Origin of the sequence: Nocardiopsis dassonvillei (genome assembly GCF_964273065.1) — a bacterium.
Classification (GTDB): domain Bacteria; phylum Actinomycetota; class Actinomycetes; order Streptosporangiales; family Streptosporangiaceae; genus Nocardiopsis; species Nocardiopsis dassonvillei_B.
The window spans coordinates 57672-170711 of sequence record NZ_OZ186815.1 but is presented as its reverse complement, the minus strand read 5'-3'; the positions used below and the strand labels follow the sequence as shown (position 1 = coordinate 170711).

The 113040-nt window shown below is 73.1% G+C and carries 106 protein-coding genes and 1 pseudogene (2 of these 107 running past the window's edge); 35 read left to right on the top strand and 72 right to left on the bottom strand.

Going from position 1 to position 113040, the window contains the following annotated elements:
- The 3 genes from ACSUPR_RS00815 to ACSUPR_RS00805 form a co-directional block, all read left to right on the top strand.
- Positions 1 to 335, top strand: the 3' end of a protein-coding gene (locus ACSUPR_RS00815; protein ID WP_436888616.1) for an SDR family NAD(P)-dependent oxidoreductase. Its footprint begins 427 nt before the window's first position; the window shows 335 of its 762 coding nt (coding positions 428-762); its start codon lies beyond the left edge, outside the window; its stop codon occupies positions 333 to 335.
- Positions 336 to 660: 325 nt separating this feature from the next.
- Positions 661 to 1338 (top strand): helix-turn-helix domain-containing protein, encoded by a 678-nt coding sequence (locus tag ACSUPR_RS00810; RefSeq protein ID WP_436888615.1) that lies wholly within the window; start codon positions 661 to 663, stop codon positions 1336 to 1338.
- Between the two features lie 44 nt (positions 1339 to 1382).
- Positions 1383 to 1844 carry a GNAT family N-acetyltransferase gene (locus tag ACSUPR_RS00805; RefSeq protein WP_436888613.1) on the top strand — a complete coding sequence of 154 codons (462 nt, stop codon included), beginning with the start codon at positions 1383 to 1385 and terminating at the stop codon, positions 1842 to 1844.
- Positions 1845 to 1920: 76 nt separating this feature from the next.
- Here ACSUPR_RS00805 and ACSUPR_RS00800 read toward each other — a convergent pair whose 3' ends face one another.
- Positions 1921 to 2241, bottom strand: coding sequence for a putative quinol monooxygenase (locus ACSUPR_RS00800; protein WP_436888612.1), 321 nt, complete (start codon positions 2239 to 2241; stop codon positions 1921 to 1923).
- 185 nt (positions 2242 to 2426) lie between these two features.
- On the opposite strand from ACSUPR_RS00800, the gene ACSUPR_RS00795 reads away from it, so the two are divergent.
- Positions 2427 to 3194 carry an MBL fold metallo-hydrolase gene (locus tag ACSUPR_RS00795; RefSeq protein ID WP_436888611.1) on the top strand — a complete coding sequence of 256 codons (768 nt, stop codon included), beginning with the start codon at positions 2427 to 2429 and terminating at the stop codon, positions 3192 to 3194.
- A gap of 372 nt (positions 3195 to 3566) precedes the next feature.
- Here the strand turns inward: ACSUPR_RS00795 and ACSUPR_RS00790 are convergent, their stop codons facing one another.
- The 6 genes from ACSUPR_RS00790 to ACSUPR_RS00765 form a co-directional block, all read right to left on the bottom strand.
- A complete protein-coding gene (locus tag ACSUPR_RS00790) occupies positions 3567 to 3944 on the bottom strand; it encodes a DUF1304 domain-containing protein (protein ID WP_436888609.1) in 378 nt (125 codons plus the stop codon).
- Between the two features lie 221 nt (positions 3945 to 4165).
- On the bottom strand, positions 4166 to 4483 hold the full coding sequence (locus ACSUPR_RS00785) for an L-rhamnose mutarotase (RefSeq protein ID WP_436888607.1): 318 nt from the start codon (positions 4481 to 4483) through the stop codon (positions 4166 to 4168).
- A gap of 19 nt (positions 4484 to 4502) precedes the next feature.
- On the bottom strand, positions 4503 to 5567 hold the full coding sequence (rhaS, locus tag ACSUPR_RS00780) for a rhamnose ABC transporter substrate-binding protein (protein WP_436888605.1): 1065 nt from the start codon (positions 5565 to 5567) through the stop codon (positions 4503 to 4505).
- The gene (locus ACSUPR_RS00775) at positions 5564 to 6649 is read right to left on the bottom strand and encodes an ABC transporter permease (protein WP_436888603.1); all 1086 of its coding nucleotides are present in this window, start codon (positions 6647 to 6649) and stop codon (positions 5564 to 5566) included. Before ACSUPR_RS00775 ends, rhaS begins: the two co-directional genes overlap by 4 nt.
- Positions 6633 to 7682 carry an ABC transporter permease gene (locus tag ACSUPR_RS00770; protein WP_436888601.1) on the bottom strand — a complete coding sequence of 350 codons (1050 nt, stop codon included), beginning with the start codon at positions 7680 to 7682 and terminating at the stop codon, positions 6633 to 6635. The genes ACSUPR_RS00775 and ACSUPR_RS00770 overlap by 17 nt, the downstream gene beginning before the upstream one ends.
- Positions 7679 to 9196, bottom strand: coding sequence for a sugar ABC transporter ATP-binding protein (locus ACSUPR_RS00765; protein ID WP_436888599.1), 1518 nt, complete (start codon positions 9194 to 9196; stop codon positions 7679 to 7681). The genes ACSUPR_RS00770 and ACSUPR_RS00765 overlap by 4 nt, the downstream gene beginning before the upstream one ends.
- 330 nt (positions 9197 to 9526) lie before the next feature.
- On the opposite strand from ACSUPR_RS00765, the gene ACSUPR_RS00760 reads away from it, so the two are divergent.
- Both ACSUPR_RS00760 and ACSUPR_RS00755 read left to right on the top strand, forming a co-directional pair.
- Positions 9527 to 10579 carry a LacI family DNA-binding transcriptional regulator gene (locus tag ACSUPR_RS00760; protein ID WP_436888597.1) on the top strand — a complete coding sequence of 351 codons (1053 nt, stop codon included), beginning with the start codon at positions 9527 to 9529 and terminating at the stop codon, positions 10577 to 10579.
- Between the two features lie 119 nt (positions 10580 to 10698).
- The gene (locus ACSUPR_RS00755; RefSeq protein WP_436888595.1) at positions 10699 to 11307 is read left to right on the top strand and encodes a flavodoxin family protein; all 609 of its coding nucleotides are present in this window, start codon (positions 10699 to 10701) and stop codon (positions 11305 to 11307) included.
- Between the two features lie 33 nt (positions 11308 to 11340).
- Here ACSUPR_RS00755 and ACSUPR_RS00750 read toward each other — a convergent pair whose 3' ends face one another.
- From ACSUPR_RS00750 to ACSUPR_RS00735, 4 genes are read right to left on the bottom strand one after another with little or no spacing between them, the layout of a single operon-like run.
- On the bottom strand, positions 11341 to 12387 hold the full coding sequence (locus ACSUPR_RS00750; RefSeq protein WP_436888593.1) for an L-histidine N(alpha)-methyltransferase: 1047 nt from the start codon (positions 12385 to 12387) through the stop codon (positions 11341 to 11343).
- Positions 12384 to 13385: an iron-containing redox enzyme family protein gene (locus ACSUPR_RS00745; RefSeq protein ID WP_436888591.1), complete on the bottom strand. Its 1002-nt coding sequence runs from the start codon at positions 13383 to 13385 to the stop codon at positions 12384 to 12386. Before ACSUPR_RS00745 ends, ACSUPR_RS00750 begins: the two co-directional genes overlap by 4 nt.
- Positions 13382 to 13591 carry a CDGSH iron-sulfur domain-containing protein gene (locus ACSUPR_RS00740; protein ID WP_436888589.1) on the bottom strand — a complete coding sequence of 70 codons (210 nt, stop codon included), beginning with the start codon at positions 13589 to 13591 and terminating at the stop codon, positions 13382 to 13384. Before ACSUPR_RS00740 ends, ACSUPR_RS00745 begins: the two co-directional genes overlap by 4 nt.
- On the bottom strand, positions 13584 to 14228 hold the full coding sequence (locus tag ACSUPR_RS00735; RefSeq protein WP_436892186.1) for a HemK2/MTQ2 family protein methyltransferase: 645 nt from the start codon (positions 14226 to 14228) through the stop codon (positions 13584 to 13586). The genes ACSUPR_RS00740 and ACSUPR_RS00735 overlap by 8 nt, the downstream gene beginning before the upstream one ends.
- Before the next feature lie 288 nt (positions 14229 to 14516).
- Here ACSUPR_RS00735 and bla point away from each other — a divergent pair, with 288 nt between their 5' ends.
- Positions 14517 to 15458 (top strand): class A beta-lactamase, encoded by a 942-nt coding sequence (gene bla, locus ACSUPR_RS00730; protein WP_436888587.1) that lies wholly within the window; start codon positions 14517 to 14519, stop codon positions 15456 to 15458.
- 440 nt (positions 15459 to 15898) lie between these two features.
- Here bla and ACSUPR_RS00725 read toward each other — a convergent pair whose 3' ends face one another.
- The 5 genes from ACSUPR_RS00725 to ACSUPR_RS00705 all read right to left on the bottom strand — a co-directional run bounded on the left by ACSUPR_RS00725 (position 15899) and on the right by ACSUPR_RS00705 (position 23241).
- Complete coding sequence (locus ACSUPR_RS00725; RefSeq protein WP_436888585.1) at positions 15899 to 17377, bottom strand: rhamnulokinase; 1479 nt, start codon at positions 17375 to 17377, stop codon at positions 15899 to 15901.
- Positions 17374 to 19482 carry a bifunctional aldolase/short-chain dehydrogenase gene (locus tag ACSUPR_RS00720; RefSeq protein ID WP_436888584.1) on the bottom strand — a complete coding sequence of 703 codons (2109 nt, stop codon included), beginning with the start codon at positions 19480 to 19482 and terminating at the stop codon, positions 17374 to 17376. Before ACSUPR_RS00720 ends, ACSUPR_RS00725 begins: the two co-directional genes overlap by 4 nt.
- The gene (rhaI, locus tag ACSUPR_RS00715; RefSeq protein ID WP_436888583.1) at positions 19470 to 20651 is read right to left on the bottom strand and encodes an L-rhamnose isomerase; all 1182 of its coding nucleotides are present in this window, start codon (positions 20649 to 20651) and stop codon (positions 19470 to 19472) included. Before rhaI ends, ACSUPR_RS00720 begins: the two co-directional genes overlap by 13 nt.
- Positions 20652 to 21146: 495 nt before the next feature.
- Positions 21147 to 22088 carry a universal stress protein gene (locus tag ACSUPR_RS00710; protein ID WP_436888581.1) on the bottom strand — a complete coding sequence of 314 codons (942 nt, stop codon included), beginning with the start codon at positions 22086 to 22088 and terminating at the stop codon, positions 21147 to 21149.
- A 103-nt stretch (positions 22089 to 22191) separates the two neighbouring features.
- A complete protein-coding gene (locus ACSUPR_RS00705) occupies positions 22192 to 23241 on the bottom strand; it encodes a glucose 1-dehydrogenase (RefSeq protein WP_436888579.1) in 1050 nt (349 codons plus the stop codon).
- A 274-nt stretch (positions 23242 to 23515) separates the two neighbouring features.
- Here ACSUPR_RS00705 and ACSUPR_RS00700 point away from each other — a divergent pair, with 274 nt between their 5' ends.
- Complete coding sequence (locus ACSUPR_RS00700) at positions 23516 to 24550, top strand: ABC transporter substrate-binding protein (RefSeq protein ID WP_436888578.1); 1035 nt, start codon at positions 23516 to 23518, stop codon at positions 24548 to 24550.
- Between the two features lie 314 nt (positions 24551 to 24864).
- Here ACSUPR_RS00700 and ACSUPR_RS00695 read toward each other — a convergent pair whose 3' ends face one another.
- Positions 24865 to 25659 (bottom strand): helix-turn-helix domain-containing protein, encoded by a 795-nt coding sequence (locus tag ACSUPR_RS00695; protein WP_436888576.1) that lies wholly within the window; start codon positions 25657 to 25659, stop codon positions 24865 to 24867.
- A 46-nt stretch (positions 25660 to 25705) separates the two neighbouring features.
- A complete protein-coding gene (locus ACSUPR_RS00690) occupies positions 25706 to 26116 on the bottom strand; it encodes a hypothetical protein (RefSeq protein WP_436888574.1) in 411 nt (136 codons plus the stop codon).
- A gap of 368 nt (positions 26117 to 26484) precedes the next feature.
- On the opposite strand from ACSUPR_RS00690, the gene ACSUPR_RS00685 reads away from it, so the two are divergent.
- Together ACSUPR_RS00685 and ACSUPR_RS00680 are read left to right on the top strand one after the other, a co-directional pair.
- Complete coding sequence (locus ACSUPR_RS00685) at positions 26485 to 26961, top strand: DUF6153 family protein (protein ID WP_436888572.1); 477 nt, start codon at positions 26485 to 26487, stop codon at positions 26959 to 26961.
- A gap of 101 nt (positions 26962 to 27062) precedes the next feature.
- On the top strand, positions 27063 to 27695 hold the full coding sequence (locus ACSUPR_RS00680; protein ID WP_436888570.1) for a DUF305 domain-containing protein: 633 nt from the start codon (positions 27063 to 27065) through the stop codon (positions 27693 to 27695).
- Positions 27696 to 27747: 52 nt separating this feature from the next.
- On the opposite strand, the gene ACSUPR_RS00675 is transcribed toward ACSUPR_RS00680, so the two are convergent.
- Positions 27748 to 27939 (bottom strand): hypothetical protein, encoded by a 192-nt coding sequence (locus ACSUPR_RS00675; protein WP_436888568.1) that lies wholly within the window; start codon positions 27937 to 27939, stop codon positions 27748 to 27750.
- 684 nt (positions 27940 to 28623) lie between these two features.
- Between ACSUPR_RS00675 and ACSUPR_RS00670 the strand changes: the two are divergent.
- A pseudogene (locus ACSUPR_RS00670) lies at positions 28624 to 29901 on the top strand (Ig-like domain-containing protein).
- A 912-nt stretch (positions 29902 to 30813) separates the two neighbouring features.
- Here ACSUPR_RS00670 and ACSUPR_RS00665 read toward each other — a convergent pair.
- A complete protein-coding gene (locus tag ACSUPR_RS00665) occupies positions 30814 to 31554 on the bottom strand; it encodes a GntR family transcriptional regulator (protein WP_436888566.1) in 741 nt (246 codons plus the stop codon).
- 123 nt (positions 31555 to 31677) lie between these two features.
- On the opposite strand from ACSUPR_RS00665, the gene ACSUPR_RS00660 reads away from it, so the two are divergent.
- From ACSUPR_RS00660 to ACSUPR_RS00640, 5 genes are all read left to right on the top strand, one after another.
- Positions 31678 to 32952: an MFS transporter gene (locus ACSUPR_RS00660; protein WP_436888564.1), complete on the top strand. Its 1275-nt coding sequence runs from the start codon at positions 31678 to 31680 to the stop codon at positions 32950 to 32952.
- 98 nt (positions 32953 to 33050) lie between these two features.
- Positions 33051 to 34427, top strand: coding sequence for an acyclic terpene utilization AtuA family protein (locus tag ACSUPR_RS00655; RefSeq protein ID WP_436888562.1), 1377 nt, complete (start codon positions 33051 to 33053; stop codon positions 34425 to 34427).
- Positions 34420 to 34773 carry a DUF4387 domain-containing protein gene (locus ACSUPR_RS00650; protein ID WP_436888560.1) on the top strand — a complete coding sequence of 118 codons (354 nt, stop codon included), beginning with the start codon at positions 34420 to 34422 and terminating at the stop codon, positions 34771 to 34773. Before ACSUPR_RS00655 ends, ACSUPR_RS00650 begins: the two co-directional genes overlap by 8 nt.
- Positions 34770 to 35438 (top strand): RraA family protein, encoded by a 669-nt coding sequence (locus tag ACSUPR_RS00645; RefSeq protein WP_436888559.1) that lies wholly within the window; start codon positions 34770 to 34772, stop codon positions 35436 to 35438. Before ACSUPR_RS00650 ends, ACSUPR_RS00645 begins: the two co-directional genes overlap by 4 nt.
- A gap of 86 nt (positions 35439 to 35524) precedes the next feature.
- Positions 35525 to 36892, top strand: a complete 1368-nt coding sequence (locus ACSUPR_RS00640; RefSeq protein ID WP_436888557.1) for an MFS transporter — start codon at positions 35525 to 35527, stop codon at positions 36890 to 36892.
- An 87-nt stretch (positions 36893 to 36979) separates the two neighbouring features.
- Here ACSUPR_RS00640 and ACSUPR_RS00635 read toward each other — a convergent pair whose 3' ends face one another.
- Positions 36980 to 37768: an isocitrate lyase/PEP mutase family protein gene (locus tag ACSUPR_RS00635; RefSeq protein ID WP_436888555.1), complete on the bottom strand. Its 789-nt coding sequence runs from the start codon at positions 37766 to 37768 to the stop codon at positions 36980 to 36982.
- Between the two features lie 320 nt (positions 37769 to 38088).
- A complete protein-coding gene (locus tag ACSUPR_RS00630; RefSeq protein WP_436888553.1) occupies positions 38089 to 38694 on the bottom strand; it encodes a hypothetical protein in 606 nt (201 codons plus the stop codon).
- Positions 38695 to 38958: 264 nt separating this feature from the next.
- Between ACSUPR_RS00630 and ACSUPR_RS00625 the strand changes: the two genes are divergently transcribed.
- Entirely contained in the window at positions 38959 to 39234 is a 276-nt protein-coding gene (locus tag ACSUPR_RS00625) for a BON domain-containing protein (RefSeq protein ID WP_436888552.1), read from the top strand.
- A 21-nt stretch (positions 39235 to 39255) separates the two neighbouring features.
- Here the strand turns inward: ACSUPR_RS00625 and gndA are convergent, their stop codons facing one another.
- On the bottom strand, positions 39256 to 40695 hold the full coding sequence (gene gndA / locus ACSUPR_RS00620) for an NADP-dependent phosphogluconate dehydrogenase (protein ID WP_436888550.1): 1440 nt from the start codon (positions 40693 to 40695) through the stop codon (positions 39256 to 39258).
- Positions 40696 to 41010: 315 nt separating this feature from the next.
- Here gndA and ACSUPR_RS00615 point away from each other — a divergent pair, with 315 nt between their 5' ends.
- Together ACSUPR_RS00615 and ACSUPR_RS00610 are read left to right on the top strand one after the other, a co-directional pair.
- Entirely contained in the window at positions 41011 to 41976 is a 966-nt protein-coding gene (locus ACSUPR_RS00615) for an aldo/keto reductase (RefSeq protein ID WP_436888548.1), read from the top strand.
- Positions 41977 to 42020: 44 nt separating this feature from the next.
- Positions 42021 to 43736 carry a dihydroxyacetone kinase subunit DhaK gene (locus ACSUPR_RS00610; protein ID WP_436888546.1) on the top strand — a complete coding sequence of 572 codons (1716 nt, stop codon included), beginning with the start codon at positions 42021 to 42023 and terminating at the stop codon, positions 43734 to 43736.
- A gap of 304 nt (positions 43737 to 44040) precedes the next feature.
- Here the strand turns inward: ACSUPR_RS00610 and ACSUPR_RS00605 are convergent, their stop codons facing one another.
- From ACSUPR_RS00605 to ACSUPR_RS00575, 7 genes are all read right to left on the bottom strand, one after another.
- Positions 44041 to 44559 (bottom strand): SMI1/KNR4 family protein, encoded by a 519-nt coding sequence (locus tag ACSUPR_RS00605; protein WP_436888545.1) that lies wholly within the window; start codon positions 44557 to 44559, stop codon positions 44041 to 44043.
- Positions 44560 to 44630: 71 nt separating this feature from the next.
- Positions 44631 to 46091 (bottom strand): aldehyde dehydrogenase family protein, encoded by a 1461-nt coding sequence (locus tag ACSUPR_RS00600; RefSeq protein ID WP_436888544.1) that lies wholly within the window; start codon positions 46089 to 46091, stop codon positions 44631 to 44633.
- Positions 46092 to 46155: 64 nt separating this feature from the next.
- Entirely contained in the window at positions 46156 to 47337 is a 1182-nt protein-coding gene (locus ACSUPR_RS00595) for a thiolase family protein (RefSeq protein WP_436888542.1), read from the bottom strand.
- Positions 47334 to 48062, bottom strand: coding sequence for a CoA-transferase subunit beta (locus tag ACSUPR_RS00590; RefSeq protein WP_436892185.1), 729 nt, complete (start codon positions 48060 to 48062; stop codon positions 47334 to 47336). Before ACSUPR_RS00590 ends, ACSUPR_RS00595 begins: the two co-directional genes overlap by 4 nt.
- A 32-nt stretch (positions 48063 to 48094) precedes the next feature.
- Positions 48095 to 48919: a CoA transferase subunit A gene (locus ACSUPR_RS00585; protein WP_436888540.1), complete on the bottom strand. Its 825-nt coding sequence runs from the start codon at positions 48917 to 48919 to the stop codon at positions 48095 to 48097.
- Positions 48920 to 49347: 428 nt separating this feature from the next.
- A complete protein-coding gene (locus ACSUPR_RS00580) occupies positions 49348 to 49878 on the bottom strand; it encodes a hypothetical protein (RefSeq protein ID WP_436888538.1) in 531 nt (176 codons plus the stop codon).
- Between the two features lie 247 nt (positions 49879 to 50125).
- On the bottom strand, positions 50126 to 51082 hold the full coding sequence (locus ACSUPR_RS00575; protein ID WP_436888537.1) for an alpha/beta hydrolase: 957 nt from the start codon (positions 51080 to 51082) through the stop codon (positions 50126 to 50128).
- Between the two features lie 171 nt (positions 51083 to 51253).
- On the opposite strand from ACSUPR_RS00575, the gene ACSUPR_RS00570 reads away from it, so the two are divergent.
- Positions 51254 to 52177: an aminoglycoside phosphotransferase family protein gene (locus tag ACSUPR_RS00570; RefSeq protein WP_436888535.1), complete on the top strand. Its 924-nt coding sequence runs from the start codon at positions 51254 to 51256 to the stop codon at positions 52175 to 52177.
- A 49-nt stretch (positions 52178 to 52226) separates the two neighbouring features.
- Here the strand turns inward: ACSUPR_RS00570 and ACSUPR_RS00565 are convergent, their stop codons facing one another.
- From ACSUPR_RS00565 to aztA, 7 genes are all read right to left on the bottom strand, one after another.
- Entirely contained in the window at positions 52227 to 53573 is a 1347-nt protein-coding gene (locus ACSUPR_RS00565) for a CoA transferase (protein WP_436888533.1), read from the bottom strand.
- Positions 53574 to 53832: 259 nt separating this feature from the next.
- Positions 53833 to 55635, bottom strand: a complete 1803-nt coding sequence (locus ACSUPR_RS00560; protein WP_436888532.1) for an ABC transporter ATP-binding protein — start codon at positions 55633 to 55635, stop codon at positions 53833 to 53835.
- Positions 55632 to 57389 carry an ATP-binding cassette domain-containing protein gene (locus ACSUPR_RS00555; protein WP_436888530.1) on the bottom strand — a complete coding sequence of 586 codons (1758 nt, stop codon included), beginning with the start codon at positions 57387 to 57389 and terminating at the stop codon, positions 55632 to 55634. Before ACSUPR_RS00555 ends, ACSUPR_RS00560 begins: the two co-directional genes overlap by 4 nt.
- Before the next feature lie 52 nt (positions 57390 to 57441).
- Positions 57442 to 58464 (bottom strand): ABC transporter substrate-binding protein, encoded by a 1023-nt coding sequence (locus tag ACSUPR_RS00550; protein WP_436888528.1) that lies wholly within the window; start codon positions 58462 to 58464, stop codon positions 57442 to 57444.
- Entirely contained in the window at positions 58461 to 59273 is an 813-nt protein-coding gene (locus ACSUPR_RS00545; RefSeq protein ID WP_436888527.1) for an ABC transporter ATP-binding protein, read from the bottom strand. Before ACSUPR_RS00545 ends, ACSUPR_RS00550 begins: the two co-directional genes overlap by 4 nt.
- The gene (locus tag ACSUPR_RS00540) at positions 59270 to 60382 is read right to left on the bottom strand and encodes a FecCD family ABC transporter permease (protein ID WP_436888526.1); all 1113 of its coding nucleotides are present in this window, start codon (positions 60380 to 60382) and stop codon (positions 59270 to 59272) included. The genes ACSUPR_RS00545 and ACSUPR_RS00540 overlap by 4 nt, the downstream gene beginning before the upstream one ends.
- A 217-nt stretch (positions 60383 to 60599) precedes the next feature.
- On the bottom strand, positions 60600 to 61283 hold the full coding sequence (gene aztA, locus ACSUPR_RS00535) for a zinc ABC transporter ATP-binding protein AztA (RefSeq protein ID WP_436888524.1): 684 nt from the start codon (positions 61281 to 61283) through the stop codon (positions 60600 to 60602).
- Between the two features lie 52 nt (positions 61284 to 61335).
- On the opposite strand from aztA, the gene aztB reads away from it, so the two are divergent.
- From aztB to aztD, 4 genes are all read left to right on the top strand, one after another.
- Positions 61336 to 62220: a zinc ABC transporter permease AztB gene (gene aztB, locus ACSUPR_RS00530; protein ID WP_436888522.1), complete on the top strand. Its 885-nt coding sequence runs from the start codon at positions 61336 to 61338 to the stop codon at positions 62218 to 62220.
- Positions 62217 to 63413 (top strand): ABC transporter, encoded by a 1197-nt coding sequence (locus tag ACSUPR_RS00525; RefSeq protein WP_436888521.1) that lies wholly within the window; start codon positions 62217 to 62219, stop codon positions 63411 to 63413. The genes aztB and ACSUPR_RS00525 overlap by 4 nt, the downstream gene beginning before the upstream one ends.
- A gap of 4 nt (positions 63414 to 63417) precedes the next feature.
- On the top strand, positions 63418 to 64350 hold the full coding sequence (gene aztC, locus ACSUPR_RS00520) for a zinc ABC transporter substrate-binding protein AztC (RefSeq protein WP_436888519.1): 933 nt from the start codon (positions 63418 to 63420) through the stop codon (positions 64348 to 64350).
- A 73-nt stretch (positions 64351 to 64423) separates the two neighbouring features.
- Positions 64424 to 65608: a zinc metallochaperone AztD gene (gene aztD, locus ACSUPR_RS00515; RefSeq protein ID WP_436888517.1), complete on the top strand. Its 1185-nt coding sequence runs from the start codon at positions 64424 to 64426 to the stop codon at positions 65606 to 65608.
- Positions 65609 to 65652: 44 nt separating this feature from the next.
- Here the strand turns inward: aztD and ACSUPR_RS00510 are convergent, their stop codons facing one another.
- The gene (locus ACSUPR_RS00510) at positions 65653 to 66549 is read right to left on the bottom strand and encodes an alpha/beta fold hydrolase (RefSeq protein WP_436888515.1); all 897 of its coding nucleotides are present in this window, start codon (positions 66547 to 66549) and stop codon (positions 65653 to 65655) included.
- Positions 66546 to 68042 (bottom strand): flavin-containing monooxygenase, encoded by a 1497-nt coding sequence (locus tag ACSUPR_RS00505; RefSeq protein ID WP_436888514.1) that lies wholly within the window; start codon positions 68040 to 68042, stop codon positions 66546 to 66548. Before ACSUPR_RS00505 ends, ACSUPR_RS00510 begins: the two co-directional genes overlap by 4 nt.
- A 94-nt stretch (positions 68043 to 68136) precedes the next feature.
- On the opposite strand from ACSUPR_RS00505, the gene ACSUPR_RS00500 reads away from it, so the two are divergent.
- Complete coding sequence (locus ACSUPR_RS00500) at positions 68137 to 69366, top strand: PucR family transcriptional regulator (RefSeq protein ID WP_436888513.1); 1230 nt, start codon at positions 68137 to 68139, stop codon at positions 69364 to 69366.
- Between the two features lie 112 nt (positions 69367 to 69478).
- On the opposite strand, the gene ACSUPR_RS00495 is transcribed toward ACSUPR_RS00500, so the two are convergent.
- Positions 69479 to 69856, bottom strand: a complete 378-nt coding sequence (locus ACSUPR_RS00495; RefSeq protein ID WP_436888511.1) for a hypothetical protein — start codon at positions 69854 to 69856, stop codon at positions 69479 to 69481.
- Between the two features lie 735 nt (positions 69857 to 70591).
- Here ACSUPR_RS00495 and ACSUPR_RS00490 point away from each other — a divergent pair.
- From ACSUPR_RS00490 to ACSUPR_RS00470, 5 genes are all read left to right on the top strand, one after another.
- The gene (locus ACSUPR_RS00490) at positions 70592 to 70969 is read left to right on the top strand and encodes a DUF6507 family protein (RefSeq protein WP_436888510.1); all 378 of its coding nucleotides are present in this window, start codon (positions 70592 to 70594) and stop codon (positions 70967 to 70969) included.
- Positions 70970 to 71016: 47 nt separating this feature from the next.
- The gene (locus ACSUPR_RS00485; protein WP_436888508.1) at positions 71017 to 73587 is read left to right on the top strand and encodes a hypothetical protein; all 2571 of its coding nucleotides are present in this window, start codon (positions 71017 to 71019) and stop codon (positions 73585 to 73587) included.
- Between the two features lie 13 nt (positions 73588 to 73600).
- On the top strand, positions 73601 to 74251 hold the full coding sequence (locus ACSUPR_RS00480; protein WP_436888506.1) for a hypothetical protein: 651 nt from the start codon (positions 73601 to 73603) through the stop codon (positions 74249 to 74251).
- A gap of 102 nt (positions 74252 to 74353) precedes the next feature.
- A complete protein-coding gene (locus ACSUPR_RS00475; protein WP_436888504.1) occupies positions 74354 to 75778 on the top strand; it encodes a DUF6177 family protein in 1425 nt (474 codons plus the stop codon).
- A 137-nt stretch (positions 75779 to 75915) separates the two neighbouring features.
- Complete coding sequence (locus ACSUPR_RS00470; RefSeq protein ID WP_436888502.1) at positions 75916 to 77094, top strand: hypothetical protein; 1179 nt, start codon at positions 75916 to 75918, stop codon at positions 77092 to 77094.
- Positions 77095 to 77302: 208 nt separating this feature from the next.
- Here the strand turns inward: ACSUPR_RS00470 and ACSUPR_RS00465 are convergent, their stop codons facing one another.
- The 32 genes from ACSUPR_RS00465 to ACSUPR_RS00310 form a co-directional block, all read right to left on the bottom strand.
- Positions 77303 to 78775, bottom strand: coding sequence for a tyrosine-type recombinase/integrase (locus tag ACSUPR_RS00465; protein WP_436888500.1), 1473 nt, complete (start codon positions 78773 to 78775; stop codon positions 77303 to 77305).
- On the bottom strand, positions 78762 to 79103 hold the full coding sequence (locus tag ACSUPR_RS00460) for a helix-turn-helix domain-containing protein (RefSeq protein ID WP_436888498.1): 342 nt from the start codon (positions 79101 to 79103) through the stop codon (positions 78762 to 78764). The genes ACSUPR_RS00465 and ACSUPR_RS00460 overlap by 14 nt, the downstream gene beginning before the upstream one ends.
- A 275-nt stretch (positions 79104 to 79378) precedes the next feature.
- Positions 79379 to 79777 (bottom strand): hypothetical protein, encoded by a 399-nt coding sequence (locus tag ACSUPR_RS00455; protein ID WP_436888497.1) that lies wholly within the window; start codon positions 79775 to 79777, stop codon positions 79379 to 79381.
- Positions 79774 to 80712: a TRM11 family SAM-dependent methyltransferase gene (locus ACSUPR_RS00450; RefSeq protein ID WP_436888495.1), complete on the bottom strand. Its 939-nt coding sequence runs from the start codon at positions 80710 to 80712 to the stop codon at positions 79774 to 79776. Before ACSUPR_RS00450 ends, ACSUPR_RS00455 begins: the two co-directional genes overlap by 4 nt.
- A complete protein-coding gene (locus tag ACSUPR_RS00445) occupies positions 80712 to 81449 on the bottom strand; it encodes a hypothetical protein (protein WP_436888493.1) in 738 nt (245 codons plus the stop codon). Before ACSUPR_RS00445 ends, ACSUPR_RS00450 begins: the two co-directional genes overlap by 1 nt.
- Before the next feature lie 165 nt (positions 81450 to 81614).
- Positions 81615 to 81968, bottom strand: coding sequence for a hypothetical protein (locus ACSUPR_RS00440; RefSeq protein ID WP_436888491.1), 354 nt, complete (start codon positions 81966 to 81968; stop codon positions 81615 to 81617).
- Between the two features lie 86 nt (positions 81969 to 82054).
- Positions 82055 to 82801 carry a helix-turn-helix domain-containing protein gene (locus tag ACSUPR_RS00435; protein WP_436888490.1) on the bottom strand — a complete coding sequence of 249 codons (747 nt, stop codon included), beginning with the start codon at positions 82799 to 82801 and terminating at the stop codon, positions 82055 to 82057.
- 79 nt (positions 82802 to 82880) lie between these two features.
- Positions 82881 to 83495, bottom strand: coding sequence for a hypothetical protein (locus ACSUPR_RS00430; protein WP_436888488.1), 615 nt, complete (start codon positions 83493 to 83495; stop codon positions 82881 to 82883).
- A gap of 101 nt (positions 83496 to 83596) precedes the next feature.
- On the bottom strand, positions 83597 to 84253 hold the full coding sequence (locus tag ACSUPR_RS00425) for a hypothetical protein (protein WP_436888486.1): 657 nt from the start codon (positions 84251 to 84253) through the stop codon (positions 83597 to 83599).
- Positions 84254 to 84382: 129 nt separating this feature from the next.
- The gene (locus tag ACSUPR_RS00420; protein WP_436888485.1) at positions 84383 to 85021 is read right to left on the bottom strand and encodes a hypothetical protein; all 639 of its coding nucleotides are present in this window, start codon (positions 85019 to 85021) and stop codon (positions 84383 to 84385) included.
- 86 nt (positions 85022 to 85107) lie between these two features.
- Positions 85108 to 85728: a hypothetical protein gene (locus tag ACSUPR_RS00415; protein ID WP_436888483.1), complete on the bottom strand. Its 621-nt coding sequence runs from the start codon at positions 85726 to 85728 to the stop codon at positions 85108 to 85110.
- A gap of 121 nt (positions 85729 to 85849) precedes the next feature.
- Positions 85850 to 86092 (bottom strand): hypothetical protein, encoded by a 243-nt coding sequence (locus ACSUPR_RS00410; protein ID WP_436888481.1) that lies wholly within the window; start codon positions 86090 to 86092, stop codon positions 85850 to 85852.
- Positions 86093 to 86952: 860 nt separating this feature from the next.
- The gene (locus ACSUPR_RS00405; RefSeq protein ID WP_436892184.1) at positions 86953 to 89430 is read right to left on the bottom strand and encodes an OmpA family protein; all 2478 of its coding nucleotides are present in this window, start codon (positions 89428 to 89430) and stop codon (positions 86953 to 86955) included.
- A gap of 109 nt (positions 89431 to 89539) precedes the next feature.
- On the bottom strand, positions 89540 to 89965 hold the full coding sequence (locus ACSUPR_RS00400) for a pilus assembly protein TadG-related protein (protein WP_436888479.1): 426 nt from the start codon (positions 89963 to 89965) through the stop codon (positions 89540 to 89542).
- A complete protein-coding gene (locus ACSUPR_RS00395) occupies positions 89962 to 90339 on the bottom strand; it encodes a hypothetical protein (protein WP_436888477.1) in 378 nt (125 codons plus the stop codon). Before ACSUPR_RS00395 ends, ACSUPR_RS00400 begins: the two co-directional genes overlap by 4 nt.
- A gap of 59 nt (positions 90340 to 90398) precedes the next feature.
- Positions 90399 to 90704: a TadE/TadG family type IV pilus assembly protein gene (locus ACSUPR_RS00390; protein WP_436888475.1), complete on the bottom strand. Its 306-nt coding sequence runs from the start codon at positions 90702 to 90704 to the stop codon at positions 90399 to 90401.
- A gap of 318 nt (positions 90705 to 91022) precedes the next feature.
- The gene (locus tag ACSUPR_RS00385; RefSeq protein WP_436888474.1) at positions 91023 to 91688 is read right to left on the bottom strand and encodes a type II secretion system F family protein; all 666 of its coding nucleotides are present in this window, start codon (positions 91686 to 91688) and stop codon (positions 91023 to 91025) included.
- A 206-nt stretch (positions 91689 to 91894) separates the two neighbouring features.
- Positions 91895 to 92791 (bottom strand): type II secretion system F family protein, encoded by an 897-nt coding sequence (locus tag ACSUPR_RS00380; RefSeq protein ID WP_436888472.1) that lies wholly within the window; start codon positions 92789 to 92791, stop codon positions 91895 to 91897.
- The gene (locus tag ACSUPR_RS00375; RefSeq protein ID WP_436888470.1) at positions 92791 to 94107 is read right to left on the bottom strand and encodes a CpaF family protein; all 1317 of its coding nucleotides are present in this window, start codon (positions 94105 to 94107) and stop codon (positions 92791 to 92793) included. The genes ACSUPR_RS00380 and ACSUPR_RS00375 overlap by 1 nt, the downstream gene beginning before the upstream one ends.
- Positions 94104 to 94943: a hypothetical protein gene (locus ACSUPR_RS00370; RefSeq protein ID WP_436888468.1), complete on the bottom strand. Its 840-nt coding sequence runs from the start codon at positions 94941 to 94943 to the stop codon at positions 94104 to 94106. The genes ACSUPR_RS00375 and ACSUPR_RS00370 overlap by 4 nt, the downstream gene beginning before the upstream one ends.
- 35 nt (positions 94944 to 94978) lie before the next feature.
- Positions 94979 to 95731: an SAF domain-containing protein gene (locus ACSUPR_RS00365; RefSeq protein ID WP_436888466.1), complete on the bottom strand. Its 753-nt coding sequence runs from the start codon at positions 95729 to 95731 to the stop codon at positions 94979 to 94981.
- 36 nt (positions 95732 to 95767) lie between these two features.
- A complete protein-coding gene (locus ACSUPR_RS00360) occupies positions 95768 to 96364 on the bottom strand; it encodes a hypothetical protein (RefSeq protein WP_436888465.1) in 597 nt (198 codons plus the stop codon).
- A gap of 245 nt (positions 96365 to 96609) precedes the next feature.
- Positions 96610 to 97086 (bottom strand): hypothetical protein, encoded by a 477-nt coding sequence (locus tag ACSUPR_RS00355; protein WP_436888463.1) that lies wholly within the window; start codon positions 97084 to 97086, stop codon positions 96610 to 96612.
- Between the two features lie 267 nt (positions 97087 to 97353).
- Complete coding sequence (locus tag ACSUPR_RS00350) at positions 97354 to 97719, bottom strand: hypothetical protein (RefSeq protein ID WP_436888461.1); 366 nt, start codon at positions 97717 to 97719, stop codon at positions 97354 to 97356.
- Positions 97720 to 98408: 689 nt separating this feature from the next.
- Positions 98409 to 99413, bottom strand: coding sequence for an NlpC/P60 family protein (locus ACSUPR_RS00345; protein ID WP_436888459.1), 1005 nt, complete (start codon positions 99411 to 99413; stop codon positions 98409 to 98411).
- A 62-nt stretch (positions 99414 to 99475) separates the two neighbouring features.
- A complete protein-coding gene (locus ACSUPR_RS00340) occupies positions 99476 to 100321 on the bottom strand; it encodes a replication-relaxation family protein (protein WP_436888458.1) in 846 nt (281 codons plus the stop codon).
- Positions 100314 to 102662: a type IV secretory system conjugative DNA transfer family protein gene (locus ACSUPR_RS00335; RefSeq protein WP_436888456.1), complete on the bottom strand. Its 2349-nt coding sequence runs from the start codon at positions 102660 to 102662 to the stop codon at positions 100314 to 100316. Before ACSUPR_RS00335 ends, ACSUPR_RS00340 begins: the two co-directional genes overlap by 8 nt.
- The gene (locus tag ACSUPR_RS00330) at positions 102662 to 104491 is read right to left on the bottom strand and encodes a VirB4 family type IV secretion system protein (protein ID WP_436888454.1); all 1830 of its coding nucleotides are present in this window, start codon (positions 104489 to 104491) and stop codon (positions 102662 to 102664) included. Before ACSUPR_RS00330 ends, ACSUPR_RS00335 begins: the two co-directional genes overlap by 1 nt.
- Positions 104491 to 105438, bottom strand: coding sequence for a PrgI family protein (locus ACSUPR_RS00325; protein WP_436888452.1), 948 nt, complete (start codon positions 105436 to 105438; stop codon positions 104491 to 104493). Before ACSUPR_RS00325 ends, ACSUPR_RS00330 begins: the two co-directional genes overlap by 1 nt.
- A gap of 40 nt (positions 105439 to 105478) precedes the next feature.
- On the bottom strand, positions 105479 to 107359 hold the full coding sequence (locus ACSUPR_RS00320) for a hypothetical protein (protein WP_436888450.1): 1881 nt from the start codon (positions 107357 to 107359) through the stop codon (positions 105479 to 105481).
- An 8-nt stretch (positions 107360 to 107367) separates the two neighbouring features.
- Positions 107368 to 107700, bottom strand: a complete 333-nt coding sequence (locus ACSUPR_RS00315) for a hypothetical protein (RefSeq protein ID WP_436888449.1) — start codon at positions 107698 to 107700, stop codon at positions 107368 to 107370.
- A gap of 154 nt (positions 107701 to 107854) precedes the next feature.
- Positions 107855 to 108691: a sigma-70 family RNA polymerase sigma factor gene (locus ACSUPR_RS00310; RefSeq protein WP_436888448.1), complete on the bottom strand. Its 837-nt coding sequence runs from the start codon at positions 108689 to 108691 to the stop codon at positions 107855 to 107857.
- 627 nt (positions 108692 to 109318) lie between these two features.
- Here ACSUPR_RS00310 and ACSUPR_RS00305 point away from each other — a divergent pair.
- The 5 genes from ACSUPR_RS00305 to ACSUPR_RS00285 all read left to right on the top strand — a co-directional run.
- The gene (locus tag ACSUPR_RS00305) at positions 109319 to 109726 is read left to right on the top strand and encodes a 6-pyruvoyl trahydropterin synthase family protein (protein ID WP_436888447.1); all 408 of its coding nucleotides are present in this window, start codon (positions 109319 to 109321) and stop codon (positions 109724 to 109726) included.
- Positions 109723 to 110463 (top strand): 7-carboxy-7-deazaguanine synthase QueE, encoded by a 741-nt coding sequence (locus ACSUPR_RS00300; RefSeq protein WP_436888445.1) that lies wholly within the window; start codon positions 109723 to 109725, stop codon positions 110461 to 110463. The genes ACSUPR_RS00305 and ACSUPR_RS00300 overlap by 4 nt, the downstream gene beginning before the upstream one ends.
- Before the next feature lie 135 nt (positions 110464 to 110598).
- Positions 110599 to 111168, top strand: a complete 570-nt coding sequence (gene folE, locus ACSUPR_RS00295; RefSeq protein ID WP_436888443.1) for a GTP cyclohydrolase I — start codon at positions 110599 to 110601, stop codon at positions 111166 to 111168.
- Complete coding sequence (locus tag ACSUPR_RS00290; protein WP_436888441.1) at positions 111165 to 111986, top strand: hypothetical protein; 822 nt, start codon at positions 111165 to 111167, stop codon at positions 111984 to 111986. Before folE ends, ACSUPR_RS00290 begins: the two co-directional genes overlap by 4 nt.
- Positions 111983 to 113040: the 5' portion of a hypothetical protein gene (locus ACSUPR_RS00285; RefSeq protein ID WP_436888439.1), read on the top strand. Its footprint extends 13 nt past the window's final position; 1058 of the gene's 1071 nt are visible here — the first part of the coding sequence; its start codon is at positions 111983 to 111985; the stop codon falls past the right edge of the window. Before ACSUPR_RS00290 ends, ACSUPR_RS00285 begins: the two co-directional genes overlap by 4 nt.

Here is a 113040-nt window from a genome sequence, read left to right as displayed (position 1 = left end):
CCTCGGAGGCCTCCCTGCGCGGCAGCGCGTCGGGGACCGCGTACACCGTCTCCAAGCACGGTGTGGCGGGTCTGGTGAAGTCCACCGCGATCATGTACCGCGAGCACGGCATCCGCGTGAACGCGATCGCCCCGGGCGGCACCGCCACCGGCATCGCCGTCGGCACCCCGACCAGCGTGGACGGGCCGACGGCCCTGGGCGCGTACACGGGCAACATCGGCCGGATCGCGGACGCCCGGGAGCCGGCCGCCGCGATCGTGTTCCTGGCCTCGGACGCCGCGAGCAACGTCAACGGGACGATCCTGCCGGTCGACAACGGCTGGGCCGCCGTCTGACCCGAGGGCGGCCCCGGGTGCGGGGCGGGCCCGGAGGGACCGGTCGGCCGCGGGGGCGCCGACCGGTCCCTCCGCAGGTGGCGCCATGTGCGCCACGGGCCCCGGGAACGCCCCCCGGGGGTTCGCGGACCGCACCGACGGGGTAGGTGGGACGGGAGTCGCCGGACCGGGCGGCCGCGGACACCGGCGTCCGCGGCCGGGGGCCGCCCGCGCCGAGACCATCGGCCCGGGCGGCGGACACGGAGGCCCTCGCACGGTCCCGGCGGCCGGGGAGACCGGAGGTTCCGGGGAGCGAACGCGTCGGTGGCGCGGGTTCGGAGGGGACATGGGGAGCGCACACGGTTCGGGGGCGTCCGGCGGTGACTTCTGCCGACGGGTGGTCCACCGGCGGGAGGAACTGGGCCTCAGCCGCGAGGAGGTGGCGCTGCGGGCCGGAATGGACCCCGGCTACGTCGCCTACCTGGAGGAACACCCTCCGTCGCTGACCCGGTCGGCGCTCTACCGGCTGGCCCTGGCCCTGCACACCTCTCCGGACGAGCTGCTCGGGGCCGCCTCGGGCATGCCGCCCGGGAGCACGGCCACCGCGTTCCCGCACCACGAGCTGCGCGAGATGTCGCGGGCCGAGTGCGCCGACCTCCTCGCTCCGGGCGGGGTCGGACGCATCGCCTTCACGACCCGGCCGGGGGCGGCTCCGACGGTGGTGCCCCTCAACTACTCCTGGGACGGCGGCGGCGTCCTGCTGCGCACCGACCGGGACGGGGTGATCGCCGCCCACGCCGAGGGACCGGTGTCCTTCGAGGTGGACCGGATCGACGACACCCTGAGCGAGGGGTGGAGCGTCCTGGTGCGCGGCCGGGGCCGCGTCCTCCGCGATCCCGACGAGGAGGCGGCGCTGCGGGCGGCCGCGCCGGTGACGACCTGGGTCGAGCACGGGGAGACCGTCCACGTGCGGATCACCGCCGACGAGATCACCGGGCGCCGCCTCACCGGCCGGGCCCTGTGAGCGGGGCCGTCCGCCCGGCGGCTGCCGCAAAGACCCGCGCTGCCGTGGCGGCGGCACCGCCGTACGGCGGGACGGGCGAGGTCCTCGACCGCTTCCCCGGAGGCCTGATGGAACACGACCTGCGCACGCGTTTCCCCGTCGACGACGCCGAGCTGTCGCGTCTGCACGCCGAGGCGTTCGGGCACCCGTACGCGCTGGTGCCCTGGGGTGAGCGGCTGGCCCGGCACAGCCGCTCCTGGGTCGGGGAGTTCCACGGCGGGCGCCTGGCGGGCTTCGTGCACGCCGTCTGGGACGGCGGCGGGCACGCCTTCCTGCTGGACACCGCCGTCGCCCCGGCCGCGCGGCGCCGGGGCGTGGGCGGCCGGGTGGTCGCGGCACTGGTGGCGGACCTGCGGGAGCTGGGCCTCACGTGGGTGCACGTGGACTTCGAGCCGCACCTGGAGGGCTTCTACCGGAACGCCGGGTTCGGGGGCACCGCGGCGGGACTGCTGCGTCTGGACGGCTGAGGCCGCCGGGCGCGGCCCGGAGGAGGCGCGCCCTCCCCCGGGCACCGGCCCGCCCGCGGGGGCGTCCGGGCGCGCCTCAGTCGATGGTGAGTTCGCCCATCCGGTCCCAGCCCTCGCCCTCGACGACCCGGCTGACGATGAGCGGGGTCTCGCTGAGCAGCGGCTTCATCGCGGCCAGTCCCTCGCGGAAGTGGTCGCTGGCGACGTGCGCCTCGGCCGCTCCGTCCCGGAACGCCTCGACGAGCACGAACTCGTTCTCGCGCTCCACGCTGCGGGACCACTCGAACCACAGGTTCCCGGGTTCGGCGCGGGTCGCGGCGGTGAAGTCCGCGACGGCGTCGAGGAAGGAGTCCCCGACCTCGGGTTCGACCCGGAACTTGACGACGATCAGGATCATGGGGTGCCTCCTTGCGGGTGGTGCGTCGGGACGCGGTACCGGTGCGCCCCGGAGCCACTCTGGCAGAATCGGGACGGGCCGGGGCCCCGTGCGGGCCCCGCGGGTGCGTCGCGGTCGTCACACGCGCGCCGGCGCACCCTCCCGCTCCGGGAGGACACCGCCCTTCCCGAACGGAGAGCCGCACCATGAGCCGCACACCCTCCTTCCGCGTCGTCCCGGTCTCCGACCGCGTCCACCTGGTGGACGGCGGGAGCGTCAACTGGGTCCTGGTCGGGGAGGGGGACTCCCTGACCCTGATCGACGGCGGCTACCCGGCGCACGCCGACGCCGTGGAGGCGTCGATCCGCGAGGTCGGCCGCCGCCCCGAGGACGTGGCGGCGGTGCTGGTCACGCACGCGCACGTGGACCACATCGGGTCCCTGGGCCGGTTCGCCGCCCGGTACGGGACCCCGGTCCACACGGGCGGGACCGAGGCGGCGCACGCCCGCCGCGAGTTCCTGGAGCAGGCGACCCCCCGAGACGTCCTCGCCCACCTGTGGCGGCCCCGGGTACCGCCGTGGGCGCTGCACATCGTCCGGGCGGGCGCACTGGGCGGGCACCGGCTGGACGCGGCGACGCCGTTCCCCGCCCCGGGGGCGCTGGACCTCCCCGGCCGCCCCGTCCCGGTCGCCGCGCCCGGGCACACGTCGGGGCACACCTGCTACCTCCTGCCCGGCCTCGGGGTGCTGGTGACCGGGGACGCGCTGGTGACGGGGCATCCGCTCACCCCGTTCGAGGGCCCCCAGCCGCTGCCTTCGATGTTCCACCACGACCCCGGGGAGATGGTCCGGTCGTGGGACGCGCTGGCCGGGCTGGACGCCGACACCCTGCTGCCGGGGCACGGCCCGGTGTGGCGGGGGACGCCGCGGGAGGCCGTGGAGCGGGCCCGGGCCGACGCCCCCCGCGTGTGGTGAGGCGGCCGCCCCCGTCGGGCGGGCGCGGCCCCTCCCCCGCCGCCGCGGTGCGGGCGGGGAGCGTTCACCGGCACGGGCGGGCGGCCCGGGTGCGGCGGGAGGACCGCCGCCGTCCGCCGGACGGCGCCACCGGTCCCGTTCCCCCTCACCCGCGCGGCCCGCAGCGGGTGTTCTGTACCCCGCGCTGATCGGTGTCGGCTGCTGTCCGGCCTCGCGTGCGTTCTACGACCGCAAGCGCGCTGAGGGCGGGCGGCACGTCCAGGCGGTGCCGGCGCCGGCACGCCGCCGGGCCAACGTGTTGTGGGCGCTCATTCGTGACGGGCGGTGCCATCGATCCTCGCCTGCGGTCACCCGCGCGGCCCGACGCCCCCCTCAGAGGGCGAGCAGTGCGGAGACCACCGCCAGCGCGGGCGCGGTCCCCTGGACCATGGCGGCGCGCATCCTGGTGGGGCCGCGGGTGAGCAGGACGAGGGCGGCGGCGGCCATGGACCCGGTCCCGGCCAGGACCAGGGCGACCCCGGCGGCGGGCACCGGCCCCCACAGCACCAGGCCGACGACGGTCACGACCGCCAGGAACAGGTTGTAGAAGCCCTGGTTGTAGGCGAGCTCGCGGGTGGTCTCGGCGGTCTCGGCGGTGGTCCCGAACACCCGGCGGGTGGCGGGCTCGGTCCACCGGAACGACTCCAGGACGAAGATGTGGACGTGGATCAGCGCGGCGACGGCCGCGAGGACGACGGTGACGATGTGCACGGGACCGCCCGGATCGCTCGGAGGATGACGGTGGGCGCTCGGAGGAGGCCGCACCCATCCTGGCGCCCCCGCTCCCGGGCGCGGGGGCGCGACACCCCGCCGCTCCGGGCCGCCCCTCCCGGCCCGGAGCGAGCGGCCCCGTGTCGGACGGGGCCGCGGCACCCCGGGCATGCGGCGGCGCGGCGGCCGTGGACGGTGGCCGCCGCGCCGCGCTCCTGCGGTCAGGGCAGGTGGAAGACCTCCTTCAACGGCACCATGCTCGCGTCCGGGGCCGCCTCGAGCCCCTCGAAGAAGGGCGCCATCTCGGCCTGCCAGCGCTCGTTGACCCCGGTGCGGGCCATGAGCTCGCGGGCCCGCTCGAAGTCCTCGGTCTCCAGGTAGCCGATGATCGTGCCGTCCCCGGCGGAGAACAGGGAGTAGTTCCCCCATCCGGCCGCGGTCAGCGCCTCGCGCATCTCGGGCCAGACGGCGGCGTGCCGCTCCTCGTACTCCTCCAGCCGGTCCCGGCGGACCTTCAGGACGAAGCAGATCCGTTGCACGGTCGGTCCCCTCCCGGTGCTAGAAGTCGAAGTCGTCGACGTTGTCGGCGTTGAAGACCTGCGGCGGGCCCAGGACGATCTCACCGTCGGTCTCGAAGGTGAACTCGCCCAGGCGCCCGGCGGTGAAGGTCTCCCCGGCCGCACCGGTGATCTGTCCGGCCTTGAGGGCGGCGCCGGTGTACCCGGCCAGGTAGCCAAGGTCGAGCGGGTTCCACAGGGCGAACTGGTTCACCGTTCCGTCGTGGACGAACTCGCTCATCTGGTTGGGGGTGCCCAGGCCGGTGACGACGAAGTCGCCCTTGTACTCGGAGTCGCTGATGTAGCGGGCGGCCGCGGCCAGGCCGACGGTGGTCGGGGACACGACGCCGTCCAGGTCGGGGTGGGCCTGGATGAGGCCCTGCATCTCCTGGAAGGACTGCAGGTCGTCGTCGTTGCCGTAGACCACGTCGACCAGCTCCAGGTCGGCGTACTCGTCCTCGGCCAGCACCTCCTCCATCGCCTCGATCCAGGCGTTCTGGTTGGTGGCGTTGGGGGTGGCCGACAGGACGGCGAAGGTGCCCTCGCCGCCCAGGTCCTCGGCGATCATCTCCACCAGGGTGCGCCCCACCAGCTCGGTGGTGGACTGGTTGACGAACACGTCGGTGCAGTTGGCGTCGGAGTCGTAGCCGACGATGGCGGCGCCGTTGTCGCGGGCCTCGTTGAGGGCCGGGCAGACGGCGTCGGGGTCGTTGGCGGCGATGACGATGACGTCGCTGCCCGCCTGGCTGGCCGCGTTGATGTACTCGACCTGGGAGTCGGCGGTGGCCTCGGTGCCGCCGCGCTCGGTGGCGGTGCCGCCGAGCTCCTCCACGGCCTCGGTGCCGCCGGTGTTGACGATGTCGAAGAACGGGTTGTTCAGCTGCTTGGGCAGGAAGTCGATCTTCAGGCCCTCGGGGATCTCCGCGTTGGGGTCGGCGGTCCCGGTGGGGCCGCTGCCGCCCGAGTCCTGGGCGTCGTCGATGGTGGTCCCGCCGCAGGCGGCCGTCATGAGGACGGCGGCGAACGCGGAGGCCGCCAGGAAGAGGTGACGGGGACGGTGTGTCATGACTTTTCTCCGTTGAGTGGACGGTCGCCGGGAACGGCTCCGGTGGGGACCGCGGGTGTGCGGCGGGAGCGCACCCGGGCCACGATGTTGGGGGTGACGACGGAGGCGATGAGGATCGCGCCGGTGACGACCTGGAGGACGTCGCTGCCGATGCCGAACAGCTGGAGGGCGTTGCGGATGACGCCGAGCATCAGCACACCGGACATGACGCCGAGGATCGACCCCACGCCGCCGAAGATGGACACGCCGCCGAGCAGGACCGCCGCGACGACCTGGAGTTCCAGGCCCATGGCGGTGTCGGCCCGGGAGGTGCCGTACTGCAGGGTCCACAGGACGCCCGCGCCGGAGGCGACGGCCCCGCTGAGGGTGAAGAGCCAGAACTTGGTCCACTTCACCGACACCCCCGTGAACCGGGCGGCCTCGTCGTTGTTGCCGATGTCGTACAGGGACCGGCCGAACGCGGTGGCGTGCAGCACGACCGCGAACACCACCGCCATGGCCGCGATGGCGACCGCGATCCAGGGCAGCCCCTGGATCCCCAGGAAGGGCTGGCGGATCCCGCTCACCCAGTCCTGCGGGTAGCTGGCGACGGCCCGGTCGCCCAGGAGCACGTAGGCCAGGCCGCGGTACAGGGCCATGGTGCCGATCGTGACGGCCAGGGACGGCAGCCCGCACACGGTGATGAGGAACCCGTTGAGGGCGCCCAGCACCAGGCCCAGCAGCAGGGCGACGGGGATCGCCGTCTCCAGCGGTGTCCCGGACTCCCACAGCAGGCCGAGGGTGGCGCTGGTCAGGGCCAGCGTGCTGGCCACCGACAGGTCGATCTCGCCGGTGATGACGATGAGCGTCATCGGCAGGGCGATCATGGCGATCGCGGCGATGCTCAGCACCAGGAAGTTGATGTTGCGCGCGGTGCCGAACATGTCGACGAACAGGACCGCGATCGCCGCGACGACGATGAGCGCGCCCAGGACGGGGAGCCCCTGGGTGGACAGCGCCGACCGGAGCGGTGACTGCGGAGCGGTGGTCCGGAGCCGCTCCCGGTCGGGAGCGGTGGCGGTGTTGTCAGGCGCCACGGGCACCTCCTCCTCGAAGCCTGCGCGCCGTGCGGAGCGCGAGCAGCCGGTCCAGGCCGATGGCGGCCAGGATGAGCACGCCCACGACGGCCTGCTGCCAGAACGGGTTGATCTGCCAGATCGGCAGGGCCGCGGTGATGGTGGTCATCAGGATGCCGCCCAGGACGGCGCCGAAGACCGTGCCCACGCCGCCGGTGAGGGCGACGCCGCCGACCACGGCGGCGGCCACGACCTGGAGTTCCATGCCGGTGCCGACGGTGGAGTCCACGGTGCCGTAGCGGGCGGTGAACAGGACCCCGGCCAGTCCGGCCAGGGCGCCGTTGAGGGCGAAGGCCAGCACGATCCGGCGCCCGGCGGGGATGCCGGACAGGCGGGCGGCCTCGGCGTTGGAGCCGATGGCGTAGAGCTCGCGTCCGCTGCGGTAGTGGGACAGGTACACCCCGATGACGATCGCCACGACGATGGCGGCCAGGGCCGGCAGCGGGATGCCCAGGAACCCGGTGCGGCCGAGCTGGAGGAACCCGGCGGGCAGGTCGGCGGCGTTGATCTGGCGCCCGCCCGCCCACCAGTGGTCCAGGCCCCGGTAGATGTACAGGGTGCCCAGGGTGACGACGAGCGCGGGCACCTTGACGGTGGTCACCAGCAGGCCGTTGAGCAGGCCGCACAGCAGGCCGATGGCGACCCCCGCGAGCATGCCGACGGGGACGGGCAGGCCGGGGAAGGCGGCGAACAGCGCGGCGGTCCCGAAGGCCGACAGGCCCAGGACCGATCCGACGGACAGGTCGACGTTCCTGGTGATGAGCACCAGGGACTGGCCGACGGCGAGGATGACCAGGACGGTGGCGCCCAGGAAGAGGTCGCGCACGCCCTGGTTGGACAGGAATCCGGGGTTGTGCAGCCAGGTCGCCGCGATGAGCAGGACGACGGCCAGGAGCACGCCGACCTCGCGGAACTGGCGCCGTGTCCGGGCGGGGCGGCCGCTGTTCTCGGGCGGGGCGCCTGCCGTGGCCCCGGGGGCGGCGGTGGGTGTGTGCGTCATGCGGCCTCGCTCGGTCGCTGTCCGGTGGCCGCGTACATGACCGACTCCTCGTCGGCCTCGGCGCGGTCGAGTTCGGCGGTGATGCGGCCCTCGTGCATGACCAGGACCCGGTCGGCCATGCCCAGGACCTCGGGGAGCTCGCTGGAGACCATGACGATGGCCAGGCCCTGTCCGGCCAGGGCGGACAGCAGGCGGTGGACCTCGGCCTTGGTGCCGACGTCGATGCCCCGGGTGGGCTCGTCGATGAACAGCACCCGCGGCTCGGTGGACAGCCACTTGGCCAGGACGACCTTCTGCTGGTTGCCGCCGGAGAGGGTGGAGACGGCGTCGTCGAGGGAGCCGTACTTGAGGCTGAGGCGCTCGCCCCACTCGCGGGCCGCGGTGTGCTCGGCGCGGGCGCCGAGCAGGCCGAAGCGGCTGAGCACGCGGCGGCGGGTGGCGGTGGCGTTGCGGCCGATGGAGGCCTCCATGACCAGGCCCTGGTGGCGCCGGTCCTCGGGGACCAGGGCCATGCCCGCGTTGATGGCGGCCCTGGGGCGCCCGGGGGGCAGGGGCCGCCCGGCGACGCGGACGCCTCCGGCGTCGTAGCGGTCGACGCCGAACACGGCGCGGACCACCTCGCTGCGCCCGGCGCCCACGAGTCCGGCCAGGGCGACGATCTCACCGGCGCGGACGGAGAAGGACACGTCGGCGAACACGCCGGTGCGGGTCAGTCCCCCGACCTCCAGGACGACGTCGCCGTGCTCGGCCTCCTCCTTGGGGTAGAGGCTGGTGACCTCGCGGCCGACCATGCGGCGCACGACGGTGTCGACGTCCAGGTCGGCGGTGGGGTCGCAGGAGACGAACGCGCCGTCGCGGACGACGGTGATGCGGTCGCACAGCGAGAACACCTCGTCGAAGCGGTGCGAGATGAACAGCAGCGCCGACCCGGCGTCGCGCAGGGTGCGGGCGACGGTGAACAGCCGCTCGGCCTCGACGCCGGACAGGGCGGCGGTGGGCTCGTCCATGATGAGCACGCGCGCCCGCCGGGTGAGGGCCTTGGCGATCTCGACCAGCTGCTGGTCGGCGATGGACAGGCCGTTGGCGGGGCGGTCGGGGTCGATGTCGACGCCCAGCCGGCGGAAGGCCTCGGTGGTCTCGGCGCGCATGCGCGCCTTGTCGATGGTGCCCAGGCGGGTGCGGGGCTGGCGGCCGATGAAGATGTTCTCGGCGACGCTGAGGTCGGGGAAGAGCGTGGGCTCCTGGTAGATGACCGCGACCCCGGCGCGCTGGGCGTCGGCGGGGGCGGTGAAGACCGCGGGCTCCCCGTCGACCAGGATCTGGCCCGTGTCCGGGCGGTGGACACCCGCGATGGTCTTGACCAGGGTGGACTTTCCCGCCCCGTTCTCCCCGACGAGGGCGTGGATCTCTCCCGCGCGCAGTTCCAGGGACAGCCCGCGCAGGGCGCGTACGCTGCCGAAGGACTTGGTGACGCCGACCAGCGCGAGGGGCGGGGGGACCTCTGATGGGTCCACGTGGCCCTCCTTCTCCGGTGCGGTTCCACGGCCGAGGTCGCGCCTCGCCGAGAACCTCAAAAACGTTTTAATATGAAGTGGATGTTAAGTGGCGCACACCGGGACGTCAAGGGGAGACCCCAGGAAACCGCAGGTGTCAACCCGATAACGACAACCGCGTGGCGCCAGGAAAGCGCTCTCATCGCGCCGCGTGGAGGACACTCGGACGCGATTTCGTTGACACGTTTCAATCGCAATGTGACCATGAGACCACACGCGCGCCCCGTCCGCCCGGGAGCGCGCCGATACCATGCGAGGGCCCCTCGCCCCCGAAGACCGCCGGGAGACCCGTTGTCCAGCAGTGCCCGCTCCCCCCGCCCCAAGGTGGGGATCACCGAGGTCGCCAGACACGCGGGCGTCTCCCCCGGCACCGTCTCCAACGTGCTCAACCGGCCCGAGCGGGTGGCCGCCGACACCCGCCTGCGGGTGGAGCGGGCGATCGCCGAACTCGACTACGTGCGCAACTCCTCGGGCAGCAGCCTGCGCTCGGGCCGCAGCAGCTCGGTGGGACTGCTGGTCCTGGACGTGACCAACCCCTTCTTCACCGAGGTCTCGCGCGGCGTGGAGGAGGAGGCCGCCGGCCAGGGTCTGGCCGTGGTGCTGCTCAACTCCGCCGAGGCCCGCGAGCGCCAGCGCCGCAACATCCGCCTGCTCGCCGAGCAGCGCGCCGCGGGCGCGGTGGTCATGCCCGTCGACGACGACCTGTCCGACCTGCTCTGGCTGCGCCGGCAGGGCACCGCCTGGGTGGCCCTGGACCGGGGCGACGTGGACGAGGACACCGGGTGCAGCGTGAGCGTGGACAACCGCGAGGGGGGCCTGATCGCCGGCCGGCACCTCATCGGGCTGGGCCACGAGCGGGTGACCTTCCTGTCCGGGCCGTTCTCCATCGAGCAGGTGCGGCTGCGCCACCAGGGGCTGCGGGCGGCCTTCACGGAGGCGGGCATGGACCCCGACGCCTCGGTGCGGCTCGTCGAACGCGGCCTGCTCAACCCCGAGGAGGGCGAGCAGGCCGTGGACGCGGTGCTGGCGGGCGGCCCCCGCCAGCGGCCGGGCGCGGTGCTGTGCGCCAACGACCAGCTGGCCCTGGGGCTGATGAAGGGCCTGGGCCGCCGCGGCCTGCGCGTGCCCGAGGACATCTCGGTGATGGGGTACGACGACGTCGACTTCGCCGACCTGATCCACCCGGGCCTGACCACGATCGCCCAGCCCAAGTACGACCTGGGCCGGGCGGCGATGCGGCTGCTCAGCTCCGAGCTGGACGACCCCGGCCACCGGCACGAGCGGCTGCTGTTCACCCCGGAACTGGTCGTCCGAGGCTCCACCGCGGCGCACCGGGCGGCCTGACCCCGCCGCTCCCGCACGGCGCGCCGCACCCCGGCGGAGACCCCCTCGGCCGCCGACACCCCCACAGAAAATCACTATCCGCATGCACATGAACACGGATAGTCGGGTAGAGACCCCGTATGGACTCCTTGAACGCGCTGGCCCTCGTGTGCAGCCTCAAACCGTCACCGGCTCCCTCCAGCAGCGAGCTGATGGCACGGCACGTCCTCGACGCCCTGGCCGAGCAGGGCGTCACCGGCGACCTGGTCCGCGTCGTCGACTTCGACGTCCGCCCCGGTGTGGAGACCGACATGGGCGGCGGTGACGCGTGGCCCGGTATCCGGCGGCGCATCCTCGACGCGGACATCCTGCTGGTGTCGACCCCCACCTGGGTCGGCCACATGTCCAGCGTCGCCCAGCGCGTCCTGGAGCGCCTGGACGCCGAGCTGTCCGAGACCGACGACCAGGGGCGGCCGAGCATGTTCGGCAAGGTCGCCGTGACGGCGGTGGTCGGCAACGAGGACGGGGCGCACAAGATCACCGCCGACCTGTACCAGGCGCTCGGCGACACCGGTTTCACCGTTCCGGCCCAGGGCGGCACCTACTGGAACAACGAGGCGATGAACCCCAGGGACTACATCGACCTGGAGGAGACGCCGGAGGCGGTGGCCTCCGCGACGGCCACCCTGGCCCGCAACGCGGCCCACCTCGCCCGGCTGCTGCGCGAGCAGCCCTACCCGGCGCCCTGACCCGGCGCCCCGACGCGGGGCCGGGCGCGGCGGTCACCGGGAGCGGTGCGTCCCGGCGCGCCCGGTTCCGCCGTCCGCCCGGTCCCCGCGGCGGCGGAAGAGGAAGAGTCCGTACCGCGCCGCCTCGTCCAGCCACCGGGCCCGCAGGTCGAACCCGTGCGCCTCGACCTCGCCGGCCAGCCGCTCCTCGTCGAACTTCACCGAGTACCCGACGTTGAGCGTCCCCCCGCGCGGTATGCGCAGCGTGATCCCGAGCCCCGGCACGGGCACCTCCTGGTCGGTGCGGGCCCGGAGGACGCCCTCCACGGTGGAGGTCTCCGCGTTGTAGCGGGCCTCCGGGACGAAGTCGTCGAGCGCGAAGGCGGCGCCGTAGCGGTGGCCGAGCCGGGTGAGGTAGTTGAGCCGGAAGTCGGCGAACGCCGAGTACCCGGGGGGATCGTTGTAGCAGGCCTCCAGCTCCTCACGGCTCTTGTCCAGGTCGGCGGAGACCAGGAAGCCCTCACCCGGGTCCAGCGTGCGGGCGATCTCGCCGAGCAGCGCGTCGCGCTCCCCGCGCGTGGTGTTGCCGAAGCTGCTCCCGAGGAAGACGATGGCGAGCGGCCCGCCGACCTGGGTGCGCAACCGGTCGAGACCGGCTTCGTAACGCCCCCACAGGCCCGTGACCTCCAGGCGGTCCAGCTCCGCGCACAGGGCGGCGCCGCTGGATTCCAGCATGCTCCGGTCGACGTCGATCGGCAGGTAGGCGGTCGGGCGCAGGCGCAGACAGCTCTCCAGCAGCAGCCGTGTCTTCTTCGCGCTCCCGCTGCCCAGCTCCGCGAGCCGCTCGCAGGCGAGCAGCTCGGCCACCTCCGGGGAGTGGCGCTCCAGCAGGCCGCGTTCCACGCGGGTCAGGTGGTACGTGGGCAGATCGGTGATCTGCTCGAACAGCCGGGAGCCCACCTCGTCGTAGCCGAGCCAGGGCGGCAGCCGGGGCGGGTCCTGCCGGAGGCAGTCGCGCACGACCGTGTCCTCGGGCACGGTGTCGCCCCTGTCGGCGACCGGGAGGATACGGGCCCGCACCGCCGGTCCGTGGAATGTCACGGCGTCCTCGCCTCCGCTCCGCCGCGGAGACTCGACTCGCCGCGGTTCCAGTGGTGCAGCAGCCGTTCCTCCAGCCGGGAGGCCAGGAACGTGCTGCCGCGGATACCGAACACGATGTCGGGGGCCAGCCCGGGTTCGGCGTTGAGCAGCGGTGCGATCACCCCGCGCCGCAGGAGCTGCTCGTGCACCGCGTCGGCCTCCACGTGCTCGGCGTAGAAGCGGATGGCGGCCGGTCCGCAGCCCAGCCTGCGCATGGCCCTGACCATCCGGTCCGAGCCGGGCGAGGAGGTGAGCTCGACGGTGGCGAACTGTCCGACCAGTGCGCCGCGCAGCCCGCGGTGCAGCCCGCACAGCGACATGAAGTTCACCTCGGCCAGCATCTCGGCGGGAGCGGAGTCGAGATGGGCGCCGTAGGCGTCGGAGAGGCCGAGCTCGGTCATCATGTCGGCGAAGAGCTCGGAGTGCGCCCGCTCGGGATCGCCCGCGCCGTACTCGTCGTGCTGCACCGTCACGAGGGCGGCCTTGGGCGGGCCGTGCAGTCGCGGGATGACGAAGGTCTGCGGGTCGGCCTCCTTCAGGTGGTAGAGCGAGCGGTGGGCGATGTACTCGCGCAGCTGCCACAGCTCCCCGTCGCGGCGCAGGTGATGGGAGACGCCCGAGGCGTCGACGTGCTCGACGAGGAGTCCGTCGAGTTCGCTCTCGACGTCCGAGCCGGCGGGCACATCGTTCCTGAGCGCACCGAGGAAGACCTCCTCCAGGGCGGCGCGGATCGCCAGCAGCGCGGGATCCCACTCACGGTCGGCGGCGACCTCCCCGAACCCGCGGTAGTGGAGCTCGTAGCAGCAGTAGAGGGCCAGCTGGAGGTCCTCGCCGTAGGGCGCGGCCCCGGCCGTGTCGGGAGGCTCGGACCGGACCCCGCGCAGGACGGACAGCACCGCCTCGGAGACCGGGCCGCGAGGAGCGGGAAGCGTCGGCGCCTGCGGCGTTGTCGTGGTCATGGGCTCTTCTTCCCCTCGGTGTCGCGCACGCGTCGGCGGTGGCTGGTGTCGCAGAACGGGCGGCGCCTGCTGCGGCCGCAGGTGCACAGCGCGGTCACCGCCCGGTCGCTGCGCACGCGCGTTCCGTCGGGCATCTCCACGTCGACCGGACCGAAGACGAGGACCGGGCCCTCCCCGGTGACGACGACCCGGCGTGCCTCATCCATGGTGCGCCTCGATGACCACGAGTTCCTCCTCGGTCTGGTCGGGGGCGAGCAGCCCGCGGGCGCGCAGCGCCGGAGCCCGCTCCCGCAGCACCGGCCCGAACGGGATACGGCCCCTGGCCAGGACCGCGGGCACCAGCCCGGCCTTCCCGAGCCGGTCCAGGGTGGCCTGCTCGTCGGCGAGCTCGGACTGCACGAGCAGGAGCACGCCGTCCTCGCTGAGCACCGAGGGCGCCCCGTCGCAGATGCGGTCCAGCAGGAACCGCCCGTCCGGCCCCGCGTCCCAGCACCTCGCCATCCGGTGGCGGGGAGGCAGCGACGCGGGGGCGGGAACGTAGGGCGGGTTGGCGAGCACGAGGCCGAAGCGGCGCGGGGCCACGGGGGCGAAGAGGTCGCCGCGCCGGACCGTCGCCGGGATCCCGTGCAGCCGGCTGTTGAGCCAGCTCGTCAGCACCGACCGCCACGACAGGTCGACCGAGGTGACGCTGGCCGCTCCGGCCCGGAATGCCTCGATGCCCAGCGCCCCGGTCCCCGAACCGACGTCGAGGACCGTGCGCCCGGCGGCCCGGCCACACCCGCGCAGCACGGCACGGAGCAGCGAGGTGTCGTGTTGTGCCCGGTACACGCCGGGCAGCCTCATGAGCAGCATGGGTCGACCACTACCCGGCCCACATGTCGGACAATCGTTCCTCTGCGCCTGCGGGGTGACGACCGGTGACGGTGGGTGGCGGGCCGGGCCCTCCGGCCGGCACCGCCCCCGTACGGCGCTCCCGGGGCGCACCGGACCCGGACCGGGCCCTCGGGGCCCGGCGGACAGGAACGGTGCCGAAGGCGTACACGCCGTGCCGTCGGCATCGTCGACAGCGCGCCCGTCAGCCGCGAGACTTCTGGGAGTCACCGTCCGCATACGGGGAGAAGGTGTTGCGCGGTGCCGTGGTCCACGATCCGACGCGTTGTGCTGGCGGCGCTGGTCCCGGTCGCGCTGGCCCCGCTCACCGGCTGCGCGTCCCCCGGCGGACCGGCCGGCCCCGCCGCCGCGCCGCCGTCGGCCGTCCGGTCCTCCCCTCCGGCCGACCCGCCCCCTCCCGTCCGGGCGGACTCCGGGTTCACCCGCCTGGAGGAGGAGTTCGACGCCCGGCTCGGCGTCTACGCGCTCGACACCGGCACGGGGCTGGCGGTCGAGTACCGGGCCGACGAGCGGTTCGCCCACTGCTCCACCTTCAAGGTCCTGGCCTTCGGCGCCGTACTCGACCGGACGCCCGTGGACGAACTCGACCGGGTCGTCACCTTCTCCGAGGCCGACCTGGTCTTCCACTCCCCCGTCGCCGAGGAGCACGTGTCCACCGGCATGACGCTGCGCGAGCTCGGCGACGCCGCGCTGCGCCACAGCGACAACACCGCCTCCAACCTGCTCCTCGAGGAACTGGGCGGGCCGGAGGGGCTGAGCGAGGCCCTGCGCGGGATCGGCGACGACGTCACCCGCGTGGACCGGACCGCGCCGGAGATGGCGGAGGCGGTCCCGGGCGACGTGCGCGACACCAGCACCCCGCGCGCGCTGGCCACCAGCCTGCGCGAGTTCGCCCTGGGCGACGTCCTGCCGGAGGAGGGGCGCGACATCCTCGTCACCATGATGCGCACCAACACCACCGGCGACGATCTGATCCGCGCCGGGGTCCCGGAGGGATGGGAGGTCGGGGACAAGTCCGGCGCGTGCGGCTACGGGACCCGGCACGACATCGGCGTGCTGTGGCCGCCGGGGGGCGCCCCCGTCGTCCTGGCGGTCATGTCCGGCCGGGACGAGGCGGGCGCGGGGTACGACGACGCCCTCATCGCCGGGGCCACCGAGCTGGCGGTCGAAGCCCTCGGGTGACCACCGGGCCGGGCGGACCCGCCACCGTGCTCCCCGTCGGGACGCGCCACCCGCACGCGGCCCCGTGCTCTCCCCGGCCGGGCTCCGGGCCGGCGGGTACCGGAGGCGGACGGAGTTCCCGGGGCCGGAGCGGAAACGCCCGTCGTGGAGGACCCCTCCCGGTGCCCTGCCGGCGGCGCCTTCCCGGAGGGGCCCGAACCCGCCGGCCCGGAAAGGACCGCGGCCCCCGCGCGGGAGCGCGGGAGCCACGGGAGGGGACGGCGGGTCAGGGCCTGTTCTCTGGATGCCGTCCTGCTCCGCGGGGGGTGTGTGAGGCGCCGGCGGGGTTCTGCAGGCCCGGAGGGGATGTCCCAGGAACGGGGATGTCCCCGTGGAGCCGAGGGTCCCCGCCTTCCGGGGGCGCCGAACACGAACCGAAGCGGAGGTCCAAAAAGCACGGCCTAGCGGGCGATACGGCGGGCCGCCTCCTCCCAGGGGGCCCGCGGGCCCTCCGGGGTGTAGGCGACCGTCTCGACGGAGGCGGCGACGATACGGCGTAGCGCGGCCAGGTCCCCCTCGACGGCGCCCACGGCGCGGGCCTGCACCAGCAGGTTGCCGATGGCGGTCCCCTCGGCGGGGCCCGCGACGACGGGGAGGCCGACGGCGTCGGCGGTGAGCCGGCACAGCAGCGCGTTGTTCGCCCCGCCGCCCACCACGTGGACCACCTCCACGTCCTTGCCGCTGAGTTCGGCGGCCTGGTGGACCGCCTTCCGGTAGGCCAGCGCCAGCGAGTCCAGGATGCACCGGGCGACCTCGGCCTCGTCCCCGGGCGGGCGCTGGCCGGTCTCGGCGGCGAACGCGGCGATGCGCGCGGGCATGTCGCCCGGCGGCAGGAACCGCGCGTCCTCCACGTCCACCACGCATTCCAGCGCCGGGACCCGGGCCGCCCGCTCCAGCAGGCCGGCCAGGTCCACCTCCCGCCCCTGTTCGCGCCAGGTGCGCAGCGACTCCTGGAGGAGCCACAGCCCGCCGACGTTGCGCAGGTAGCGGACGGTGCCGTCCACGCCCAGCTCGTTGGTGAAGTTCGCCGCCCGGGACGCCTCCGTCCGGACCGGGGCGTCCAGCTCCACCCCGACCAGCGACCACGTCCCCGAGGAGATGTAGGCGAAGTCCGGCGTGCCCGCGGGCACGGCCACCACCGCCGAGGCGGTGTCGTGGGAGCCGACCGCCACCAGCGGGGCCCCGACCGCGCCGCCCAGGTCGCCGCGCAGGGGCGCGACCACCGTTCCGGGTTCGACCAGGTCCGGGAGCAGGCCCCGGGCGTCCACGCCGAAGGACCCGGCGAGCACGTCCAGCCCGCGCGCCGCCCAGCGGCGCTCGCGTACGTCCACCAGTCCGGTGGTGGAGGCGTTGGTCAGCTCCGCCGCCTTCACCCCCGTCAGCCAGTACCCCAGCAGGTCCGGGACGAGCAGCAGGTCCCGGGCCGCCGCCAGGCGGGCGGACCCCGCCTCGGCCGCGAGCTGGAACACCGTGTTGAACGGCTGCACCTGGAGCCCGTTGACCGCGTACATCGGTTCGGCGCCCCAGTGCGCGAACACCTCGTCCGGAACCCCGTCGGTGCGCGCGTCCCGGTAGTGGACCGGGTTGCCCAGCAGCGCACCGTCCGCGTCCAGCAGCCCGTAGTCCACCGCCCACGTGTCGATGCCCGCCGAGGCGAGCCCGCCGGACGCGGCGGCCGCCCGCCGCAGCCCCTCCACCGCCCCCGCGTACAGGGACAGCACGTCCCAGTACAGGGTGGAGCGGTCTCCGGCGGGCACCGCGACCGGCCCGTTCGCGAACCGGCACACCTCCTCCGTGCGCAGCCGCCCGTCCTCGATCCGCCCCGCGATGACCCGCCCGCTGGACGCACCGAGGTCGACCGCCGCGTGGACCCCGCTCATCGCAGGAACGCCGCGGCCACACCGCCGTCCACGGGCACGTGCAGCCCCGTGGTGTGCGACAGGTCCCCCGCCGTCAGCGCGAACACCGCGTTCGCGACGTGCTCGGGCAGCACCTCGCGGCCCAGGATGGTCCGCTGGGCGTAGAACTTGCCCAGGTCCTCCTCCTGGACCCCGTACACCTTGGCGCGCTGGGCGCCCCAGCCGCCCGCGAAGATCCCCGAGCCGCGCACGACGCCGTCCGGGTTGACCCCGTTGACGCGGATGCCGTGGCCGCCCAGCTCGGCGGCGAGCAGCCGCACCTGGTGCGCCTGGTCGGCCTTGACCGCGGAGTAGGCGATGTTGTTGGGTCCGGCGAACACGGCGTTCTTGGAGGCGATGTAGATGATGTCGCCGCCCATGTCCTGCTCGATCATGATCCGCGCGGCCTCGCGCGAGACCAGGAAGGACCCCTTGGCCATCACGTCGTGCTGCAGGTCCCAGTCCCGCTCGGTGGTCTCCAGCAGCGGCTTGGAGATGGACAGCCCGGCGTTGTTGACGACCAGGTCCACCCCGCCGAACGCCAGGGCGGCCTCGCGCAGCGCGCGCGCCACCGCGTCGGCGTCGCTGACGTCGCAGGCCACCCCGACCGCGACGTCGGAGCTCCCCAGTTCGGCGGCGGCCGCGGCGGCCTTGTCCGCGTCCAGGTCGGCGACGACCACGCAGGCGCCCTCGGCGGCCAGGCGGGTCGCGATGGCCTTGCCGATGCCGCTCGCCGCACCCGTCACCAGGGCGACCCGGGTGGCCAGCGGCTTCGGCTTCGGCAGCCGGGCCAGCTTGGCCTCCTCCAGCGCCCAGTACTCGATGCGGAACTTCTCCGACTCCTCGATGGGCCGGTAGGTGGAGACCGCCTCGGCGCCGCGCATCACGTTGATGGCGTTGACGTAGAACTCGCCCGCCACCCGCGCGGTCTTGGCGTCCTTGCCGAAGGAGAACATGCCCACGCCCGGGACCAGCACGATCGCCGGGTCGGCGCCCCGGATGGCCGGGCTGTCGGGGGTGGCGTAGCGCTCGTAGTAGGCGCGGTACTGCGCCCGGTACTCCTCGTGCAGCTCCCTGAGCCGCGCGACGGCGTCCTCCAGCGGGGCGTCGGCGGGCAGGTCCAGGACCATCGGCCGGACCTTCGTGCGCAGGAAGTGGTCGGGGCAGGAGGTGCCCAGGGCGGCCAGGCGCGGGTGCTCGGCGCGGGCCAGGAAGTCCAGGACGACGTCGCTGTCGGTGAAGCGGCCGACCTGCGGGTGGTCGGTGGAGGCCAGGCCCCGGATGACGGGGGCCAGGGCGGCGGCGCGCTCGCGGCGCTGGGCCTCGGGCAGGGCCCCGTGGCCGGGCAGGAGCGGGCCGAAGGGCTCGGGGCGGCCGCGCTCGGCGATGAAGCGTTCCGCCGTGCGGATGATCTCCAGGGAGTTGGCCTGCGCCTCCTCGCTGCTCTGCCCCCAGGCGGTGATGCCGTGGCCGCCCAGGATCGCGCCGACGGCGTCCGGGTTCTCCGCGGCGACGGCGGCGATGTCCAGGCCGAGCTGGAATCCGGGGCGGCGCCAGGGCACCCACACCACCCGGTCGCCGAAGCACTCGCGGGTGAGGGCCTCGCCGTCGGCGGCGGTGGCCAGGGCGATGCCGGAGTCGGGGTGCAGGTGGTCCACGTGGGGGGCGTCGACCAGGCCGTGCATGGCGGTGTCGATGGAGGGGGCTGCGCCGCCCCTGCCGAAGAGGCAGTGGTCGAACGCGGCGACCATCTCGTCCTCGCGGTCCTCGCCGGGGTAGACGTCGACGAGGGAGCGCAGCCGGTCCAGGCGCAGGACGGCCAGTCCGTCCTCGGTGAGGGTCCCCAGGTCGCCGCCGGAGCCCTTGACCCACAGGACCTCGACGGGCTCGCCGGTGACGGGGTCGGTGCGCTCGCCCTTGGCGGAGGTGTTGCCGCCGGCGAAGTTGGTGTTGCGCGGGTCGGAGCCCAGCGTGTTGCTGCGGGCGATCAGCTGGTCGACGACGGTGTCGGGCACGGGGTCCCCCTGTTCGGCGGTCTCTGCGGTACGGTCCGGGCGCTGCGGGGCGGCGGTGCTCACGCGCCCCACCCGGCCTGGGTGCCGCCCTTGCGGTCGGCGATGACGCGCTCCATGTAGCCGGAGCGGGCGTGCGCGGCCATGGGGTCGGGGTCCAGGCCCTGCTCGGCGCGCAGCTCGGCCAGCAGCGGGCGCACGTCGGTGTTGTAGGCGTCCATGACGACCGCGTTTGCGGCCAGGACGTCGCCCTCGCGCTGGGCGGCGGCCAGGGCCTCGGCGTCCACGAGCAGGGCCTTGGCGGTGGCCTCCTGCACGTTCATGACCGAGCGGATCTGCCCGGCGATCTTGGGCTCGATGTTGTGGCACTGGTCGAGCATGAACGCGACCCGGGTGTCGGCGTCCAGGCCGCCGCCGCGCACGACCTCGTACATGATCCGGAAGAGCTGGAAGGGGTCGGCGGAGCCGACCATGAGGTCGTCGTCGGCGTAGAAGCGCGAGTTGAAGTCGAAGGCGCCGAGCTTCCCGGCGCGCAGCAGGAACGCGACGATGAACTCGATGTTGGTGTGGGCGGCGTGGTGGCCGGTGTCGACGCACACGACGGCCTTCTCGCCCAGTTCGAGGCAGTGGGCGTAGGCGGTGCCCCAGTCAGGGACGTCGGTGGCGTAGAAGGCGGGCTCGAACAGCTTGTACTCCAGCAGCATGCGCTGGTCGGGGCCGAGCCGGTCGTAGACCTCGGAGAGGGCCTGGGCGAGGCGGTCCTGGCGGGCGCGCAGGTCGTCCTGGCCGGGGTAGTTGGTGCCGTCGGAGAACCACAGCTTGAGGTCGCGCGAGCCGGTGGCGTCCATGATGTCGACGCATTCCAGGAGGTGGTCGACGGCCTTGCGGCGCACGGCGGGGTCGGGGTTGGTGACGCTGCCGAGCATGTAGTCGTCGTCCTGGAAGACGTTGGAGTTGATCGCGCCGATGGCGACGCCCAGGTCGCGGGCGTGGGCGGCCAGGGCGGCGTAGTCGTCGACCCTGTCCCAGGGGATGTGCAGGGCGACGGTGGGGGCCACTCCGGTGAGGCGGTGGACCTGGGCGGCGTCGGCGAGCTTCTCCCACGGGTCGCGGGGGACGCCCTGCTGGGCGAACACCTTGAAGCGGGTGCCGGAGTTGCCGAACGCCCAGGAGGGGAGCTCGATGTGCTGGCGCCGCAGGACCTCCAGGGCGCCCGCGCGACGGTCGGAGGAGGTTGTGGCCACGGCGGATCTCCGTTCACTGCTGTAGCGATCAGGTGCCGCCCGAACGAGGCACTTGAATCGTTTTAAAAGAGGCTGTGCGAAGATTATCCCTGAGGCGGGAAGGCCGTCAAGATGTACGCATACACAGAGGCGGAACCCCGCCGCTCACGGCAATGAATCGTTTTTACTCATATTCGCCCGGAACCCGCGCCCCGCACGACGGAGGGGCGGTCCGGCCCGTCCGCGCCGGACCGCCCCGCGGTCGCGTGTTCGCCCGTGCTCCGATGCGGCCCCGGGCCGTGTTCTTTTGGACCTCCGCTCCGGTTCGCGTTCGGCGCCCCCGGAGGGCGGGGACCCCCGGCCCCACGGGAACACCCCCGTTCCCCGGACACCCCCTCCGGGCCCCCAGAACCCCGCCGACGCCTCACACACCCCCGCGGAACAGGACGGCATCCGAAGAACAGGCCCCGGGGCCGGCCCGGACGGGCGGGCGCGGCCCGTCGGCCGCCCGCCCGGTCAGTCGGCGCCCCCGGCCCAGGGCGTCTCCTCGGGGTGCTCCTCCGCCCGGTGCGGGACGACCACCACGGGGACCGGCGAGCCGTGCAGCACCGCCTGGCTCACCGAGCCCAGGAAGAGCCCCCGGATACCGCCCCGCCCGCGCGAGCCCACCACCACCAGGTCGGACTTCTCCGCCTCGGCCAGCAGCGCCGCCTCCGGAGCCTGACGGCTGCGCACCACCGACACCTCGACCCCCTCGGCCTCGTCGCCCACCTGCTCGAACACCCCGGCGACCAGATCGGCCGAGCGCTTCTCCAGCAGCTCGTCCGGCGGGACCCACCCGGAGGCGGCCAGCGCCTCCGGGGCGAAGGGCGTGGCCATCTCCCAGCTGTGCACCGCCACCACCGAGGAGCCGTCCTCGCGCGCCCGCCCCAGCGCGAACCGCAGCACGGGCAGGGTGGCCTCCGAGCCGTCCACGCCGACCACGATCCGGCCCGTGCGGCCGGTGCGCGCCCGCTCGTGCGGCACCACCGCCACCGGGCAGTGCGCCCGGGCGGCCAGGCGCACCGAGGTGGATCCCATGACCGCCGCGCGCAGCGCGCCCAGCCCGCGCGAGCCCACCACCAGCAGGTCGCCGTGCCCGGCCCGCTCCAGCAGCGCCGGGGCGGGGTCCTCCGTCACCAGGAACACCTCCACCCGGGTGCCCGGGGCCAGCGCGCGCACCCGCTCGGCCGCGGCGTCCAGGACCTGCTCCCCGTGCTCCATCAGCTCCAGGGTGGCCGAGGGCCGGGTCGGCCCCTCCGCCATCACCACCAGCGGCATCGGCAGCGCGAACACGATGTCCAGGGGGCGGCCGGTCCGGGCCGCTTCGGCGGCGGCCCACTCCAGGGCGGCGTCCGCGGGGCCGGAGCCGTCCACGCCCAGGACGAGCTTCGGGGACCGGGGGTCGTCGGAGGTCATGTCCAGGCTCCTCGCGTCTCGGTGTCCTCACCGACCCCCTGCCCCCGCGCCGGTCCCGAAAACACCGCGGAAGCCCTCACCGGGCGGCCCCGGGGTCCCGTGCTCACAGGTCGATGACGACCTTGACCTGGTCCCCGGGCGGGGACGCGAACACCTCGGCGGCCCGGGCCAGCGGCACCCGGCGGGTGATCATCCGCTCCAGCCAGGAGCGGTCGGCCTTCGCCAGGGCGCGGGCGGCCTGCTCGTAGTGGCGCCGGTTGGCGTTGACCGAGCCGAACAGCACGTCGTTCTCCAGGACCAGGCGGCGCCCCATGAGGTCGGCGTCGATCTGCACCGGCCCGGCGGCGCTGCCCAGGCCGACGAAGCAGACGATGCCGGTGGCGGCGTTGTGCTCCATGGCGTCGAGGATGACCGGGCTGGCCCCGGTGGTCTCCACGATGACGTCCAGCGACACCTGTCCGGCCAGGTCGGAGACGGAGCCGGTGTGGTAGGTGGCGCCCAGCGCGGCCACCAGCTCCGGTTTGACCCCCTCCTCGACCCGGTCCAGGACGTGGACGTCCAGTCCGCGCTGCACCCCCAGCAGGGCGGCCAGCAGGCCGATCGGCCCGGCACCGGTGACCAGGACGGTCTCGGGGTCGAACCAGGAGCGGCCGCCGATGCGCTCGATCTGCTCCCAGGCCTTGGCCACGACCGTGGTCGGCTCCATGAGGACGCCGACCCGCTCCAGCTCCGGGGCCAGGGCCACGGCGTAGTCGGCCTCCACCGTCCACTGCTGGGAGCCGAAGCCGTCCAGCCCCTTGATCCCGCGTTCGGTGAACCCGCCGTTGCGGCACATGTCGAACTCGCCGTGGCCGCAGGGCCCGCAGGGCACCGGGTCGGGGCGGCGCACGATGCCCACCACCAGGTCGCCGGGGGAGAACCCGCTGCCGGGAGGGGCCTGGGCGACGCGGCCCAGGGACTCGTGCCCCAGGATGAGGTGTTCCCGTCCGGGCGGGGCGCTGCCGTACTCGCCGCCGGCGATCTCCCGGTCGGTGCCGCACACGCCCAGGGCGATGCCGTCGACCAGGAGGTCGTTCTCCCCGGGCACGGGCGGTTCGACCTCCTCCACCCGCACCGATCCGATCCGCATGGGTTCCACCGTCAGCGCCTTCATCCGTCCCCCGCCGGTCCGTCCGGGTGCGGCCGGTCGACCGCACCCGGAGTGGTTCCCCCGACGGGGCCCCGGCATGGCCGCCCGCCCGCGACTTGACCCGGAAGTGCCCGGTTCTTGGCTCGAGCCCCGCCGGTCCCGCCGCCCCCGGCGGCCGTGCGGCGGACCGGGCGCCCCCTGCCCCGGCGGCCCCGTTGCGCGGTCCCGCGCGGGAGTGTTAGAGCATGGGGTGCCTCGGACGAGGCCGACCCCTCCCCCTCTCCCCCGGAGGTCCTCCGTGCAGCACCCCTCCCTGGGCCGCCGCGCCCTGCTGGCCGGTACCGCAGCCGCGCTGGGACTGGCGGCGGCCGGCTGCGGCCGGGGCCGCGACGACGCGGACCCGGGGGCGTCCGCGGGCCGCGGCGGCTACCCGCTGACGGTCGAGCACCGGTTCGGCGTCGCCGAGATCCCCGCCGCGCCGCAGCGCATCGTCACCGTCGGCGCTACGGACATGGACGCCGTGCTGGCCCTGGGTGCGGGACCGCGGCTGGTCGGCACCGCGGGTTCCCACGGGGGTTTCGGGCACGGGATCCCGGAGTGGGCGCGGGACCTCCTGGGCGGGGCGGTGCCGCGGGTGCTGCCGTGGCTGGAGGGCGGCCGGCCCGACGTGGAGGTCATCGCCTCCCTGGAACCCGACCTGATCCTGGGTCTGCACAGCGGGCTGACCCGGGAGGACCACGACGCCCTGGCCGCGCTGGCGCCCACCGTCGCCCGGCCCGACGACCTCCGGGGCGAGCCCTGGGAGCGGACGACGTCGGTGATCGGCCGGGCACTGGACCTGGAGGAGGAGGCGGAGGGGCTCGTCGCCGGGGTGGCGGCCCGGTTCGCCGGGGCCGCGGCCGCCCACCCGGAGTTCCGGGGGGCGAGCGCGGTGGTCGCCGAGCGGTTCGGCCGGACCTTCACGGTGCTCTCCCCCGCGGACCCGCGCTCCCGGTTCCTGGAGGCGCTGGGGTTCGAGGTGCCCGAGGAGATCGCGGAGCTGACCGGGGACTCCGGCTCCGCCCCGCTGACGGAGGAGGACCTGGGGCTGCTCGACCGCGACCTGCTGGTGTGGAACGCCGGAACCGACCCGGACCTGCGCCCGGCCCTGGCAGGCGACGACGCCTACCAGGGCCTCGGTGCGGTGGAGCGGGGACGCGACGTGATCGTGGACGACCCGGCGGTGGCGGGCGCGCTGGCCTGGAGCACGGTGCTGAGCCTGCCGTACGCGCTGGACCGGCTGGTACCGCGCATCGCCGCCGCCGTGGACGGCGACCCCGCCACCCCCGCCTGAGCGGGGGCGCGGGGGCGGGGGCGCCTCGGTGCGGCCGCACCGCCGGGTACGCCCGGGTCCCCCGGAACCGCGCGCGGCACCCGGGGCCGCCCCCGCACGGCGGCACCGGCCACGCGGCCGCACCGCCGGGGCGGGCCCGGCTCTCCTGGAACCGCGCGCAGCATCCGGAACCACCCCGGTACGGCCGTACCCCGAGGCGCGCCCGGCTGCGCCCGCAACCGCGCACAGCGCCCCGAACCGCCCCCGCACGGCGGCACCGGCCACGCGGCCGCACCACCGCGGCGGACCCGGCTCCGCTCGGGGCCGGGCGCGGGTCAGGCCTCGGGCCGGGCGGCGCCCAGGGCACGGGCCGTGGCGTCGTCGGCCGGGAAGAACGACTCGATGACCAGCTCGGAGACGGTGACGTCCAGCGGGGTCCCGAAGGTCGCCACGGTGGAGAGGAACGACAGCTCCCGCCCGCCCCGGCGCAGCCGCAGGGGCACCGCGATGGGCGGTGTCCCCCGGGGCGGGCCCGGGTCGCCGCCCGGGTAGGCGGCGAGCTCCCGGTACAGGTCGGCCAGCCCGGCGTCGCCGGTCCAGTCGGCCTGTAGGCGCAGCCGGTGCAGCAGGTGGGCCCGCCACTGGTCGAGGTCGGCGATGGCGGGTGCCATGCCGCGCGGGTGCAGACCCACCCGCAGCACGTTCACCGGCGGGACCAGCAGGTCGGGGTCGACCCCCTCCAGCAGCAGGCCGACCCCGGTGTTGGCCTCGACCAGCGTCCAGTCGCGGTCGACGACGACCGCCGGGTAGGGGTCGTGCCCGGCCAGGACGCGGCGCACGACCTCGCGCACCGGGCCCATGTCGGCGTCGTCGATCGCGCGTTCGGCGAAGACCGGGGCGTACCCGGCGGCCAGCAGCAGCCGGTTGCGCTCGCGCAGGGGGACGTCCAGGCACTCGGCCAGCCGCAGGATCATCTCCCGGCCGGGGCGGGAGCGGCCCGTTTCCACGAAGCTGAGGTGGCGGGAGGAGATCCCGGCCCGCAGGGACAGCTCCAGCTGGCTGAGCCTGCGGCGGTTGCGCCACTCCTTGAGGAGCCCGCCGGCCTCCGTGCGCTCGTGTGTTCCGATCACGCCGCCCCTTCCTCTCCGCTGCGGCCCACCCTAGACGGGCGACCCCTCAGGCCGTGTCCGTACGGCGCAGGGCCGCGGCCTCCAGGACTGTCAGCGCCGCGACGGCGACCGCCTGCACCAGCAGGAACACCGTGCCGAACCCGTTGGGGTCGACCAGGACGCCCAGTCCCAGGGCGACCGTGGCCACCACCCACACGGCGTTGACGGCGACGACGGCCCGCACCGCCGTACGGGTCAGGCCGCGCCCCGAGGCCAGAAGGCCCAGCCAGGCGCCGAAGCCCAGCAGGAAGACCCCGGCCGGGACGAGCAGGGCGTTGGGCAGGTCCAGCAGGCCGGGCAGCCACGGGGAGGCGGCGGTGAGCAGCAGGCCGGAGGCGAGACAGGCGGCGGAGTCGGTGCCCAGCAGCAGGCGCAGCGGGCGGGCGGTGTCGGTGGCGGGAGCGGTACGTGCGGTCATGGTGGTTCCCCTTCCGGGTGGTGTCCGTCGACGTCACCGAGCATCCCGGCCCGGGGGAAGGGCGTCGATTACCTCCCGGGTAATGGCGGGTGCGATCACCGCCGATGAGCTGGGAGGACACGGATCGGATCTTTTCGGACCACCTGCCCGCCCGGACACACGGCAGGGCCCGCCGGGGCCGGGGGCGGTCGGAGCGGGAGCGGTTCCGCCGCCGGTCTCCGGAGAGCGCGTCGCCGCGGCGCCGGGACGACGGTGGTGCACCGCGGAGCGCGGCACCGGTGCGCTCCGGGAGGGGCCCGTGGCGGGTCGGGCGCCGGGCGGACGGCCCCCATACCCGTACCCCCTTGGGGCACCCGTAGAATGCGGCCATGTCCGCGACGATGCGCAGGCCCGCCCTCGCCCCGGGGATCTCCCCGTGGGTGCGGGCCCTGCTGCTCGCGGTCCTGCTGGCCGCCTTCGGCGCCATGCACACGCTCGGCCACGCCGACCACGGGACGGGCTCCGGGCACGGTGCCGGCACGCGCTCCGGCGCGCCCGCGCACGCGGTCCCCGGCGGGCACGACGGCCCCGCCGCGCACACCGTCTCCGGTGCGGCCGTGGAACCGGTCCCCGTGCACGCCCCCGAGACCGCCGCCGCCCCGCCCGAACTCGACCCCACCTCGGTGTGCCCGACCCTCACCGGTCCCGGGCTGCCGCTGGCAGGGATGGCCGCCACCGCCTTCGCGCCCTGCCCCGGACCGGTCGCGCCCGCAGCGACCCCGAAGGCCCTGCGCCGGGTCGACCCGCCGTCGGTGGCGGCCGGGAACAGACCGCTCCTCTCCGACCTCCAGGTGCTCCGCATATAGGATCCGCGCGGGCTCCGGCCGGTCCCGCGCGGCCGCCCGCGCCCGCCTCTCACGGATACCGCAGGGAAAGACACCCGTAGACGAGAGGAACCGAGGTCGCCATGACCTTCTTCGACCGTGCCCTCAGGGGCACCGCCGCCGCCCTGTTCACCGCCCTGGCCCTGACCGCCTGCGGCGCCGACGACACCCCGGCCCAGCAGCAGGAGCCGACCGCTCAGGAGAGCGCGGCGGAGTTCAACGACGCCGACGTGCACTTCGCGCAGATGATGATCCCGCACCACGAGCAGGCGGTGGAGATGGCCGACCTGGCCGAGGACCGCGCCGGGGCGGAGGTCGCCGGCCTCGCCGAGCGCATCCGCGACGCCCAGGGCCCCGAGATCGAGCGGATGAACGCCATGCTGGAGTCCTGGGGCGCGGAGACCGGCCCGGAGGCGGAGCACGGCGACGGGATGATGGAGGGCATGCTCTCCGAGGAGCAGATGGCGGAGCTGGAGGCCGCCGGGGGCGAGGAGTTCGACCGCCTGTTCCTGGAGTACATGATCGCCCACCACGAGGGTGCGGTGGCGATGGCCGAGGCCGAGCTGGCCGACGGCGTCAACGACGATGCCCGCGCCCTTGCGCAGGAGATCGTCGACGCCCAGGAGGCGGAGATCGCGGAGATGCGGGGGCTGTCGGGTGGCGGGCCCTCCCCGGACGCACCGTCCGGTTCGCCCGAGGGGCACGGGGGGCACTGACCCGCCCGGAGCGGGGCCCGGCACCCCGGGCGGGGTGCCGGGCCCCGTCCGCTCAGACGCGGCCGCGCCTCCAGGGCCGACGTCCCCCGCCGGAGCCGGAACCGTATCCGGCCATGTGGAGTGCGAGCGCGGTCAGCCCGGCGAGGGCGAGCGTGGTGGGAGTGACCAGGCCTTCGATCGAGATGCCGAACAGCTCGAACAGCAGGGCCAGGCCGAACAGGACTGCGGCGACGGTGGCCGCCATGGTGACCTCCTCTGTCGCTGGCGGTGTGGTGGGGATCCGTCTACCCTCCGTTGTCCCGGTGAACCGCACCCGCCGCCGGGCCCGCGGTGTCCGCGCTGGTCGGAACGGCGGAATCCGTTGCCGGCCGGCGCGTCCGCCGCGGGATTCCGGGGCCCCGGGGCCGGGGTGGCGCCCGCGGACCGGCCCGCCCCGGGTCCGCCGGCGCCCGGGGCGCCCGCTCCAGCGGATGCACGGTGGTGGACACCGGCGGCCCGGCCGCCCCGGCGGTCGCCGGGAGGGCCCGGGCGTCGGCGCGGCCGTCGGAGGCGGCGCCGCGCGGTCCGCGTTCCGGAACAGGTGCTCCCGCCGACCGGGGCGAACAGAACCGCGGCGGCCGGGCGGGTCACTGCGGAACGCCCCGCGAGCGGGACCCGGCGTCGGCACCCCGCCCGGGCCGGACACGGACACCGGGCGGCGCACCCGGCACGGCGGACCGGCCTCTCGGCACGGCCCGGCGCGGCGCCCCGGGCGGTCCTCTTCCCCCGCGGTCGGCATGGGTCGCCTCCCGCCCCGTTCGTTCCCGACACGGGTCGGAAAAGCCCCGGGCGGAGGAGAAATATGTCCGAAAGTTCCCGGATGAGCGAACCTTTTTCGGGGACGGGAGTCTTACAGGGCAGAAGCGTTCCAAGGAAACGAGGACCCCCCGTGATGGGCACGACTCCCCTGTCGGCACTGCGCCGGTGCGGCATCGCACTGGTGGCGCTCGCGCTCGCGGCCACCGCCTGCACCCCCGAGGGAGGAGGGGGCGAGGGCCCCGGCGGCGGCTCCGCAGCAGAGGCGCCGGTGCTCACCATCGCCCCCGAGACCGGGGCGGAGGCCGTCGCCCCGAACACCCCGGTCACGGTCACCGCCGAACACGGCACCATCTCCGGGGTCACGGTCGACCAGGTGGTGCCCGACCAGTCCGAGGACGAGGCCTCCCCGTTCGAGATGACCGGCACCCTCAACGAGGACGGCACCGCCTGAACCAGCGACTGGACCCTGGCACCGGGGGCCGACGTGACCGTCACCGCCACCGCGGAGGGCCCGGAGGGCGGGACCACCGAACTGGTGCACGAGTTCACCACCGCGGAGGCCGTGCCGGGGCAGCGGCTGGAGCTGGCGGCGAACTACCCGAACTCCGCCGACAACGTGGTGGGCGTGGGCATGCCGGTCCTCGTACAGTTCGACCTGCCCGTCACCGACAAGGCCGCCGTGGAGAACTCCATCAAGCTGGTCTCCGAGCAGGGCGCCGCAGGGGCGTGGCGGTGGATCGACGACAAGACGGTCGCCTTCCGCCCGGAGACCTACTGGGAGCCGTACCAGAAGGTCACCGTGGAGATGCACCTGGCGGGCGTGGAGGCGTCCGAGGGCGTCTACGGCGTACGGGACTACCGCCTCGAATTCGAGATCGGCCGTGAGCTGCGGGTCGACATGCACGTCCCCGACCTCGAGGCGGTCGTCACCGTCGACGGCGAGCACGAGCGTACGTTCCCGGTGAGCAACGGCGACGGGACCTCCGACTTCTCCACCACCAGCAGCGGCACCCACGTGCTCATGGAGCGCTCGGACTCGGTGCGCATGAACTCCGACACCGTCGGCCTGCCCGAGGGGCGCGCCCCCTACGACACCGTGGTCCAGTACGCGGTCCGCACCTCCAACAGCGGCGAGTACTTCCACCAGTCCCCCAATCCCAACATCGGCATCGCGAACACCTCCAACGGGTGCACCAACATGCGGACGGAAGACGCCCTCTGGTTCTACGAGAACACCCTCATGGGCGACGTCGTGGAGACCACCGGCACCGACCGGATCAAGGAGTGGAACAACGGCTGGGGCTACTGGCAGCTGAGCTGGGAGGAGTGGCTGTCCGAGAGCGTCACCGGCGAGCCGCACGTCACCGACGGCTCCAACCCGCCCGGCTCCCCGCACGGCGGACAGTAGACCGCGTTCCGGGTTCCGGTGGCGGCCCCGCGGGGCCGCCACCGGAACCCGGCCCCATGCGCCGATGCATCGGGAGAGCTCCGCGGGACGGTCGGCGGACCCCCATCCGTCGTCGTGCCGGGCGAAGCCCTCGACCCGGTTCCCGACGACCCGGGTGAGGGGCGCCCCGAAGCCCGCGGAGCGGGGGCGCCTCCGAACAGGAGAGGTGGGCCGACACCGCCGGATCCTCGGCCGCGCCGCGGAAGGCGGCGTCGGCCGCGCCCCGAACCGGCCGGTCGACCCGGTGACGACGTCCCCGTTCCCGTCGCCCGAGGGTGCGGTCCGGTCCGCGCTCCGAGGTGGCGGGGACGCGCGCTCCGCCGACGGGGATCGCGTCCCCGTCGACCCGCACGCCGTCCAGGTGCCCGTACGCCTGGTCCCGCTCCAGGAGTGCGGCGAGCGTGGCGGCACCGGCGATGCCGGCTGACCGAGACCGCCTCCACGTCCGCGCCGCCGCGCGGGGCGGCGCGCAGGCGGCCGCGGCCGATGCTGCCGAAGCCGTTGATCCCGGTCCGGACGGTCATGGGTGCCCCCGCGGGGGATGGCCGGCGGTCGGCGCGGGCGGCGGTACGGGCGGCGCCGAGCAGGGCGACGGCCCCGGACGGCGGCGTCCACCGGGGCCTGCCAGCCCCGGCGCGGGCGGGCACGCAGCCGCCCCGGATGACGGCGGACACCATCCGGGCGGGGTCGGCCGGGACGGTGTCCGCGGGGAGTTCGCCCGCGCCGACCGCCGCGGCGCTCTCGCGCTCCCGCGGACCGGCATCGTGTCGAAGGCGTCCGCGACGATCGTGAGGGGTTCGGGGCCGCTGACGACCTGCGGGTCCCGGGGCATCCGGCCCACCCCGCACCGCCTCGTCCGCGGCCGGGGGCGGGTTACTCGGAACCGGGGTCCCGTGCCGCGCGCCCGGCCACCGGCCGCCGGCCCGCGAGCCCCGCGCGCGCGTCCTCCATGACGATCCGCTCGGCCGCCTCCGCGTCCCTGTCCCGCAGGGCGCGGACGAGTTCCCGGTGGTAGGTGTAGCGGTCCAGGGCGGAGAGGTCGCCGGCCGCGATGTGCTCCAGGAGGCGGGCCCGGCGCTCGGCCCGCGAGAACACCCGGGTCTGCTCCAGGAGCCCCACCAGGACGGGGTTGCCGGCGCAGGCGTTCACCGTGTCGTTGAACTGCTGCATGGTGTCGAACAGGCTGCCGAGGTGCCGGTCGACGGGCCGACCGTCCTCCTTGCGCTTGTGGATGACGATCAGCAGGTCGTCGGCCTCGTCGAGGATGTCGTCGAGCCGGTCGATCTGGGCGTCGGTGGCGTGGCGCGCGGCGAAGCGCGCGACCAGGCCGCGGAGCGCGACCTCGACCTCGGCCAGCTCCTGGACGGCCGTGTCCTCGATGGAGGCGACGACGACCGTGCGGGGTCCGGTGCGCTCGAGGAGCCGTTCCGTCTCCAGCCTGCGGATCGCCTCGCGCACGGGGGTCGGGCTCACCGACAGCCGCTCGGCGAGGCCGCGCTCGGTGATCTTCTCCCCCGGCTTGAGCTCCCCCGTCCTGATGGCGTCGTGCACCGCCCGGTACGTGCGCTCGGCGAGTGTCTCGGTGGTCAAGGTGCGCAACTGCCTGCCGGTCATGGCTCGACGATACCCGACAGATCTCATGGACATATGCGACTTTTGACAAATTTGCTATAGCAAAACTAGAGTCAGCGTGGCCGGCGTCACATCATGCCGGTCACAGGCCTAGGGAGGTTGCCCATGATCGGGTCGGACACCGTCACCGCGCGAAGAGCGGGGCGTCGCATCACCTTCTTCGTGGCGCTCGCGGTCTTCGCGCAGGAGTCCACGTGGAGCTTCTACGACGCCCAGGTCCCCCCGCTGCTGCGCGAGTACCTGACGAGCACCGCGCTCGTCGGCCTGATCATGGGCATGGACAACCTGCTGGGCATCTTCATCCAGCCGTGGATGGGCAACCGCTCGGACAACACCCGCACCCGCTGGGGCAGGCGCATCCCCTACCTGGCCGTGGGCATGCCGGTCGCCGCACTGCTGTTCACCACCATCCCCCTGGCCCCCTCCCTGCCCGTGCTGATCGGGCTGGTCTTCGCCTACGCCCTGGTGGCCAACAGCTTCAAACCGATCACCGAGGCCCTGCTGCCGGACTTCATCCGCCCCGAACGCCGCAGCCGGGCCGCCGCAGCCGTCAAGATCGCCACGAGCCTGACGATCATCGTGTCGGCGCTCATCAGCGCGTTCCTGATCGACTCCCACCCCGTCCTGGCCTTCTCGGTGCCCGCGGCGCTCATGCTCGTCGCGACCGCCGTGCTCGTCGCACGGGTGCGGGACAGCACCTCCCCCGCCTACCTGGCCGTCACTGCGGAGGACGCCGGCGGCGGGAGCGGGGACCGGCCGTCCGGGAGCGTGTGGGCCGTCCTCGGCGACATCGCCCGCGACCGCGACCGGGACCGGCTGCTCGTGCTCGTGGCCATCTTCCTGTTCGGCGGCGCGTGGGCCGCGGTCCGGGCGCTGATCACCCCCTACGGGATGGAGGTGCTGGGCCTGTCGCGGGGCGACGCCGGCGGCATGACCCTGGCCAGCGGCGTGGTGTTCATCGTGGTCGCGCTGCCGGTGGCCCTGGTCTCGGAGCGCTTCGGGCGGCTGCGCGTGATGGCCCTGGGCATGGGGCTGTTCGCCCTCGCGATGGTCCTGGGCACGGTGTTCGCCACCCCCGCCGGGACCGTCGCGGTCCTCGGGCTGACCGCGGTGGCGGCCGCGGGGTTCCTGGTGAACGCCGCCGTCATCCTGTGGAACCTCGCCCCCTCCGCCCGCGTGCTGGGCACCTACACCGGCCTGTACACGGTCGGCTACGCCGGCGGCGGGTTCGTCGGCCCCGCCGCGGTGGGCGCGCTGGTCGACCTCACGGGCTGGCGCTTCATGCTCCTCGACGCCGCCCTGCTCGCGGCGCTCGCCGTGGCCGTGGTGGTGCCCGTCGAGCTGCACCGCCGCCGCGACCCCGCGGCGCGCGCCCTGTGAGAGGCGCCGCCCGCCGCACCCTGCGGGCCGCACGCCCTCCCCCGGCGGACACGCCCCGGAGACCGCACCACACCCCGCACCACCAGAAGGAGAACCACATGAGTGACACATCCATACGGGTCCTCGTACCCGCGGGCATGCTGGGAGCCGGGTTCCCGCCCGAGACCATCGAGCGGGGACTGGCCCTGGGCGCCGACGTCATCGCCGTCGACGGCGGGTCCACCGACTCCGGCCCCCACTACCTCGGCTCCGCCACGCCCAAGACCACCCGGGCCCAGGTCGAGCACGACCTGCGCATCCTGCTCGGGGCCGCGGCCCGGGCGCGCATCCCGCTGATCGTCGGCTCCTGCGGGACCGGGGGCACCGACGCCGGCGTCGACTGGGTCGCGGGCATCGTCGAGGACCTGCTGGCCGCCGAGGGGCTCGGCCTGGATGTCGCCGCGATCTACAGCGAGCAGAAGGCGTCCGCGCTCGCCGGGCGCCTGGCCGCCGGGGCGGTGCACCCGCTCCCGCCGCTCGGCGACCTGGACCGGCGGACCCTGGAGGACTGCACCCGCATCGTCGCCATGATGGGGCACGAGCCCATCGAGGCCGCCCTGCGCGCCGGGGCCGACGTCGTACTGGCCGGACGCGCCACCGACACCGCCGTGGCGGCCGCCTACCCGCTGATGCGCGGGATGCCCGCCGGGCCCACCTGGCACGCCGCCAAGATCGTCGAATGCGGCGGACAGTGCACCACCGACCCGCGCCGCGGCGGGGTGCTGGCCACCATCGACCGGGACGGGTTCACCATCGAGCCGCTGGACCCGGCCGTCTCCTGCACGCCGACCTCGGTGGCCGCGCACATGCTCTACGAGACCGCCGACCCGTTCCGGATGCGCGAGCCCGCGGGCACCATCGACGTCACCGGGGCGACCTACCGCGCCCTCGACGACCGGACCGTCCGCGTCGAGGGGTCCGCCTTCGAGCCCGCCGAGCAGCACACCGTCAAGCTCGAGGGCGCGCGGATCAGCGGCTACGAGACGCTGTCGTTCACCGCGATCCGCGACCCGCACATCCTGGCGAACATCGAGGACTGGGCCGCCCTGCTCCACCGCGTCCTGGGCGAGTGGGTGGAGCGGACCCTGCGGCTGGGACCGGACGAGTACGCCGTCGACATCCGCCTCTACGGGCACAACGCCGTCCTCGGGAAGCGCGATCCGGCCCGGGGCCCCGCACGCGAGGTGGGAGTGATGCTGCTGGTCCGCGCTCAGGACCAGGCCACCGCCACCGCGGTCGCCAAGGTCGCCAACCCGCTCATGCTGCACCTGCCCACCGCGGACATGGACCACCTGCCGAGCACCGCCTTCCCGTTCTCCCCCGCCGAGACCGAGCGCGGCCCGGCCTACGAGTTCGTCCTCAACCACGTCCTGGACGTCGACGACCCCTGCGAGCCGTTCCGCACCACCCACCGAAAGGCCACCGCCGATGCCTGAGTCCGAGACGACACTGGGCGACCTCGCCCTGGAGGTCCGCTCCAAGAACGCCGGGCCGTTCTGGACCACGCTGGAGCTGTTCATGCGCGACGGGGAGGGGTACGCGGCGGCCGCCGACCCGGGGTTCCTCGACGAGGAGGTGGTCTCCCGGCTGTACGGGGTGCCCGCCGGACAGGTGCGGATCTTCCGCATCCCCGAGCTCCGCGTCGTGAAGATCTCCTTCCCCCGGCAGGTGCCGCAGGGCGGCTTCCGGGACCGCGACGTCCACTCCGGACAGCAGCACGTGCCCCTGGCGTCCCTGGTCCCCCCGCGTCCGGACCGCGCGCCCCGAGAGGACCCCCGGTGACCGCCGGCCCCGTCCTCTCAGCGCTCGCGGGGTGGGACACCCCGGCTCTGAGCAACGCGCTGCGCCGCACGGCGGCCGGAGCCGACGGACAGGAGTACACCGACGGCTCCATCCGCCGGATCGCCGGCGGGACCATGCTCGGAACCGCCGTCACCGCCACCATGCGGGCCCGCCAGCCGGGCGACGACGCCGTGCCCGTCGCCGAACTGCACCGCGCGGTCCTGGCCGCCGAGGGGCCGGTCGTGGTGGTCGTCCAGGACCTCGACGAGGTACCCGGGGCCGGCGCGTTCCTGGGGGAGGTCAACGGCACGCTCCTGTCGGCGCTGGGGATCTCCGGGTTCGTGACCGACGGGCGGGTGCGGGACGAGCCCGACCTCCGGGGCATGGGATACGCCGTCCACGCCTCGGGGCTGTGCGTGGCCCGCGCCCACATGCGGCTGACCGCCGTCGGCGTCCCCGTGCGGGTCGCCGGGCTCGACGTGGTACCGGGCGACCTGCTCCACGGCGACGGGCACGGCGTGCTCAAGATCCCCGCCGACGCCGCGCCGGCCCTGCCCGCCCTGGCCGGGGAGATCCGTGCGGAGGAGCAGCGGGTGGTGGCCTGGGCGCGCTCCGCGGACTTCACCCCCGAGGGGCTCCTGGCACTGAAGCGCGTCCGGCACTGAGCCGGCCGCGGTGCGGCACGGGCGGACCGTGCCGCACCGCGGCGGCCGCCCGCGCGAAAGCGCATCCACCTCGGAGAAGGGAAGTCATGGGTTCTCCACCCGCAGAGGGCTTCGCCCCGCGCTTCGCCCTGCCCGTCGTCCTGGGGCCCGCCCTGAACTCCGTCAACACCACCATGATCGCCGTCGCACTCGTGCCGATCGCCGAGGCGACCGGCACCTCCGCCTCGGAGGTCGTCCTGCTGGTGGCGAGCATCTACCTCGCGAGCGCGGTCGCCCAGCCCGTCCTGGGAAGACTCGTGGACCTGTACGGCCCCAGGAGGGTCTACGTCCTGGGGATGGCCGTCACCGCGGTCGCCGGGCTGGTCCCCCTCGCGTTCCCGACGTTCGCCGGAGCACTCGTCTCCCGCGTCGTGATCGGGATCGGCACGTCCGGGGTGTACCCGGCGGTGATGACGTCGATCAGGAACCGGTCCGCGGCCTCGGGGCGGGAGGCGCCCAGGGCGCTGTTCGCCGCGGTCTCCGTCTCGGGCCTGGTCAGCGCCTCGGTCGGCCCGGTTCTGGGCGGGGTGCTCGTGGAGTACCTGGGCTGGCAGTCGATCTTCGCCGTGAACGCGCCCTACGCCGTGGTCGCGATGGTGACGGCGCTGCTGTGGCTGCCCCCGGACCGGACCCACGTCCGGCCGGCGGGCGCCGACGGCCGGCGGCCGCTCGACCTCCCGGGCGTCCTGCTGTTCACGGTCGCGGCCGGGTCGGCGCTGGCCGCCGTCCTCGGACTCGGCCCGGACCGGCACCTGCTCGTGCCGGTCGCCGTGGCAGCGGCGGCGGGGCTCTTCCTCTGGGAGCGGCGGCACCCGCTGCCGTTCCTGGACCTTCGCATGCTCGCCGCCCGCCCGGAGCTCCTGCGCACCTACGCACGGCTGTTCCTGGTGCACACATGCGTGTACCTCGTGATCTACGGGTTGACGCCCTGGCTGCAGTCCGCCGCCGGGTACGCGGCCGACACGGCCGGGTGGATGCAGGTGCCCGCGGTCGTCCTGGCGGGGGCGGCGGCGGCCCTGGTCGCCCGGAGCCGGGGCATCCGCGCCCCGCTGGTCGCCGCGGCGGCCGTCCCCGTCGCGGGCGGCCTGCTCCTGACCGTCGTCACGGACACGGCACCGGTGTGGTTCCTCCTGGTCGTCATGGCGCTCTTCGGACCCCCGCAGGGGTTCTCGGCCGTGTCCAACCAGGTGGCGATCCAGGGGCAGGCGCCCGAGGGGACCATGGGGTCCGTCAGCGGCATGTCGCGCACGGCGATCCAGGTCGGGGCGATCACGGCTTCGAGCGTCATCGGCTCGGCCTTCGGGCCGCAGATCACCGACGCCGGGCTCCACCTGATCGGCTGGACCATCGTCGCGCTGGCCGCCTCGGCGCTGCTGCTGACCGTCACCGACCCCGCCCTGCGGCGCCCCTCCTGAGCGGAGGCCGTGCTCCGCCGGGCGGCGTCCCGGTCACCGCAGGAGCCGCAGCCGGACGGAGGCCGCACGGCCCCGTCCCCGCGGCGATCACCGCGCTTCCCCTGGCCGGGGCTGCTCGGGCGGTGCGTCGGCGAGGGACTGCACGTCCCCGTAGGAGATGACCTCGGGCGGTCGGCGCCCCTCGTGGACGGCCAGGGCGGTGTCCAGGGCCCGGTCGAGGGCGGCACGGTAGAGCAGGGAGCCGGTGCTGATCCGGGCCACCCCCAGTTCTGCCAGCCGGTGGCGGTCCAGGGCCGGGGAGGCGAGGACGTTGAGGGGCAGGGCGATCTCGACGGCGATGGCCTCGATGTCGCCGGGGTCGGCGACCCCGGGTGCGAACACGCCGTCCGCGCCCGCCTCGGCGTAGGCCGCCAGCCGCGCGAGCGAGTCGCCGAGGTCGGTGCCGCCGAGCCAGTGGACGTCGGTGCGGGCGTTGACGAAGACGGCCGGGGCGGCCTCCTTGATCGCGGTGATCTTGCGGGCCGCCGCCTCGGGGTCGATCAGCTCCCCGCGGGTGCTGTCCTCGATGTTCACCCCGTCGACGCCCAGACCGGCGACGAACTCGGCGACGGCCGCCGGGTCGTCGGAGAAGCCGTCCTCGATGTCGACCGTCACGTACCGGCCCAGGTGCGCGCCGGCCAGGTCCCGGGCGAGGCGGGCGGTGGCCTCCCCGGCGCTGCGGGAGGCGTCGGCCAGGCCGTGGGCGGCGGCGACCCCCAGGCTGGTGGTCCCGATCGCCGGGAAGTCCTGCCGGGCGAGCAGCCGGGCCGAGGCGACGTCCCAGGCGTTGGGCAGGACGAACGGCCGGCCGGGCCGGTGGAGATCTGCGAACGACATGGAGTGCGCACCTCTCTGCGGGCGGATCCGCTGCGATACCGCCATGCTAGGCCCGCCCGCCGACGGGCCGCCTGCGGCTCGGCGACGCGGTCCCACTCTTGCCGGTCGGTCATCGCGGCCCCCGCCAGCGGCCGAAGCAGGAGCGCCACCGGTGGAGCTCCGCGCGGTCGGCGGGCCAGGGCACCCGGGGGTCGGGGGCGAGCTCGATGTCGTCGATCGGCAGGTCGATGTGGCGGAACCCGGGGCCGCGCGCACCGGAGGGGTCCCCGGCCCGGCGCCTACGCGTGCCGCCAGGGCCCGCACATCCCCGTCGAACGCGCTCACGGCAACAGCCCCCGCACCGCGTCGGCGCCCAGGCGGCGCACATCCCACAGCAGCCCCGCGGTGTCCAGGACCTCCGGCGCGGGGTCGGGTCCGGTCACGCCCGTCCCCGCCAGCGCGGCCGGGACGGCGACCGGAACGCCCAGCACGGCGGCGAACCCGCGCAGCAGCTCCGCGTCCAGGGACCGCGTCCCGCGCCCCACCAGGCCGATGGTCGAGGCCGCCTTGTACACCCCCGACAGCAGGAACATCACCTTGGACGCCGAGGTCGGCCCCAGGTTGCGCAGGGCGAGCATCCGCACCAGCAGGCCGCCCGGACCCGGCGGGCACCGCTCGAAAACGCTCGGTTCCCGGGGCAGGACCGGAGGCGCCGCGGGCAGGGATCGGGCGCGCTCCCGCAGCCGCCGCCGGTCGGCGGCGGGCAGGGCGAGCGAGTACCGTACCAGTCCGGGCAGTTCCGGCTGGGCCGCCCGGTCCCGCGGCCACGCGTCGTCCGGCAGCGGCCGCCCCTCCACCAGGCGCAGGTCGTCCTCGCGGAGCCCGGGGAACCGCGAGGGCGGCCCGTCGGCGGACCGGGGGCCGGGGCCTGCGGTGGGGTCGTCCATGGGACCTCCGGGGGGCGGGGGAATGCAGCCTATGCGGGCGGGGGAACGAAAGCCCCAATGGACCCGTCCGGAAGCAGCACCAGAGCCGGACCGAATCTGCGCCGGTCACCGGTCGGGCGTGGGGACGAAATACCCCAGAGAACCACGAAGCTCCGTCCCCGCCGGGGCACGGGGGGCGGACCCTTGGCTCCGGCCGCCGGTGACCAGGAGGATGTCCGGAGCGGGACGTACGTTCGTGCCCGCCGGAAGAGGAAGGGGATCTCGATGGCCGGTGCCACCCAGAGCGCGCTTTCGGACCGACTCATCGGTTCCAAGATCCGCGGGGACCTGGTCGAACGGCTGGGCCTGCCCGAGGAGGCGGTCACCGTCGAGAGCAACGGGGGCCGGGTGACCCTGTCCTCGGTGCTCCCCGTCACCGAGGAGCAGCGGCGCGACGCCGTCGGGATCGCCGCCGCCACCCACGGGGTGGTCAGCGTCTCCGCCGAGGGCCTGGTCGTCGACCGGGCCCCGCAGCAGCGTTCCGCGGACGAGGCCGGGTAGCGCCGCGGGACCCGGCCGCCCTCAGGCCCCGACCTCGGAGCGGTCGCCGCCCCAGAGGGTGTGGAAACCCCCCTCCCGGTCGGTGCGGCGGTAGGTGTGCGCGCCGAAGTAGTCCCGCTGCGCCTGGGTGAGCGCGGCGGGCAGTCGGTCCGCGCGCACCCCGTCGTAGTACGCCAGCGCCGCGGCGAAGCCCGGCACCGGCACCCCCTGGGCGACCGCGGTGGACACGACCGCCCGCCAGTCGTCCTGGGCCCGGCCGATCTCCCGGGCGAACTCCCCGTCCGACAGCAGCGACACCAGGCCCGGGTCGGCCTCGTAGGCGGCGGTGATCCGGTCCAGGAACGCGGCCCGGATGATGCACCCCGCCCGCCAGATCCGCGCCACCGCGCCCGCGTCGATCCCCCAGTCGTACTCCGCGCTCGCGGCGGCGATCTGGTGGAACCCCTGGGTGTACGACACGATCTTGGACGCGTACAGCGCCTGCTCCACCCGGTCGGCGAACGCGGCGGCCTCGTCCGGCGACAACACCCCGGGGGTCGGCCCCGCCAGCCCGCGGGAGGCGGCGCGCAGGCCGGCGTGCCCCGACAGCGACCGGGCGAACACCGCCTCGGCGATGCCCGACACCGGGACCCCCAGGTCCAGGGCGGTCTGCACCGTCCAGCGGCCGGTGCCCTTCTGCTCGGCCCGGTCCAGCACCACGTCCACGAACGGCTTCCCGGTGGCGGCGTCCACGTGGGACAGCACCTCGGCGGTGATCTCGATGAGGTAGGAGTCCAGGCGCCCGGTGTTCCAGCGCCGGAACACGTCGGCGATCTGCTCCGGGGTGTACCCGGCCACGTCGCGGAGCAGCTGGTAGGCCTCGCCGATCAGCTCCATGTCCGCGTACTCGATGCCGTTGTGCACCATCTTCACGAAGTGCCCGGCGCCGTCGGGGCCCACGTGGGTGACGCAGGGGGCGCCGTCGTCGGCCTTGGCGGCGATCCGCTCCAGCATGGGGCCCAGCGACCCGTACGACTCCACCGATCCGCCGGGCATGATGCTCGGCCCGTGCAGCGCGCCCTCCTCGCCGCCCGAGACCCCGGTGCCGACGAAGTGGATGCCGCGCCCGCGCAGTTCGCGCTCGCGGCGCCGGGTGTCGGCGAAGTGCGCGTTGCCGCCGTCGACGATCATGTCGCCGGGCTCCAGCAGCGGGGCGAACTCGGCGATGACCGCGTCGGTGGGCTCCCCGGCCTTGACCATGACGACGATCCGCCGCGGCCGCTCCAGGGCCGCCACGAACTCCTCGGCGGTCTCCGCGGCGACGAAGTCGCCCTCGTCGCCGAACTCCTCCACCAGTGCGCGGGTGCGCGCCGCCGTCCGGTTGTGCACGGCCACCGTGTAGCCGTTGCGCGCGAAGTTGCGGGCGAGGTTGCGCCCCATCACCGCGAGGCCGGTGACACCGATCTGAGCCGTGTTGCCCATGTTCGTCCACTCCTGGACCGAGAACCCGAATCCTCTCGACCGATCGCCGCCCGGCGGGCCGTGGCGCGCGATCCGTCCGTACCCCTCGGACCCTACAAGCGCCGGTCGCCGCGGTACGGCCTGCACGCGCCGGAGATCCGGTGCGAAAGGCCACCCCGCACCCCGGAATCCCGCTGGGCGCCGCGACGTTCACCACCGGATCGCGGGAAGGGGCCCGGGCTCGTGGAAATCGGCGCCCGCATCCCCCAGGATGGGGCCGGTGCGGGCGGACCGCCGCCCGCACGCGACCGCCGAACACCGCCCGGAAGGCCCCTCTTGACTCCGACACCACGGACCGCACCGTCCCCGCGCATCGGCCTGGGGCTGGCCGCCGTCGGCCGCCCCGGCTACATCAACCTGGGGCGGGACGCGGACCTGCCCGCCGTCCGCTCGCCCGAGGCCCTGCGGGAGCGGGCCTTCGCCCTGATGGACGCCGCGTACGACCGCGGCGTGCGCTACTTCGACGCCGCCCGCTCCTACGGCCGGGCGGAGGAGTTCCTGGCCGGGTGGCTGGCGGCCCGCCCCGGGGCGGCGGACGCGGTGGTCGGCAGCAAGTGGGGCTACACCTACACCGCCGGCTGGCGCACCGACGCGGACGTCCACGAGGTCAAGGACCACGGCACCGCCGCCTACCGCCGCCAGCTCGCCGAGACCCGGGCCCTGCTCGGCGACCGGCTCGGCCTCTACCAGATCCACTCGGTGACCCCCGAGAGCCCGGCGCTCGGCGACACCGCGCTGCACGGGGAGCTGGCCCGGCTCGCCGCCGAGGGCGTCACCGTGGGGCTGTCCACCAGCGGCCCCCGCCAGGCCGACACCATCCGCGCGGCCCTCGAGGTCACCGTGGACGGGCGGCCGCTGTTCGACAGCGTCCAGAGCACCTACAACCTGCTGGAGCCCTCGGCGGGCGGGGCTCTGGCCGAGGCGCACGCCGACGGCCGCACGGTGATCGTCAAGGAGGCCGTGGCCAACGGCCGCCTGGCCGCGCCCGGGGCCGTGCCGGGCCCGGTGGCGGAGATCGCCCGCGAGACGGGTACCACGGGCGACGCGGTCGCGATCGCCGTCGTCCTCACCCGCCCCTGGGCCGACACCGTGCTCTCCGGGGCCGCCACCGTCGACCAGCTCACCGCCAACCTCCGCGCCGCCGACCTGGACCTGGGCCCCGACCTGCCGGACCGGCTCGCCGCCCTGGCCGAACCCGCCGAGGACTACTGGGCCCGGCGGTCGCGGCTGCCCTGGCACTGAACACGACCGCCCGCCACCGCACACCTTCGAACGGAGCACCGCCGATGACCCACTTCCTGCCGACCGCCGAGCCGGTGGCGACCGCCGCGCGCGGCCTCGCCCTGGCCCACCCCGGCCTCGTCGAGGTCCACCGGGACCCGCTCTTCCTGCGCGCCCTGTCCAGTGCGCCCGGCCGGACCGTCGCCCTGGTCTCGGGCGGCGGTTCGGGGCACGAGCCGCTGCACACCGGCCTGCTGGGACCCGGCGGCCTGGACGCCGTCTGCCCCGGCGAGGTCTTCGCCTCCCCGCACAACCGCCAGATCCACGCGGCCTGCACGGCCGTCGCCAAGGACGGCGGCGTCCTGCTCATCGTCAAGAACTACACCGGTGACGTCATCAACTTCGGGATCGCCGCCGAGCGCCTGCGCCACGACGGCGTCCCCGTCGCCACCGTCCTGGTCGACGACGACCTGGCCACCGACGGCGGGGACACCGCCACCGGCCGCCGCGGCACCGCGGCGACCGTCGTCCTGGAGAAGCTGCTCGGCGCCCGCGCCGACCAGGGCGCCGGGCTCGAGGAGCTCGCCGGGCTGGGCGCGCGGATCGTGGCGGCCTCGCGCAGCCTGGCGGTCGCCGCCCGGGCCCAGACCGCTCCGGGGACCGGGGAGCCGGCCTTCGCCCTGGACCCGGGGACCCTGGAGTACGGGGTCGGGATCCACGGCGAGCGCGGCACCGGCACCATCGCGCGCCTGCCCGTCGACGAGCTGGTGGAGCGGATGGCCGACGACCTGCTCGCGGCGCTGCCCGCCGGGCGGGGGCGGGTGCTGGCGCTCGTCAACGGCCTGGGCGCCACCACCGGCCTGGAGCTGCACGCCATCGGATCGCTGCTGTACGACGCGCTGGCGGCGCGCGGCGCCGACCCCCTGGCGGTCGTGCCCGGGACCTTCACCGCGGCGCTGGACATGGCCGGGTTCTCCCTCACCCTCACCCGGATGGAGCCGGAGTGGGTCGGGCTGTGGACGGCGGCCGCCGACACCCCCCTGGTGCTCCCCTCCCGGACCCTGGGCGCGGGCGGCGCGGAGCCGGCCGTGGTGCGGACGGCGGCGGCACCGGAGCCCGACGGCTCCGCCGCCCCGTCCGGCCGGGCCGTCCTGGACGGCTTCGCCGAGGCCGTCACGGCGTTCCGCGACGACCTCGCCGCGCTCGACCGGCTCGTCGGCGACGGCGACTTCGGCGACAACCTCCTGGGCGGTGTGCGCAGGGCCGTATCACTGAACGGGGCCCGGGGCGGCGGCGTGTCGGCGCTGGCACGGGCGTTCCTGGACGACGTGGGCGGCACCAGCGGCCCCCTCTTCGGGCTGCTGTTCCAACAGCTCTCGACGGTGTCCTGGCCGGACGGGGACGGCGCGCCCGACGCGCGGTCGGCCGCCGATGCCGTCGCGGCCGCTCTGGCCGCGGTCCAGCGGGTGGGCGGCGCCGAGGTCGGCGACAGCACCCTGGTGGACGCGCTCGCGCCCGCTTCCCGGGCCCTGGACGCCGCCGCCCGCGACGGTGCGGACGCCCCCTTCACAGCGGCGGCCGAGGCCGCGGCCTGGGGTGCGCGGGGCACGGCGGACCTGGCCCCCCGGCGCGGGCGCGCCAGCTATGTGGGCGAGCGCGCCGCGGGGGTCCCCGACCCCGGTGCCCTGGGGGTGGCCCTGCTGTTCTCGGTGCTGGCCCGGGTCTACGAGCCCGACGCGGCCGCGGGCCTGCCCGACCTGAGGGAGATCGCCGCCCGCTGAACCTGATCCGGCCCCGGGGCGCCCCGGGGCCGGGCGGGGCGCCCGACATTCCGCTGCCCGGGCACGGAGGGGCCGGGCAGCGCGCACCCGGCCCCCGCAGCCCGCCGGGCCCGGTCGCACCGGACGCCCAGGAAGTGGCCGTCGCGGCCGCCCGCCGCGCCGGGCCCCTCCCCTGACGCCGCGACGACTGGGCTGTGTTTCTTGAACCTCCGCTCCGCTCCGGTCCGCGTTCGGCGCCCCCGGAAGGCGGGAACCTTCGGCCCCACACCCCCCGCGGAACAGGACGGCACTCGAAAAACAGACCCTAGCGGCACATGCCCTGGATCATGTCGTCGAAGCCGGGGAACTCCTCCCGGGCGAGGCGGAGGATCTCCTGCGGGTCGCGCCGGGTCCCGGGGGCGTGCCGCTCGGCGATCCGCACCAGGTCGGGGTCCGGCTCGCACGGCTCGTCCCAGCCCATCGCCTCCACCGGCCCCACGCCCTGGGCCAGCAGCCACAGGAAACCGGCCACGTCCCCGGCCAGGACCGCCGTCTCCCCCTCCGATCCGAGGAAGACCACCGGCTGGGCCTCCAGCGGCGCGCCCTCGCGGACGAGCCACAGGCCGACGTACCCGCCGGCCCCCTCCACGCCGAAGAAGCGGAACTCCCCTCCGTCGGCCCCGGGGTCACCGGTCCACAGCCGGAACCACCGGGCGGTCTCGTCGGGGTTCTCGAAGGACGGGTACATCTCGAAGTCGGGCCGCGAGCCGCCTCCGTGCCCGGCCAGGGCCGCCAGGGCCGGGGGGTAGGCGGGAACGTCCGTGGAAAGCGGTGTGTCGGTCATGCGGCAGACCCTAGCGGCCCCCGGTGACACCGGCCCCGCCCCGGTGCCCGGGCGGGGCCGGCGCCGGCCGGTCAGAACGGGTACTCGGGGATGTCCGGCCGGACGGTGAGCCACTGCGTCTCGGTGAACGCCTCGATGTTGGCCCGCGCCCCGCCGAACCGGGACCCGGTGCCGGAGTCTCGCCACCCGCCGAAGGGCGCGTTGGCCTCGTCGGCGACGGTGTGCTCGTTGATGTGCAGCTTGCCGGTGTCGATGCGGTCGGCGATCCGCATGGCCTCGCCGACCTCCCCCAGCAGGGCGACCGACAGCGCGTACTCGGAGTCGTCGACCAGCGCGACCGCCTCGTCGGAGGTGGAGAACGACAGCACCGGGGCGACCGGACCGAACAGCTCCTCCCGCCAGGCGGGCATGTCCGGGGCGAGGTCGCGCAGCACGGTGGGCCGGTAGAACAGCCCCTCGTGGGTGCCGCCGGCGGCGACCCTGCCGCCCGCCTCGACGGTGGCGCGGACGATGCCGTCCACCCGCTCCAGCTGGCCCCGGTCGATGATCGGCCCCAGCGCGACGGCCCCGGCGGCCGGGTCGCCCACGGGCAGGCGGTCGGCCTTCTCGGCCAGGGCAGCCACGTACTCCTCGTACAGGGACTCGTGGACGAGGTGGCGGCCGGTGCTCATGCAGATCTGCCCCTGGTGCAGGAACGACCCCATCGCCCCGGCGGAGACGGCCCGGGCCAGGTCGGCCCCGGGCAGCACGACCTGGGCGTTGTTGCCGCCCAGCTCCAGGTGGGCGCGCTTGAGGTGGCGGGCGGCCGCCTCGCCGACCTTGCGACCGGCCGGGGTGGAGCCGGTGAAGGACACCACGCGCACCGCCGGCGCGGTCACCACGGCCTCGCCGACGTCGGCGCCGCCGGGCAGCAGCTGGAGCACCCCGGTGGGCAGCCCGGCCTCCTCGAAGACGCGGACGATGGACACCCCGCCGGAGACGGTGGTGCGCGGGTCGGGCTTGAGCAGGACGGCGTTGCCCAGGGCCAGGGCGGGGGCCACCGAGCGGATCGCCAGGACCAGAGGGAAGTTGAACGGGGCGATGACGCTCACCACCCCGGCCGGGCGGCGGCGGGCGAACGACCAGTGGTCCTCGTTGGAGGTGAGGACGTCGCCGTGCGGGTGAGTTGGCAGGGCGGCCGCCTCGTGGCACTCGGCCGCCGCGATGGTGGTCTCCATGGCGGCCTTGGGCGGGACGCTGCCGGCCTCCCTGACGATCCAGCCCTGGATCTCGGCGGCGTGCCGCTCGAACAGGTCACCGGCTCGGCGCAGCACGGCGGCGCGTTCGGCGGGGGTGCGGGCGGCCCAGTCACGGCGGGCGGCGTCGGCGCGCTCGGCGGCCCTGGCGACGTCGTCGGCGGCGGCCAGGCCGATCTCGCCGAGGACCTCGCCGGTGGCGGGCGCGGTGACGGTGCGGGTGGCGGGCGCGGGCCGCCACCCGTCGGTGTGGATGCGCGCGGACCAGCGGCCGTCCGCCAGCAGGGTTTCGGTCATGGGTACGGGCCTTCCATGGGGTGGGTGGGCGGTTCGGTCGGTCGGTGGTCGTGCGGCGGTCGGGTCAGTCCGCGTGCAGGACGACGGCCAGTCCCTGGCCGACGCCGATGCACAGCGCGGCCAGGCCCCAGCCGCCGCCCCGGCGGCGCAGCCCGTGGGCCAGGGTGCCCAGGATCCGCGCGCCGGAGGCGCCCAGGGGGTGGCCGATGGCGGTGGCGCCGCCGTTCGGGTTGACGATGGCCGGGTCCAGCTCCTTCCAGGAGCGGATGCAGGCCAGGGACTGGGCGGCGAAGGCCTCGTTCAGCTCCACGACCGACAGGTCCTCCCAGCCGATCCCGGCGCGGTCCAGGGCGATCTCGGCTGCGCGGACCGGGCCGATGCCGAACACCTCGGGGTCGACCCCGGCCGCACCGCGCCCGGCGATGCGGGCCAGCGGCCGCACGCCCAGGGCGTCGGCGGCGGCGGTGTCACCGATGAGCAGTGCGGCGGCACCGTCGTTGAGCGGGGAGGCGTTGCCCGCCGTGATGGTGCCGTCCGGCCGGAAGGCGGGCTCGAGCGCGGCGAGCCGGTCGGCGGAGGTGGCGCGGATGGACTCGTCGCGGTCGAGCTCGGCGCCGGGCACCTGGACGACCTCGTCGTCGAACACGCCCTGTTCCCAGGCCCGGGCGGCCCGGGTGTGGCTCTCCAGGGCGAAGGCGTCCTGGTCGGCGCGGTCGATGCCGTGGGCGGCCGCGAGCCCCTCGGTGGCCTCGCCCAGGGACACGGTCCAGCGGGCGGGCATGCGCGGGTTGACCATGCGCCAGCCCAGGGTGGTGGAGTGCAGGGCGGCGTCGGCGGCGGGGAAGCCTCTGGCGGGTTTGGCCAGCACCCAGGGGGCGCGGCTCATGGACTCCACTCCCCCGGCCAGGGCGATGCGGGCGTCGCCGGTCTGGACGGCGCGGGCGGCCTGGACGGCCGCCTCCATGCCCGACCCGCACAGGCGGTTGACGGTGACGCCGGGAACGCTGGTGGGAAGCCCGGCCAGCAGCGCCGCCATGCGGGCGACGTTGCGGTTCTCCTCCCCCGCGCCGTTGGCGTTGCCCAGGACGACCTCGTCGACGGCCTCCCCCGCGAGGGCGGGGGTGCGCTCCATGAGGGCGCCGACCACGTGGGCCGCCAGGTCGTCGGGGCGCACACCGGACAGGGCGCCGCCGTAGCGCCCGAAGGGCGTGCGCACGGCGTCGAGGATGTGGACGTCGGTCGTCATCGGCGCTCCGTTCCGGTCAGGGACCGCAGCACGGACAGCTCGGCGGCGGTGGGCTCGGGGGTGACGGCGAGGCCGTCGGAGACCTTCAGATCCCAGCCGGTGGCGGCGCGGACCTCCTCGGCGTCCACTCCCGGGTGCACGCCGGTGAGGACCAGCTCGCGGGTGTCGGGGTCGGGTTCCAGGACGCCCAGGTCGGTGATGACGCGGGTGGGCCCCCGGCCGCGCAGGCCCAGGCGCTCGCGGTCGCCGGGGCCGGCGCCGTGGCCGACGGAGGTGACGAAGTCGACCCGGTCGACGAACGCGCGGGTGCTGTGGCGGACGATGATGACGACCTCGCCGCAGGAGGCGGCGATCTCGGGGGCGCCGCCCGCTCCGGGCAGGCGCACCTGGGGATCGGTGTAGTCGCCGATGACGGTGGTGTTGATGTTGGCGTACCGGTCGATCTGGGCGGCGCCCAGGAAGCCGACGTCGATGCGCCCGGCCTGGAGCCAGAGGTTGAACACCTCGGGCACGGAGACGACCGCGTCGGCGCTCTCGGCCAGCACGCCGTCGCCGATGGACAGCGGCAGGTGGGCGGGGACGGTGCCCAGGGTGCCGGACTCGTAGATCATCCACAGGCCGGGGGCGTGGGTGCGGCGGGCCAGGTTGGCGGCGGTGCTGGGCAGGCCGATACCGACGAAGCAGGACATGCCGTCGCCCAGGGCACGGGCCGCGGCCACGGTCATGATCTCGTCGGAGGTCCAGGTCGCGGTGGTCGTCACGGGTTCACCTCGGGTGCGGTGGGAGCGGCGGCGGTCAGGTCCGCCAGCCAGCGGGTGAAGGCCTCGCGGTCGCGCCCCACGGCGTCCCAGGACTTGTAGGCCTCGTTGTCGCGCTCGTAGTAGCCGTGCGCGTAGGAGGGGGCGGCGCCGCCGGGGACGACGCTGACGCGGTCGACCACGCGGGCGGGCAGGACGACCTGGCCGGGGACGGGTTCGAGGGTGTCGACGACCTCCTCCACGGTGACCAGCACCCGGTCGGCGGCCAGGGCGGCCTCCTTCTGGATGCCGATGATGCCCCACAGCTGGACGTTGCCCCCACGGTCGGCGCGCTGGGCGTGGATGACCGTGACGTCGGGGTTGAGGGCGGGGACGGCGGCCAGTTCCTGCCCGGTGAAGGGGCAGACGACCGTTCTGATGTGGGGGTTGTGGCCGACCAGGTCGGTTCCGCTGTACCCGCGCAGGATCGCGAAGGGCAGGCCGGAGGCGCCCGCGAGGTAGCGGTTGGCCATCCCGGCGTGGCTGTGCTCCTCGATCTCCAGGGGGGCGGGCCAGCCTGCGGTGACGGCGTCGCGGAACCGGTGCAGGGATCCGACCCCGGGGTTGCCGCCCCAGGAGAAGACGAGCTTGCGGGCGCAGCCGGCGCCGATCATCCGGTCGTACACGATGTCGGGGGTCATCCGGACCAGGGTGAGGTCGCGCAGACCCTGGCGGATGATCTCGTGACCGGCCTCGACCGGGATGAGGTGGGTGAACCCCTCCAGGGCGACCGTGTCGCCGTCGTGGACGAGTTCGGCGACCGCCTCGTCCAGTGGCGCGATCATGAAGGACCTTTCGTTCGTATAGCGAACATTTGTTCTCAAAGCGAACAATCAGTGAGACGGTAACCCCACCGCGGGACATCCGTCAAGGTCGCGGCGCGGCGGCCGGCGGGGCACCGCGCCCGGCACGGGGCCGGACCCGGCGCCCCTCCCGCACCTCGGCCCGCCTCGGGCTCGACCGGCCCCCGGTAGGCGTCGGCCAGGATCCGGAACGGCTCCGCGTACGGCCCGCCCCGCGCCGTCGGCTCCTCGTGGCCGCCCCGCTCCACCACCCTCCCCCCACCGGGCACGGCGATCGTGTCCGCCCGCCGCACCGACACCGGACGGTGCGTGATGAGCAGGACCGGCGCGTTCTCGGCCGCCGCCTGGAGCGTGTCGGACAGCCGCTTCTGCGCGCGGGGCGCCCGGGGCCGCCGCGGGCTCGTCGGCGATCACCGGGTCCGCCCGCGGGTACGGGCCCCGGCCGGCTCGGTCCGCTGCCGCTGCCCGCCGGACAGGTCCGCGCCGCCCACGAACCTCCTGTCCAGCGTGGTGTCCAGCCCCTTGGCCAGGGCGGCGACCACCTCGTCCGTGCCGCCGGGTCGCCGGGGCCCGCCCAGGGTGATGCAGCGCAGCGCCGTGAACGGCATCCGGGTGCGGTCCCGGCCCACGGGCCCGATCCGGGCGCGGACCTGCCCGGTTCGGATGTCGGAGCCGTCCACCCCGTTCCAGGTGATGGGCCCCGCGCCGGGGTGTACAGGGCCGAGATGGGCCCGGCCGGCGTGGATTCCCCGGCCCCGCGCCCACCCACCAGTGCCACCACCTCCCCTGCGGACGGCGGGGTCGGCCCCGCGCAGCGCCTCGCGCTCCTGGCCGGGGTGGGAGGAGCGGACGCCCTCGGCGGCCGGGGCCTCCGGCTCCCCGGTCAGGTCGTGGCGGCCGGGCCGCGGCGGCTCCCGGGCCCGCCCGCACACCCTGTGCACGTCCTCCGCGTACAGCCCGGGCCCGTAGGTGCGGGTGGGGCGCGGGTGAGCCGGTCCGGGGCACCGGTGCCCCGGACGCGCCACAGGGGCGCCGCATCCGGTCCGCACCGGTTCGGGTCCCGGACGGTCCGCGGCCGGCGTCGGCCTGCTCCTCCGAGGCTCCGCCCGCGGGCGCCGACACGGCACGGGTCCCGGGGCCATGGCGCTCCTCCGCGGCACCGCCGCCCCGACCGGGGCCGTCGGCGCCTCAGCGGCCGCCGGCCCCGGGGCGCCCGGGGAAGAGCGCGGCGCGCAGCGCCTCGGTCTGCGCGTGGCGGAAGTCCCGGACCACCCCGGTGTCCGCGAAGGGGATCTCGAACCCGTGGAAGGCACCCGGCACGATGCTCAGCGCGCACGGCACCCCCGCCTCCTCCAGGCGGCGGGCGTAGGCGACGTCCTCGTCGTGGAACAGGTCGTTGGTGCCCACACCGATCCACGCCGGGGGCAGCCCGGACAGGTCCCCGCGGCGCGCGGGCGCGGCGTAGGGCGACACGCCCCCGCCGCCGGGCGCGCGGCCCAGCAGGGCCTCCCAGGCGTACCGGTTGGCCGAGGGCGACCACAGGTACATGTTCTCGGTGTCGACGTCGGTGCGCAGCACCGTGCGGTCGTCCAGCATCGGGTAGACCAGCAGCTGGAACGCCGGGACCGGACCGCCCCGGTCGTGGCACAGCAGCGCCAGCGCGGCGGCCAGCCCGCCGCCGGCACTGGCCCCGCCGACCGCGATGCGCGCCGGGTCGACGCCCGGGCCGTCGGCCTCCCCGGCCATCCAGGACAGGGCGGCGTAGCAGTCCTCGAGCCCCGCGGGGGCCCGGTGGCGGGGCGCCAGCCGGTAGCGGACGGCGACCACCGTGATGCCCAGGTCGCGGGCGAACGCGACGCTGCCCCTCTCGTCCTGGACGGGGTGGCCGATGAGGTGCCCGCCGCCGTGGATCCACAGCAGCGCCGGCGCGGGGCCGGCGAGCCCGGCGGGCCGGTAGACCCAGGCCTCCACCGGCGGCGCCCCGGCGGGGCCGGGCACGGTGCGGTGCTCCACGGCGACGTCCGCGTGCACGGCCCGGGACCGCATCCGGGACGTGAGCCAGCGCATGACCCCGGCGGTCCGCGGAGTGACCGGCGGGGCGGGCAGGAAGCGGACACGGCGCAGCTCGGGATGCAGCGGGGGCACGGCGACTCCTCGGTCTTCTCCAGCCGTAGGTTATCGGCCCTCCCGGACGTTCCCCGCCGCCCGCACCGGGCAGTACGATGCGGGCATGCGTTGACCCCGGCCCGGGCGCATCCGGGCACCGCCTCCTCCTTCGCGACCCCAGGACCACCCATCGCGAAGGAGAACCCACCCGTGTCCGTATTCCCGCACATCGACGTCCCCGAGGCGCTGACCGCCTCCCACGGATCCACGCCGGGCGGCCGCGCCTGGCTCGGCGCCCTGCCCGCCCTCGTCCGCGGCCTCCTGGACCGGTGGTCGCTGCGCCCCGACGGCCCCGCCCGCAACGGCATGGCGGGGCTGGTCCTGCCGGTGGTGCGCGCCGACGGCACCGCGGCCGCGCTCAAGGTCCAGCCGGCCACCGAGGAGAGCGCCGGCACGGCCCCGGGCCTGCGCGCCTGGAACGGCGACGGCGCCGTCCGCCTGCTGGACCACGACCCGGCCACCGGCGGCCTGCTGCTGGAACGGCTGCACACCGACCGGCCGCTGTCCTCGGTGCCCGACGACGGCCGGGCCATGGAGATCCTGGCCGACCTGCTGGCCCGGCTGACCGCCGTCCCCGCCCCGGCCGGGATGCGCACCCTCGCCGACGTCGCCGCCGCGATGGTGTCCCAGGCTCCCGGGGCCGCTCCGCGGCTGCGCCGCGAGGAGGAACGCGCGCTCGTGGCCACCTGCGCCGCCGTGGTCTCCGACCTCCTCGACGCCCCCGGCGACCGGCTGCTGCACTGGGACCTGCACTACGACAACGTGCTGGCCGCCGACCGGGAGCCGTGGTTGGCCATCGACCCGGAGCCGCTGGCCGGCGACCCGGGGTTCGACCTGCTCCCGGCCCTGGACAACCGGTGGAAGGAGGTAGAGGCCACCGGCGACGTGCCGCGCGCGGTGCTGCGCCGGTTCGACCTGCTCACCGAGCGGCTGGGGCTGGACCGCTCCCGCGCCGCGGGGTGGACCCTGGGGCGTGTCCTCCAGAACGCCCTGTGGCAGGTGGAGGACGGCGACGACGTCCTGGAACCCGAACAGGTGGCCATCGCGGCGGCGATGCTGGAACACCGGCTCTGACCCCCGGGGCGGGTGCGGGACCGGCGGTTCCCGCACCCGCGCGGGTCCGTCAGCGCCAGGCCGGGAGGTCCGACCCCCACCGGGTGGGCGGGGTCGCCCAGTCGGTGGGCGCCCCGGCGTAGCCGATCGGGGAACGGGCGTACCGCAGCTCCCCGTACGGGGAGTCCGCGGTGGCCAGCCACCGCTCGGGGTCGTGGTCGCCCCCGGGCACGGGTGCGGGCTCGATGCCGTGCAGCAGCAGCCCGGCGGTCCCGGCCAGGGACAGGCGCAGGTCGCGGCCGAGGCCGTCGGCGGCCCGGTCGGTGAGGGCGCGCAGCACGGCGGCGGCCAGCAGGTAGCCGGTCCCGTGGTCCAGGGCCTGGGCGGGCAGCGCGCCGGGGGCGCCGTCCTCCCCCGCCTCGGCGGCGGCGATGCCGACCCCGGCCTGCACCAGGCTGTCGAACCCCCGCCGCCCGGCCCGGGGGCCGGACCAGCCCCAGGCGCACAGGGACGCGGTGACCACACCGGGGCGGCGTTCGGCCAGGTCCTCGGCGGACAGCCCGTACCGGTCCAGGACCCCGGGGCGGTACCCCGTGACCACCACGTCCGCCGAGGCCAGCAGCTCCTCGAACACCGCCCGGTCCTGGGGCGCACCCAGGTCCAGCAGGGTGGAGCGCTTGCCGGGTGCGGTGTCGATGTGGGTGTCGCGGTCCTCGGGCAGTGCGGGGGTGTCGACCCGCAGCACGTCGGCGCCCAGCAGGGCGAGCGTGCGCGTGGCGACCGGGCCCGCGATCACCCGGGTCAGGTCCAGCACCCGCACCCCGGCCGCAGGCAGGTCGGCGGGCCCCAGGACGCGTTCGGCGGGACCCCACATGAGCCGCTGCTCCACCAGGGGCGGCCGGGTGGGGTCGGGGTGGTCGGCCACGGCCACCGCCAGCCCCCCGGCTGCGTACACGGCCTCCTGCACCTGCCGGGCCCGCCGCCCGGCCAGTTCCCGGCCCAGCCCCTCGGCATCGGTGTCCTCCCCCAGTCCCAGGGCGGCGAGCAGGCGCCGCCGGTGGTGGGGGTAGTTGGCGTGGGTGCGCACCCAGCCGTCGGCGGTGCGCCAGAACCCGGACAGCGGCGCGAAGGGCACCATGGGGCGGCCGTCCACCCGCAGGTGGCGTTCGCTGACGAACGCGGTGGCCACCGCGCCCTCGTCCACCTCCACCGGCCGCACGTCGCCGCCGCCCCGCGCGGCCAGCAGCTCCGCGGCGGCCAGCGAGCACACCCCCACCGAGGCGCGGGCCAGCTCCCGCACCGGGAGCCGGGCGGGCAGCACCGCCCCGGCACCCCGGTAGGACACCCCTTCGTCCAGGCCTGGAGGCCCGGCCAGCGCGGACCAGAGCACGGACGTGGTCACGTCGGTTCCACCCATAGGGGCATTGTGCCCAACCGGGTCGCACCGCCCCCGGCCGGGCCCCCGGTGGCCCGACCCCACGGCCGCCCCGCCGGGCCCCGTGGCCGCTGCGGCCGACGGAGAGGACGGGGAACGGGCGGGAGCCCGCCCGGCCACGGCCCCACAGCGCGGAGGGGCGAAGCGCCCCGTTCCCGGGCTCCGCCGGCGGCCCGCCCGGCCGCGGTCCGCCCCCGGTCCAGCGGCGTCCGGGTCCGGGGAACCGGACCCGGCGCTCCCCTCACCCCGGGGCGTCCAGCTGGGGCGCGACCAGGCGCCGGTAGGCCGGGCAGTCCCGGAGCAGCTCGTCGTGGGTGCCCTCGCCCACCGGCGTGCCCGCGTCCAGCACGATGATCCGCTCGGCGTGCACCAGCGTGCTCAGGCGGTGCGCGACGGTGATCGTGGTACGCCCCGCCCGGGCCGCGGTGATCGCCTCCTGGACGTCGTGTTCGCCGACCGCGTCGAGCTGGCTGACCGCCTCGTCCAGGATCAGCACCCGCGCCGGGTTCAGCAGGGTCCGGGCCAGGGCCAGCCGCTGGCGCTCGCCGCCGGACAGGGACCGGCCGTTGTCGGCGAGCACCGTGTCCAGGCCCCGCGGCAGCCGCCGGACGACGTCGTCCACACGGGCCTGCCGCAGCACCCGCCACAGCTCGGCGTCGCCGGGATCGCCGTCGGTGGCCAGCAGCAGGTTGTCGCGCACCGTCTCCCGGAACAGGGCCACGTCCTGGGGCAGCAGCGACACCACCCCCGGCAGCGCCCGGCGGGTGTACCCGGGCAGGGGCGCCCCGCAGACCTCGACGCCGCCCCCCGAGGGGTCCACGCTCCGGGCCAGGACCTGCGCGAACGTGGACTTGCCCGACCCCGAGCGGCCTGCGACCGCGATGTGCTCCCCGGACCGGACGCGCACGGTCAGGTCCCGTACGGCCGGGCGGGCGGAGGCCTGCGGGTCGACGTCGCTCCACCGGAAGACGACCCCCTCGGCGTGCACCCGTCCGCCCTCCTCGGGCGGTCCGGCCAGGTCCCCGTGGGAGGCGACGGGCGGCCGCGCGGCCAGCAGCGCCCCGATGCGCGCCGCGGCCTCGCCGGTGGTGCCGTAGTGGCGGGTCATCGCCGCCCACTGCAGGATCGGGGCGGTCGCCATGGTGGCCAGCACGATCGCGAAGGGCACCGCCCCGGCGGCGAGCGTCCCGCGGTCCAGCTGCCAGGCGGCGGCCGCGGCGGTGGCGACCGCCGCCAGCAGGGCCACGGCGCCCAGCACGGCGGTCTCCGCCCCGGACCGGCGGGCGTTGCGGAACTGGGCGGTGAGCAGCCGGTCGTCCAGTGCCGCCAGCCGCTCGGACCGGTTGGGCACCAGCCCGTGGCCGACGATCTCGCGGACGGCGCCGGTGTTCTCGGCGACCTCCCCGCCCAGGTCCGCCAGGGCGGTGCGGATGCGCTCCCCCTGGGGGCGCGCCCACCGCCGGGCGACCAGGGTGACGGCGACGGACAGGGCCAGCACCGGGGCCGTGGCCAGGGCGGCGGGAGGGCTCACCGCGGCCAGGGCGCCCCACAGCAGCGGGGTGGCCGCCCAGGCGGTGAGCGTGTAGACGGAGGAGTGCGCGTAGAAGATCTCCAGCGCCTCGGCGTCGGACAGTGCGGAGGTGAGCAGGTCTCCGGACCGGCGGCGGGAGAGCCCGGCGGGCGCGAGCCGGGCCAGCGCGTCGTACACCCGCAGCCGCACCCGGGCCAGCATCCGGAAGCTCAGGTCGTGGGAGAGCCAGCTCTCCAGCCAGGAGGCGGCCGACCGCAGGGCGACGGCCGCCAGCGTCGCGGCCGCCGGGCCCGCCAGGTCCGCCGGACCGCCGCCGCCCAGCACCGTGACGACGGCCCACACCCCGCCCAGGGCGGCGCCCGCCTGGGCCAGCAGCGACAGGGTGTTGAACGCGACGGCCAACAGGTACACGCCCCGGTCGTCCTCCAGGGCCGCCCACATCCCCGGCCAGGTGGCCAGCCCGGCCCCGGGCGCGGCCTCCGCCCCGGGCACCGGGATCCCCGCGCCGCTCATCGCACTCCCCCGATCCCCGCGCGCTGGGCGTCGACCAGCCGCGCCCAGTGCCCGCCCCGCCGGGCCAGCTCCCCGGGCGGCCCGAACTCCGCCACCCCGCCCCCGTCCAGGACCAGGACCAGGTCGGCGTGCGCGACCGTGGAGAGCCGGTGCGCGATGACGACCATGGTGCGCTCCCCGCGCCCGTCGCGCAGGAACCCGGTGATGAGCGCCTCGTTCTCCGCGTCCAGGGCGCTGGTGGCCTCGTCCAGGAGCAGCAACCGGGCGTCCGCGGCCAGGGCCCGGGCCAGGGCGACGCGCTGGCGCTGACCGCCCGAGAGCAGGCGACCGCCCTCGCCGACACCGGAGTCGAGCCCCCCGTCCAGGTGCGCGGCCACGTCGTCCACCCCGGCCCGCCGGACGGCCGAGGCGACCCGGGCGTCCGCCCGCGGCCCGGCGGGACCCGCCGCCAGTGCGATGTTCTCCCGGATCGTCCCCGACAGCAGGACCACGTCCTGGGCGACCCGGGCCGTGGCGCGGCGCAGCCCGGCCAGCGACAGGTCGGCCACGTCGCGCCCCTGGAGCAGGATCCGCCCGGAGTCGGGGTCCATGTCGCGCAGCAGCAGCCGCCCCAGGGTGGTCTTGCCCGCCCCGGAGGCGCCGACGACCGCGAGCACGGCCCCGGCCGGGACGGTGAACGACACGTCGCGCAGGGCGGGCTCCGCCGCCCCCGGGAAGGTGAAGTCCACGTTCTCGAAGGCCACGGCGGGCGGTCCCGTCCAGTCCACGGGTACCGCCCCGGGCCTGTCGCGGACCGGCGGCTCCGTCTCCAGCAGCCGGCTGATGGCACCGACGGCGGCGATGCCGTGGAACCCCTCGTGCCAGTACCCGCTCAGCTCCTGCTGGGGGCGGAAGCACTCGGCGGACAGGAACAGCACCAGCAGCAACGACTCCGGGGGCAGGACTCCGCGGGAGGCCTCCAGGGCCGCGGTGAGGGTGGCCCCGGCCGTCCCGACGGACATCGCCCCCGCCATGACCGCGGACACGCCCAGCGAGGCCCGCATGTTCGCGGTCGTGGCCGCGCGCAGCTCCTCGGCCGCCGCGGCCAGGTGGGCGCGCCGCCGCTCTGCGGCGCCCAGCGCCACCAGGGTCGGCAGGCCGCGGACGGTGTCGCCGACCCGGTCGGCGAACGCCTCGAACCGGTCCCAGTGGTCCCGGGCCCGGTTCCGCAGGACCAGCCGCCACAGGCGCTGGGCGAAGGGGACCGTGAGCACGCACACCAGCACCACCGCGGCCACCGGCGGGGACACCGCCACGAGCACGGCCAGCAGCCCGGCCGGGACCGCCCACGACACGAACAGCTGGGGGAGGTAGAACCCGATGTAGCCCTGGAGGTGCTCGACCCCGTCCACCGCGGTCGGCTGCACCCCGCCGCGGCCCCGCGGCCAGGTGTGGCCGGGACCCAACTCATAGATCTTGTCCATCACCCGGGCCCGGACCGCCCGTTTGACGCGGGCCGCGGTGGCGGTCGCCAGCTGGTCGCGGACCCACAGGCAGGCCCCGCGCCCGGCGGCGCAGGCGGCGGTGGCGGCCAGGGCGCCCGCCACCGCCGGCGCCCCGCCGTCCTCCCAGCGCAGCAGGGCCCCGGTCACGGCGGCCAGGCCGAAGGCCACCCCGATGGAGAAGCCGGCCGCGGCCACGGCGGCCAGGGCGGTGGCGGCGACCCCGCCGCGCACGGGGGCCAGGAACGGCCGGATCCCGCTGTTCAGGTACATCGCTGGGCCTCTCGTCGGCGGTTCGGGGGCGTCGGCCGGTGGGCGGGGCCGGTCAGAACAGGTCGGGGTGCAGCTCGGCGGCGATCCGCTCGACCGCGTCGATGTTGCCCAGGGTGCCGGGGAACAGGTCCGAGTTCGGGACCGCGACGAGCCGGTCCTCGGCGACGGCCGCCACGTCGGGGAAGGTCGCGGCCAGGTGCGCGCGGGTGGCGGCCTCGTGCTCGGCGTCGTTGACGGAGAACACGATGACCTCGGGGTCGCGCGAGGTGACCTCCTCGGGCGTGATGACGGCGGCGAAGAAGTCCGCGAAGGCGGGGTCGTCGCGGTCGAAGACGTTGTCGCCGCCGGCGCGGTCGATGATGTCGTACTCCACGCCGCCGCCGATCGCGGAGACCGTGGTGCCCTCGACGTAGAGCTGGGCGACCCCCGGCCGTTCGGCCCCCTCGAGGGTGTCGGCGACCGCCTCCAGGCGCTCGCGCCCCTGGTCGGCGAGCTCTGCGGCGCGTTCGGTGACGGAGAAGATCAGGCCGAGGTTCTCGATGTCGGTGAAGAGGTCGTCGACCGTGCCGACGGCCCGCCGGTCGAAGCAGCCGCCGGTGGCGGTGTAGGCGTTCGCGCCCGCCTCGGCGAGCTGCTCGATGCTGGCGAAGCCCTGTTCCGCGGTGAACTCGTACCCGGTGGGCGAGTAGACGAAGTCGGGGGCGACGTTGAGGAGGTCCTCGCGGGCGGGCGGGGCCTCCTCGCTGAGCACGGGGACGTCGGCGATCTGCGCGGTGACGTGCTCGTCGAGCTCGTGGTGGGCGACCTGGGCCTGTCCGACGAGGCGGTCCGCCAGCCCCAGTTCGACGAGGAGCTCGGTCTGGGAGGGGCTCAGGCCGACGGCGCTCTCGGGGGCGGCCCGGAACGTCAGCTCGGTCCCGCAGTTCTCGACGGTGACGGGGTACCCCTGGGCTGCCTCGCCCTCGGCTGCGGGCTCGGGGGCCACCGGGGTCCCGCAGGCGCTCAGCGCCAGGGCGGCGGCGCCGGTGAGGGCGAGTGCGGTCAGGGAGCGGCGGGGGGCGGACGGGTGGTTCATCTGGTTCCTTCGGTGAGGGTGCGGGAGGGGGTGCGGGGGGTGCTGGGGCGGGCCACACCGTGCAGGAGCAGGTGCGGACGGCGGGGGCCCCGGACGATGTCGGCGTCGACGCGGAAGCGGTCGCGCAGCACGTCGGGGGTGAGGACCTCGGCGGGGGTGCCGCTCCTCTCCAGGCGGCCCCCGACGAGCAGGGCGACCCGGTCGCAGTGGGCCAGGGCCAGGTCGAGGTCGTGCAGGGCGATGAGGGTGGTCAGGCCGAGCTCGCCGATGAGGTCCATGAGTTCGAGCCGGTGGGCGATGTCCAGGTGGTTGGTGGGCTCGTCCAGCACGAGCACCCGGGCCCGCTGGGTGATCGCCCGGGCCAGCAGGACCCGCTGGCGCTCCCCGCCGGACAGCTCCGCGACCTGGCGCCGGGCCAGGTCGAGCACGCCCACCCGCTCCATCGCCTCCCGGGCGATGTCCAGGTCCTCGGGGGTGTCGGGGGAGAACCCGCGGTGGTGGGGGGTGCGGCCGAGCAGGACGGACTCCAGCGCGGTGATGCCGAAGTCCTCGTGGGAGTCCTGGGCGACCACGGCGACCCGGCGGGCGACCTCGCGCGGGCGCAGGTCGCGCAGGTCGTCGCCGTCGAGCAGCACGCGCCCGGTGCTGGGCTGCAGCACCCGGCACACGGTGCGCAGCAGGGTGGACTTGCCGCTGCCGTTGGTGCCCAGGACCCCCAGGACCGACCCGGAGGCCGCCTCCAGGGAGACGTCGTGGACGACGGTCCGGCTCCCGCGGGCGACGGAGACCCCTTCCAGTGCGACCCTCATCGGTCCATCCCCACGGTCGAGGCGCGGTCGCGCCGCAGCAGCCACAGGAAGAAGGGGGCGCCCACCACGGCGGTGAGGATGCCCAGGGGGATCTCGACCGGGGCGGCGACGGTGCGGGCCATCAGGTCGGCGGCGGCGAGGAAGACGGCGCCCCCGAGCACGCTCACCGGGAGCATGACCCGGTGGTCGGTGCCCACGAGGATGCGGGCGATGTGCGGGATGATCAGGCCGACGAAGCCGATGCTGCCGCTGACCGACACGACGGCGCCCACCAGCAGGGCGGAGACCAGCAGCAGGACGGTGCGCAGCCGGTCCACGGAGACGCCCAGGGAGGCGGCGGCCTCGTCGCCCGCGAGCAGGGCGTTGATCCCGCGGACGTTGGCGCCGACGACGGCCAGCGCGACCAGCAGCGCCAGGGCGGGTGCGAGCAGGGAGCCCATGGTGGCGGCCGACACCGAGCCGAGCAGGAAGAACATGACGCTGAAGACGTTCTGCGCCTCGGTGGTCAGGGTGAGGTAGCTGGTGACGGCGCTGAACAGGGCGCCGAGCGCGACCCCGGCGAGGATGAGCCGCTGCGGGGCGATGCGGCCGTTCCTGCGGGCGAGGAGGTAGACGGCCGCGGTGGCCCCGGCGGCCCCGGCGAAGGCCGCCGTCGAGAGCGACAGCCCGCCGACGGCGCCGCCCACCACGACCAGGACCGCGCCGACGCCCGCACCGGAGGAGACGCCCAGGATGTAGGGCTCGGCGAGCGGGTTGTGCACGACGGCCTGCATGAGCGCCCCGGCCAGGGCCAGGGAGGCGCCGGCCAGGGCGGCGAGCAGGGCCCGGGGGAGCCGGAAACCCCACACCGCCTGGTCCTGGAGGACGGTGTAGGTGCCGTCGGTCATCCAGGGCATGCCCGGGACGAGGTGCCCCAGCAGCAGCCGGGCGGCGTCCAGCGGGCTCAGGTCGACCGCCCCGGTGGCGGTCGAGGCCAGGACGACGGCCACGAGCGCGAGCGCCAGGAGGAGGGAGGCGGGGAACCCGCGGCGGCCGCGGGACGGCGCCTGGCGCGGGGCCCGGGACGGGGGTGCCGGCGGCCCGGCGCGGTGCGGGCTGCGCGTGCTCATGGTCGGGGGTTCCTCTCCGGGTTCGGGGGCGTACCGCGGGGGCGGCCGGGCGCGTCCGGCCGGAGCGAGGGCGCGCCCACCACAGAAGGCAATGAAAACGGTTTTCGTTTTGCGAGTATAGACCGCCCCGAACCGGGTCGGACCCGGCGCCCGCCGGGCGGGACAGGACACCGCGGGGCCGACGGCGCGCGAAGGGGGACGGGGAGGGCCCCGCCCGTCACCCCTCGGCGTGCGCGCCGTCGAGCTCCCGGGGCCGCCCGCCCTCCATGAGCAGGACCCGGTCGGCGCGGTCCGCCTCCCGCCGCGAGTGCGTGGCGTGGACCACCGCGACCCCGCGCGCCCGCTCCTGTTCCAGCACCTCGGCGATGCGGGCGCGGGAATCGGCGTCCAGGCCGGTGGCGGGTTCGTCGAGCAGCAGCAGGTCGGCCTCCTGGGCCAGGCCCTGGGCCAGCAGGACGCGCTGGCGCTGCCCGCCGGACAGCTCGCCCAGCCGGCGCCGGGCCAGGTCGGCGACCCCCAGCCGCTCCATGTACACCCCGACCGCCTCCCGGTCGCTCCGCGTCAGCCGGCGCCACGGCCCCCGCAGCCCCCACCTGCCCATCTCCACGGCCTCCCGGGCGGTGACGGGCAGCGCGTCGGAGACCGCACTGCGCTGCACGACGAGGGCGGGGCGGCGCGGCGTGCCCAGGCTCACACTCCCCGAACGCGGGGCCAGGACCCCGGCCATGACGGACAGCAGGGTGGACTTGCCCGAGCCGTTGGCCCCCACCAGTGCGGTCACCGTGCCCCCGGGGAGCGCCAGGGTGACACCGCGCAACACGTCGCGGGCGCCGTGGCCCGCGTACACGTCCGCCAGCTCGACCGCCGGCACCCGCGCCGGACCGGCTCCGTCCGAGGTCATACCCCACCTCCGATTTGGTAGTGAAAACGGTTTTCATTATAGAGTGCCCGGCATGGAAGCCCTGTTCGCCCCCTTCGAGGTCGTCTTCGTCCAGCGCGCGCTGTGGGGAGGCGTCCTCGTCTCCGTCATCTGCGCGCTGGCCGGGACCTGGGTCGTGCTGCGCGGCATGGCCTTCCTCGGCGACGCCATGTCGCACGGGATGCTGCCCGGGGTCGCCCTGGCCTCACTGCTGGGCGGCAACCTGTTCGTCGGCGCGGCCCTGGCCGCCGCCGGGATGGCCCTGGGGGTCAGCGCACTGAACCGCTCCCCGCGCCTGTCCCAGGACACGAGCATCGGCCTGCTCTTCGTCGGAATGCTCTCGGCGGGGGTGATCATCGTGTCCCACTCCGGATCCTTCGCCGTCGACCTCACCGGCTTCCTCTTCGGCGACGTCCTCGCCGTGCGGGAGCAGGACCTGGCCCTGCTCGCCCTGGCCCTGGCCGTCGCCCTGCCGGTCGCGGTCCTGGGCCACCGCTCCTTCACCGCCCTGGCCTTCGACCCGCGCAAGGCGACGACCCTGGGCCTGGCCCCCCGGGCCGCGCACGCCGCCATGCTCGGCCTCATCACCCTGGCGGTGGTCGCCTCGTTCCACGTGGTGGGCACCCTGCTCGTCTTCGGCCTGCTCATCGCCCCTCCGGCCGCCGCCGTGATCTGGGCCAGGAGCATCCCCGCGATCATGGTCGGCGCCGCCGCGCTGGGCAGCGCCGCGACCTTCGTCGGCCTGCTCGTCTCCTGGCACTGGGGCACCGCCGCGGGCGCCAGCATCTCGGCCACCGCCGTCGCCTTCTTCTTCTGCTCGGCCGCCCTGTCCCGGCTCCGCCGCGGCACCGGCCCCACTCCCCCCGCCGACGATCCCCCCGTATCCCTTCACACGCACGAAAGGTCGATCACCCCATGAACCGCACCCACCGCAGAGGCGGGATCCCGGCGGCGGGCGCCGGGCTGCTCGTAGCCGCGCTGCTCGCCGGATGCGGCCCCGCCCCGGAGGAGGAGCCGCCCGCGGAGGCCGAGGAGACCCCGCACGGCCACGTCGAGGGGGCGGAGGAGACCGCCGAGCCCCAGTCCCGGCTGGTCCTGGCCGACGGGGACGGCCGCGTCCAGGTCCTGGACCTGATCACGGAGGAGTCCACCCTGCTGGACCCGGTCGGCGCCGTCGACGGCATCACCGGCGACGGGAGGTTCGCGTACCTGACATCATCCGATCAGCGGACGACCCACGTCATCGACAGCGGCGCCTGGACCGTGGACCACGGCGACCACGACCACTACTACCGGGCAAAGATCCGCCCGGCCGGAACCGCCGAGGGGATCGCCGCCGCGAGCGCGGCGACCGACACCGCCCTCACCGCCCTGAACGGCGCCGACGGCACGGTCGCCCTGCTGGACCGGCCCTCCCTGGAGGACGGGGCCGCCGCCCCGGCCGCCGCCGAGACCGCCGGCCTCACCATCCCCTACGCCGAACGGCTGGTCGTGGCCGAGGGCGGCCCCGTGCACGTCCTGGACCGGGAGGGCGAACCCGACCAGACCCTGGGCGAGGAGTGCCCCGACCCCGGGGCCTGGGCCCTCACCCGCCGCGGACTGGTCCTGGGCTGCGCGGACGGTGCGCTCGTGGTCACCGAGGACGACGGCGCCCTCACCGCCGAGCCCCTCCCCCACCCCGACGGCCTGCCGGCCGGCGCCGCCGTCACCGGCTTCCACCACCGGCCCGGGGCCGCCGCCCTGGCGGCGGTCCCCGCACCGGACACCGTCCTCGTGCTCGACCTCGCCGAACGGCGCTGGGACCACTGGGAACTGCCCGGCGTGATCGCGGTCGCGGCGGTCGGCGAGGGCGCCTCCGTGCTCGCCCTCACCGACGACGGGGCCCTGCACGCCCTGGACCCCGCCACCGGCGAGGAACGGGCCCGCACCGGCCTCCTGGAGCGGATCGACACCGAACACCCCCCGACCCTCCAGGTGGACACCTCCCGGGCCTACGTCAACGACGCCCACGCCGGCCTGGTCCACGAGATCGACTACAACGACGACCTGCGCACGGCCCGCACCTTCGAGACCGAGGTCGCGCCCCACCACATGGTCGAGACCGGACGGTGAACCGATGAGAACACCCCGAACCCCGCGCACCGCCGCGACCGCCCTGGCCCTGGCACTGGCCGCGGCCCCGGGCCTGGCCGCCTGCTCCCCCGGCGAGGCCCCCCGCAGCGGCGTGGTCGTCACCACCAACATCCTCGGCGACCTCACCCGCGCCGTGGTCGGCGACCAGGCCGAGGTGACCGTCCTGATGAAACCCGACGCCGACCCCCACTCCTTCGGCGTCTCGGCGCAGGAGGCCGCGGCCATCGAACAGGCCGCCCTGGTCGTGCACAACGGCCTGGGCCTGGAGGAGGGCGTGGCCCGCAACGTGGCCGCCGCCGAGGAGGCGGGCGTGCCCGCCCTCGCGGTGGGCGAGGCCGTCGACCCCCTGCCCTACACCTCCGACGAGATCGAGGGCGAACCCGACCCCCACTTCTGGACCGACCCCGGACGGGTCGCCACCGCCGTGGACCTCATCGCCGAACAGGTCATCGGGCAGGTGGACGGGGTCGACGCCGGGGAGGTCCGCGCCAACACCGACGCCTACCAGGAGGAGCTGGCCGAACTGGACGGGTGGATGACCGCCGAGTTCGACACGGTCCCCGCCGAGGACCGCAAACTCGTCACCAACCACCACGTCTTCGGCTACCTCGCCGACCGCTACGGCTTCGAGGTCATCGGCGCGGTCATCCCCTCCGGCACCACCCTGGCCTCGCCCAGCGCCTCGGACCTGCAGTCGCTCGCCGAGGCCGTCGAGGCCGCCGGGGTGAGGGCGGTGTTCGCCGACTCCTCCCAGCCCGACCGCCTGGCCACCGTCATGGCCGAACAGGCCGGCGTGGAGATCGACGTCATCCCGCTCTTCTCCGAATCGCTGACCGCCGCCGACGGCGACGCACCCACCTACCTGGACATGATGCGCGCCAACACCACCGCCATCGTCACCGGCCTGGCCCCCTGAACGGCCCCCCGCACCCGGCGCCCGGCGCGCCGGGCGAACACCACCCCTGAGAGATCCGAGGACCGAGAACACCATGAGACCACGACACACCGCGACCCGGACGGCACTGCCCGTCGCCCTCTCCGCCGGACTGCTGCTGACCGCCTGCGGAACCGGGCAGGACGGAGCCTCCGAGGAGGCCCCCGCCGACACCTCCGCCGGGACCGCCGTCGCGGACCCGATCGCGGTCACCTACGACGGCGGCGTCTACATCCTCGACGGCGACACCCTGGAGGTCGCGCAGGACATCGAGCTGGAGGGCTTCAACCGGCTCAACCCCGCCGGCGACGACCGCCACGTGTTCGTCTCCACCGCCGAGGGCTTCCAGGTCCTGGACGCCGTCGCGGGCGAGCTCACCGACACCGTCTTCGCCGCCGACAAGCCCGGCCACGTCGTCCGCCACGCCGGACGCACCGTGCTGTTCGCCGACGGCAGCGGCGAGGTCACCGCCTTCGACTCCGACGCCCTGGGCGACGGGATCCCCGAGGACCTGGACGTGTACACCACCGAGGAGGCGCACCACGGCGTGGCCGTGGAACTGGAGAACGGAGAGCTCCTGGTCACCCTCGGCAACGAGGAGAAGCGCGTGGGCGCCATGGTCCTGGACGCCGACGGCGAGGAGATCGCCCGCAGCGAGGACTGCCCCGGCGTCCACGGCGAGACCACCGCCGAGGGCGAGACGATCGTCATCGGCTGCGAGGACGGCGCGCTCATCTACCGGGACGGCGGATTCACCAAGGTCGACGCCGAACACGACTACGGCCGCATCGGCAACCAGGCCGGCTCCGACACCTCGCCCGTCGTCCTGGGCGACTACAAGACCGACCCGGACGCCGAACTGGAGCGCCCCGAGCGGATCGCCCTGATCGACACCGCCGACGCCTCCCTGTCCCTGGTCGACCTGCCCTCCAGCTACACCTTCCGCTCCCTGGGCCGCGGCCCGCAGGAGGAGGCCCTGGTCCTGGGCACCGACGGGTCGCTGCACGTCATCGACCCCGAGACGGCCGAACTCGTCGACTCCATCGAGCTGATGGACGCCTGGGAGGAGCCGCTGGAGTGGCAGGAGCCCCGCCCGGCCCTGTTCGTCCGCGGCGCCACCGCGTACGTGACCGACACCGCCACCCGCCAGGTGCACGCCCTGGACCTGGAGACCGGCGAGGTCACCGCCTCGGTCACCCTCGACGGCACCCCCAACGAGCTGAGCGGCGTGAAGCACTGACCGCCGGGGCCGGGGGGCGCCGCGGCGCCCCCCGGCCCGCCGGATCAGCTCCGGGCCCGGGCGGTGTGGTCGGCGATGAGCCCCACCAGCCGGTCCACCACCCCCGGGGCGAGGTGGTGCGCCATCCCCCCGATCTCCACGTGCCGGGCCCCGGGCACCGCCCGCGCCGTGGCCCGCCCGCCGCTGGGATGCACCATCAGGTCGGTGTCGCCGTGCACCACGAGCGTGGGCGCGGTGATCCGGGCCAGCTCCCGGGTCCGGTCGCCCGAAGCGTGAATGGCCCCGATCTGCCGGGCCACCCCGCTGCGGGCCCGCACTCCCCCGGCCCGCTCCCACAGCCCCGCCGCCCAGGCGGCCTCCTCGGCCCGGTCCGGCGGGAAGACCGCGGACCCGATGTGCCCCAGGAACGCCAGGTGCCTGCGCACCGACTCCTCCGCCGTACGCGCGGGACGGCCACCCATGCGCAGCAGGGTCGACCACGCCACCCGGCCCACCCGCCGCTCCCCCGTGGTGGAGAAGACCGAGGTGAGGGTCGCCACCCGCTCGGGACGGCGGGCCGCCAGGGTCTGCCCGATCATGCCGCCCATCGACATCCCCACCACGTGGGCGCTCCCGACGCCCAGGTGGTCCAGCAGGCCCACCGTGTCCGACGCCATGTCGCCCAGGTCGTAGGAGTCCGGGCGCGGACGCCCCAGCACACTGTGCAACGGGGTCGGCGAAGGCGCCTGGATCCGGCTGGAACACCCCGCGTCCCGGTTGTCGAACACCACCACCCGCAAGCCCCGGGCCACGAGCCCCTCCACCATCCGGCGGGGCCACGACGTCAGGTCCAGCCCCAGGCCGGCGATGAGCAGCACCGGGTCCCCGTCGGCCGCACCCTCCACCCGGTGGCAGATCCGCAACCCGCCGGGCAGGTCCGCGAACCGGTCCCCGCCCGTCACGCCCCCGCCTCCGCCCGCGCCGGCGCCGCGGAGAAGCGCAGCTCGGGATCGGCCACCCGGTCCGCCCGCAGCAGCGCCACGTCGGAGCGGTAGCTCGTCGAGGTCAGCCACGGCCCCCGGTCCCCCTGCCGGGGCAGCTCCGCCACCGACCGCCGCACGTACCCGGCCGCGAAGTCCAGCAGCGGGCGGGTGGGCATGTCCGGATCCGACGGCTCCGGCAGGCAGATGTCGTACCCGTGGGCGTCCATGTGCTCCAGCAGGCGGCAGAAGTGCTCGCACAGCAGGCCGATCTTGAGCGTCCACGACGCGTTGGTGTACCCGATCGCGAACGCCAGGTTGGGCACCCCCGACAGCATCATCCCCTTGTAGGCCACCGTGTCGGGCAGGTGCACCGGCCTCCCGTCCACCGTCAGCCCCACCCCGCCGAACGCCTGGAGGTTCAGCCCCGTGGCGGTGACGACGACGTCGGCCTCCACCTCCCGCCCCGACTCCAGCAGCAGCCCCCTCTCGGTGAAGGAGGCGATCCGGTCGGTCACCACCGACGCCCTCCCCGAGCGGATCGCCCGGAAGAAGTCGCCGTCGGGGGCCGCGCACAGCCGCTGGTCCCAGGGGTCGTAGGGCGGGTTGAAATGCTCGTCCACCGGGTACCCGGCGGGCAGCCGCGCGATCGTCGCCCGGCGGATGATCCGGCGCGCGGCATTGGGGAAGCGCCGGCAGAACCCCCACACCGCCGCGCCCTTCCAGATGTTCTTGCGCCGGGCCATCCGGTACCCGAGCCCGTCCCCGAACACCCTGCGCAGCAGGTCGGCCAGCGCGTCCCCGCGCGGCACCGGCATCACGTACGTGGGGGTGCGCTGCACCATCGTCACGTGCCCGGCCGTCTCCGCCAGCGCCGGGACCAGCGTGACCGCGGTGGCCCCGCTGCCGATCACCGCGATCCTCTTCCCCGCGTGGTCCAGGTCCTCCGGCCAGTGCTGGGGGTGCACCACGGTCCCCGCGAACCTCTCGCGCCCCTCGAAGCGCGGAGTGAAGCCCTCGTCGTAGCGGTAGTAGCCGCAGGCGCTGAACAGCCACCCGGCGCTCAGCCGCACCCGCTCCCCGGTGTCGGCGCGCTCCACCTCCACCAGCCACCGCGCCCGCGCGCTCGACCACTCCGCGGACACCACCCGGTGGTGGTAGCGGATGTGCTGCTCCAGGCCGTTCTCCCGGGCCGCCTCGCGCACGTACGCCAGGATCCGGTCGGCGTCGGCGATGGCCTGACGGTCCAGCCACGGCTTGAACTCGTACCCGAAGGTGTGCAGGTCCGAGTCCGAGCGGATGCCCGGATACCGGAACAGGTCCCAGGTGCCCCCCGAGGCCGCCCGGGCCTCCAGGATCGCGAACCGCTTCCCGGGGTGGTGCTCCCCGAGGTACCGCGCGGCCCCGATCCCGGAGATGCCCGCCCCGATCACGAGCACGTCCAGATGCTCCGCTTCCGTTCGACCACCGGCCATGTGTACCGCTCTCCTCCGTTCGGCGCGCCGATACCACCCTGTGTGATCCGGGCCATGTTGTGCCAGCGCACCGTGCACCGCGATCCTGGTCCCCGTGGTGCACCATGCTGCGGCCGACCCGGTCTGGCCCACCCTCTCACCCCGCGCCGCGGAGCTGTTCCGGCGGGGCGCCGAGCTCGCCCTGGACCCGCCCGCGGACTGGGTGGCCGAACTGCACGCCGCCTCCCTGGGCGGAGAGCGGATGCGGCCCATCGCCGAGGACCCGGTCCTGGCCGAGGAGATCCGCCGCTCCAACCTGGCCAACCTGCGCCACTGGGTGGCCGCCAACCTGTCCCGCCCCGGCGGGCGCGTCCCCGTGGACCTGCGCCCCGAACTCCTGGAGGCCTCCCGCGACCTCGTCCGGCGCGGCCTCGACGAGAGCGCCCTGGACTCCTTCCGCAACGGGCAGAACACCGCCTGGCGCCACTGGATGGGCATCTGCTTCGGCCTGACCTCCGACCCGGCCGAGCTGCGCGAACTGCTGGACGTGTCCTCGCTGTCCATCAACACCTTCGTCGACGACACCATCGGCGCCCTGTCCGAGCGCATGCGCACCGAACGCGCCGAGCTCACCCGCGGCACCCACGCCGAGCGCCGCGCCGCCGTCACCCTCCTGCTGGAGGGCGCCCCCATCGGCCGCGCCCGCGCCGAGCAGCGCCTGCACCACCCCCTGTCGGGACCGCACACCGCGGCGATCCTGTGGGGCGACGCGAGCGACCGGCTGGAGGCGGCCGCAGAGGACCTCGCCCGCGCCGCCGGGGCCGCCCACCGGCTCACCGTCATCGCGGGGGCCACCGTCCTGTGGGTCTGGCTCCCCCTCGCCACCGCCCCGCACCAGCAGGACCTGGAGCGCGCCCTGGCCGCCCACCCGGGCGCCCGCGTGGCCGTGGGCCGCCCCGGCACCGGCACCGACGGCTTCCGCCGCAGCCACTTCGACGCGGCCGCCGCCCAGAGGATGCTCGCCGCAGCCCCGGACCGGCGCTGCGTGCGCTACGGCGACGTCCGGCTCGCGGCCCTGCTGTCCGACGCGCCCTCCCAGACCGACGGGTTCGTGGACGACGTCCTGGGCGACCTGGCCGCCGCCGACCCGGCCCTGCGGGCCACCGTGCTGGCCTACGTGCACGCCCTGGGCAACACCTCCCTCACCGCCGAGCGCTGCCACACCCACCGCAACACGGTGGTGCGGCGCCTGGCCCGCGCCGACGAACTGCTGCCGCGACCGCTGGCGGAGAACCCCGTCGACGTCGCCGCCGCCCTGGAGCTCCTGCGCTGGCGCGTCCCCTGACGCCGACAGCACCACACCCACCGGCCCATGCACCCTCTCGGCGTTCATCCCAGGGTGGCTCCTCGGCTGAGTCAACCAAAAAGAACATATGCCTTTACGAGGTAGATTTCATCTACCTCTTCCCGCTCCGAGCAGCCCGTAGCATCCGGGCCGCCTCCGCCATCGTCACCGTGTCGTCGCTCCACCACGCGACCTCCACCCAGGCCAGGCGGCCGTCCCGCACGAACACCAGCAGCTCCCCCGGACACCCGCCGTCCCCGTCATAGAGCAGCGCCTGGACAGCGATCCGCAACCCCGCCTCCCCCGGCACCGGCTCCGCCGGGGCTGTACCCCCGACCGGCTCGAAGTGTGCGGTGCCGCAGCCGCACCCGCACCGCCGGCCCACCCGCATCCGCCCGGCCTGCACCCGCAACACCGCGTGCACGGGATCGGCCGGGTCCAGCACCGCATCCAGCGCGTCCGCCACATCCGCGGGCAGGTCCTCACTCACCGCGCGATCGTACCCGCGCCCCCACCTCCGCACGAAGAGCCGCCCCACCGACCTCCAACGACGCCCCATCGGACTTCTAATCCGATGGCCGCAGGTTCGAATCCTGCCGGGTGCGCCACAAAACCCCAGGTCACAGGGGTTTCACGAGGATCTCGCAAGAGGTCCTCGCCGCGTTTGGAGCCCCCAAATGCTCCTGGTGTGCTCCCCAGTGCAAGCCCCCGTACAAGGCGGCCCCCACCTCCGGAGCACTTTGCCGTCCCTTGACGCCGACGTCCCCAGAGCGGGGCACCCCGCGTCCGCCCACCAACGCCCCCACAGCCGCGCTGACCCGAACGTCCGGAATCCGCATACCCCAAGCCGAACAGCGGCAACAGCACCCCCTACGACAGCCCGGCGTGGGCCGGTCCGGGCGCGTCAGGAGCCCGCGTGCCCCGGCACGCCCTCGACTTGGTAACACCGCCGCGCCGCTGCCAGCGCACGCAACCGGTCCGGCTTCGCACCCCGACCAGGAGGCCGCCCCACGGCGCCGTGACCGGATCCGGTCAGTGAAGAACGCCACCCAGACACTTGACCGGAACCGACGGCGACCTCTCCACCAGGGGGAACGCAGTTCCACGATGCCGCCCTCGCCCCAGGGGGACAATAGAGTCGTTCGCTCCTTTTGTGCCATGATGCGATCACGCAACGGCAGCGCACCACCCCGCTGCGTCCCCCACACCACCCCGGGAGGCCCCCGTGTCCGCATGGAACATCCGCCCCTCCGAGGTCGGCACGATCCTGAGCACCGTTTCCGGACACGTCGGAGACGAAGAGGGAACCGAAGGACTCACCGGCCACCTGACCTCCCTGGAAGGACACCTGGCCGACGCCGCCTCCGGAGCCCACAGCCCACCGATCGAGATGGCACTGGGCGAGTTCGCCGAACACTTCTTCGGCGAGATCGGCGACATGATCGCCATCACCTCCAGCGCGGTCACCGGAGCCGGCGAGGCCACCACGCACTACGTCAACGGCAACCTCGACATGGCCGCCGACGCCCAGGCCAACGCCGGGAAGGTCGTCACCCCCGTGGACGGCAACGGCAACGGCGGACAACTCCCCACCGCCTTCTGACCTCCCCTCGCCCCCGCCCCTCCCCGACCCCTGTGCGGAGACCCCCTGTGAGCGACGGCCTCATCGACCCCGAAGCCATCCCCATCCCCGAGGCGAACGTCTACGAACTCCAGAGTGCCGCCGCCGGGATGAAGACCGACGGCGAGGACATCTCCCAAGCCGGAGCCGACATCTCCACCGCATGGGCCAGCCTCCAAGGGGTCTACAGCGCCCCGGAGGCCGAAACGCTTTTCGCCGCAACAGACCCGGTCCCCACCAAGGGCGAGGACACCGACCAGGCCCTGAACACCGCCGCCCGCGCGTTGGAGGACTTCGCCGAGACCGCCCAGCGCATCCGCGGCGAACTGACCGCGCTGCGGGCCGAGGCCCGCGACCTGGTCGCCGAGATCACCAGCGATGAGGACTGGAACAGCAGCGAGCACCCCTTCGACTTCGTCAGCGAGAAGGGCCAAGAGCACGACGCCCTGCTCGGCAAGGTCAACGCCCTGGTCCAGGAGTACCAGCAAGCCGAACGGGACTGCGCCAACGCCATCACCCGGACCTTCGGCGGCACCACCTTCATCGGAGGCGACCTGGCGGGCACCACCCAGCCCGGCCCCGGCGAGGTCGTCTACGGTCTCGACGAACCTTTGGAGAACGTCGCGACCCCGTGGGGGAGCCCGCAGGGCACCGACTACTACTGGACCATGGACGCCGCCCTGGCCGGGTGGGACGTGGTGCGCGGTGGGGCCGAGGACGTCGGCGGCATGGTCGGGGCGTTCGGGGCACAAGGCTGGTTCACCGACAACTGGGGGGCCAACGCCGAGGCCTACTGGGGCGACGCCCTGGTCGGCATGGGTGCCTGGGCCGGTGTCTACAACCCCGGAACCAACGACTGGGTGGGCAGCTTCGGGGAGGGCTTCGAGGTCTATACGAACGCCCGCCTGGACGCGGTGCACGGCTTCTTCCCCTGGACGGAACTGGAGGAGCGCCCCGGATACGCCTTCGGCACGCTGGGCACGAACCTGGCCGTCATCGGTGCCGGGGTGGCACTGACCGCCACCGGCGCCGGCGCCGTGGTGGGGGTCCCCCTGACGGTCAGCCGTGTGGTGCGGATCTTCGGCGGCGTCGGTTCCGGGGACGGTCCCCACCTGTCAGGTGGGGACGGCTCCGGTGCCGAGGGCGGCCAGGACCGGACCGGAACCGGTACCGGCACTGGTGTTCACGGCAACGGCTCGCACTCCTCTTCCCCTTCCGCTCCCGGGGAGGGGGCCTTCTCCGCCGACCGGGAGTGGAAGCCCTCCGATCTGGAGGACATGAACACCGCCCTGTCCGACCTGGAGGCAGCGCAGAACCCGACTCCCGCGCCGGAGCCCACACCGGCCCCACACCCCGAGAACCCGGCTCCGGAACCCCGGCCTGAGCCCGTGGTACCGGACCGTTCCCCGGACACGGCCACTACCGACGGCGCCCCGCAGCAGCCCACCGTTCAAGAACGGGGACCGGACCCGACCGCCCAGGAGGTCGATCAGGCCTTCGCGGAGATCGCGCAGAACAACGAGGACCTCGCCGACCGGATGGACCGCCAGGACGGCGGACAGATGGTCGAACTCGACCCGGACACGTCCTGGACCATCAACCCCACCCAGACCACCACGGGAGGCGGAGATGGCCCCGCAGACGGATCCCGTGTGCCTGTCACCCCTGACGGTGTCGAACTGCGGGCGGACAACGAGGCCACCAACAACACCGACAACGGCGGGTCCGCACCACAGCCCAGCCGCGACGAGAACCCCATCACCATCCACGAAACCGAGGAACAAGACCTCGGTGGGTCGTCCTCTGGAGGTCCGCCTGAACCTCCCCGCCCACCGGGCCCCGGCCCCGACAACGGCGGCCCCGAGTCGATTGACCCGGATGGAACGTCTGAGATCCAGGAGCTCTCCTCGATCACAGAGAGAAGCAGTGAGTCCGGGTTCTCCACCATGAGGGACGACAGTGGAAACCTGGATCCGAACGATCCGGAACTGAGAATCGAAGATGTCAGAAGTAGCCTGGACGAACTCGACCTGAGCGAGAGCCAGAAAGACAAGATTATAAGAAAACTTCAGGAAACCCTCACTGGAGAAGGTCGGCAGGTCACAGAGATCATCCAATCGGGCAGACTGAACGCAGCAGACGGTTTCAGTGATTTGCTGGCCAAATTCGGGTCCAGCAAGGATCACAACTTCAGGGGCGCGGCAGCTGAACTCCGGTTCGCATACGACCTGGTACTGGGAGGGCGTTCGGCAAGGGACATCGAGTTCCCCCCAAACTCGGGAGTTCCAGGAGATGATGTTGACGTCGTCATCAAGTCCGAAACCAGAGAGAACCAGTTCTCTTACCAGATCAAAGACGTGGAAAGTAAGAATGGAGTCAGGAAATTTTACAACACCGTCGTCGACCAGCTTTCAGGACCGACGGCAGATGGAACCAGGAGGGTTGGTATATTTGAGGTGAATCAGTCAATCAATGAACTTCCTGAAGCCATGGTGCGCAGATTGAGCGACAGGTCGATGAGTTCGGGAGTGGTATTTAGGCTATACTTCACGGATGGCGTGATGACAGTCCCACCTGGCACCCAGATCTACCCGGAGTAGGAAAATGACGCGGTTGCTGAGCTCCCCAGAGACCACTGCAGCATGGAACTGGGAGATCGAGACGGAAAGCGATGAAGAGAACGGCAATCTTGGGCGTGGCGCCCGTGCGGCGCTCTCCATGGCAGCAATTCTCAAAAAACACGGACTGCTGGATCTTTCTCAGATGATGGTCTCGTGGCACCGAGCAGGAGTCGGGCCCATTGGATTTCGATCTCTCATCTCGATGCACGAAGGTGCGAGCACTTCTCCGGATGATCTGGTGCAGATGATTTCAGCGAGCCAACCGGCCGGGCACACGGATGCTCGCGCCGGCCAACTCGAGCTCCTAGGCCCCGGAGTATGGATAAACGACGAAGGCCATGCCAAACGGGAGCAAAAGCTGATTGGCGCCTTCTTGTCCATGGACAAGTTCGCGGTCTGGGGCACACTTTGGGTGATGCACGACATCTGGTCCTATTATGATTTCTCCGGACAGCCGCACCCCGAGGTCTACAACAACAACGCTCCGCGCCTGGCCTCCGCCCTCAAGGAAATCGAAACCTCGCTGGACGTTGAGATCGAGGAGGGTGAACCCACCTACTTCGCAACGCCGGAAAAATATGGGATTCTGACACCCACCACTGAAGCAGAAGGCCTCGGTTTCGATGCGACAGATCGGCTCTGAATCACGTGACAGCAAAAGGTGTGCGCGACGTGAAAGCTCACCGCAACGGATCGCGTGACGTGGGTCTCACCGTGACCGATTGCCGTTGACACGAGGACGCACATGACACATGACGTGGTCGCTCTGCTGGACAGGGCACCCACCCTGCGCGGTATGACACGCGCCCTGGTCCACGCAGGACCGGAGCTACGGGTGCGCCCGGTCGCGGACGGGGCACTCGTACAGCTCCGCGACGAGGCCGGCCGGATGATCGCCGCCGTCCAGGCCGCGCAGCGGCTCTCCGGCACCACCGAGATCGACCGGCTCTTGAGGCCCGGCCTCGGCAAGTCCCTGGCCGAACGGCCCTACTGGGTGGAGGCCAGAGGCGCCCGCACCGGCGCCCAAGGGCCGGACACCCGGCCCATCGTGCGCAGGTTCGCCGATGCCCTGGTCGAGCAGTTCGGCGGTACCGTCTGGTCGCCCGACCCCACCCCGGGATGGGAAGGCCCCGCGTTGACCGGCGTCACCGACCATCCAACCGTCACCGTCACCACCCCCCAGGTGGCCGTGGCCGTCCAGGACCGGCCCGTGGTGGCCATGGACCCCTGGATGGTCGACGCCCTGCACACGCACGCCCACGCCCGGCGCGCCTTCCAGCTGGTCACCCCCTCCACCTCACGGTTGACCCACATTCTCCGGTCGGCCCTGACCGGGCCCTTCACCCGATGGGTGGTGCGCACCCCCGAGGGAGATCATCGGGACGGATTCTCCGGAGCACCGTTGACCTGGCACGAGGAGCTGGGTTTCGTGCGTACGGAGAGGTCATCGGACGATGAGCAGGCCGTGGCGCAGGAGGACCAGGCAGATGCCCGGTCCCTCCTGTTGGTGGATCTGAGCGTGATCCACCCCCCGGAACCGAACCTTCGGTTGGGCACCTGTGTGGAGACTCTGGCCTTGGGCCTGGCCGGGTCCCTTCCTGCCCTGTGGGGCACCAGCGAGCCCGCGCCCCTGGCATGGAGCCCCGACGACATCACTGGCCTGGCCCGTCGCAGAGCCCCCAAAGCGACCTGGACGGTCTTCAACGGCCCCACCGACCACGACGCCTACTCCCCGAGGTTCACCGGCACCCTGCGCGTCACCCGCGTACCCGAAGGGGTCCGCGAGGATGTCACCCTGGCCCTCGGCGGCCCCGCGGACACCACTTTCGCCCCGGACACCCTCACTCCCCTGGTCAAGGAACTCACCGGAGAAGAGGGCTTCCACCGCATCGCCGTGCACCGCACCCAGGGCAGGGCGGACCTGACCTACGCCCCGGGGGCGCCCATGCCGGTCATCCCGATCGGGCTGGGGATCGGCCCCGCCGCAACGACCGGCCTGGGCGTCGATCACGCCCTGGCGGCCCCGGTGAGGGGCGTACCCTTCGGGCCGCCGATGACCCCTTGCGTCTGGTACGCCATCGGCGACGGAACCGACACCTCCGATCTGGAACTGCACCGGAGTCTGCTCGCCCACCTGCGCCCCGGAAGCACAAGCCCCGCAGAGCGGTAGGACAGGAACGAAGGCGCGTACGGCCACTCCTCAGCAATCCACCTTCGACGCCGGTGAGATCGCCGCCTTAGTCGCCCCAGTGGCGACCTCCCCGCTGATAGGCAGCCCGCCACCGGGTCCATCACCATGGCCCCCTGGTGTCCACCACCACCTACGCCGTTCCCTCCCCCCGGGACGGCCAACGGACCGAAAGGCACACCGTGACCGGAGAGAAAGTAACGCTGAAGCGGATCACCCCCGTCTTCTTGACAGCCGTGCTGGCACTGACCGCTTGCGGTTCCGGAGAAGGCGAAGCAGCGCCGGAGGAGGCGCCACAGGCCAACGCCGAACCGGAGGAGACCACGGTCCCGGCAGAGGAACTGTCCGGATTGCTGGTGCACCACACAGGGGCAAGGGGGGCGTTCCTCACCTTCCACGACGTCGAGGACGGAACCCAAACCAGCCTGATCGATCTCACCGACCTGGCCATGGCCGAGACGGCCAGCACGGGGATCGATGCCTTCTGGCACAAGTTCGCTTTCTCTCCCGACTTCAGGTTCGCCGCCTACGAGCACGACGGCGGGCTCCGCTTGGGCGAACTCAACACCGAGACCTACTCCTATGAATGGACGGGGACCGTGGAACCGGAGGAGTCGGCCACGTTCAGCGGTGGCGCGGTCGAGTACCTCTCACCGCAGTTCTCCCCTGACGGCGGCCAGCTCTGGTTCGAGGAGCAACAGGAGCACAGTGAGGACTCACGCATCCTCTCTGTCGACGTCATGGATCCGGAAGAGGAACCGGAGCACCGGGGCGATGCTCCACGCGATACCGGGACCATCCACGGAGTCGACTCGCGGGTGATGAGCGGGCAGGGAAACTGGCGAGGTCCGGACAACGTCTACGCGATCACGGAAGACAACCAGTTGGAGGTTCTGGAGAGGGTCAAGGACGAGGAGACGGGGCTGGACTACTTCGTAGGAGACACCACCGGTGTGGTCCCCTGGAACTTCGTCGAGGGGACGCCCGGCCGGTTCTTCGGGCCGATCGACTTCGACCGCAGCACGTTCATCGAACTGCACTCGCTCTCGGTCTCCGATGACGGAACCGTCTCCGACGACGGGATCGACCTTGAAGCCACTGGCAACAGCATCAGCCGCATGTGGGCTGATAAGGAACACGACCGTTTGATCCTCTTGGCTGGAAGCTCCTACTTCGCCTATACGCCCGGCTCCGATGAGGAGCCGGTGGCGCTCTTCGACGACCTCACGTACGAGGAAAGGCCCGAAGGGGCCTATCAACCCGAGATCCTCGGCGTCTACCCGGTCAACCACGGATAGGTCAGGGGATCGGTGATCCCACGATCACGCTCAGCATGATGAAGCCGAGCACACCGCCTTTCTCAACCTTGGAGTACACCAGGGGACCTTTGATCCGATGGCCGGCCACCTCCGCCAACAGTGAAGCCCCAGGCCGGGCGGGGTGAACCCGCCGCACGGCCCGGGGCTGGGGGTGTTCAATCGCTCCTGGTGTGCTCCCCCCGTCCTGCTACCCGGCCGAAACCGGTTCCCCGCGCAGCAGCGCGGCGGTCGCCTCCGCCGCCGCCTTGGCCACGTCGGGATAGACGGACTGGTAGGTGTCCTGGGTGAAGTGCGTGGTGGCGTGACCCAGTTCGGAGGAGACCACCTTCACGTCCGTGCCCGCGGCGAGGGCGAGCGAGGCGGCCCCGTGGCGGAGCCCGTGCAAGGTGATGGACGGGAGCCCGGCGGCTTTGGCGATGCGGCAGAACCAGTCACTGACCTGACCCGGATGCCACCCCGACCCGTCCTGACGGGTGAACACCAACCCGGTGTTCACCCAGGAGGCCCCAGCTGCGAGGCGCTGTTCATTCTGGAACCTCTTCCACCCCCGCAAAATCTTGATCGTGTCGGCGTCCAGCGTGATGGTCCGTTGCCCCGCCGCGCTCTTGGGGGTGGAGGTGATCGTCTCCCACGCGAGCTGGACGACCTGGACGCGGATGTCGATCTGGCCGTCCACCAACCTGGTGTTCGCCCACGGCAACCCCACCGCCTCACCCCGGCGCAGCCCCTTGACGGCGATGAGGTGGAACAGAGGATGCAGCCACGTGTACCTCCTCGCATGGACCAGGAAGGTACGGGTCTGCTCAGGGGTCCAGACCATCACCTCCCCCGGCACCGTGCCGTCCTTCTCCCACTGGCGCACCCGGTCGGCCGTCCACACCAGGGGCCGCTTCCGGGGGCAGGACGGCAGGCGCACGTGCGAGGCGATGTTCACCGTGATCGGCAGGTCCGGGGAGCGGACCGCGTCCGACAACGCGCTGCGCAACGTGGCCCGGATCCGGTGCTTGGTCGACAACGAGATCACCCGCCTACCCCGCACCGACCCCTTCACCGCCGGATCCTCGGATTCGCGACACTCCAGGACATGCACGTTGGCCTCCTCCACCGCCGCGAACATCGCCTCCACGTGACGCACCTGCAACCGATCCACCCGGACCTTCCCCAGATGAGGGGTGAGGTACTTGCGGATGTGCCCGTCATAGGAGGCCCGGGTTCCTTCGGCGAGATCGGGCTTGCCGTCCAACCACTCTCGCAACCACACCCCCAACGTCGGCGGCTCCCGCCGGACGTCCGTCCCCGCGCCGATCCGCTTACGGACCTCCTCTACCTCCGGCAGGGGCCGGCGACCCTTGAGGGCGGTCTGGATGAGGTCAGCGATTTGCACCTCGGCCTCCGCCTCTCCGGAGGCCAATGCCATCAGCGCCTTGACCCGCTCCAACCCCTGAGCGGCCTCGGTGTGCGTGGCCAACCCGACCCGGCGCGCCTGACGGCGCCTACCGTCCGCGGTACGGGGCAACTCGTATTGGAACGCCCACGCCCCATGGGACGGACTCCATCCCCCGCCCTTGCGCTTGAGCCGGGGACACTTCACCCCCAGTGTTTTGCCGGTTTCGTCGCGGCACCCGCACCGTTTGAACGTGGACCCCTCACGTGCTGCCATCTACGGTCTTTGCTTTCTCTTCGGCGTTCACACGCGCACCGCACCCGCACCCGCCAGTCGTCGTGGTCGAGGTGGCCGGGGGTTCCAGGCCGAGGTAGGCCAGCACCCCTACGGTGGGGATCACCCAGCTGCGGCCTACCCTCCGGATCGGGACCGGGAAGGCCGCCTGTCGGAGCAACCGGTAGACGGTGGTGCGTCCCAGGCCGAGCATCCGCCCGGCCTCCACCGGGCTGAGCGCCACCGGCAGCAATCCGATCTCGGCCAACGTGACCGGAGCATCCCGCTTCACCACACCCACCTCCTCACCAACTCTGAACTGCACGAACACGGTGCGCGGCCCCGCCGACGGCGGGGCACCACGTATCCACGCTCAACCTCGTAGAGGTGGTCAAGCGGATTCAGCGAAACCACCAGCGGATCCCCTTCCCTCCCCGGACGCCGCCCACTTTGGGCGTTACGCCGTTTTTGCCGTTCGGGCCCACACACGGCTCGGTCCGCGCCGCACGCCCGCCTCTGGGAACCGGCGCCCCCCGGGACAGGCGATGGGGCCGTGTGGAGCGTTACAGCGCCCCACACGGCCCCGACCGCCCTACCCAGCGGCCGTTAGTCAGGGCGGACGTGCCCGGTGTACGTGGCCCAGGCCCGGTGGGCGGCCCTGACCCGCTCCGGGATGGCCACCGCCCGGTACCGGGCCGCCCCGGTCTGGTGTTCGACCACGTAGTGGTCTCCCTCCCATGCCGGGATTCGCTTCAGCAGGGCTCCGATGTGGGCGACCTCGGCGAAGGCGTCGGTGTCGGTGGTCGTGTGTGGGAAGTAGGTGATGTCCAGGGTGGTGTGCTGACTGACGGGCAGCTCGGGGTTGGCGTCCAGGAAGTCCGCCAGGGCTCGCAGGTCGGCGATGATGCGGGAGCGCAGGGCGGACCCGGCGGTGTCGGTGAACGGCACGGGGAGGATCCCCTTAGTCTCGGGTTCGGTGGGCTGGTCGGGGGCCGGGGTGTTCACGCGGCACGCACCTCCCGTTCGGCGTTCTGTCGTGGTGTGGGGTTGGTGAAGACCAGGGCGTCCTCGTGCTGGACCACGTGTACCGGCACCCCGCTTTTGCGGAGTCTGCGGACCTCCACCAGCTGGAAGAAGGAGGTCCTTCCAACCACCTCGCCGTCGCGGACCGCGCACAGTAGCGCGGCGCACCGGTCGATCTGCACCAGCCCCGCCTCCTGGCACGCGCGGGTGATCTGCCCGGGGAAATCGATGAGCTCCCCGTCCTTGCGGAAGGGGCGGGTGGTCACCACCACGACCCCGCCCGGGGCGAGCAGGTCCCGGCAGGCGGCCATGATCCGGGCGAACGAGCTCGCCAGCTTCTCCGGCCGCTGGTAGGCGAGGTTCACCACCCGCCGGTCACGGTTCCGGGAGTAGGTGTAGGCGGTCTTCTCCACCGCGTCCGCGCCGTCACGGCGGGAACGGACCTGACCGTGGGTCATTGACCCATAGGGCGGAGAGGTGATCGCCAATCGCACCCGCCCCGCGAGCGTGGTCTTGGCCAGGCGCGCGGCGACTTCCGCGGCGTCCCCTGTGTGCACCTCGCCCGACCCGGTCGCGCCCTGCACTGTGGCGGTCTCCAGGTTCAGCCGGGCGATGGACGCCCACTTGGGCTCCAACTCGATGCCCACCGCCCGGCGGCCTTGGTGGGCGGCTTCGACCAGGGTGGTGCCGATCCCGCACATCGGGTCCAGAACCAGATCCCCGGGTCGTGTGTAGGCGCGGATGGCGTGCGCGGCGATGTCCGGGAGCATGCGCGCGGGGTGCTCCAGGGACAAGCGCGAGTACCGGTTACCGCGCTGGCGCGCGGCCTGCTGCTGGCCGGTCTCCCACACCGACCACCCCGACACTGATACGCGCGATTCCGGGGAGGCGGTGGGTTCGGTGTTCTCGTGGCGCATCAGGCCGCCACCTCCCCGGAGCGGCCGGCGTCCGAGCGGCCCACCGACCTGCGCAGCCGGAACACCGACACGTTCAGGTGGGCGGGCGAGGTGATGGTCACCGCGGCCTCGGCCACCGAAGGGGACAGCCCCACCTCCTGCGGGTCGTCTTCCCACCAGCCCGCACCGTCGTCCTGGCCGCGGACGGGAATGGTGGTCCCGAGCCCGCCGTCGCAGATCGGCGCGGTCAGCGCGATGACGTGCTGGAGGTAAACCAAGCCAGCGCAGGCGGCGGCGCGTACCACCGCCGGGGCCGGATCGACCAGGGCCCCGGTGCGGGTGTGGTCCAGGCCGGTGATCACGGCGATGATCCCGCCGGGGCGGGTCACGGTCGCGGCGAACACCAACCGCGCCCGCACCGACGCGCCCTCGGGGCGTACCCGGTCGGACGGGGCGGGTACGTGCAGGACGGCGAGGTCTGCCCACCCCACCTCCTCCGAACCGAGGCGACCCCGTTCTCCACTGCTATCCGTGCCGGCGAGCGAGGTGGTGCGCGCGGTCTGGAGTGCCGCTGCGGCGACCGTCCGGGTGCCGGTCAGGTCCGCGACCGCCTGCCCGGAGCGGGTGTACTCGGCCACCAGCCGCTCCGCCAACCGGCCCGGAAGGAGCTGCTGTTCGGTGTCGTGGTCGTGGGTACCGCAGGCCCAGACCGCCAACGGTGGCCTGCCCGCCCGGGTGGTCTCGTGTAGGTGTGGCATCAGGTGCACCTCTTTCTGCTCGCCCTGATGACCCCCTAAGAAGACGCCCCCGCAGCCGATACGACACCGGCCCGGGAAAAGTTTCGGAGAAAGCCGAAGGCCCGGGACCCGCACCAGGCGTTACTGGTGCGGGTCCCGGGCCTTCACCCGGTCGGGTGGTGCGGGTCAGGTGTGCCGGTGGCCGATCCGGCAGGGGCAGCCCGGCTGTTGCACGAGACTGCGCAGGGCCAGCGGCATCGGTAGGGCGATGATGGCGGCGAGCCGGTCCAGGGGCAGGCCGTGGCAGCAGCGGCCGGTGGCGCGGTCGTGGGCGGTCAGGTGGTGCCCGCAGTGGCCGCACAGAGTGCCGGGTCCGCGCTCGGAGTGGTGGACCACGCCGGGCCAGTCCCCTTGCACGTAGTAGCGGTCCAGCAGTCGGACGGTGCGCGCCACGGTTCCGGCGAGGGTGACCAGGACGCACGCTCCGGCCAGCAGCAGGGCGGTTCCCCATCCGGGGCAGGGGTCCCACCCGGGGTTCATGATGAACAACGTTCTATACCTCTCAGGGGTATTTGCAAGGTGGGGGTGTGGGCTGGTCCGGGCCCGCACCCCCGAGGTGGTTGCGGTCAGTTACTGGGCTTGGCGGAGCGGTAGCGGCGGGGCCTGTCGCAGGTCTGCACCGCGCGCCCCTCCTTGGCCAGGCGGGCGAGGTTGTTCTGGATCGCGCCGATGGACCGGCCAGCCAGGAGGTGGCTGATCGCGGTGGCGGTGAACTCCTCACCCGGGTCGGCGTCAAGGATCGCCCGCACCATCAGCTTCAGTTCGCCCGGCGCGAGCCGCATGGATCCGCTCACCGGGTTGAGGTCCGACTCCGTGGTGGAACCGAGCGGCTTCGCCGCGACCGGGGTAGAGGCGACGGGACGGGGTGCGGATACCGGCACGGTCGGGATGGAAGGAGCCGGGCTGTCCGTCTCGGTGGGTGCGCTCGGGGTGTGAGTCGTATCCGCGGAATCCTCAGCGGCTTCCTGAAGCGCGGCGGAGGTCGCCTGAACTGGAGTGTCCACCTGGTCCTCCTCCGGAGAGGGCGGGGCCAGAACGGTCTCGGCGTTCTCCTCCGGCAAGGTGGGCTCGGGTGCGGTGGCGGCGTGCCAGGTGTCGGGGAGGCGCTTGCGTCCGTCGCGTCCTCCCGGGGTGCGCAGTGCCTTCTCCTCTTTCTCCAGCGTGTTGAGGTGCTTGGCCAGGGTGGAGGTGCCCAGCCCGGTCTCCTCCGCCAGCGCGGCGACCGTGACGGGGTCGGGGGCGTGGGTGAGAGTGGCCAGGATCAGGGCTCGGGTGTGCTCGGCAGACCGGCGCGGAGCAGCGGTGGTGGTCATGGTGAACGTGTTCCTTTCTGCGGATTCGGATTGGTGCCCCGGGGCCGCCCCGCCTCTCACGGGGCGGCCCCGGGGGGCGTCAGGTGCGGACGCTCTGGTAGCGGCGGATGCGCACCTGGAGGTGGCGGATGAACAGGGGCATGCCGATGGAGGTGACCTTCTCGGCCCAGGAACCCAGGTACCGGCTCTGGTGGTGCAGGTCCGCGATCATCGCCAGATGCGGCGGGCGGCGCAGTTCACTGCTCAGCTTGAGCGTGAACCCAGGGTCGGCGCGCAGAACGAGGTGATCGGTGATGCGCCGACGGAAGTCCGTCTCGATGAACCCCGTGTCCAGGGGGAACTGGTCCAGGTCCCAGCCCTGGCGGTGCAGGTTCGCCCGCAGGCCCTGGTGCAGGGGCGGGACCGAGCGCGCCCGGTCGATCCAGTGGGCGATCTCGTCGCGGGCCTGGTCGGTGGCCGCTTCGGCGACCCACTTGCGGTCTCCACCCCAGTGCCCCAGGTCCCAGGTGAGGTCGCCGTGACCGTAGGTGATGACCGGGTTCTGGTCCCAGTCGAGGTCGCGGGCACAGGCAACCTTGTAGCGGGCCTGGTCCAGGTCGGCGACGATCAGCCCTCCCGGCCCCTGGGCGGCCAGATCGTCGAGCAGGTCCACCGTGATCTCCGCGCCGGAGAACCGGGTGTGCGGTGCGGTCATGGAGGTGCGTCCTTTCACGCATGCCGAGCCGAGACTCGGCGTTACAGGTGTGGTCGGCTATGGGGGCCGCCCCGCCCCGTGTGCGGAGCGGCCCCCGGGTATCAGGCGCGGCGGGAGCGGCGCAGGTGGGCCTGGATGGCCTCACTCACCCGGTGAGCGTGGAGCGCGGCGGTGACCTGGTTGCCCATCCGGGCGAGCCACCCGGTCACGTGCCGGCCCTGGTCACTGATCGTGATCAGGGAGAACGCGCCGGTCGTCTCGTCCACCGGGCTGGTGACCGTGACCGTGATGTGCGGGGCGCGCCGGTAGGCGTACCGGTCCGTGACCGTCCTGCGCGTGGCGGTCGGGCCGCCGGGGCGCAGCCGCTTGTCCCGGTAGCGCGGTACGGCGGTCAGGTCGAGGTCGTAGCGGCGCATGTGCTGGCGCATGCGGGTGACGACATAGCCGGTCGCGGCGATGTTCTCGACCTGGTCGTCCATGCAGTCCCAGGCAGTGCAGTCCACCGCCGCGACCAGCTCCTCCCAGAACCGGTGTCCGTGGTCCCGGCGGAACGCGCGCAGGTCATGGCGCAGGTCGTGGTGGCCGTACACGATGAAGTGGGTGCGATTCTGGTCGGGGGCGATGGCCTGGGCGTGGGTGACCCGGTAGTCCTGCCGGAACAGGTCGGCGATGATCACCCCGCCGGGGCCAATCCTGTCCAGGGCGCGCAGCATGCCCGAGGTGATGCAGGCGTGGGTGAACCAGTCAGAGATCGTCACGTCAAGTCCCTCGTCGTACACGGAATGTGCCTTTCTGTGGGCGCGCCGAACACCGTGCCCGGCGCGGTTGTGGGTCGAGTCGGGGGTGGGGCCGCCCTGCCCCTGGCAGGGGCGGCCCCGGTGGGTGGGTCAGTCGCGCAGGTCCAGGTGCAGGCGGGCCCGCTCTCCGGCCAGGTCGGCGAACCGGGGTACGCCGCTGGTGCGGGTGATGCGCTCGCACCAGCCGGTCACGTGGTGGCCGCCGCAGTACAGGTCCAGGGCCGCCATCAGGCTGTGCGGCTGGCGTTGGACGGTGCACAGGGTGACGGCGATCCGGCGGTCCTGGCGCCAGGTGAAGGTGTCGTCGATGCGTGCCCCGCCGTCCTCGGTGGTGCTGAACTGGGGCCGTGCGTTGAGGTGCAGGCCGTGTCGGTGCAGGTCCTCGCGCACCCGCCACACCAGGGGGCTCGCCTCCCGGGTCCGGACGGCCCACCCCCGCAGACCGGCCCGAATGGTGCGGGTGAGGCAGGCGGCGGCCTCGCCGTGGTTCCGGTGGCGCAGGGCCAGGTCCAGGCACAGGTCGTGGTACCCGTAGACAACGAGCCGGCGCCGGTTCCAGTCCAGGTGCTCGGCGCGGGCGACGGTGTACCCGCTGCTGTCGGCGTCGGGGATGATCAGGGCGCCGGGGCCGGTTCCGGCCAGGGCGAGCAGGTCCTCAGGTGTGACCTCGGCGGTCAGCAGGCGGGCAAGGTTCAGGTCGATCACGAGAATGCGGTCCTTTTCGGGCATGCCGAACACAGGCTCGGCAGTGGTTCGGGAAGGAGGGGGCCGCCCCCGCCCCTCGCAAGGGGCAGCCCCGCAGGCGCGGCGGGTGGCTACAGGTCCAGGTCCAGGGCGCCGTCGACCGCGGCGGCGATCAACCGGTGCACCTTGTGAGGCCGCAAGGCGCCTGCGGTCTCCACCGCCATCTCGGTGACCGGCCGCAAGCCCTCACGCGGGGCCCGGAGGGTGATCACGGTCGGCTCCAGGTAGGCGAAGGAGACCGTGACGCAGGCGATCAGGCCCGTGCGGGTGCGCCGGTAGTAGTCCGTCATCCGGGGCAGGCCGGTGACGGGCACCTGAAGCAGGGGCGGGCCGTCCAGGTAGGTCCGCGGTCCGATCACCGCCTCGCGCAGCCCCTGCACCTGGAGGTTCATCGTGCGGATGCCGGGCCACTCGGTCCTGTAGTCGTTGGCGATGTCGGTCAGGTCCCGGGCGAGCCGCTCGTCGGTCACCGGGATCCCTTCCTCGTCCAAGGTCTCGGCCAGGTCCTCCAGGCCCCGGCGGCCCGCGATGATCATCCGGGAGGTGGTCGCGACCTGGTCCCGGCCGATCGTGGCGACCCAGTTGGACGCCTCGTCCCAGACCAGGCAGCTGCCGGTCGCGCTGTCGCGCAGCTTCTCGACGTCGGTCGGGGTGACGGTGATCGCCGTCGTGTAGGGCATACTCGTGCTCACAGCACACTCCACTTCGTTGGTTGTGTGGGAACCGCGCCCGCCATCGGGACTCCATGCCTTCGCGGGCGCGGTCGTTCTGGGTGGGGCCGGTCGGAAGATTGCCGTCTTCCGGCCGGCCGCATCAGGTCCTGGTCGGAACCGTCACCTGTAGGAAGGCGACCGCCTCGGCGGGCTTGCGGCTGCTCAGGTGGTCACGGGGCTGGTAGCCGAACACCGGGCACAAGGTCGAGCCGTCGTGGTGGCTGTGCTCGGGCCGGGCGAACCCCGGGGGCATGTCGGTGGGCGGCAGGTTGCGGACCTCCTCCTGGCACTCGGGGCAGATCAGGGTCACCCCGCACTGGGTCGGCCGGTTTTTCTCAGACATCACGGTCCCTTCGTTTCGATACGCGCAAAGAATGCACGAACGCGCCCGTTGAATTCGGCGGTCACTTCTCTTTGGCGGTCCGAGGTTCGCTTGGGTTTCGCGGGTTTGTCAACTCGCCCAGCGAACCTTTTTTCGCGCCCCCGGGAAACGGTTCCATTCTCCGGGGTGGACCCTAGGTGACCTTGGGTGACGCGGGTTTGTCAACTCGCGTCGCGGAAAAATTCTCCGCCCGCCCCGGAAGCCGTGCGCCGGCCCCGGTGGCACGCCAATAGCACCTTGGGTGAGGCGGGGGTGTCAACCCGTGGCGCGAGATTTCTCGTGAGAATTTTTCCGGGCGCGCCACGGGAAGAGGAACCGCGCACGCGCGCGATAGGGAACTGGCATGCACACATCCAGGTTGGCTGATCATGCTTTTCATGAAAATCGCAAATCTAGGCGATCATAACACCCATGGTTTGGGCACCCCATGAAGGTGAAAAATGAAAAGGCAACGGAGATTGTGGTAAGACCGGGGAGGAGAGAGGGGGAAGGGAGACTGAACCGAGGATGAGTCGAGCGGGGGCCGTCCGACCGCCGAAGGCGGAGGGCGGCCCCCGCCCCTACGTGAGGATGACTACCCACTGGGTATAAGTCTGGATTTCTATTGGCCCACCCAAGAGGGCTTTGACCTGCACTGATAACGCCGCCGGGGTGGGCCGATCAAGGCGGCCCATCGATCGGCGAAGTCACAGGGCCAAGGATCGGCCCTTCAATCGGCGGAGTCATCGGCGGCGTTATCGGACCTCGTGCGGCCCACGGAGCTTGAAGGCGGGTACCCGCCCGACGAAGAGTACAGATCGCTCGGCTCGGGCTCGGGAGTTCTATCGGACGAGGTCCTCAAAGAGGCTTCGAGTTTCCGGGGCAGGCTTGGAACCGCACTGCTTGAGTTGTCCCTCCAAAGCCCGGAAGCACCGATACACCGCATCCTTCCTTCCCAGGGAAGCATAGTTCTTCATTTTCTCCCGATGGAGCACTTCATTCAAGCGATCCATCTGCAATGCGCAGTCGATGAGGTGTACGCGCTCTTCTTCGGATTCGACATAGTCGAGCAACCTCACATACACATCGGCAATGATTTCCTGAAACTCGTACCGGCGTTCGGAGAACCACTCGTCATGAATTTCAGAAAGGAGGTCTGTTCGATAGAGGTCCACCAACTTCCGCAACCGACATTCCCCATCTGAATCATCCGAACTTTTCACCTCGACGTAGAGGCTGAGAAACTCGTGGACGTCGATGTCGAAGTACTCCATCTGAAGCCGGAGCCTTCCCTTCTCGTTCTCGACGACCGGTGTCTCCGGGTCCAGCTCCAGTGCGTCGCGGACGGCCTTGCGCAGAGCCGAGACCGCGTTGGACCGGAACCGGCGGGCCTGCGCCTCGGGCATCTCGGGTGCCAGGACCTGTGTCAGCTCCTGGTTGGAGATCCCCGCTGCCGGGGCGAGGGCCAGGACGGCGAGCAGGGTGTAGGTGCTGCTACGCGTCCCCTGGAGGACATCGCGGCCGTTCACCTCGCAGACCACCTCGGGGGCGAACAGCCGTACCCGTACCCTGTCCTGCGAGTCGGCCTCGCGCTGTTCCTTCCCAGCGTCTGCGGGAACGCCGGGCTGCTCCTTCCCGATCCGGTTCGGCCCGCCCGCAGCCGGGTCGGGAGCGGGCTCCGGGTCGGGCAGGGGCCGTTCGTCGTCGGTCTCTCCAGTGTGCGGTGAACTCAGGTGTCGCAGAGCGCCATCGCGCTTCGTCTCCGCATCACGGTCACGAACCCGCACCTGGTGGGCGTCTTCGCAGTCCAGCACGGCTCCCGCGTAGTCGGTGTCACCGAGTACGCAGGCCACCGCCCCGGCAGCAGCGGCCAGTTCCGCGGGTAGCCCCTGGGCAGCGGCGAGTTCGTCTGCTTCCAGCACCACCAGGACGGACTGGGCGGGGACCACGGGGTTGCCGGAATCATCATCGCCCTCGTCCAGGAGGCGGGCGCGGGACAACAGCTCCGTCTCCACCACGACCTGCGCGTGGCGCAGGTCAGGGACGATCTGCACCCCCTCCAGCGGTGCGCTGTGCGCCGTGAGGACTGCGGCGACCGCCCTGGTGGCCACCACAGTGCCTGGGGCGTGGGCGGTGACCGTGGCCGCGAGCACTCGTTCCGCGTGGGCTCCGGTGAACGCGAGACCTCCCGTGCTGTCCACCCGGACTGTGTCGGAGACGAGCACGTGTCCGTCTTCTTGGACGACAGCGCAGGCGGGCCCCGGCGCGTCCTGGTGCACCGGCCCGCTCTGCCCCGGCATGGTATCGCCGGTGGCGGAGTCCGCTACCGAAGCTCCGGGGCCTGTTGGCGGCCTGACGTTCATACCCGGCTTCCCTGGTGCGGTCGCCGTCCTCCTCCGTCCGACCGCATAACCGGCCCCCAGGCCGGCCGCACCGGACACCGCACCGACCAGGAGTGCTTCATTCCCTGCGTATCGGTGGCCCATAGCGGTCATGTCCGCCTCCGTCCGTTCCGATGCGGGGGACACTTCGGGAGGAGCCTCAGAAGCGGATTCCACGGGCGGCGCGGAGTCGGGGTCCGGGCGCTGGACGGTGTAGGAGATCTCGACCCGCCGGTACTCGCCGTACGAGGCTCTGGGGTCTGACGGGGCCTGGGCGGCTCCACTGCCCCGGACCTCGATCTGGACCTCGGCGTCCAAGTGGTCGGCCAAGTAGTCCGCGACGGCTTGGGCGCGCCTTTCGGACAGTTCCTGGTTATAGCGGGGGTCGCCGACCGGGTCGGTGTGCCCGGTCACCACCAGCGGCTCTTCAGGGTGTCCGAAGTCGGCGATCATGCCGATGGTCGGTTCCAGGGACTCGGCCATGGCCGGGGCAAGGTCAGCCGAGTCGAATCCGAACCCGGTCAGGGTGCGGGTGCGGTCGATCACCCTCCGGTTCTGCTCCTGCTCCTCACCTGCATCCCGGGGGTTCTGAACGGAAGCGGCTGCGGGTGTGACCGACGCTTCGGCCACGGTGTCCGCGTGTGCGGCCAGAGCCGTGGTGTGGGTGGTGGTCGCGGTGGCGCCTCCGGCCACCAGCACCCACACCAGTCGCACCAGCCCCACCCGCGGCACCAAACCCCGCGCCACGGCGACGATGTCCAAGGCGACGATCGCCAGGTGGACCGCCCAGGCTCCCCAAAGGCCGACCATCGAGGCGGCGATCACAGCCTCGTCGGGAACGGTTCCCCCGCGCAGGTACTGGAGGAGCCAGACCCAGGTGGTGTCCTCTCCCAGCGGCCACTCCATCCGGGTCGCAAGGAAGGGCGGGCCCACCAGCATGACCACCGTGAAAAGTGCTTCACCCGCCACGGACCACGGGCTTCGCGCCATACCTCTTCCCTTCGATTCTCTTCCAGACCTGGTGCGGGGCAGTGTGTGTCCTTCGGTCCTACTGCGGCGGCAGTGCGGTCGCGGTCGCCTCCGCCTCGATCTCGCGGACGCCGATCGGCAACAGGGCGGGGGCGTAGGTGGTGCGAACCCGGACTGCGACCTGGTCACCGTCGATCTCCGCCTGCACCGCGGCGTCCGGGGAACGGAGGTGGTCGATGGCGGCCCGGCGGGCATCGTGCGGGGCCAGCACCGGGATTCCTGTGCGGAGGGTCTCGGCCTCGTCGACCTGTTGGGCGCCCGCCCGGGCGGCCTCGTGCGCGGCCGTCAACAGTTCGGTCTTGGTGAGGAGCATCTGCCCGGCCTCCCACACCAGCGCGAACACGACCATCACGACCGGCACGAGCATGAGGAGGAACGTCGACGCGTTCCCCTCGTCCCCCGACCGGTGCAGGTGGTGCCCTGTGGTCCGAGTCGCCCGTTTCATGGCGTCCTTCCTCGGTAGGGGTCGATCGGGGACTCGGCGGAGGAGTGCAGCGTGCGCTGACCGCCGAATCCGCCCAGGTCCACGGCGCTGACCGTGCAGGCCACGTCCACCCGCACCGTCCCTCCCGGCCCGAACCGGGAGACGTCCACGGAGGTGGTGAAGGGGTCGCAGACCACGCCCCGGCCGGCCAGCTCCCTCACAGCCGTGTCGCGGGCCTGGGCACGGGCAGAGGCCGTATCGCGTTGCAGGGAGGCGGACCGGGCCGCAGCCGCGGCCGCGTCCTGGGTGACCAGGGCTGCCGAGACCTGCCGCCCCGCCACGACCATCAGCATCAGGGCCAGCAGGACCGCCGGGACGAGGAGCGTCAGTTCCACCGAGGCACTTCCGTCATCACGGCCGCACCACCGCACGTGCCTGCCCTTCACGCTCCTGTTCATGGTGCGAGGCGTTCGACGGGCCCGGACATCTCCGCCGACACCGGCAACCCGGTCCCCGGCACCAGGCTGACCGTCCGGGCCGCCACCCGTACGCGCGCCAGATCCGCAGTCCGGTCGACCTCGACCTCCATCCGGTGGAGCATGCCGCCGCCCAACTGCTCCCGCGCCTGCTCGGCCCGGCCATGGGCCGACGCCGCGGAGCCGTCGAAAGCACGGGCCGCCACCAAGGTCTGGGAGGCGATCGCCTGGGTCCGGTGCTGGGCATGTGCCCACACCCCCACCTGGGCCACCGCGAGCACCATCACGAACACGATCGGCAGGACGACGAGCGGCTCCGCACTGCCCCGGTCATCGGCGCTCCCCCGGCTTCGGCCGCTACGGCACCGGAACCGTGCGCTCATCGGTTCACGCCCAGGTCAATGGACTCGGCCGCCGTGGTGAACTCTCCGACGAGGATGCCTCCCACGGTGGTGGCGATGGCGATGGACACCACGATGACGAGGATCCACTCGGTCGTCGCCGCCCCCTTGTCGGAGGTGGCGTCGCGTGGCGGTGTCAGCCATGAGCGTGCACGGCTTCGGGCACGTTGAAGAACATCCTTCACTGGAGCCTCTCCCTGTCTAGAAACCGGCCGTCACGTGTGTGAGGGCGGCGTAGCTGATCAGCACCAGGAACCCGGCGACCAGGCCCATGGTGGGCAGGGTCATGCGTTCGGTGGCCGCGTTCGCGGCAGCCTCGGCCTCCGCCAGGCGGCGAGCGCGCAGCGATGATGCCTTCGCCGTCAAGGACGTGCGGGTATGCGCCCCGCAGGTGCCGCCCAGTTGCAAGGAGGCGGCCAGCTCCGCGAGTTCGCGCACCCCGGTTTCACGGGCCAGGGTTTCCAGCCCTTCCCACACGGGCCGGTGGCGCAGGGTCGCCGCGTGCACGGCCCGGCGGATCCGCTCAGTGGTGCGCCCGCTCCCGTGCTGGAGGGCGGTGGTGACCGAGCCGGTGGTCCCGGCACCCGCCGCCAGGCCCATCACGACCAGGTCGGCCAGTACTGACGCGGCCGCGCGGAGTTCGTTCCGGTGCTCGGCGGCGGCACTGTGCGCCGCCAGGTCCGGGGCAAGGAATCCCGCCACCGCGACCAGCACGGCGAGCAGCCACACCATCGCGGGGTAGGGAGAGACCACGGAGCCCGCAGCGGCCAGCACCGTTGCCGACACGACGCCGATCCCGGCAGCGGCGGCCTTCTCCGCCTGGTAGGCCTCCACAGAAGTCCCCGCCGCCGCGAGGGTTCGTGCCATGGCTGGCCCCGGGATACCGGTGCGGTCCAGGAGGCATCCCGCGCGGTGCCCCAGCCGCCGGGCCCATCCCTTCTCCGAGCGGGAGCGCGACTCGGGTACGGGGCGGGGTGTGAGGCGCTCGGTGAGGGTCGGGCGGCGCACCGCGTACGCGGCGGCGCAGACCCCTGCACCGACCATCGCACCGGCAGCGGACATCACGAACGCGCTCACCCGGCACCACCGGCCCCGGCCGTCTCCACCGCTGACAAGGTGAAGGGGCGCACCTGCTCAGGCGGTGAGGCCAGGCGCGCGAGCCAGAAGAACGAGGCCGCCCACAGCCCCCCGGTCAGCGCGAGCACGAGCTGGCCGGAGACCGTTCCCAGGGGAGCCAGGAACGCCGGATTGAACACCGCCATGCCCAGGATCATGAACGTGGTGGCGGCGGCGATGATCCGTACCGAAGAGCGCACCCGCGCGCGGGACGCCGATACCCGTGCGACCGTGGTCGCCCTCTCACGTGCGGCCTCCGCCAACCGTGACAGCACCCCTCCGAGGTCGCCGCTCTGTCGGGAGGCGCCCATCGTCAGGGCGACCGCGATCAGGTCGCCCAGATCGGAGTCGACCTCGCGGGCGAACACCGCTGCCGCCCGCTCCATCGGCAGTCCGGCACGCAGCCGGGCGTCCAACGCCCGAACCTGGTCGCGGACCGGGTCCGGGGCGACGGGCACCGTGGCGGTGACGGCCTGGTGCAGTCCCGAAGCCCCGGTGATCATGTCGCGCAGCTGCTCGGCCCAGGAGGCCAGGGCCTCGGCGAGGTCGGCTTCGGCACGGGTCGTGGTGTCGGGGCCGAGCAGGACGGGCATCCACCACCCCGCGGCGGCGGCGAGCACGGCCCCGACCGGCCACCCCGTCACCAGACCGGCCACGGCTCCCGCGCCTACGGCGCAGGCCGCGCGGATCCAGGTACCGCGTTGACGCGGGAGCCCCAGCCACCGTCCCGGGCCGGTGGAGGGGACACGCCAGGGGATGAGGGTCATCGTGTAGGCGGCGCAGGCGATGCCCGCCCCGACCAACCCTCCCCCGAGGGCGGGTGCGCCCACGGCCCAGTCCCACCACGGCGTCATCACGCCCACCCCCGCATGGGGTATCCGGCCCTCACGAGGCTTCGGCCGGTCAGGCCGCTCGGAGGGCACACGATCTGCCCGGCGGGATCGTCGGCTTCCCGGGTGTACAGCTCGTCCGAGACGACCTGTTCGCCTTCGGAGCCCACGACCTGGCGGACGCTGGTGACCACCCGAGTCCCGTCCGGGGCCATGTCGATGTGGACGACCAGGTGCACCGCCGTGCCCGCCAGCGACGCCGTCGCCGAGGGGGTCATCCGTTCCGGGGCCTGGGCGCAGTACGCGGCCAGCTTGGCGAACACCTGCTGTGAGCTGGACGCGTGGATGGTGGACATCGACCCGTCCGTGCCCATGCTCATCGCGTTGAGCAGCGCGATGGTCTCCGGTCCCCGGGTCTCCCCGACGATCACCCGGTCCGGGCACATCCGCAGCGCGGCCCGCACCAGCTCGGCCAGGGTGACTTCGCCGAGGCCTTCGATGTTGGCGGGCCGCCCCTGTAGTGCCACGACGTTGGCGTCCGTCAGGTGGCGGTGCAGTCCGAGTTCGAGCGAGTCCTCCACGGTGATGATCCGCTCGCCCTCGATCGTGCCCGCCAGTGCACGCAGCAGGGTGGTCTTGCCAGCGTTCGTGGCTCCGCTGATGAGGAGGTTCATCCGGGCCTTGACAGCCGAGACCAGCAGGTCGCGGGCGGTCTGGTCGATCATCCCGGTCCGGGCGAGATCTCCCAGCCTCGGGTACCGGTCGGGGTGGCGGCGGATCGTCACGGTCGGACGGGCCGCGATCCCGGGCATCACCGCCGACAGACGGGAACCGTCCTTCAATTCCATGGACAGGATCGGTGCCGCCGTGTCGAAGCGCCGTTCCCCGCCGGGGGCACGGGCAGCGATCCGCTGTACCAGGGAGACGAGTGCGGAGTCGGTGTCCACGACGGCCGGGCGGCGTTCGCGGCGTCCCCCGCCGTGGTCCACGGTCACCGGGTCGTTTCCGGTGATGTGGATGTTCTGCACCTCCGGCTCGGCGAGCAGCTCTTCCAGCGGCCCCAGGCCCAGGACGTGGTCCAGGACCAGGCGGCGCAGCCGAGCCTCGTCCACGGCAGTGAGCGCCGCCTCTCCCCGTATCAGAGCGGTGCGGGCGCGCTCCTCCAGGAGCGCGTCGACGAGTCGGCCCACGGACTCGGAGTCCGCAGCCCTGCCGTGGTCGGTGATGAGCTGCTCGGTGATGCGGCCGGCCAGCGCCACCGCCGTGGTTCGAAGGGCGGCCTCGTCCGGGCCGTCCCGGAGGGTCGGTGCCAGTCGTGGAACATCGTTCGTCGCCGTCATGCCGCACTCACCGCCGTCGTGTTCTGCCCCTGGCCGTCCAGGCCGAGGCCGGAGAAGTCATCGCACAGTTCCGCCAGGGACTTGGCGGCCCTGACCAACGGCATCCACTCCATGCCGTCGGGGTCGCGACGCTGGGACCGCCACGCGGCCCAGCGGTCCCGCAACCGTGTGGGCGGCCGGTGCTCGCCGCGTACCAGTGCCGCTCCGGTGGGGTCGTGCGGGATACGCGCCCACACCGGCAGCCCGAACACCTGGGACACCTCCTGGTCGGGGTGCGGGCAGGTGCCGGTCACGGCCAGTCCGACCCGCATCCCGACCTCCTTCAGCGAGGCCAGGACCGGAGCGCACACCCGCAACCGGTTCGCGTGCCCTACGTCGCCCGGATCGGTGAGGACCACGACGACGTCCGCGCAGCGGACCAGGGACGCCCCCGCGGACCCCGGTACCGCCCGCCCAACATCGAGCACGGTCACCCGCCCCGCCCGCAGCAGGGCGGGGTTGTGGGCGAGCATGGCCACAGCGCGGCCCGCCTCCAGCGGGTCGGCCGGCGCGGCCACCACCCGCAGACCGCCGGGCAGCTCCACCGCGTGGTCCAGCACCGGCGAACCCGCCTGGGACGCGTTGACCACTCCGACCTCCGCCCAGGCATCGGCGGGCACCGGCACCGGTGTGCGGGAGGCGGCGGCCAAAGGCACCAGCCCCTTCTGTTCCCGGCCGAGATCGATGCCGTGCCAGGAGGCCACGTCACCGCCGGAGGCGTCGGCCTCCACCAGCACCGGCACAGTCAACGGGGTGGAGGGCCAGCAGGCGGCGATCGCCGTGGCCAGACTCGTCACGCCCGGTGCCCCGCTGAGTGAACACACCGCCACGATCATTCGCTCTCCTCCCCCACCACATCCGTTCGGGCTTCCTCGCGCGGGTCGATCACCGCGACCTGTACGTCTCCCCCGGCCGCCGCCTGGGAGAAACGTGCGGCCCGGTCCCGGGGCAGGACCACCTCCACCACCTGCCGGCCGCCGCCGAACGCGTCCTCGCTGTTGGAGACCACGCGGTGCACCAGGCCCGTCACGACTCCGGGAGCGCCATCCGGGCCGTCCGGCTCGGATTCCTCGCCCTCGACCGCTTCGTCCGGTACCGCGCGGGTGGCGATCAGGTCGACCCTCGCCCCCGGCTCCATGTCCTGGGGAATCGTGGCCACGGGTACCGCGACCAGTGCGGTGCCCGGCTCGGGCCACAGCCCGGAATCGGTGACCGAGCCCGCAACCAGAGGGGACCCGGCGGGCATCGGCCTGCTCAACGCCATCCCCTCCACGGACTCCGGCGCCAGCAGTCGGAGCCCTTCGACCCCTCCCGCTTCGACCGAGGACACGTCCTGGGCGGTGAGCACGTGACCGGCCGGAAGGTCGGCCGCGAGCACCGCGACCGTGCGCGTGTCGTCCGAGGCGAGTCCCGCCCAGGCTCCGGCGAAACCGCCCGAAGCGATCAGGGCCCCGGCGAGCAGACCCCACTTCCACCGGCGGCGCGAGGTCGCGGCCAGCCGGACCGACTCCCACTCCCCTTCCGCCCCGGCCGGACTTTCCCTGGTTTTCCGGTTGTCATGCTTGGGATTCGCGAGCGCGACCATCCCTCCCCCTTCTTCGTCAACGCCTGTTCACCGCTCTCAGCGGCTGTCGGTGACCACCGAGTGGATCTCGCTCACCGGCACGGCGACCGTCGCCGCCGTCGTCAGCGCCTCCAGGTCTCCACTCCTGCCGTCACTGGCCGACCACGACACCTTCCACTCCCATACCGCAGTCAGGTCCACCGTCGCCCCGGCACCGCCCGGGGGCAGTGCCGTGTAGGTGTGCCCGCAGTCCGGGGAGCCCTCCTCCCGGTAGACGGCCTCGGAGAACACGGTGCCGGGCCCGGTGCACACCACCTCGTGTCCGTCCCCGGTGTCCCACACCACCCGCTCCGGGGTCGCAACCACCGTCACCGACCCCGCACTCACCGAAGCCGTCGCCGACACCGGCGCCCAGTCCGCCTCGGCCACCCACATCCACTGGGGGATGTTCACGAACCGGAGCTTTTCCGGTGTCGGCGCGACGCCGATATCGGGCTCGGGCAGGCGCATCACCGCCCGCGCCTGCTCGGCCAGCACCGCGGGGTCGAACACCGGCACCCGCACGGTGCTGCCGGTGCCCTCGCACTGGGCCATGCCCGGCGGCGCCTCCAGCGGGCCCTCCACTCCGGACTGCCCGAACTCCGTATTCGGCATCACACAGGCAGGACGCCCTCCGCCACGCGCATCGGGGCTCCCTCCAGAACCCCCTGCGGCAGGACCTCCGCCACCGTTCCCCGAAGCACCGGAGGTCCCGGCTCCGACCCGGCACTCACCGCTGGAGCAGTCGGCCGAGGCGAGGAAGTCCTCGGTCGCCGCTGCCGCAGGAGCCGTGTGCAGTACGAGGCATATCACCACCGTCCCCGGGACGAATGTCTTCTTCAGGGAAGGGGATATGCGCCTCAGCATGAGCCGTAGCCATCGAGCCAGAGGTCGGCGACCAGCCATCCGCCCTCGCCGGAAACGACCGTGGCCTCCGCCGAGCGCTTCCTCTCCCCTGTATCGGCGGCCTCGTCCCCCTCGGTGAGGAGCCACTCCGAGCTGTCGACACAGTCCTCGATATGCACGCTGGTGGGAGCGGCTTCAGGTTCGGTGCCGACTACTTCTGGGGAGAGCACGGGCTCTCCCGTCGCCGCCACACCGCGCAGCATCGCTGTGGTGAATTCGAGGGCCTGCCCCGAGGCGTACTCCTCCAGGGCCGGGTGGCCGACCGCTCCCTCATGGGAGCCTTCGACCACCACGTCCCACATACCGCGATAAGCATCCAGTGCCAGTTCCTCCGCTGTCGGGCCGGCGGGGACCGCGAGAGCGGGAGGCGTGCGCGCCGGCTCATCGACGGGATCGCCCTCCTGTGTCGCGCACCCCGTCAGCATGACCACCGCCACCGCCGCCCAACCCGTAGCAGGCACACGCATGCCCCACCGCCGATTTCTCACCGGGCACGGCCCTGACGCCGCGCTTTCGATGAGTGACAGTAACCACACGCAGAGTCACTCCACAACCGCTTCTTGAACACTCACGGTGACCAAAACTGTGAAGAGAACCACGAGGATTTGATGTCGCACGCCCTACCTGCACAAACACCGAACGCGAGCAAACGGAAGGGGCCGCCTCCACAGGGAGGCGGCCCCAAATCACGCCTGAGATCAGACCGCGGGCACCCGCAATGCGTCCCACCGGCGGATCAGTCCGGCCAACTCAGCCCACTCACCAGGAGTGTCCCTGTCGGCTCCTCGGGCGAGGACGTTCGGCACAGGTCCTCCTCGACAGGAAGCGGGCGTTTCCATGCGCAGCCGCTCGGCCCGCTGGCGCTGCTCGTGCGCGACCAGGTACGGACGCACCGCCCGTATCCCGTCCTCGTCCACACACCAGCCCGGGCGCGGCAACCGCACCGGGGCGCCCCGCACGCCCCTCTCGTCACCCTCGGTGAAGAGGATGAGCGACCGGTCCGCGTGGGAGCGCCGAGCCTCGTCGTAGCGCCGCACCCACTCCGGCTCACGATCCGAACGCATGGCTGTGGAACTCGCGGGCTCCGGGGACGAGGCCGACGTCGGCCCTTCCGGGGTCGCCGGATCTCGGGCAGGCGCGGAGCCCGCTCCGACGATCGCGGCGAGCACCGCGCCTGCGGCGCACCGCAGGCTGTCGGCCCACCTTCGTCGGCGCCTGCGGTGCCGACCCGTACCATGACCCATGGATCTTCCTCCTGGTGCTCTCAGGTGGGGGATCACGCCTCGGTCGGTGCGCCATCACCGTCCGGGGCGCCTTCTCTTCTGTGCTCTTCTCAGTACTCGTTTCCGTGTTCCGGGCGGGGCGGGTGTCAATGGCCCCGAAGGTCGTTCGCCCCTCGAAGCTGCGCTTCCTCTCCCCACCGGACACGGTGAGTCCGGCCCTGCTATGCGGAAGCGGTCCGGGGCCGGGCGGGATGTTTTTCTCTCAAGGCACACTCGGGCATGACAAAATCCCCCATTTCAGACATAAGAAATAAGCCGTTTCCATAAGAACGGCCGCGTTCACCCGGGCTGAACAGCGACGATGTTTCCCCATACTCGCGAGAAGTTTCAACCGGAATGGTTCGGAAAAGTCATCACGCTTGAAAAAGAGGGGGCATCACGCGACGGCGCCCCAGGGGGCCGCCAGTCGGCCCCGTGGACGCGGACGGCCCTGGATCGGCCGTCCGCGCCTCCAGGGCGCTGTGGGCCCGTCAGCCCGGCCTGACGGCCGCCACGAAAACGCTGCTGTAGTAGGCGCCGTTCACCGGTTCGACGCGGATCAGCTGGCCGGTCCTGGGCGAGTTGACCATCTGCCCGTCGCCGACGTACATGGTGACGTGCGAGGGCGAGCCGCCGGGCGCTCCGGTGTCGTAGAACAACAGGTCCCCCGGCTGGAGCTCACCTAACCCGATACGGGTTCCGGCATTGACCTGGTCGGTGGTCACCCGCGGAATGCCCACTCCTGCCGTCTCCCACGCCCGCATGACCAGCCCCGAGCAGTCGAACGCGCCCGGCCCCGTCCCACCCCACAGGTACGGCTTGCCGACCTGGGCCAGGGCCCACTGTGCCGCCGCCCGCCCCTGCACGCTCCCGGCCCCCGAACCCACCGCAGGAACCGGGGCCGCCCGGACGGCGACTTCGGCGTAGGAGTCGATGAACCCGCGCACCTCCTCCACGTAGGAGGCCGACCTGTTGTAGCGCAGCAGCGCCGATTCGAGGTCGTCCTCATCGGTGAAATCCACGGCACCGGCTTTCGGGCGGCTCACGCACAGGTAGACCGCCGCGCTCCACGCCGCGTCGAAGATGTTGTGCGGGTCCGCGACACCGTCACTGGACGCATCGAGACCGTGGGAGGCCCAGGTGGTGGGGAGGAACTGCATGGGCCCCACCGCGCGGTCGAACCCGGTGTCCCGGTCCCACTTCCCACCGTCGCTGTCGGGATGCGGGGTGGTGTTGCCGCCGGCCCCTGAACCGTCCAGGCGGGGCCCGGTGATCAGCGGCCGGTGCACCAGCCCCGAAGCGGAGATCTCGCTGCCGGCCGCATGGCCCGACTCCCTCCTCCCGATGCCCGCGAGCACGGGCCACGTCATCCCCTCACAGTCCGGGTACTCCTGCTCCAGGTGCCCGGCCGCACGAGCGTAGGCCGACAGCACCACGTCGGGAATGCCCTCCACCCTCTGCGGAACCGATGCCAGATGTCCTCCGGAATCGGCCATCGCGCCGATGAGCACCGGTATCAGCAAGAAGACCGCCCCTGCCGAACCGGCCGCGTGACGGATCACCCCGCCCCCCGACCGGAGAAGTCGTGGCGGTGGGCGATGTCCGTCAGCCTCCACCGGTCGCCGGTATCCCGAGAACCCACGGCCCGCCACACCGCCCGGTCCGGCCCCGGATCGGCGAGCCGCGCGTGGGTGGTCACATAGGCCGCGACCATGTCGGTGACGTCACCGGCCAGCTTCGCCTCCAGGTGCTCGGCCCGCTGGTCGGAGTGGACCGCGAACAGCACGATCGAGGGCAGGGTGCTGTGCCGTGCCAGGTTCGCGTACCCCGTCATCTTGTGGCGGAGCCTGGATAGGGATTCGGTTCCGGTGTCGTACTCGAAGAAGGCGTGCAGGACACGCTCTTCCTGGAACCACCGCACATAGGCGTCCGGGCGGATGTGGACGCCCCAGCGGCGTGCACATTCCCGCTCGCCGTACCAGCGCACCAGCTCTCCCGGGCCCCGGCCGGCCTCGACGAAGCAGACGTAGCTCTCAGCGAGGCCCCACATGTGTTCCAGCTGCACCGAGTACCTCAGCCGCATCGCCTGGTCCCTGCGGAACCCCAGGTCGGCGACCTGGACCTCGCGGTGGAGGGCCAGCAACTCCACTCCGAGGGGAGCCAGGAGCCAGTGATCGGGAAGTGTGCCGCGCGCCGCGTACCTGCGGAACCGGTCCAGCACCCCGTACCTGTGCAGGATCAGCAGGCGACGGCGGGCCCGCCGTTCGCCCGTGTCCGCGAAGTACAGTCTTTCGATCTGGTGCGTGGTGAGCACCTGGTGGTCGTGAACGGCGCAGATGATCGCCATGTCGCGTTCGGTCAGCCTCGTCGACAAGGACTCCAGGGTGTGACCGTGTTCAGTCATCCAGCCTCTCCTCACGGGGTTTCTGTGACGTGGTGCCCGTGCCGCCCTTCCCGGCTCCGTGACGTCGTGCGGCTTCACGGACCCGGGTCGCCCGGCCCTTCACCCCGGGCGGGAGCGGGCGGGTGCGCACCGTCGCCGCCCCCAGCTCCTTCGCCCCCACCAGGGGCCGCACCGCCGCCTGGTAGGCCCCCAGGTGGGTCAGGTCGTAGGCACCCAGCACGGGGTGGGTGTGCTGCTGCAAGCTGGCGGCATCGTCGGGGGAAGCGGAGAAGTAGACCTTCGTGCGTGCGTTCGCCGACACGGCCTTGCGCAGGTCCGCGGGCAGCTGCCCGAGCTCCTGGTGGGCGAGCGTCAGCCCGAGCCGGTAGCCGCGGGCCTCGGCGAGCATGTCCTCCAACGAGCCCGGGAGGTTGAGGAAGTTCTGGCACTCGTCCACGTACGCGCACAGGTCCTTGCGCTGCGCCTCGGGCGTGTGGATCCGGGCGGTCACCGCCTGCCAGGTCGCTGCGAGCGCGAAGCTGCCGATGAGCGAGCTGGTGTCCTCCCCCAGACGCCCCTTCGGCAGCCGGAGCAGGACCAGGTGACCGCTGTCGAACAGGGTGGGCAGGTCGACCGTGGACGGCCCCGAGGCCACCACCTGGCGCACCCACTTGCGCAGCAGGGCGGTCCGCAGTTTGTTGAGCACCGGTCCCGTCACCGCCGAGCGCGCCGAGACCGTCAGGCCGGAGTACCAGCCCCAGAAGTCCTCCAGTGCCTCATCCCGGCCAGCGCGCGCGGTGACCTTGGCCATGACCGACTCGCGTAGAGCGTCGTCGGCGAGCAGGCGCGGGACATCGCCCAGGGTCAGCCCGGGATCGTCCGCACGGGTGAGGGTCAGCGTCGCCGCGCGCAGGATGTCGTCGGTCCTGGGCCCCCAGTACTCGGCGTAGATCCTGCGGAAGATGCCCACAACGGTGTCGGAGACGAAGTCCGCGTCGCCGCCTTCGAGCAGGTTCAACCGGGGCGGCGACTCGTTGTCGTCAGGGTCGAACAGCACCACCTTGTCCACGGCGTGCTCGGGCAGGCGGGCGATGATGTCGGTGACCAGGTCCCCGCGCGGATCGATCACCAGCCCTGCCCGCCCCGCCTCGGCATCCTGGAGGACGAGGTTGGCGAGCAGGGTCGACTTGCCCGAGCCGGTCTTGCCGAGGATGTGCGTGTGCTGCCTCGCTTCGACCACCCCCACCGCGATGGGGCGGGGCGTGCCCGCGTCGGCGTCGCCGATCACCCGCGTGTCCTCACCTCCTCGCGGAACGGCCGGGGACGGTGCCGCCGGCCGGGCTCCGGCGCGGGTCAGGCCCGGGACGGTGGTGTCGGTGGGCAGGTGCGCGATTCCGGCCAGCTCGCCGGTGGTGAGCAGGTACCCGTGTCCGAGGAACCTGTTGGCCGCCCACCAGGCGGGAGCGATCATGAGGCGGCGGTCCAGGTGGTTGGTGCCGGAGGTGAACGCGGCGAACGCCGAGGCCACTCCGTGCGCCCGCCCTCGCAGACGTTCCTTCGCTTCTTCCCCGGTGTGGGTGGTGGTCAGGACGTACGCGGCATCGCACGTCAACCGGGGCGAGGACGCCTTCGTCAGGATCGCCCGCACGTCGTCCCCCGTCCCGGGCAGCATCGCTGGCCGGGCTCGGGTGCCGTGATGGGCGGGGTCCAGGGCGTCGACCAGGTAGGTCGCCATCCCGGCATGGCCGTGCAGGTGAGCAGCCGCTTGGCGGGCATGGGCCGCCCGCCACCCCGTGGCGGGACGCGCGGTGACCCTGACCAGGGCGTGCTCGCCTTCGACGAGGTCCTCCAGCGCCCCCAGGAGGGGCCGGGCCGGATCGTCGTCGAACCGGGTCCGCAGCGGGAACACCTCCCCGCGGCCCAGGCGCAGATGACCGCCCGTGGTGTAGGCGCCGGCCGGGAGCGGTGACTCACCGGGGGTGAGGTGCCGGGTGGCGGTGGTGGCGCCGGGCCAGGCCGAGCCGACGGCGCGTTCGACCGTCCCCGGGGGCACGGTCCCGGGCACCCACACCTGGAACCTGACTCCTGAGGCGGAGGCGATGACCTCCATCGCGAGGTGGGGTTGGAGCAGCCACCGGGACCAGCGGGGTTTCAGCAGCCCCAGGGTGTGGTTCCAGAACGCGGTGGCGTTCTCCAGTGTGGCCTCGGGCGGAGGCAGGATCTCCACTACCCGCGCCTGTCGGGACAGGTAACGGTGACGGGCCAAGCGCACTCCGAGCACGACCGCGCACACCGACGCACCGGTCAACGGGATCATGCCGAGGACGAGGAAGAAGCCCCCGTTGAGCAGGAAGCCGACCATCACGCCACCGCCCCGTCTTCGAATGCTTCCGGGTCGTGGTCGTGTTCCCGGGTCTCGGGCTGTTCCTGTGCCTTCATCGCGGCCAGCTCGGCGGGGTCGGAGGTGATGAGCCGGTGCTCCTCAGCCGAGGCGATCGGATGGAAGCCGACCCGCTGGTGCCCGGAGACCAACAGGGCGCTGCCCCGGGGAGCGGTGCCGACCAGGTGGGTCTCCCCGGCCGAGAGGTGGAACGTCTCGGCCACCTGGTCGAGGTTCTGCGGCGCCTGCTTCAACAGCACCTGTGTGGCGGCGTTGGCGACGACCACCCGCCCGAGTTCGGTGCCCAGGACGTCGCCGACGTCCTGGGTGATCAGGGTGAGCCCCACCCAGTGTTTGCGTCCGGCCTTGGCGAGCCTGGCCAGGTAGCGGGCCGCGGCCGGGTCCTGGAGCAGTAGCCAGGCCTCGTCCACCACGACCATGCGGGGCCGTGTCGGTGTGGCCGCGGTGACGTGCCGCCAGATCGCGTCCAGCGCCAGCAGCACGCCCACGGCCCGGACCTGGTCCGGCAACTCCTTGAGGCAGACCACGCTCAGGTGGCCGCCCACCCGGCCGGTGGAGGGACCGTCGAACAGAGCCGTGTGCGAGCCGTGGACGAAGGGCCGCAACCGGTCCGCCAGCTGTTCGGCCGCCGATCCGAGTTCCTTCCCCAGACCGGGATCGGTGGCCGCCTCCTCCAGCGCGGCGGACAGGTCCGCGAGAACCGGTGCGGTCCTTGCCCACGTGGCCGGATCCCGGGTGATCCCGGCCTCGGCGTAGGCGGTGATGATCGCCCGGTCCAGCACCGCCTTCTCCGTGGAGGACAGTTCGCCGACCATCGCGCCGACCAGGGTGTGCAGGAAGAGCGCCCGATTTGTGAACGCCTGGTCGTCGTCGCCGGCGGCGGGAAGGGTGAAGGGGTTCATGCGCCCCTGCTCGGTGCCCAGGCGAATCGCGGTGCCGCCCACCACCTCGGCCATGCGCAGGTATTCGCCCTCGGGGTCGATGACCGCGACCTCCACCCCCACCAGCAGGGACCTGAGGACTTCGAGTTTGGCCAGGTAGGACTTCCCCGCTCCGCTGCGCGCGAGGATCACGCTGTTGTGGTTGTCCAGGCCGCCGCAGAACCGGTCCCACGCCACCACGCCGTTGCTGTGGGTGTTGGTGCCGTAGACCACGGTGGCTTCGCCCAGGTCTGTGATCAGCTCCGGTGAGGTGAACGGCAGCAGTGTGGACGCCGCGTCGGTGTCCATCGACCGGACCGTGCCCACCGGGTCGGTTCCCAGGGGGAGGGTGGAGATCCACCCCTGCAACGCCCGGAACGTGGTCGGGACCGCGTCCACCAGCAGGGACGCGCACAGCGCGCGCACCTGTTGAAGCTCGGCCTCCAACGCCTCCAGGGTGGGGGCGTGCACGGTGAGGTACACCCCCACCCGGAAGAGCCGGCCCTGCCCGGTGGCGATGCGGTCGGCGATCTCGGCGGCGTCCAGCGCGGCCGTGACCTGGTGCGGGTCCTCCACTCGCCCCTGTGCGGTGCTGGTGCGGTGTGCCGACTCCAGACGGGCTCGGCGTTTGCGCAGTTGCTGCGCGGCCGTCGGCGCCGGGACCGGAACCAGGTGGAAGGCGATGTCGAGCCGACCGGGGTAGGTGAACAGCGGTTCCGCCCACCCGGCGCTCACCTCGCGCGGGAACCCGATCACGGCCAGGGTCTGGCACACCCCGCTCTCGATCTCCAGGTGCCGTGCTCCGACACGGACGGCCGGGCCTCCCAGTGCGGGTGATCCGGATCGTGTCCGCAACCAGTGGAATCCCATTAGTGCTCCTCGCCTTCGTGCGTGTATCCGTCGGTGGTGTCGGTGTCCGGCGCTGGAGTGGTGAGGCTCCTGTCCGGTGGGGCCATCGCCTGGCGCAGAACCTGTTCGGCCTCGGTTCCCTCCAGGACCTGGGTGCGGATGCCGAGGGTGGCGAGCCGGTCGGCCACGTCCTGTGCGGTGCGCCGCAGAGCGGTCCCAGCCCGGCGTGCGGAGCCGGTAGCGGTGAGCACGGCCACCACCTGCTGGTGCGACAGCTCATGCGTCGCGGCCAGCTCGTCCAGGAAGTCGGCATGCGCCGACGCGGCTTCGGCCAGGGCCGGATGCGGCAGGTGGGCGGCGCCGTTGCGTACCATCGCGGTGAACCCCGTCAGGTCGGCGCTGCGGCGCTGGACGAGGAACTGCACCGGCTCGGTGAGCGCGTCCAGAACGCCCGCGAACGCCGCAAGGGCCTGGTCCTGCTCGCGCCCGGAGGCCAGTTGGAAGGGGATGGTGGTGCAGGCGATCATCACCGCACACCGCCCACCCAGGTCGATCACCCCCTCCGGGGAGATGGCCGCGGCGGGCAGCCGCAGCGGCTCCAACCGGGGGGCGCGCCGAATCCGGGGCGCCCATCGCGGCCGGTCGGGGATTTGTCCGGACGGTGCGGACACCAGGTGCTTGGGGGCACGCAACCACGCAAGGGCGCTGGCCACGACCCGCTCCAGGCCCCGGCCGTCGCGCTCGCTCAGGGCGAGGGCAACGACGACGCCCAGGAACGGAATGAGGACCGCCATGATCGCCCACCAGGGAACGTGGCCACGGAAGAGCAGGTAGATCCCCCACGCCCCCGCCAGTGCGGGGGCGATGATCAGGCACTGCCGCGCGGTCAGGCCGAACAGGATCGGTTCGGGCCGGTCGATGTCGGCGGGGATCCGCCCCCGCCACGACAACGCCTCATCCGATGCCATGGGCACCTCCTCCTTCTCAGTCGTGTTCTTCACGGCGTGGTCACGCCCCCCCGTCCCGGTCCGGACGCGGGAAGAGCCCGTACTGCTTCCACACCCGCCTGGGACTGGAGAACAGCGGGATCTGTCCCTTCACCTGCGGTTTCTTGTCCCAGGTCAGGGCGGGCATCGACGGCAGGTGCCGCAGCCCCTCCCTCGCCCGGGGATGGGGTCCGACCCACCCCAGGCGCTCAGAGGCGCGCCTGCCGGGCACCCGCACCGGCGGGGGCGTAGGCAGCACCAACTGCCGCCATCGCCGCCGCGGAGCCCCGGTGGGCGGGGCCGGTTGCGGTCGCACCGCTGGTGTGGCCGGGCGCGGGAACAGCACCTGCTGACCGGTCTCGGGTGATCCGGGCATGCGTCCCTCCTCCAAAGCACGACGCGGCGGAACCCCGGGCAGGCCACGCGGAGCCCCCGCATGGGGTGAGGGCAGCGGGCGGGGGCCGGGAAGGGCGAGCGGCCGGCCGGGGCCTCTGGGCGTGCCGGAACCGCCCGGCCCGCCAGGTGCCCCGGGACCGGCCGGCCACGGGCCGGTGGCCCCGCCGGGACCGGGCAACCCCGGGCGGCCCGCACCGAGCGCTCCGGCCGGGTCGGGTGGGTCGTGGCGGGGCCGGTACCACCAGGTCTGCGGCTGCAACGGCTGCAACCCACTCGACGGGGCCGGGGTGTGGCGCGGCAGCGGCCTGCCTGACGGCGCCGGTGAACGCCTCGGCCAGCGCACCCCCAGGCCGGACAGGTAGCCCGCGGTACGCGGTAGGCGCAGGCCGCTGACGCTGCGGAAGGCGAGCATCCACGCGATGTTCTTCAACAGGCTCGCGATGGGCGAGGTGCCGGGGTTGGGCTGCCACACCAGGCGCATCACCCACGACCCGATCCTGATCTGGGTGTAGATCAGCACCAGCAGCAGCATGAGCTGCATCAACCAGTCGCCATCGCCCACCTCGTCCCCGGTCTCGGAGGGGGTGTGGTTGATGTCCGCCAACGTCAGCTGCCCCTCGAAGAACAGCTTCGCCAGGGACATGAACACGATCGCCTGCCCGACGGGGATGGCGCACAGGCCCGCCATGCACCGCCACCACATCTCCGCGATCCGGTTGGTCTGCGGCAGGGCATGGAAGATCAACAGGATCGGGGCGCCGATGACCAGGACGATGGCCATGCAGATGCGCACCGCCTCGGTGATCATCCACACCACGAACAACACCACCACGACCACCACCAACAAGACGGTGAAGATCAGGGCGTCGGCGACCAGGGCGTCCAGCCGGTCGCGGAAGTTCTCCGCCGCCTCGCGCGGGTCGATGGCCTGGGCGCCGATCGCGGCCGCGACCTGGTTGGAGACACCGATCATCTCGGTGGAGATCCACAGCGAGACGTTCGCGGCGACGAACCCCCACACGAGACGGGGCAGGATGTCGGCGGCCGAGTAGCGCATCTGCACGCTCTGGTGGCCCATCGCGATCAGCCCGCCCGCCACCACCAACAGCACGAACAGGGTGTTGGACACGCCCAGGATCCCGGCGTGCAGCCCTTGCATGCCCTCGGTGGGGACGGGGGTGTAGAACGCCTTGGACGCCAGCCACCCCAGCGCTGGGTTCAGGCCCGAGACGGCGAAGTCGGCGAACCAGTTCGAGACGTGGCACCCGGCGTCGATCAGGTCGCAGTCGAAGACGTTGCCGTCGACATCCAGCTTCACCGGCTCCGGCTCCACCACCGGAGGCTCGCCGCCTTCGGGGTCCTCCGGCGGTGGCAGCGGGTCATCGGTGATCTCCGGCTCTGGCTCGGCCTCGGGTGAGGGCTCGGGTTCAGGGGGCGGATCGTCGGACGGCGGCGGCAACGGGTCGTCGCTGATCTCCAGGTCCGCCGGCGACCGCCCACCGGGCATGGCCGGGGTCACTGGCCGCCCCCGGCCTGTACGGCGAGTACCCAGTCCAGGATCTGCATGAGTGTGCTGGCCAGGACCGCGATGCCGTAGCCGATGGCGGTCCCGGTCAGCGCCCGCTTGGCGGAATCGATCGACCCCGGCTCCCCGCCCGCGACCATCCACCGCACCCCGGCGATCGTCAGGAACAAGGTGCCGAGCGCGGTGCCGAGCACGATGAGGATCAGCTGCACCCGGTCCACAATCTGGAGCAGCGCCGATGCCTCCTGCTCGGCGCCCTCCCGGGTCTGTGCCCACACCCACGAGGCGTCCTCGCCCACCGCCACCCACCACACCGCTGACACGGCGGCGGCCAGCACCACTACGCGCCACCGGATGCCACGCCGCGAAGAGCCGCCCTGCGCCGATGCCCTCACCCGATCCCCCTCACTTGATTCCGATCAGGGCACCAGGCGCTCAACACGACGCATCCGAGGCCCAGTGCCCGTATTCGCTCCCCTAACAAGCCAGGGGCAGGGGCAGATACGACATCGACTTCGCCGGAATCTCGGCGTTCAGGAGCCGACCGAGGTGTTCAGGGCCGTCTGCGGGGCGAGCTCCAGGGCGGATGAGGGCGTCAGCGATCACCACCTCGCCCGCGTGCACGGCGGCCACGAGCCGGGCTTCGGCGCGCTCACGGCGCTTGGCCACCGCCGGGTAGGACACCCCCAACTCACCAGCCACTTCGGCCAAGGGGATGTTCTCCAAGCGGGTCCGAGCGATCAGGTTCGCCTCGGAACGCGAGAGCACCCCGACCCGCATCGCGGCCACCAGCAGCAGTTCGGCGCTACCCTGCACACCGGGGTCGGGGGCCTCCTGCTCGCTCGCAGCCCCGGCCGGCCGCGGTGCCTCCTTCTCACGCCTGCGCGTTGAGAGGGCCGTTCGGTGAACCGGCCGGGTCAAGTACCAGGCCAGGCGGGCGTAGTCGATGTTGATAGTGCGAATCTGGTGAACGGCCTCGCTCAGGATGGCGGACTCCACTGTGTCCACACCGTCCGATGACAGCCCTCGGCACGTGCGCCGGGCGGTGGACCGGAACGCGGGCATGCACAACCCCAAGGCGCCGACCATCCAGTCCTGGGACAGGCGGGCCCTGCGGATGGTGTGCCTCAGCACCTCGTCCTTCACCTCATGCGGGGTGTCCACGTCCATGAGGACGTCGCGCAGTTCGTACAGCGCATAGATCCGCTCCTGGAGCCAGGGGTGGACCGTGGAACCGGTCAGGGTCAGGTGGGCGGGTGCCAGGTGAACGAAGTGGGTCTCGACCACTTCCAGCGGTGACGGCGCAAAGGCCACGGGTGCCCCCTCGGATCGCAGAGAGAAATGACACCCGAATCAAATCAAACGCCTTTCTCGGCACCCCCTCGAAGCACTCTCGCCAAAAATTCACCCCGCACTCAAAAGAAGCTCACCACGGCAAATAAAAAGTAAGATTCACACTCCTGGAGATGGCTTCCACTGCACCCCCACTCCGATCAACCTCACACGACCCCGCGCCCACCTGCATGGATAACAAGGCGAGCAGCCCGCGAACACCCTCCCAAGCGACTCTCACCAAACCTCTTCGACAGGTCAGGGAAGATTTTTTCAACACGCAACGCGGAGGGTTGAATAAGTCACGAACGCCGCATGGGATCAGGACACTCGTGAAACGCTCATTCTCTACTCACTCGTAGTGCATGAGAGGTCGGGCAACCGATACAGCGGTAAGGCTGTCAAAGCGGATTCCTGTGCGCCGAGCCGAGACACGGTGGCTCGGAAGTCCTAGCTGTGCTCAGGACCCACCCCCGTGGTGGGTACCCCCGCGGGGGATCCCACACGGCTTCGGCCGGGCCAGAGTGAGGAGTAGTCCCCACGCTCGCTGTCGCGAACCCCCGGTTCCGCCAGCGAGCAGCTCTCTCAGCAGTGAAGCGAGGAGAGGCATTGAACGCCCCCGAGCCCCGCCCGCAGGGCACCCTCACGATAGGCAGACGGTTCACCTTCGAGGCCGGACACCGCCTCCCCGGCCTCCCCACCGAGCACAAGTGCTCACGGCAGCACGGCCACAGCTACGAGGTCGAGGTGATCCTCACCGCCGACCGCCTGGTCCCGCCGGGCTTCATCACCGACTTCGCGGACCTGGCACCGTTCAAGGAATTCCTCGATAGGGAGCTGGACCACCGGAACCTGCACGAGGTGCTCCCCGTCGAGCCGACGTCCGAACTGCTGGCCCGGTACCTGGCCGAGTGGTTCATCGGCCACGTCGAGCCCCACATCCCCGGACGCCTCCAAGCGGTGAAGGTCAGCGAGACCGCACGCAGCTGGGCACGATTCGACGTGGAGGGAACGTGACCCCCGACGGCAACGCAACCCGGCACGTGTCCGGCCACGGGACGTCGTTGATCGTCGCGGAATGCTTCGGCGACGTCGAACCGACCTTCCAGGGGGAAGGGCCGAGCCTGGGTGTCCCGGCTCTGTTCATCCGGCTGTCGCGCTGCAACCTGACCTGCTCCTGGTGCGACACCAAGTACACCTGGGACTGGACGACCTACGACCCCACTCGTGAGGCACATCGCCGCGACGTGGGCGAACTGGCGGACTGGGCGTGCAGGACCGACGTGGGTCTGGTGGTCGTCACGGGCGGAGAACCGCTCCTCCAGCAGCGCTCCCTCATCCCGCTCGTCCGCCGGCTGCTGGCGGCGGGAAAGCGCGTGGAGGTCGAGACCAACGGCACGATCGCACCCCAGGACGAGCTCCTGGTCAAAGGCGTGGACTTCAACGTCTCCCCGAAGCTCACCAACTCCGGTGTCGACGCGGCCAAGCGCATCGTTCCCGCCGTCCTCGACGCCTTTGCGACCAGCGGGCGGGCCGTGTTCAAGGTGGTGGCCCGAACCCCAGACGAGCTGGAGGAGGTCGACGAGCTCGTCAGCCGGTTCGCTCTGAGCCCCGTCTACGTCATGCCCGAGGGCGCCACCGCCGACGATCTGGTGCGCACCACCCGTGTCCTGGCGCCGGTGGTCGCCGCGCGCGGCTGGCGGCTCACGTCCCGCCTGCACGTCCTCGCCTTCGAGAACGCGCGAGGGCGCTGACCCTTCTCCGTCGAACCGGCATCACCCCCGACCCCTGACCCCCGAAATGAGGCGAACACGGTGTCTCCACCTGGCGTTCAAACACATGAGAGCGAGGCGCCCGACGGGCGGCTCCTTCACCGGACAGCGGACGGTGTGGACACCGCCCGTGTGGCCGAGCTGGTGCGTGAACTCCTCGTCGTTCTCGGCGAGGACCCCGAGCGCGAGGGCCTGCTCGCGACTCCGCGGCGCGTGGCGAGCTGGTGGCGGGAGTTCCTGGAACCGCCCGCGGCCCTGGTGCCCACCAGCTTCAGCGAGACGCGGCTCAGCGACCAACTGGTCGTGGTCGGCGGCATGGAGGTGTGGTCGCTGTGCGAGCACCACCTGCTGCCGATGCGGCTGGAGCTGGCAGTCGGCTACGTTCCCGCCGACTCGGTGCTGGGCCTGTCGAAGTTCGCGCGGATCGCACGCCGCCATGCGGGGCGGCTCCAGCTCCAGGAGCGCTTCACCCGCCAGGTCGCCCGAGAGGTGCAGGAGGCGACGGGAAACGAGGACGTGGCCGTAGCGGCGCGCGGTGAGCACCTGTGCATGAGCATGCGCGGCGTGCGGATGAAATCGGCGAGCACCAGCACCGTGCTGACCTTCGGCCGCCTGCGCGAGGACGCGGTCCTCTCCCAGCAGTTCCTGGCCTTCGCGCAGACCACCGGCTCCGGGAGGCCGAGTTGAGCGGCGGAGGCATCAACGTGTCGGTGATCGCCCCGGTCGCCTACCTCGCCGACTTCGTCGCCCAGGACCCGGCGACGGTGCACCACGTGGCGGCACAGCGCGTGCTGAACGACCTGGCCTACCGCGCCTTCTTCCAGCGTGAGGCCGAACGCGGCGCGTCGATCATCGTGGACAACGGCGTGTTCGACCTGGGCAGGGCGCTGTCTGCGGAGGATCTGGTGCGGGCGGCCCGGGCGGTGCACGCCGAGGAGATCATCCTGCCCGACGTGATGGGCGACGGGCCCGCCACCGTCAAGGCCAGTGACGAAGCCGCCGCGCGCATCCAGGATCTGAGCGATGAGTTCCGGCTGTGCGCGGTTGTGCACGCCGCTGACGATGAGCAGTGGCTGCGCTGCTACGACCACTTAGCCTCTTGCGACTACGTCGGCGCCATCGCCCTGCCCGCCTCCAGACGCCCGGCTCCGCCCGACCGGTTGTCCGCGACCCGTACCGCGACAACCGCCTACCTGGAGAAGCACGGGCTGGTCGATCACCGGCTCGTCTACCGGCTGCTCGGGTTGGGTCGCACCGGCCACCTGGAGCTCGTCGAGCAGCGCGAGCACGGCTGGATCGCCTCGGTCGATGGTGCGGCTCCCGTGGTCCTGGGGGCGATGGGAATCGCGATGCTGCCCGAGGGCCCCTACTCCAAGCCCAGGACCCCCCGTGTCGAGGAGCTGGGGGCCATCCCCCCGGAACGCTTCCCCTTGATCAGGGCGAACATCGCGGCTGTGCGCCGCGCGGCCGACTGCCCCCTGCGCATCCCGGAGGCACCAGCGTGATCAGCCCCGTACCGGGCACTCCGTTCAGCGAAGCGACCGAGTCCCCAGTAGCCGCGGCACCCATCGACCCCCACGAGCACACGATGGGCGCGGCAAGCCTGCTGCGCTACCTCCAGATCAAGACCCACCACCTCGTCCAGGAACGCGACTGGGAGAGCATCCGCGTCATGGGCGGCTACGACCGCGACTGCGTCGTCTCCACCAACGAGAAGTCCGACAAGCTCTTCAACTGGCAGCGGCCCACCGCACAGGTCGACGGGGACGCCCTGGTCATCCGGTGCTTTCCCGGACACGACTACGTCCAGCACTACGGGTTGATCCTGGCCACCTATCTGGCCATGGCCGACCGCCGCCACGACCACATCACCTACGCGTTCCCGCACCCGGCGGCCTGCCGGTCCGCGGTCGACCGGGTCGACCTGGATGTGGACGGGGCCCTCGTCGTCGTGGGATGGGGTCTGGAGCACCTGGCCCCAGGCCGCACCGGATGGACCTACGGGCACGGGTACGCCTGGCAGAGCGCTAGCGTTCACGGCCGCCGCGTCGTGTACCTGGGTTTCCTGCACAGCATCTGGGGCGACGTCGCCGGCCGTGTGGTCGCGCGGCTCGCGGCCCTGGGCGCCCGCGACGTCGTCTATGTGGGCAAGGTCGGAGCGCTGGACCCGTCGGTCGTTCCCAACACGGCGCTGGCCACCGGATCCGTGAGCCTGGTCGAGGGCACCCCTGTCGCGTGGAGGGACTTCTTCGGCCCCACCGCCGTCAGCCAGCCAGAGGTACGCACCGGTGTCCACGTCACCTCCCCCTCGGTCCTGCTGGAAGGGAACCGCTGGCTGGCCGCCAACGCCCAGCACGCGTTCGTCGATCCGGAGATCGGTCCTATGGGCCAAGCGGCGGCCGCCGCCGGAATCGGCTTCGGGTACCTGCACGTGATCTCCAACAACCTGGCCCGCCGCTACCCCGAGGACCTGTCCAACGAGCGCCTACTCCAGGTCCTGCGGCAGCGCGCCGACCTGGTCACGCGCATCCGCCGGATCATCGAGATGCGCCTGGCCTC

Excerpts from the sequence above, each read along its gene's own strand:
- ACSUPR_RS00475 (WP_436888504.1), top strand. The coding sequence starts at position 74,354 with ATGACACATGACGTGGTCGCTCTGCTGGACAGGGCACCCACCCTGCGC.
- ACSUPR_RS00665 (WP_436888566.1), bottom strand. The coding sequence starts at position 31,554 with ATGACCGGCAGGCAGTTGCGCACCTTGACCACCGAGACACTCGCCGAG.
- ACSUPR_RS00640 (WP_436888557.1), top strand. The coding sequence starts at position 35,525 with ATGGGTTCTCCACCCGCAGAGGGCTTCGCCCCGCGCTTCGCCCTGCCC.
- ACSUPR_RS00555 (WP_436888530.1), bottom strand. The coding sequence starts at position 57,389 with ATGTACCTGAACAGCGGGATCCGGCCGTTCCTGGCCCCCGTGCGCGGC.
- ACSUPR_RS00320 (WP_436888450.1), bottom strand. The coding sequence starts at position 107,359 with ATGCCCGGTGGGCGGTCGCCGGCGGACCTGGAGATCAGCGACGACCCG.
- ACSUPR_RS00685 (WP_436888572.1), top strand. The coding sequence starts at position 26,485 with ATGTCCGCGACGATGCGCAGGCCCGCCCTCGCCCCGGGGATCTCCCCG.
- ACSUPR_RS00725 (WP_436888585.1), bottom strand. The coding sequence starts at position 17,377 with ATGAGCGGGGTCCACGCGGCGGTCGACCTCGGTGCGTCCAGCGGGCGG.
- ACSUPR_RS00810 (WP_436888615.1), top strand. The coding sequence starts at position 661 with ATGGGGAGCGCACACGGTTCGGGGGCGTCCGGCGGTGACTTCTGCCGA.
- ACSUPR_RS00345 (WP_436888459.1), bottom strand. The coding sequence starts at position 99,413 with ATGGCCGATTCCGGAGGACATCTGGCATCGGTTCCGCAGAGGGTGGAG.
- ACSUPR_RS00710 (WP_436888581.1), bottom strand. The coding sequence starts at position 22,088 with ATGACCTCCGACGACCCCCGGTCCCCGAAGCTCGTCCTGGGCGTGGAC.
- ACSUPR_RS00325 (WP_436888452.1), bottom strand. The coding sequence starts at position 105,438 with ATGGCATCGGATGAGGCGTTGTCGTGGCGGGGGCGGATCCCCGCCGAC.
- ACSUPR_RS00800 (WP_436888612.1), bottom strand. The coding sequence starts at position 2,241 with ATGATCCTGATCGTCGTCAAGTTCCGGGTCGAACCCGAGGTCGGGGAC.
- ACSUPR_RS00650 (WP_436888560.1), top strand. The coding sequence starts at position 34,420 with ATGCCTGAGTCCGAGACGACACTGGGCGACCTCGCCCTGGAGGTCCGC.
- ACSUPR_RS00450 (WP_436888495.1), bottom strand. The coding sequence starts at position 80,712 with ATGCGCCACGAGAACACCGAACCCACCGCCTCCCCGGAATCGCGCGTA.
- aztB (WP_436888522.1), top strand. The coding sequence starts at position 61,336 with ATGGAAGCCCTGTTCGCCCCCTTCGAGGTCGTCTTCGTCCAGCGCGCG.
- ACSUPR_RS00770 (WP_436888601.1), bottom strand. The coding sequence starts at position 7,682 with ATGACGCACACACCCACCGCCGCCCCCGGGGCCACGGCAGGCGCCCCG.
- ACSUPR_RS00755 (WP_436888595.1), top strand. The coding sequence starts at position 10,699 with ATGGACTCCTTGAACGCGCTGGCCCTCGTGTGCAGCCTCAAACCGTCA.
- ACSUPR_RS00360 (WP_436888465.1), bottom strand. The coding sequence starts at position 96,364 with ATGCCGAATACGGAGTTCGGGCAGTCCGGAGTGGAGGGCCCGCTGGAG.
- ACSUPR_RS00735 (WP_436892186.1), bottom strand. The coding sequence starts at position 14,228 with ATGAGGCTGCCCGGCGTGTACCGGGCACAACACGACACCTCGCTGCTC.
- ACSUPR_RS00795 (WP_436888611.1), top strand. The coding sequence starts at position 2,427 with ATGAGCCGCACACCCTCCTTCCGCGTCGTCCCGGTCTCCGACCGCGTC.
- ACSUPR_RS00400 (WP_436888479.1), bottom strand. The coding sequence starts at position 89,965 with ATGAAACGGGCGACTCGGACCACAGGGCACCACCTGCACCGGTCGGGG.
- ACSUPR_RS00595 (WP_436888542.1), bottom strand. The coding sequence starts at position 47,337 with ATGACGACCGACGTCCACATCCTCGACGCCGTGCGCACGCCCTTCGGG.
- ACSUPR_RS00630 (WP_436888553.1), bottom strand. The coding sequence starts at position 38,694 with ATGGACGACCCCACCGCAGGCCCCGGCCCCCGGTCCGCCGACGGGCCG.
- ACSUPR_RS00430 (WP_436888488.1), bottom strand. The coding sequence starts at position 83,495 with ATGACCGCACCGCACACCCGGTTCTCCGGCGCGGAGATCACGGTGGAC.
- ACSUPR_RS00505 (WP_436888514.1), bottom strand. The coding sequence starts at position 68,042 with ATGGCCGGTGGTCGAACGGAAGCGGAGCATCTGGACGTGCTCGTGATC.
- ACSUPR_RS00600 (WP_436888544.1), bottom strand. The coding sequence starts at position 46,091 with ATGACCGAAACCCTGCTGGCGGACGGCCGCTGGTCCGCGCGCATCCAC.
- gndA (WP_436888550.1), bottom strand. The coding sequence starts at position 40,695 with ATGGGCAACACGGCTCAGATCGGTGTCACCGGCCTCGCGGTGATGGGG.
- aztC (WP_436888519.1), top strand. The coding sequence starts at position 63,418 with ATGAGAACACCCCGAACCCCGCGCACCGCCGCGACCGCCCTGGCCCTG.
- ACSUPR_RS00565 (WP_436888533.1), bottom strand. The coding sequence starts at position 53,573 with ATGGGTGGAACCGACGTGACCACGTCCGTGCTCTGGTCCGCGCTGGCC.
- ACSUPR_RS00675 (WP_436888568.1), bottom strand. The coding sequence starts at position 27,939 with ATGGCGGCCACCGTCGCCGCAGTCCTGTTCGGCCTGGCCCTGCTGTTC.
- ACSUPR_RS00420 (WP_436888485.1), bottom strand. The coding sequence starts at position 85,021 with ATGCCCGAAAAGGACCGCATTCTCGTGATCGACCTGAACCTTGCCCGC.
- rhaS (WP_436888605.1), bottom strand. The coding sequence starts at position 5,567 with ATGACACACCGTCCCCGTCACCTCTTCCTGGCGGCCTCCGCGTTCGCC.
- ACSUPR_RS00610 (WP_436888546.1), top strand. The coding sequence starts at position 42,021 with ATGACCCACTTCCTGCCGACCGCCGAGCCGGTGGCGACCGCCGCGCGC.
- ACSUPR_RS00680 (WP_436888570.1), top strand. The coding sequence starts at position 27,063 with ATGACCTTCTTCGACCGTGCCCTCAGGGGCACCGCCGCCGCCCTGTTC.
- ACSUPR_RS00365 (WP_436888466.1), bottom strand. The coding sequence starts at position 95,731 with ATGGTCGCGCTCGCGAATCCCAAGCATGACAACCGGAAAACCAGGGAA.
- ACSUPR_RS00740 (WP_436888589.1), bottom strand. The coding sequence starts at position 13,591 with ATGGATGAGGCACGCCGGGTCGTCGTCACCGGGGAGGGCCCGGTCCTC.
- ACSUPR_RS00635 (WP_436888555.1), bottom strand. The coding sequence starts at position 37,768 with ATGTCGTTCGCAGATCTCCACCGGCCCGGCCGGCCGTTCGTCCTGCCC.
- ACSUPR_RS00705 (WP_436888579.1), bottom strand. The coding sequence starts at position 23,241 with ATGAAGGCGCTGACGGTGGAACCCATGCGGATCGGATCGGTGCGGGTG.
- ACSUPR_RS00375 (WP_436888470.1), bottom strand. The coding sequence starts at position 94,107 with ATGACGGCGACGAACGATGTTCCACGACTGGCACCGACCCTCCGGGAC.
- ACSUPR_RS00390 (WP_436888475.1), bottom strand. The coding sequence starts at position 90,704 with ATGGTGCTCGCGGTGGCCCAGGTGGGGGTGTGGGCACATGCCCAGCAC.
- ACSUPR_RS00525 (WP_436888521.1), top strand. The coding sequence starts at position 62,217 with ATGAACCGCACCCACCGCAGAGGCGGGATCCCGGCGGCGGGCGCCGGG.
- ACSUPR_RS00380 (WP_436888472.1), bottom strand. The coding sequence starts at position 92,791 with ATGACGCCGTGGTGGGACTGGGCCGTGGGCGCACCCGCCCTCGGGGGA.
- ACSUPR_RS00445 (WP_436888493.1), bottom strand. The coding sequence starts at position 81,449 with ATGCCACACCTACACGAGACCACCCGGGCGGGCAGGCCACCGTTGGCG.
- ACSUPR_RS00545 (WP_436888527.1), bottom strand. The coding sequence starts at position 59,273 with ATGAGGGTCGCACTGGAAGGGGTCTCCGTCGCCCGCGGGAGCCGGACC.
- ACSUPR_RS00660 (WP_436888564.1), top strand. The coding sequence starts at position 31,678 with ATGATCGGGTCGGACACCGTCACCGCGCGAAGAGCGGGGCGTCGCATC.
- ACSUPR_RS00350 (WP_436888461.1), bottom strand. The coding sequence starts at position 97,719 with ATGCGTTCGGATCGTGAGCCGGAGTGGGTGCGGCGCTACGACGAGGCT.
- ACSUPR_RS00335 (WP_436888456.1), bottom strand. The coding sequence starts at position 102,662 with ATGGTCGGCTTCCTGCTCAACGGGGGCTTCTTCCTCGTCCTCGGCATG.
- ACSUPR_RS00605 (WP_436888545.1), bottom strand. The coding sequence starts at position 44,559 with ATGACCGACACACCGCTTTCCACGGACGTTCCCGCCTACCCCCCGGCC.
- ACSUPR_RS00465 (WP_436888500.1), bottom strand. The coding sequence starts at position 78,775 with ATGGCAGCACGTGAGGGGTCCACGTTCAAACGGTGCGGGTGCCGCGAC.
- ACSUPR_RS00340 (WP_436888458.1), bottom strand. The coding sequence starts at position 100,321 with ATGACTGAACACGGTCACACCCTGGAGTCCTTGTCGACGAGGCTGACC.
- ACSUPR_RS00585 (WP_436888540.1), bottom strand. The coding sequence starts at position 48,919 with ATGATCGCGCCACTGGACGAGGCGGTCGCCGAACTCGTCCACGACGGC.
- ACSUPR_RS00590 (WP_436892185.1), bottom strand. The coding sequence starts at position 48,062 with ATGACCGTGGCCGCGGCCCGTGCCCTGGGCGACGGCATGTCCTGCTTC.
- ACSUPR_RS00690 (WP_436888574.1), bottom strand. The coding sequence starts at position 26,116 with ATGACCGCACGTACCGCTCCCGCCACCGACACCGCCCGCCCGCTGCGC.
- ACSUPR_RS00410 (WP_436888481.1), bottom strand. The coding sequence starts at position 86,092 with ATGTCTGAGAAAAACCGGCCGACCCAGTGCGGGGTGACCCTGATCTGC.
- ACSUPR_RS00405 (WP_436892184.1), bottom strand. The coding sequence starts at position 89,430 with ATGCTGGTGGGCCCGCCCTTCCTTGCGACCCGGATGGAGTGGCCGCTG.
- ACSUPR_RS00655 (WP_436888562.1), top strand. The coding sequence starts at position 33,051 with ATGAGTGACACATCCATACGGGTCCTCGTACCCGCGGGCATGCTGGGA.
- ACSUPR_RS00385 (WP_436888474.1), bottom strand. The coding sequence starts at position 91,688 with ATGGCACGAACCCTCGCGGCGGCGGGGACTTCTGTGGAGGCCTACCAG.
- aztD (WP_436888517.1), top strand. The coding sequence starts at position 64,424 with ATGAGACCACGACACACCGCGACCCGGACGGCACTGCCCGTCGCCCTC.
- ACSUPR_RS00540 (WP_436888526.1), bottom strand. The coding sequence starts at position 60,382 with ATGAGCACGCGCAGCCCGCACCGCGCCGGGCCGCCGGCACCCCCGTCC.
- ACSUPR_RS00560 (WP_436888532.1), bottom strand. The coding sequence starts at position 55,635 with ATGAGCGGCGCGGGGATCCCGGTGCCCGGGGCGGAGGCCGCGCCCGGG.
- ACSUPR_RS00625 (WP_436888552.1), top strand. The coding sequence starts at position 38,959 with ATGGCCGGTGCCACCCAGAGCGCGCTTTCGGACCGACTCATCGGTTCC.
- ACSUPR_RS00435 (WP_436888490.1), bottom strand. The coding sequence starts at position 82,801 with ATGACCACCACCGCTGCTCCGCGCCGGTCTGCCGAGCACACCCGAGCC.
- aztA (WP_436888524.1), bottom strand. The coding sequence starts at position 61,283 with ATGACCTCGGACGGAGCCGGTCCGGCGCGGGTGCCGGCGGTCGAGCTG.
- ACSUPR_RS00745 (WP_436888591.1), bottom strand. The coding sequence starts at position 13,385 with ATGACCACGACAACGCCGCAGGCGCCGACGCTTCCCGCTCCTCGCGGC.
- ACSUPR_RS00550 (WP_436888528.1), bottom strand. The coding sequence starts at position 58,464 with ATGAACCACCCGTCCGCCCCCCGCCGCTCCCTGACCGCACTCGCCCTC.
- ACSUPR_RS00440 (WP_436888491.1), bottom strand. The coding sequence starts at position 81,968 with ATGAACCCCGGGTGGGACCCCTGCCCCGGATGGGGAACCGCCCTGCTG.
- ACSUPR_RS00330 (WP_436888454.1), bottom strand. The coding sequence starts at position 104,491 with ATGGGATTCCACTGGTTGCGGACACGATCCGGATCACCCGCACTGGGA.